Origin of the sequence: Carboxydocella sp. ULO1, assembly GCF_002049255.1 — a bacterium.
Taxonomy (GTDB): domain Bacteria; phylum Bacillota.
In genome coordinates this window covers 1-85,564 of record NZ_BDLQ01000010.1, presented here as the reverse complement: position 1 = coordinate 85,564, position 85,564 = coordinate 1, and the positions used below count along the sequence as shown (strand labels likewise).

The 85,564-nt window shown below is 41.0% G+C and carries 82 protein-coding genes and 2 riboswitches; of the genes, 9 read left to right on the top strand and 73 right to left on the bottom strand.

Annotation, left to right across the window (positions count from 1 at the left end):
- Positions 1 to 123 precede the first annotated feature (123 nt).
- Positions 124 to 1,677, bottom strand: a complete 1,554-nt coding sequence (locus ULO1_RS02830; protein ID WP_159071876.1) for a polysaccharide biosynthesis protein — start codon at positions 1,675 to 1,677, stop codon at positions 124 to 126.
- A gap of 127 nt (positions 1,678 to 1,804) precedes the next feature.
- Here ULO1_RS02830 and ULO1_RS02825 point away from each other — a divergent pair, with 127 nt between their 5' ends.
- The 5 genes from ULO1_RS02825 (at position 1,805) to ULO1_RS02805 (ending at position 6,434) form a co-directional block, all read left to right on the top strand.
- Positions 1,805 to 2,767: a D-alanine--D-alanine ligase gene (locus ULO1_RS02825; RefSeq protein ID WP_079907760.1), complete on the top strand. Its 963-nt coding sequence runs from the start codon at positions 1,805 to 1,807 to the stop codon at positions 2,765 to 2,767.
- Between the two features lie 59 nt (positions 2,768 to 2,826).
- Positions 2,827 to 3,573 carry an AAA family ATPase gene (locus ULO1_RS02820; RefSeq protein WP_107753442.1) on the top strand — a complete coding sequence of 249 codons (747 nt, stop codon included), beginning with the start codon at positions 2,827 to 2,829 and terminating at the stop codon, positions 3,571 to 3,573.
- Positions 3,574 to 3,644: 71 nt separating this feature from the next.
- Positions 3,645 to 4,616 (top strand): TrkA family potassium uptake protein, encoded by a 972-nt coding sequence (locus tag ULO1_RS02815; protein ID WP_079932943.1) that lies wholly within the window; start codon positions 3,645 to 3,647, stop codon positions 4,614 to 4,616.
- Positions 4,613 to 5,413 carry a helix-turn-helix domain-containing protein gene (locus ULO1_RS02810; protein ID WP_078664498.1) on the top strand — a complete coding sequence of 267 codons (801 nt, stop codon included), beginning with the start codon at positions 4,613 to 4,615 and terminating at the stop codon, positions 5,411 to 5,413. Before ULO1_RS02815 ends, ULO1_RS02810 begins: the two co-directional genes overlap by 4 nt.
- Before the next feature lie 70 nt (positions 5,414 to 5,483).
- Positions 5,484 to 6,434 (top strand): tyrosine-type recombinase/integrase, encoded by a 951-nt coding sequence (locus ULO1_RS02805; protein ID WP_159446818.1) that lies wholly within the window; start codon positions 5,484 to 5,486, stop codon positions 6,432 to 6,434.
- Here the strand turns inward: ULO1_RS02805 and ULO1_RS02800 are convergent.
- Together ULO1_RS02800 and ULO1_RS02795 are read right to left on the bottom strand one after the other, a co-directional pair.
- Entirely contained in the window at positions 6,418 to 6,870 is a 453-nt protein-coding gene (locus ULO1_RS02800) for a hypothetical protein (protein ID WP_078664496.1), read from the bottom strand. The two genes, ULO1_RS02805 and ULO1_RS02800, sit on opposite strands and share 17 nt — an antisense overlap.
- The gene (locus ULO1_RS02795) at positions 6,870 to 8,084 is read right to left on the bottom strand and encodes a HEPN domain-containing protein (RefSeq protein ID WP_079907765.1); all 1,215 of its coding nucleotides are present in this window, start codon (positions 8,082 to 8,084) and stop codon (positions 6,870 to 6,872) included. The genes ULO1_RS02800 and ULO1_RS02795 overlap by 1 nt, the downstream gene beginning before the upstream one ends.
- Before the next feature lie 28 nt (positions 8,085 to 8,112).
- On the opposite strand from ULO1_RS02795, the gene ULO1_RS02790 reads away from it, so the two are divergent.
- Positions 8,113 to 8,922 carry a LysM peptidoglycan-binding domain-containing protein gene (locus tag ULO1_RS02790; protein WP_079932941.1) on the top strand — a complete coding sequence of 270 codons (810 nt, stop codon included), beginning with the start codon at positions 8,113 to 8,115 and terminating at the stop codon, positions 8,920 to 8,922.
- Positions 8,923 to 8,948: 26 nt separating this feature from the next.
- On the opposite strand, the gene ULO1_RS02785 is transcribed toward ULO1_RS02790, so the two are convergent.
- The 4 genes from ULO1_RS02785 to ULO1_RS02770 form a co-directional block, all read right to left on the bottom strand.
- On the bottom strand, positions 8,949 to 10,190 hold the full coding sequence (locus ULO1_RS02785; RefSeq protein ID WP_079932940.1) for an NADP-dependent malic enzyme: 1,242 nt from the start codon (positions 10,188 to 10,190) through the stop codon (positions 8,949 to 8,951).
- A 14-nt stretch (positions 10,191 to 10,204) separates the two neighbouring features.
- Positions 10,205 to 10,759, bottom strand: coding sequence for a Fe-S-containing hydro-lyase (locus ULO1_RS02780; protein WP_079907767.1), 555 nt, complete (start codon positions 10,757 to 10,759; stop codon positions 10,205 to 10,207).
- A gap of 11 nt (positions 10,760 to 10,770) precedes the next feature.
- Positions 10,771 to 11,619: a fumarate hydratase gene (locus ULO1_RS02775; RefSeq protein WP_078664491.1), complete on the bottom strand. Its 849-nt coding sequence runs from the start codon at positions 11,617 to 11,619 to the stop codon at positions 10,771 to 10,773.
- Between the two features lie 165 nt (positions 11,620 to 11,784).
- On the bottom strand, positions 11,785 to 13,503 hold the full coding sequence (locus tag ULO1_RS02770; protein WP_078664490.1) for a sigma 54-interacting transcriptional regulator: 1,719 nt from the start codon (positions 13,501 to 13,503) through the stop codon (positions 11,785 to 11,787).
- A gap of 143 nt (positions 13,504 to 13,646) precedes the next feature.
- On the opposite strand from ULO1_RS02770, the gene lexA reads away from it, so the two are divergent.
- Complete coding sequence (gene lexA / locus ULO1_RS02765) at positions 13,647 to 14,264, top strand: transcriptional repressor LexA (protein ID WP_079932939.1); 618 nt, start codon at positions 13,647 to 13,649, stop codon at positions 14,262 to 14,264.
- Positions 14,265 to 14,295: 31 nt separating this feature from the next.
- Here the strand turns inward: lexA and ULO1_RS02760 are convergent, their stop codons facing one another.
- From ULO1_RS02760 to ULO1_RS02545, 44 genes are all read right to left on the bottom strand, one after another.
- Positions 14,296 to 14,766 (bottom strand): DUF456 domain-containing protein, encoded by a 471-nt coding sequence (locus ULO1_RS02760; protein WP_078664488.1) that lies wholly within the window; start codon positions 14,764 to 14,766, stop codon positions 14,296 to 14,298.
- Between the two features lie 12 nt (positions 14,767 to 14,778).
- Entirely contained in the window at positions 14,779 to 15,732 is a 954-nt protein-coding gene (locus tag ULO1_RS02755) for a response regulator (protein WP_242946671.1), read from the bottom strand.
- 68 nt (positions 15,733 to 15,800) lie between these two features.
- Positions 15,801 to 17,039 (bottom strand): methionine gamma-lyase family protein, encoded by a 1,239-nt coding sequence (locus ULO1_RS02750; protein ID WP_079932938.1) that lies wholly within the window; start codon positions 17,037 to 17,039, stop codon positions 15,801 to 15,803.
- Positions 17,040 to 17,060: 21 nt separating this feature from the next.
- On the bottom strand, positions 17,061 to 18,767 hold the full coding sequence (gene hflX, locus ULO1_RS02745; RefSeq protein WP_079932937.1) for a GTPase HflX: 1,707 nt from the start codon (positions 18,765 to 18,767) through the stop codon (positions 17,061 to 17,063).
- 61 nt (positions 18,768 to 18,828) lie between these two features.
- Positions 18,829 to 19,752: an AAA family ATPase gene (locus tag ULO1_RS02740; RefSeq protein WP_079932936.1), complete on the bottom strand. Its 924-nt coding sequence runs from the start codon at positions 19,750 to 19,752 to the stop codon at positions 18,829 to 18,831.
- A gap of 103 nt (positions 19,753 to 19,855) precedes the next feature.
- Positions 19,856 to 20,116: an RNA chaperone Hfq gene (gene hfq, locus ULO1_RS02735; RefSeq protein WP_078664484.1), complete on the bottom strand. Its 261-nt coding sequence runs from the start codon at positions 20,114 to 20,116 to the stop codon at positions 19,856 to 19,858.
- Positions 20,117 to 20,176: 60 nt separating this feature from the next.
- Positions 20,177 to 21,118 carry a tRNA (adenosine(37)-N6)-dimethylallyltransferase MiaA gene (gene miaA, locus ULO1_RS02730; RefSeq protein ID WP_079906917.1) on the bottom strand — a complete coding sequence of 314 codons (942 nt, stop codon included), beginning with the start codon at positions 21,116 to 21,118 and terminating at the stop codon, positions 20,177 to 20,179.
- 2 nt (positions 21,119 to 21,120) lie between these two features.
- Positions 21,121 to 21,888, bottom strand: coding sequence for a class I SAM-dependent methyltransferase (locus ULO1_RS02725; RefSeq protein WP_079906915.1), 768 nt, complete (start codon positions 21,886 to 21,888; stop codon positions 21,121 to 21,123).
- 10 nt (positions 21,889 to 21,898) lie between these two features.
- Complete coding sequence (gene mutL / locus ULO1_RS02720) at positions 21,899 to 23,638, bottom strand: DNA mismatch repair endonuclease MutL (RefSeq protein WP_079906913.1); 1,740 nt, start codon at positions 23,636 to 23,638, stop codon at positions 21,899 to 21,901.
- A 13-nt stretch (positions 23,639 to 23,651) separates the two neighbouring features.
- Positions 23,652 to 26,258 (bottom strand): DNA mismatch repair protein MutS, encoded by a 2,607-nt coding sequence (gene mutS / locus ULO1_RS02715; RefSeq protein ID WP_079932935.1) that lies wholly within the window; start codon positions 26,256 to 26,258, stop codon positions 23,652 to 23,654.
- Between the two features lie 64 nt (positions 26,259 to 26,322).
- Entirely contained in the window at positions 26,323 to 26,661 is a 339-nt protein-coding gene (locus ULO1_RS02710) for a hypothetical protein (protein WP_079906910.1), read from the bottom strand.
- A 155-nt stretch (positions 26,662 to 26,816) separates the two neighbouring features.
- Positions 26,817 to 27,197: a YlbF family regulator gene (locus ULO1_RS02705; RefSeq protein WP_078664478.1), complete on the bottom strand. Its 381-nt coding sequence runs from the start codon at positions 27,195 to 27,197 to the stop codon at positions 26,817 to 26,819.
- A gap of 26 nt (positions 27,198 to 27,223) precedes the next feature.
- Complete coding sequence (gene miaB / locus ULO1_RS02700) at positions 27,224 to 28,555, bottom strand: tRNA (N6-isopentenyl adenosine(37)-C2)-methylthiotransferase MiaB (protein ID WP_079932934.1); 1,332 nt, start codon at positions 28,553 to 28,555, stop codon at positions 27,224 to 27,226.
- A gap of 63 nt (positions 28,556 to 28,618) precedes the next feature.
- Positions 28,619 to 30,346, bottom strand: a complete 1,728-nt coding sequence (gene ptsP, locus ULO1_RS02695) for a phosphoenolpyruvate--protein phosphotransferase (RefSeq protein ID WP_078664476.1) — start codon at positions 30,344 to 30,346, stop codon at positions 28,619 to 28,621.
- 91 nt (positions 30,347 to 30,437) lie between these two features.
- Positions 30,438 to 32,012 (bottom strand): cation acetate symporter, encoded by a 1,575-nt coding sequence (locus ULO1_RS02690; protein ID WP_079906906.1) that lies wholly within the window; start codon positions 32,010 to 32,012, stop codon positions 30,438 to 30,440.
- Positions 32,012 to 32,332: a hypothetical protein gene (locus tag ULO1_RS02685; protein WP_079906905.1), complete on the bottom strand. Its 321-nt coding sequence runs from the start codon at positions 32,330 to 32,332 to the stop codon at positions 32,012 to 32,014. Before ULO1_RS02685 ends, ULO1_RS02690 begins: the two co-directional genes overlap by 1 nt.
- Positions 32,333 to 32,581: 249 nt before the next feature.
- A complete protein-coding gene (locus ULO1_RS02680) occupies positions 32,582 to 34,108 on the bottom strand; it encodes an acyl-CoA carboxylase subunit beta (protein ID WP_078664473.1) in 1,527 nt (508 codons plus the stop codon).
- A 12-nt stretch (positions 34,109 to 34,120) separates the two neighbouring features.
- Positions 34,121 to 34,900 carry an enoyl-CoA hydratase-related protein gene (locus ULO1_RS02675; protein WP_078664472.1) on the bottom strand — a complete coding sequence of 260 codons (780 nt, stop codon included), beginning with the start codon at positions 34,898 to 34,900 and terminating at the stop codon, positions 34,121 to 34,123.
- A 1-nt stretch (position 34,901) separates the two neighbouring features.
- Positions 34,902 to 35,816 (bottom strand): hydroxymethylglutaryl-CoA lyase, encoded by a 915-nt coding sequence (locus tag ULO1_RS02670; RefSeq protein WP_200805651.1) that lies wholly within the window; start codon positions 35,814 to 35,816, stop codon positions 34,902 to 34,904.
- Positions 35,817 to 35,847: 31 nt separating this feature from the next.
- Positions 35,848 to 36,060 carry a biotin/lipoyl-containing protein gene (locus ULO1_RS02665; RefSeq protein ID WP_079932933.1) on the bottom strand — a complete coding sequence of 71 codons (213 nt, stop codon included), beginning with the start codon at positions 36,058 to 36,060 and terminating at the stop codon, positions 35,848 to 35,850.
- 15 nt (positions 36,061 to 36,075) lie between these two features.
- Positions 36,076 to 37,410: an acetyl/propionyl/methylcrotonyl-CoA carboxylase subunit alpha gene (locus ULO1_RS02660; protein ID WP_079932932.1), complete on the bottom strand. Its 1,335-nt coding sequence runs from the start codon at positions 37,408 to 37,410 to the stop codon at positions 36,076 to 36,078.
- Positions 37,411 to 37,429: 19 nt separating this feature from the next.
- Positions 37,430 to 39,388, bottom strand: coding sequence for an acetoacetate--CoA ligase (locus ULO1_RS02655; RefSeq protein WP_079906900.1), 1,959 nt, complete (start codon positions 39,386 to 39,388; stop codon positions 37,430 to 37,432).
- 48 nt (positions 39,389 to 39,436) lie between these two features.
- A complete protein-coding gene (locus ULO1_RS02650; RefSeq protein WP_079906898.1) occupies positions 39,437 to 41,101 on the bottom strand; it encodes an AMP-binding protein in 1,665 nt (554 codons plus the stop codon).
- Between the two features lie 21 nt (positions 41,102 to 41,122).
- Positions 41,123 to 42,262, bottom strand: a complete 1,140-nt coding sequence (locus ULO1_RS02645) for an acyl-CoA dehydrogenase (RefSeq protein ID WP_078664466.1) — start codon at positions 42,260 to 42,262, stop codon at positions 41,123 to 41,125.
- Between the two features lie 204 nt (positions 42,263 to 42,466).
- Complete coding sequence (locus ULO1_RS02640; RefSeq protein WP_078664465.1) at positions 42,467 to 43,483, bottom strand: sigma-54-dependent Fis family transcriptional regulator; 1,017 nt, start codon at positions 43,481 to 43,483, stop codon at positions 42,467 to 42,469.
- A gap of 117 nt (positions 43,484 to 43,600) precedes the next feature.
- Positions 43,601 to 44,161, bottom strand: a complete 561-nt coding sequence (locus ULO1_RS02635; protein ID WP_078664464.1) for a DUF1405 domain-containing protein — start codon at positions 44,159 to 44,161, stop codon at positions 43,601 to 43,603.
- Positions 44,162 to 44,178: 17 nt separating this feature from the next.
- Positions 44,179 to 45,327: a Xaa-Pro peptidase family protein gene (locus ULO1_RS02630; protein WP_200806922.1), complete on the bottom strand. Its 1,149-nt coding sequence runs from the start codon at positions 45,325 to 45,327 to the stop codon at positions 44,179 to 44,181.
- Positions 45,317 to 45,856: a nitroreductase family protein gene (locus ULO1_RS02625; protein ID WP_078664462.1), complete on the bottom strand. Its 540-nt coding sequence runs from the start codon at positions 45,854 to 45,856 to the stop codon at positions 45,317 to 45,319. The genes ULO1_RS02630 and ULO1_RS02625 overlap by 11 nt, the downstream gene beginning before the upstream one ends.
- Before the next feature lie 32 nt (positions 45,857 to 45,888).
- Entirely contained in the window at positions 45,889 to 47,181 is a 1,293-nt protein-coding gene (locus ULO1_RS02620; RefSeq protein ID WP_078664461.1) for an acetyl-CoA hydrolase/transferase family protein, read from the bottom strand.
- A gap of 39 nt (positions 47,182 to 47,220) precedes the next feature.
- Entirely contained in the window at positions 47,221 to 47,625 is a 405-nt protein-coding gene (locus tag ULO1_RS02615; protein ID WP_078664460.1) for a cobalamin B12-binding domain-containing protein, read from the bottom strand.
- Positions 47,626 to 47,644: 19 nt separating this feature from the next.
- On the bottom strand, positions 47,645 to 49,288 hold the full coding sequence (locus ULO1_RS02610) for a methylmalonyl-CoA mutase (RefSeq protein ID WP_078664459.1): 1,644 nt from the start codon (positions 49,286 to 49,288) through the stop codon (positions 47,645 to 47,647).
- Between the two features lie 24 nt (positions 49,289 to 49,312).
- Positions 49,313 to 50,260 carry a methylmalonyl Co-A mutase-associated GTPase MeaB gene (meaB, locus tag ULO1_RS02605; protein ID WP_078664458.1) on the bottom strand — a complete coding sequence of 316 codons (948 nt, stop codon included), beginning with the start codon at positions 50,258 to 50,260 and terminating at the stop codon, positions 49,313 to 49,315.
- Positions 50,261 to 50,280: 20 nt separating this feature from the next.
- Positions 50,281 to 50,811 carry a cob(I)yrinic acid a,c-diamide adenosyltransferase gene (locus ULO1_RS02600; RefSeq protein ID WP_159446582.1) on the bottom strand — a complete coding sequence of 177 codons (531 nt, stop codon included), beginning with the start codon at positions 50,809 to 50,811 and terminating at the stop codon, positions 50,281 to 50,283.
- A 53-nt stretch (positions 50,812 to 50,864) separates the two neighbouring features.
- Positions 50,865 to 52,013: an acyl-CoA dehydrogenase gene (locus tag ULO1_RS02595; protein WP_078664456.1), complete on the bottom strand. Its 1,149-nt coding sequence runs from the start codon at positions 52,011 to 52,013 to the stop codon at positions 50,865 to 50,867.
- 17 nt (positions 52,014 to 52,030) lie between these two features.
- Positions 52,031 to 53,170: an acyl-CoA dehydrogenase gene (locus tag ULO1_RS02590; protein WP_079906892.1), complete on the bottom strand. Its 1,140-nt coding sequence runs from the start codon at positions 53,168 to 53,170 to the stop codon at positions 52,031 to 52,033.
- A gap of 25 nt (positions 53,171 to 53,195) precedes the next feature.
- Positions 53,196 to 53,978, bottom strand: coding sequence for a short-chain-enoyl-CoA hydratase (locus ULO1_RS02585; protein ID WP_079932930.1), 783 nt, complete (start codon positions 53,976 to 53,978; stop codon positions 53,196 to 53,198).
- Between the two features lie 20 nt (positions 53,979 to 53,998).
- Complete coding sequence (locus ULO1_RS02580) at positions 53,999 to 54,853, bottom strand: 3-hydroxybutyryl-CoA dehydrogenase (protein ID WP_078664453.1); 855 nt, start codon at positions 54,851 to 54,853, stop codon at positions 53,999 to 54,001.
- Between the two features lie 24 nt (positions 54,854 to 54,877).
- On the bottom strand, positions 54,878 to 56,059 hold the full coding sequence (locus ULO1_RS02575) for an acetyl-CoA C-acetyltransferase (protein ID WP_079906889.1): 1,182 nt from the start codon (positions 56,057 to 56,059) through the stop codon (positions 54,878 to 54,880).
- A gap of 12 nt (positions 56,060 to 56,071) precedes the next feature.
- Positions 56,072 to 56,377, bottom strand: a complete 306-nt coding sequence (locus ULO1_RS02570; protein WP_078664451.1) for a DUF742 domain-containing protein — start codon at positions 56,375 to 56,377, stop codon at positions 56,072 to 56,074.
- Between the two features lie 19 nt (positions 56,378 to 56,396).
- Entirely contained in the window at positions 56,397 to 57,578 is a 1,182-nt protein-coding gene (locus ULO1_RS02565; protein ID WP_079932929.1) for an acetyl-CoA C-acetyltransferase, read from the bottom strand.
- A 20-nt stretch (positions 57,579 to 57,598) separates the two neighbouring features.
- Positions 57,599 to 59,563, bottom strand: coding sequence for a heterodisulfide reductase-related iron-sulfur binding cluster (locus tag ULO1_RS02560; protein ID WP_079932928.1), 1,965 nt, complete (start codon positions 59,561 to 59,563; stop codon positions 57,599 to 57,601).
- An 87-nt stretch (positions 59,564 to 59,650) separates the two neighbouring features.
- On the bottom strand, positions 59,651 to 60,634 hold the full coding sequence (locus tag ULO1_RS02555) for an electron transfer flavoprotein subunit alpha/FixB family protein (RefSeq protein WP_078664448.1): 984 nt from the start codon (positions 60,632 to 60,634) through the stop codon (positions 59,651 to 59,653).
- A 16-nt stretch (positions 60,635 to 60,650) separates the two neighbouring features.
- Positions 60,651 to 61,436 carry an electron transfer flavoprotein subunit beta/FixA family protein gene (locus ULO1_RS02550; protein ID WP_078664447.1) on the bottom strand — a complete coding sequence of 262 codons (786 nt, stop codon included), beginning with the start codon at positions 61,434 to 61,436 and terminating at the stop codon, positions 60,651 to 60,653.
- Between the two features lie 265 nt (positions 61,437 to 61,701).
- Positions 61,702 to 62,661, bottom strand: coding sequence for a sigma-54-dependent Fis family transcriptional regulator (locus tag ULO1_RS02545; protein ID WP_078664446.1), 960 nt, complete (start codon positions 62,659 to 62,661; stop codon positions 61,702 to 61,704).
- Positions 62,662 to 62,764: 103 nt separating this feature from the next.
- On the opposite strand from ULO1_RS02545, the gene minC reads away from it, so the two are divergent.
- Positions 62,765 to 63,433 carry a septum site-determining protein MinC gene (gene minC / locus ULO1_RS02540; protein ID WP_078664445.1) on the top strand — a complete coding sequence of 223 codons (669 nt, stop codon included), beginning with the start codon at positions 62,765 to 62,767 and terminating at the stop codon, positions 63,431 to 63,433.
- Positions 63,434 to 63,651: 218 nt separating this feature from the next.
- Here minC and ULO1_RS02535 read toward each other — a convergent pair whose 3' ends face one another.
- From ULO1_RS02535 to ULO1_RS02525, 3 genes are all read right to left on the bottom strand, one after another.
- Positions 63,652 to 65,148 carry an aminotransferase class I/II-fold pyridoxal phosphate-dependent enzyme gene (locus ULO1_RS02535; protein WP_078664444.1) on the bottom strand — a complete coding sequence of 499 codons (1,497 nt, stop codon included), beginning with the start codon at positions 65,146 to 65,148 and terminating at the stop codon, positions 63,652 to 63,654.
- An 88-nt stretch (positions 65,149 to 65,236) separates the two neighbouring features.
- The gene (locus tag ULO1_RS02530) at positions 65,237 to 65,800 is read right to left on the bottom strand and encodes a hypothetical protein (protein ID WP_079932927.1); all 564 of its coding nucleotides are present in this window, start codon (positions 65,798 to 65,800) and stop codon (positions 65,237 to 65,239) included.
- The gene (locus ULO1_RS02525) at positions 65,797 to 66,903 is read right to left on the bottom strand and encodes a homoserine O-acetyltransferase (RefSeq protein ID WP_079932926.1); all 1,107 of its coding nucleotides are present in this window, start codon (positions 66,901 to 66,903) and stop codon (positions 65,797 to 65,799) included. The genes ULO1_RS02530 and ULO1_RS02525 overlap by 4 nt, the downstream gene beginning before the upstream one ends.
- A gap of 77 nt (positions 66,904 to 66,980) precedes the next feature.
- On the opposite strand from ULO1_RS02525, the gene ULO1_RS02520 reads away from it, so the two are divergent.
- Complete coding sequence (locus ULO1_RS02520; RefSeq protein WP_200803451.1) at positions 66,981 to 67,469, top strand: MgtC/SapB family protein; 489 nt, start codon at positions 66,981 to 66,983, stop codon at positions 67,467 to 67,469.
- Here ULO1_RS02520 and ULO1_RS02515 read toward each other — a convergent pair.
- The 19 genes from ULO1_RS02515 to cobT form a co-directional block, all read right to left on the bottom strand.
- Entirely contained in the window at positions 67,466 to 68,017 is a 552-nt protein-coding gene (locus tag ULO1_RS02515; protein ID WP_078664441.1) for a DUF3786 domain-containing protein, read from the bottom strand. The two genes, ULO1_RS02520 and ULO1_RS02515, sit on opposite strands and share 4 nt — an antisense overlap.
- Before the next feature lie 12 nt (positions 68,018 to 68,029).
- Positions 68,030 to 68,470, bottom strand: coding sequence for a universal stress protein (locus ULO1_RS02510; protein WP_078664440.1), 441 nt, complete (start codon positions 68,468 to 68,470; stop codon positions 68,030 to 68,032).
- Positions 68,445 to 71,096 carry a 1,4-alpha-glucan branching protein domain-containing protein gene (locus ULO1_RS02505; RefSeq protein WP_078664439.1) on the bottom strand — a complete coding sequence of 884 codons (2,652 nt, stop codon included), beginning with the start codon at positions 71,094 to 71,096 and terminating at the stop codon, positions 68,445 to 68,447. The genes ULO1_RS02510 and ULO1_RS02505 overlap by 26 nt, the downstream gene beginning before the upstream one ends.
- Entirely contained in the window at positions 71,093 to 71,446 is a 354-nt protein-coding gene (locus ULO1_RS02500) for a hypothetical protein (RefSeq protein ID WP_079932925.1), read from the bottom strand. The genes ULO1_RS02505 and ULO1_RS02500 overlap by 4 nt, the downstream gene beginning before the upstream one ends.
- Before the next feature lie 15 nt (positions 71,447 to 71,461).
- Complete coding sequence (locus ULO1_RS02495; protein WP_159071873.1) at positions 71,462 to 72,028, bottom strand: cob(I)yrinic acid a,c-diamide adenosyltransferase; 567 nt, start codon at positions 72,026 to 72,028, stop codon at positions 71,462 to 71,464.
- Complete coding sequence (locus tag ULO1_RS02490) at positions 72,025 to 73,371, bottom strand: cobyrinate a,c-diamide synthase (RefSeq protein WP_079906880.1); 1,347 nt, start codon at positions 73,369 to 73,371, stop codon at positions 72,025 to 72,027. Before ULO1_RS02490 ends, ULO1_RS02495 begins: the two co-directional genes overlap by 4 nt.
- A gap of 14 nt (positions 73,372 to 73,385) precedes the next feature.
- Positions 73,386 to 74,012 carry a precorrin-8X methylmutase gene (locus ULO1_RS02485; RefSeq protein WP_078664435.1) on the bottom strand — a complete coding sequence of 209 codons (627 nt, stop codon included), beginning with the start codon at positions 74,010 to 74,012 and terminating at the stop codon, positions 73,386 to 73,388.
- On the bottom strand, positions 74,009 to 74,383 hold the full coding sequence (locus ULO1_RS02480) for a sirohydrochlorin chelatase (RefSeq protein WP_079906879.1): 375 nt from the start codon (positions 74,381 to 74,383) through the stop codon (positions 74,009 to 74,011). Before ULO1_RS02480 ends, ULO1_RS02485 begins: the two co-directional genes overlap by 4 nt.
- Complete coding sequence (cobK, locus tag ULO1_RS02475) at positions 74,371 to 75,150, bottom strand: precorrin-6A reductase (protein ID WP_079906877.1); 780 nt, start codon at positions 75,148 to 75,150, stop codon at positions 74,371 to 74,373. Before cobK ends, ULO1_RS02480 begins: the two co-directional genes overlap by 13 nt.
- Positions 75,147 to 75,833, bottom strand: a complete 687-nt coding sequence (gene cobJ, locus ULO1_RS02470) for a precorrin-3B C(17)-methyltransferase (protein WP_242946623.1) — start codon at positions 75,831 to 75,833, stop codon at positions 75,147 to 75,149. The genes cobK and cobJ overlap by 4 nt, the downstream gene beginning before the upstream one ends.
- Positions 75,830 to 76,891 (bottom strand): cobalt-precorrin 5A hydrolase, encoded by a 1,062-nt coding sequence (locus ULO1_RS02465; RefSeq protein WP_079906874.1) that lies wholly within the window; start codon positions 76,889 to 76,891, stop codon positions 75,830 to 75,832. Before ULO1_RS02465 ends, cobJ begins: the two co-directional genes overlap by 4 nt.
- 2 nt (positions 76,892 to 76,893) lie before the next feature.
- Positions 76,894 to 77,649 (bottom strand): precorrin-4 C(11)-methyltransferase, encoded by a 756-nt coding sequence (cobM, locus tag ULO1_RS02460; protein ID WP_079932924.1) that lies wholly within the window; start codon positions 77,647 to 77,649, stop codon positions 76,894 to 76,896.
- A gap of 4 nt (positions 77,650 to 77,653) precedes the next feature.
- Positions 77,654 to 78,352, bottom strand: coding sequence for a precorrin-2 C(20)-methyltransferase (gene cobI, locus ULO1_RS02455; RefSeq protein ID WP_159446581.1), 699 nt, complete (start codon positions 78,350 to 78,352; stop codon positions 77,654 to 77,656).
- A gap of 1 nt (position 78,353) precedes the next feature.
- Positions 78,354 to 79,607, bottom strand: coding sequence for a precorrin-6y C5,15-methyltransferase (decarboxylating) subunit CbiE (cbiE, locus tag ULO1_RS02450; protein ID WP_079906869.1), 1,254 nt, complete (start codon positions 79,605 to 79,607; stop codon positions 78,354 to 78,356).
- Entirely contained in the window at positions 79,604 to 80,716 is a 1,113-nt protein-coding gene (gene cbiD, locus ULO1_RS02445) for a cobalt-precorrin-5B (C(1))-methyltransferase CbiD (RefSeq protein ID WP_078664427.1), read from the bottom strand. Before cbiD ends, cbiE begins: the two co-directional genes overlap by 4 nt.
- 5 nt (positions 80,717 to 80,721) lie before the next feature.
- The gene (locus ULO1_RS02440) at positions 80,722 to 81,474 is read right to left on the bottom strand and encodes a precorrin-6A/cobalt-precorrin-6A reductase (RefSeq protein ID WP_078664426.1); all 753 of its coding nucleotides are present in this window, start codon (positions 81,472 to 81,474) and stop codon (positions 80,722 to 80,724) included.
- A gap of 101 nt (positions 81,475 to 81,575) precedes the next feature.
- Positions 81,576 to 81,737: riboswitch (cobalamin riboswitch) on the bottom strand.
- Positions 81,738 to 81,798: 61 nt separating this feature from the next.
- Complete coding sequence (bzaB, locus tag ULO1_RS02435; RefSeq protein ID WP_079932923.1) at positions 81,799 to 83,103, bottom strand: B12 lower ligand biosynthesis ThiC-like protein BzaB; 1,305 nt, start codon at positions 83,101 to 83,103, stop codon at positions 81,799 to 81,801.
- On the bottom strand, positions 83,100 to 84,218 hold the full coding sequence (gene thiC, locus ULO1_RS02430) for a phosphomethylpyrimidine synthase ThiC (protein ID WP_079906867.1): 1,119 nt from the start codon (positions 84,216 to 84,218) through the stop codon (positions 83,100 to 83,102). The genes bzaB and thiC overlap by 4 nt, the downstream gene beginning before the upstream one ends.
- A complete protein-coding gene (gene cobT, locus ULO1_RS02425) occupies positions 84,215 to 85,267 on the bottom strand; it encodes a nicotinate-nucleotide--dimethylbenzimidazole phosphoribosyltransferase (protein WP_078664423.1) in 1,053 nt (350 codons plus the stop codon). Before cobT ends, thiC begins: the two co-directional genes overlap by 4 nt.
- A gap of 84 nt (positions 85,268 to 85,351) precedes the next feature.
- Positions 85,352 to 85,537: riboswitch (cobalamin riboswitch) on the bottom strand.
- Positions 85,538 to 85,564: the final 27 nt, after the last annotated feature.

Genomic DNA, 85,564 nt, shown 5'->3' with positions numbered 1-85,564 from the left:
ATTAAAAAGAAGAAATATTTTGTTACCTTTGATATTGGCCTTGTTGGTTACATTCATTGATCAGATGCGATTTCTTATTTTAAATAAAATAATTCTCTTGATAATTTCGATTGTTTTATTATTTTATTTTTTAAGGAAAAAGAAATAATTATTAAGTCGATTTAACCATTCATAGGGTAAAATCTTAAAAATAATTAATAAAGTAGCATATGTAATTATTGCTGAGCCTACTGAAGTTATTAAACTTAAAGTAGGTGAATTTATTATTACAAAAATCAGCAGATAAATTTTCATGGCAACAAATCCCATAAATAAAATTACCGGAATCAAATAGATAGTCTTGGTTTCTATAACACTCCAGAAACCTAAATCTTTTGTAATAAATACTATATTAAGGATTGCAGTTATAAAAAAACTAACATTAATAGCCCAACAAGCCGTTTTAAAAGGATCAACAGCAATAGGCACCAGGGTTATTAATAATATTATTTCAACTAAGCTGCCCCAAAGCATATTTTCTAATGGTCGTTTAGTTTGTCCTAACCCTTGTAAAATACCTGTTGTAGTTTGTTGTAGGTAATAAAAAATTCCTCCAAACGCAAGAATGCGTAGCGCCTCACCGGCATTTATTTGTTTAAACAGTAAATAACAAATCTGGGCAGAAAACAAGTAAAAAATTACTACAGCAGGTAGTCCGAATAAGAGTGTAAAAAATAACGAGGTTTTTATCCTGTCTCTTAGTAAGGGTATATTTCCGGCTGAATTTGCTTCAGATATTGCCGGGACTAATGTTGTTGCTAAGGCGGATGTTAAAACACTGGGAATTACCAGAATTGGAATTGCCATACCGCTTAATTGACCGAAAAGTGAAGTTGCTTCATTTAAATTAATGCCGGCTTTAACCAGCTGGCGCGGAATTAAAGTAGCCTCAAAGGACAATAGTACAGTAGCAACAATTTTACTTAAAGCTACTGGCCAGGAAAAAAGAATAAGTTCTTTTGTAGTCACGGTGTTTTTCCTTAATGATAAAGCTAAACGTTTGTTTTTCTTCCACCATTTTAAGAAAAAGTAAAGTAGAACAAGAAAACCGATGGTTTCTCCGGCAATAACTCCAATGGAGGAACCGATAGCTCCCCAAACTATGCTTTTGGAGACCAAAATATATGCAAAAACAAGACCGCAAGTAACTCTAACTACTTGCTCCACAAACTGGCTAATCGCTGGTGCATTCATCATGAGAAGACCTTGAAAAAAACCTCTAAAACCAGAACACACACTAATTACTGGGACAGATAATAAAAGGCTTTTTAAAATTGGTAAAGCGTTTTGGTTGGTTAAGAAAAGCGGTGCAATTCTATCAAGAGATAAATACAAAGCACCGGTGATTATGGTTGAAAAAATAAGCAGAATCAATATTGATTTTCTTAATATATAAACTGAATAAGCGGGATCTTTTTGATTATTTTCGGCCACAAATTTTGCTATCGCCAGTGGCAATCCAAAACTAGAAATAACCAGAACAAGTATATATATTGGGTAAACCATATTAAACAACCCAATACCCTGTGAGCCAATTAAACTTACAATCATTATCTGGTAGATAAACCCCAGGATTCGATTAACAAGATTTGAAGAAAATAAGACTAGTGTCCCTCCAAGTAAACTCTGTTTGCGCAAGATACCCCTCCTTATAGGGTAATTTTTTCTAAGTAATTTTATTTTTTTGTCCTGCTGAATATGATGTTGTGACCGACTATACAGAAAAATATAATGTATGTAGAACTTGAAAAGGGAGGCAGAGTCTATGACCATTCGTATTGCTTTATTAATGGGTGGGTTGTCGTCTGAAAGGGAAATATCATTGAAAAGCGGGGAAGCAGTTTATAAGGCATTGCTAGAAGCCGGTTATGAAGTTGATAAGATAGACGTTGACAAGCAAGTTGCCAAAAAACTTCTTGAAAAAAGGTATGACCTAGCTTTTATTATGTTACATGGCGCTTATGGGGAAGATGGAACAATCCAGGGGCTGCTGGAAATACTGGGCATACCCTATACCGGATCAGGAGTTCTGGCTAGCGCTATTGCTATGGATAAAATAATGAGTAAAAAGGTATTAATGCAGGCCGGGTTACCTACAGCTCCTTTTGTTTCAGTGTCCCGTTACCATTGGGGAAAAAATAGACAGGAAGTTTTAGGGAAAATAAAAAATGAAATTAGTTTACCGCTTGTAGTTAAGGCTCCTAACCAAGGCTCCACCATTGGCATATATTTCGTCTGGCAGGAAGATGAGCTTGAAAATGCGTTAGAGGAAGCTTTTAAGTTCCCTGAAAGGGAGATATTAATTGAAAAATTTATTAAGGGTAAGGAAGTAACAGCGCCTGTGCTGGGTAATAATGAGGTGACTTCTTTGCCATTGATCCAAATTATTTCTAAAACCGGGGTTGTTTATGATTACCAGGCCAAATATACTGCCGGGCTTAGTGAACATGTCATTCCGCCAGAATTACCTAAATCAGTGATTGAAAAAGTGCAGGACTTAGCCTGTCAGGCTCATTTAGCTATTGGTTGTAGCGGACTTTCTCGGGTTGATTTCATTATAGATGATAATTTTCAGCCCTATATTCTGGAAGTGAACACAATTCCGGGTATGACTGAAACTAGTCTATTTCCAGATTCCGCTCGAGCAATAGGGTGGTCTTATAAGGATTTATGCTGTAAAATTATTGAATATGCAGGTGAAAGATTTAATAAAAAATTTACTCTTTGACTTGTATCCCAACTATAAGATAAAATAGAGATATATAAACAAAGGGAGTGGGAGAAATTATGAAAATTGCTGTAGCAGGAAAAGGCGGAGTCGGGAAAACTACTTTTACAGCCCTACTCATTAAACAACTGGTAGAAGCAAATAAAGGTGCAATCCTGGCTGTTGATGCCGACCCTAATTCCAATTTAAATGAAGCACTCGGTATTGAAGTGCATGCATCAATCGCAGATATTCTGGATGAAGTAAAAGGTGGTAAAGCTATTCCCGAGGGAATGCCGAAAGATGTCTATGTAGAGTATCGCCTTAGCCAGGTATTGAATGAAACCGATTATGTGGATTTGGTGGTTATGGGGGTACCTCAGGGGAGTGGGTGCTACTGTTATCCCAATGACTTAATGCGTAAATATCTTGAAAACCTGAGACAGAATTATGACTATGTGGTAATTGATAATGAAGCAGGTATGGAACATTTAGCCAGAAGAGTGGTTACAGATATTGATTATCTTTTTGTTGTCAGTGATGCATCAGCTAGGGGCATCCGTTCAGCGGGCCGTGTATTTGATATTGTTAAAACAGTAGGTATTAATGTAAAAAATATCTATCTGGTTATTACAAAAGTTTTACCAACTGGAATCGAGGAATTAAAGCCGGAAATTGAGGCTACCGGACTAGAGGTTGTAGGAACCATTCCTTATGATGAAGTAGTGGCCCGTTATGATCTGGCAGGTAAGCCACTGGTTGAATTGCCAGCAGATTCTCCTTCAGTATTGGCAGTAAAGAATATCTTCAGTAAACTGGCCCTTTAAGGGCCAGTTTTACTAGCGAGGTAAGGTGTTATCCTGTGGAAGCGGGAAGAAGGCTTAAACAAGCAATAATAATGATATTTGTCAGTATTTTTTTAGGAACCATCGGATATATGTTAATTGAGGATTATTCCCTGCGAGATGCCCTTTGGATGACTACAATTACATTAACTACAGTGGGATATGGTTTGGTTAAACCATTATCAGTGCCGGGTACATACTTTACCATTTTTCTTTCATATGCTGGGCTGGCACTAATCCTTTATGCCCTGGGGCTTATCGGGGCGCTTATTGTTGAAGGGGATTTATTTGATTTATTGGGGAGAAGAAAAATGAAACAAGAAATAGCCAAATTACGTGACCATATCATCGTATGCGGTGCAGGTAGAGTAGGGAAACAAGTAATCGAAAGGCTCAAAAAAGAAAGGACACCTTTTGTCGTTATTGAACAGAAAGAACATCTGTTCAATAGTTTGCTGGAGGAAGGGGTTCTGGCGATTCTTGGGGATGCCAGTATGGAAGAGGTTTTGCGAAAAGCAGGGATTGAGCGGGCCAAAGGACTAGTTAGTGCCATACCCGGGGACGCAAACAATGTTTTTGTTACTCTCACTGCAAAAGAAATCAATCCTGGCATTACGATTGTTGCCAGAGCAGAGAGAAAGGAGTCGGAAGCAAAATTATATAGAGCAGGTGCAGATAAGGTAGTTTCACCGGCGATAATTGGCGGACAACGGATGGCCATTTCCATTATAAAACCGGCTTCTGTGGATTTCGTAGATACTCTGGTCTGTGTAGAAGATGTTGAATTGGAAATAGAGGAGTTATTAATTGCAGATGGCTCAGTTCTGGTGAATAAGGATTTAAAAAATAGTGGAATCAGAGAAAAAACGGGGACCATGGTTGTTGCAATCCAGCGGGAAGGCAAACTAAAACCGAACCCTGGCCCTGAAGAATTACTGCAATCAGGAGATATTTTGATTGCCATTGGAACCAGACAACAGTTACAAAAGCTTGAGGAACTGGCTTGTGGTAGGTGTAAAATATGAAACCTTTGACTGCTAAACAAATAATGGCAATGATAAGTGCCGGTGAAAATAATCACGTGGATTTTAAGCGGGGGTTATTTTTGCCAGAGGCAGACAAGCCCAGAATTACCCAGCATTTTGAGCTGGCGAAAGACCTGGCAGCCTTTGCCAATTCAGATGGAGGTTACTTACTGGTTGGAGTCGATGATGATGGACAGGTAGTAGGTTTTAAGAGCAATGATCTATTGGAGCAAAGAATTATTAATTTGTGCAGGGATATTATTTCACCTCCATTAAAGCCTGATATCTATAAAGCAAAGGTAAAAGATAAAGAGGTTCTAGTAATAAGAGTCGAACGGGGTCAAGGTTACTTGCATTTAGTCAGGGATAAGGTCTACATCAGAGTTCACAATGAAGTACGGGTTGCATCCAGTGAAGAAATTACCGAAATTGTACTGGAAAGAAACCACCAGAAGTTGCGTTCCTTGTTACAGGAAAAAGAAAATCTATCTTTATTAATTATCAAAGTTAGCAAATTGAGTAGCGAATTATTTCGAGCCAAAACATTAATCACTGAGATTGAGGCTAATGATTTTTGTCAGGCACAAATTGACCTTTCTGATTATAATGATGGCATTAATGTCTATAAGTTAATAAAACAGGCAGAAAATCATTTGACAAACCTGGATATGGTTGAGCTGGGGAACTTATTGGAGTTTTTACTTCGGCTAGATCAAGCTATACAGCAATTAGAACAAATTAACCAGGAGCTTGAAACATTGCTGGATACATATTATTGTCAAATCGAGGGGAAATAAAAAACAGATAGATACACCTATACATAATGTGTCTTATGTATAGGTGTATAAAGAAAATGGAGGGTTTACTTTGTTAACGGCTACAATATCCGATCTAGATAATTTGCTGGAATCTTTTTCTGTTCATTTACGTTTAGGTCAAACCGGTGTTAGCCGCAAAAAATCGCCAGCAACAGTAAATGCTTATATGAGTGATATTCAAATGTTCTTTCGCTGGGTTTTTGAAACCAAGCAAATCTCTAAAATTGAGGAAATCAATTCTGAACTTATTCTAGAATATATCCTCTACTTAACTGATAATCTTTGCGTTAAGGAAAGTACCTTGGCTCGTAAGATCGCTTCCCTCAAAGCATTTTTTAGATACCTAGAATTTAAAAGGTTTATTCCCCTGGATCCTACCTTGCGTATCAAGGGCTACACGGAACGCAGACGCCGGGAATTGCCTAAGTTTTTATCCACAGTCAAAAGCCAGAAAATACTGGCCAGTGCTGAAGAAACTAAATACATAAAAAGAAATAAAGCTATCTTATATGTATTTCTCACGTGTGGATTGCGAATTTCGGAATTAATTAACCTAAAGCTGGAAAATGTCAACCTTGAAGCCGGAGAAATAACGGTTTATGGTAAGGGCGGGAAATATCGGATTGTACCATTAATAGGGCCAGCATTGCAGTTAGTGCAGGAGTATATTAGCGAAAGAGGTCCCCAGAGCACCAATTACCTCTTTTTAACGAAATACAACAAACCTTTTACACGTATAGGAATGTATAATTTAATTAAAACTCTGGCACGAAAAGCAGGACTTGGTTCTGAAGTGACTCCTCATACCTTGCGCCACACCTGTGCAACGTTACTCCATTCCATGGGGGTACCCTTACGGGATATTCAAGAGCTTCTTGGTCATGCTGATCTATCTACAACACAAATTTATACCCATGTTGTTAAAGAAAAACTAAAACAATCAGCTGCTTTAAACCCATTATTAACAAACCCGGAAAGTGAATTTAGCGAAAAACAATAATCTCTTCGTTTAATACTGTTGCCGTTTGAAAGGCCTGGGCAAGGGCATGCCATTCTAACGGCAATAAATTTTTTTCCTTGGCTAGCTGCCAGAAATCAGCCAAAACTGATAAAACATTATCACTGGTTGTATAGGGTAAAACTATATCCCAAAAAAGTTCTGGATTAATCTCTTGTTCGTAAAAGTTAAAAATCTCCCATAGCAGCTGAGGTTTACGCATATCCGTAACTAGTTTTATTAATCTTCGGCAATCGATACTATTTTTAATCCATCCACAGCATCCAGCAGTACAATAGGAAAAATTAGCTCCGCATTCTTGACAATAACTTTCCCATTCATCTATAAATTCAGGTTTAGTTCGGGCGACTTCGAAAAAATGATCCCCTAAAACAAGCTTCAACTCACAGGGTCTATTAATGAGAAAATATAATAACATTAATTAATACCTCCGATTTTTGCAATAGCATTTAGGCAATCTTTATAAAACTTGCTGGCTTTTTTATACATATTAAAAGCCTGGGTACTTTTCACTTCTTCTTCAGCATAATCAGCTAGCATACGCCAAAAAAGAACTTTTTTAAAATCCTGTAAGCTGCTTTCAGGAAGTAAATTTCTTTCTTTAATTAATTTAAGCTCGATCATTTCAATTATTTCTTCATGGGACTCCATGGAACGCAGGCTTTTCCCTTTCCAGGGCTTGACGTGACCTATAGTTGATAATAAAGCTCTAGCGCAGCGCAACATAGCGTAATAACACCTGTTCACAGTTGAATTATAATATCCATGTTCATAGCAGAGCAAGGCTGTTTGCAAAAATTCTTTACTTTTCTGCAAGCTAACAACTTTTATAATTAATGGTTGAAGGTTTAGAGGCTCTTGCTTTTCAATCGCCATTTTGGCTTGCTGTATTAGGGCTTCTTCGATGATCTTATTTAATTGGCTCGAAGTTGATTCATTAATGAAGATATTAGAAATAACATTAGATATAAATTGTTCTTGTTCTAATGAGAAATGCCTGAAATCATCTTCAAAAATCGGTATATATTCGATACTTTCTCCATGTTTAAGCCAAATTTGGTTGATAAAAACCAGCCTTTTTTCCATCTCAGGTAAGAAATAGTTAAGGAATCCCCCTATTCTGTCTGGTTTAGATTCATAATAGTTGATATAATTGTAAAGAGAGAACATGAAAGCGATCTTTATCTGTAATAATAGTTTTCGCTCTTCGCCTTCTGGTAATGGGTATAGCTCCCAGTTAAAGTTTAGCTGGGGAAAATATTTATTTATCAAGGGACAGGTATGTTCATCCAGTATTTTTCCCAGACAGTATCTGATAAAGAGTTTTTCAATTTCGTATTTTTTTTCCTCAATTATCATCCAACCATTAGCCCAATAAACGCCACATAGGTTCTCTATACTGTTAGCAGACAATGTATTTTTTCTGGGCTTGAAACTAAAGAGTTTTTTTATTAACTGATAATAGTCTTTTTCTGTTAGATCCTTGCCTTTAATCCATTTATCGATAATCCCTACTATGTATTTGGGGGCAGCCTTAAAGTAATAGGCTTGAAACACATCAACGGGATAATTTAACTGTTTATCTTCCACTGATATTATACAATTACTGATTGGCCAGAATTGCCGAGTCATCAAAACCCCTTCCTTTGGAGGTATTTTTATGGCTTCAATTGAATGGACTATTGATATTGATTTAAAAAATTTATACCGGGAAAATAAAGGTATTGCGATTCTTTTTGGTGATTTACATGCTAAACGTGTTACTAATTATTTGTGGGCAGAGCTAAAGTCGACAATTCATGGACAAGCCATGATTCCGGCTGAAGAATGGAAAAAAATTTTAGCCTTCAGTCATGAAAATAAGGTGGAAGTCTTGGGCTGGGTAAAATTATCTGGCTCAGAACATGAGGCTGTTGATATTACTAAATACATAAATGTTCCAACTGTGATTGTACTTTCTTTAAAAGAAGATGGAAATTATACCCTAACACAACAAATCAATCAAGTTAACAGTAAACCGCACAGGCAAGGCCCTGTTCCATTGAGCCATTCACCTGAAGATAGTAATTTTGCCTTTTATTACAAGTATTTATTAATGGTTGCTCTTTTCTTTACTATAATTTTTGCCTTTTTATACCCAGTTATGCGAAAAATAGAACAACCGGTCACAGAAAGGCCTGTTTCATTGCCAGGAGAAGAAATTAATAAAGAAGAAATTGGGGATCCTTTTCCTATAGAAAAAAAGGCTAACAGTTCAGAAATAAAACAGGAACAGGAATCTAAAACTATTCAATCTAAAATTCAACCAGAATATTTTTTATACACAGTAAAAAGTGGTGATTCCTTATGGGAAATTAGCAAGAAGTTTTATGGCTCTGGATTTGAATTTGTTCAGATAATGCAGGACAATCAAATCATAAATCCTGCTAAAGTTAGTATTGGTACTCAACTTAAAATCAGGAAAAAATAAGAACAGGGGTATTTCCCCTGTTTTACTTATTTTCGATTCTTAATTTTTTCAACTAGCATTTTGCAGTTTTCTGCTACTTGTTGAGGATCTACAGTTATTCTTGCAACACCTGACTGCATAGCGGCTTGGGCAACAGCAGCAGCTACTGCAGGTGCAACTCTGGGATCAAAAGGTTTAGGTATAATATATTCAGGTGAAAGCTCAGCTTCAGCAATCAGATTAGCTATAGCATAAGCAGCAGCTAGCTTCATTTCTTCATTAATATCTGTTGCCCGCACATCTAATGCTCCGCGGAAGATGCCAGGAAATGCCAGAACATTGTTCACCTGGTTAGGATAGTCAGAACGGCCAGTTCCTATCACTGCTGCTCCTGCGGCTTTGGCCAGTTCCGGCATGATTTCAGGCTCGGGGTTAGCCATTGCCAGGATAATCGGATTGGGGGCCATGGATTTTACCATCTCTACATCAACCTGTTTTGCTTTGGAAAGGCCCATAAAGACATCTGCGCCTTTTAAAGCATCACGGAGGGACGTTGTCACCATTTCCTGATTGGTCTTTTCAGCTATGGCCTCTTTATAGGGATTCATCCCCTCTTTTCTACCTTTGTAAATGGGACCTTTACTGTCGCACATAATAATATTCTTCACACCTAAACTCATTAACAGTTTAGTACAAGCGATGGCAGAGGCACCGGCACCATTGACTACTAGTTTTATTTCTTCAATCTTTTTATTTACAACTTTTAATGCATTGATAATCGCGGCAGCTGCTACAATGGCTGTACCATGCTGGTCATCGTGGAAAATAGGAATGTTTGTTTCCTTTTTTAGCCGTTCTTCTATGATAAAGCAATTTGGAGCTGCGATATCCTCCAGATTTACTCCACCGAAAGTAGGTTCCAGTAATTTTACTGTTTCCACGATTTTATCAGGGGCCTTGGTATTTAAACAAATTGGGAAAGCATCTACGCCGGCAAATTCTTTAAACAATACAGCTTTTCCTTCCATTACAGGCATTGCTCCAAGAGGCCCAATATCTCCCAAACCTAACACTGCGGTCCCGTCGGAAACTACTGCAACTAGATTGCCTTTAGCAGTATATTCATAGATCTTCTCCGGTTCTTTACTGATTTCGCGACATGGTTCTGCTACACCGGGTGAATAAGCCAGGCTTAGCTCTTCAGCATTATTGACTGGCACTTTAGAAATAACTTCAATCTTTCCTATGTGTTTACGGTGCAACTCTAATGCTTTTTCATAGATGTTCATGAATTATGCCTCCTTTAGCTTGTTGCATATTTTTCTTTTCCTAATTCATAAAGGTCACTACCATAGCAGTCATTAACGACGATTACAGGAAAGTTTTCTACATAAAGAGAATAAATTGCCTCAGCCCCCAGTTCAGGATAAGCTATTACTTCCGCTTTTTTAATGCATTTTGCCAGCAAGGCTCCTGCGCCCCCAATGGCAGCAAAATATACCGCTTTATTTTTGATAATTGACTCTTTCACGGCAGAGGACCTGAGTCCTTTGCCGATCATGCCTTTCAGACCCTTTTCAAGGAGTTTTGGTGTATAAGCGTCCATTCTTCCACTGGTAGTAGGCCCAGCAGATCCGATTACCTGTCCGGGTTTTGCAGGTGTAGGACCGACATAATAAATAATCTGACCTTCCAGCTCGATGGGCAGGGGTTCGTTTTTATCGATTAATTCAACCAACTTTTTGTGAGCTGCGTCCCGCGCGGTATAGATATAACCTGTAATTAATACTTGTTGACCTGCTTTCAGGCTTTCAACCATTTCGTCGGTAAGTGGTGGTGTAATTATAATCTCAGCCATAATTTACCTCCTCATAGAACAATTTCTTTATGGCGGGCAGCATGACAGTTAATATTAACTGCTACCGGTAAACTAGCAATATGGGCAGCATATAGTTCGATATGAACTGCTAGAGCAGTAATTTTGCCCCCCAGTCCCTGTGGACCAATGCCACTTGAGTTAATTTCCTGTAATAATTGTTCTTCTAATTCTGCGGCAATTTTATCGGGGTTTTTGCTACCAACAGGTCTCAATAAAGCTTTTTTGGCCAATAAGGCGCATTTTTCAAAGGTGCCACCAATTCCAACTCCGACAATAATCGGAGGGCAAGGATTTGGACCTGCATTTTTTACAGTTTCCAGGACAAATTTCTTTACTCCAGTTATACCATCTGCTGGTTTTAACATCTTTAAGGCACTCATGTTTTCACTACCGCCACCCTTAGGAGCGACCACTATTTTAAGCTGGCTTCCTGGTACAATCTCAAGATGGATGACTGCCGGAGTGTTATCTTTAGTATTAACCCGTTCAAGAGGATGACCGACTATAGATTTCCGTAGATAACCTTCAACATATCCCGATCTTACTCCTTCATTGATGGCAGTAATCAGGTCACCACCTGTGATATGAACATCCTGACCTAACTCTACAAAGATAACAGCAAATCCGGTATCCTGACAGATAGGCATTTGTTCTTCTCGTGCAATCTGTGCATTTTGTAATAATAAATTCAAGATTTCTTTTCCGTTTGGAGATTGTTCTGTTTCTGTAGCTTTTTTTATGGCATTCTCTACATCCTCAGGCAAAAAATAATTTGCTTCTTTTACCAGGTTTGCTACTGCAAGCCTAATTTCATCCACATGGATTTCTCTGATTGTCATTTAGGATTTTACCTCCTTTTGTTTTCTTTTTGTTTATTGCAAAAATGATGCCAATTGCAAAATAAATTTGTTGACGTATACAACACACATTTTGTTCTAAAATAAAGAAAATTACGGGTTTGATCTTTTTTAAATTTTAAAAAGAAGAAAACCCGCATATACGGGTTATAACTGGTATTTTTTCAATTTGTTATATAAGGTAGCTAAAGAAATATTTAAGGCTTTTGCCGCCATTTTTTTGCCCTCAACTGAATTACCAAATCGCTCTAAGGCTTTCTTTAACAGTATTTTCTCCATTTCATCAAAAGGTATAAGATCTTCAACAATTGGCAGAGTTGCAGTGGTAGAAACAGGTTCTAAGTACTGGACGAGATGTTTGGGAGTAATTAAATCTTCATCAGCTATTACCATGGCCCGTTCAATCACGTTTTCAAGTTCCCGTACATTTCCAGGCCAATCATAGGATTCCAGGATTATCTCTGCCTGTTTAGAAAGGCCTTTTATTTTTTTGCCCAGCTTACGGTTAAACTTGACTATTAATGAATTTGCAATCAGGATGATATCATCTTTTCTTTGGCGTAATGGCGGAATAGTTATTTCCACTACATTCAGGCGATAATAAAGATCTTCCCGAAAGGTACCTTTGCGAACCAGTTCCTTTAAATCTCGATTGGTTGCTGCAATTATTCTAACATCAACCTGGATAGTTTGAGTGCCACCAACTCTTTCGAATTCCATTTCCTGTATAACTCTTAAGAGTTTCGCTTGCAAATATAAATTCATATCACCAATTTCATCTAGAAAAATTGTTCCTCCATTAGCCAGTTCAAATTTACCCAGTTTTGTCTTAACTGCACCGGTAAAAGCTCCTTTTTCGTGGCCAAAAAACTCACTTTCCAGCAAGCTATCTGGTATAGCAGCACAGTTGACTTTAATAAAGGGTTTGTCTCTCCGAAGACTATATTGATGGATAGCGTGAGCGAATAACTCTTTACCAGTTCCGCTTTCTCCTAACAATAAAATTGTAGAATTACTCAGGGCAGCTTTTTTTGCTATATTTATTACTTTTCTCAATTCCTCATTATTGCCTATAATTGTATCAAAAGTATATTTAGAGCCTGTAATTTGACCTAAGCGATCATACAGGTTTTCAATTATTGATGTGCTTCTTTTTAATTCTTCCATCACTTTCATGAAGTCTGTTAAGTGGTTAAATACCACAACTGCACCAACCATTTGTCCATCTATTATAATGGGCGAAGCATTGGATACAACCTCGACATTGGTACCTCCTACTTTGGTACGCCAGCCATAAATATTTTTCCTGGTTCGCAAACATTCAGCCAGGGCACCATCGGGTGAGGCGGAAAAAATGTTCTGGCCGATTCTTTCTTCTGCGGTAATACCTGTGATTTTAGTAAAAGCAGGGTTGACATATTTGATATATCCATTGATATCTGCTACCTCAATAGCTTCCTGAACACTGGCCAGAATAGCATCCATTTCCCCTTTAATTCTTTTTATTTCCAGCAATTGTTTCTTTTCTTCCAGCAGTTTTTGTTTTGCTTTAACAACAAGCATCATTAGATCAGCTGCTTGAGCATCCATAACCGCCATACTAGGTGGTTTAAGTTTACGAATGGTTTCCTGGACCAATGGTTTGCCAGTAGCTTCGATTAAAACATCAATATTAATGGTATCCAAAAAATCATAGAAATTGTTGGTAATAGGAACCCCATCTGCTCGAGCCAATTTCAGACCCGGAGCATCTTCATTTATGTCACAGACACCTACAATGACACAATCTTCAATGGTTTTTAACACTTGATAAATAGCGCTTCCACCCTGCCCCATTCCTACTATTGCCACTCTTACTCCTGACATACTCCTCACCCCACCTTTTTAATTCTACAATAGTTGCCATAATCCTTTCTAAGATTTAAAAAAGTTTTTCTTTTTTGCGAACTATTGTTTGCAATCTATTCAAATTGCTGTATAATAGTTTAAAAGAGAGATGGAGGTGCATTATGGATAATAAGCTTAATGCTAAACAGCAAGCTGTCCTGGATTTTATTAAACAGGAGATAAAAAGAAAAGGTTATCCGCCATCTGTTCGGGAAATTGGTAAAGCAGTTGGGTTCAGTTCCAGCTCCACGGTTCATAATTATTTGAATCAACTGGAAAAACTGGGTTATATTCGCCGCGATCCAGCCTTGCCTAGAGCGATTGTTGTTAACGAACCGGATAACGATTATTATTTTGAGAAGGATATGGTTGAGGTTCCTTTGCTAGGTAAGGTTACTGCTGGTTTGCCGATTCTGGCTGTAGAGAACATTGAAGAGAGGTTTCGTTTTCCCCGGGGATTATTGCCGGTAGGCGGAAATATATTTATGTTGCGGGTAATTGGTGATTCCATGATCAATGCAGGTATTTATCCTAACGATTATGTCTTTGTAAAGCAACAGCCTTTTGCACACAACGGGGAAATCGTAGTGGCATTAATCGATGAAGAAGCGACTATAAAAAGCTTCTTTATTGAAGGAGAAAAAATTGTTTTAAGACCTGAGAATGAAAAGTATAAGCCTATTATTTTGGATGAAGTCTCTATCCTGGGTAAAGTCATTGGTTTATATAGAAAAATGTGAGTCTCAACTATCCAGTTGAGACTCACATTTTTTATGTTAGCCAGAGGAACGTTCCAATCATGCTTAAGGCAATTATCAGTTTTAGCAGAAATCCAATAATAAAACCCCGGGCGGCTCCTTTTAGAGTAATGAGAATTTGTTTAAGTTCTTTTCCACTTAGTATCTCACCTATTAGTAACCCCAGAACAGGCCCTATTAAAAAACCAACTGGAGCCCAGAAAAAACCCAGGATTCCTCCTATGAGCAATCCCCACATACCATAGCGGGAAACGCCGGCCTGTTTCGAGCCAATTATGCCGGCAAAATATTCGATTAGCCAGCTAAGGACAGTTAAAGCTGCAAACAATAAGAGCCAGGCAATATTAATGACAGTAAAATTAGTATTCCAGGCATAAATGAAAATAGCAATGAAGATCAATGGTATGCCCGGAATAACTGGTAAAAATGTTCCTAGTAAACCAAGTATCATAACCAAAACATAGGCCCAGTAATAATCAACCATAAGTTGCCTCCTCTATCTGGTACGGCGATCTTTTACATAGACAGAGCCTTCTTGTGACTTAGCGTATTTTTTGAGCTCAGAAGCAATTTCGGAGACCTGCCAGTGGTTTTCAATATTGCGATGTTCATTGCTTACTACGGCAATAGAAACGGAAACCAGACTAAACTTGCACTCTTTACCCTGTCTATCTTTTGTAACAATGTAACCTCTTTTTCGGTCATCGGCATTGTATAATAAAGGCACGGTAGCATCAAAACGGGTGATAATTTGCTGACATATTTCATCTACCTTGTCAGGGGTTGTGATGGCGATAAAATCATCGCCCCCGATGTGACCGATAAAATCATCGACATTACCCAGGTTTCTTACACACTGGGTTAAGATATGAGCTAGAAGTTTGATTACTTCATCACCTTTAAGGAAACCATAGACATCATTATAAGCTTTGAAGTTATCCAGATCTAAATACATTACCGCGAATTTCCGGCTCTTGTCATTTATTCGCCGTTTAATTTCTTCTTCTATCATAATATTTCCGGGCAGGCCTGTTAGGGGATTAAAAGATTTTTCCTGCTTGGCCCGGCGCAAATGGGTTTTTATTCTGGCTACGAGTTCATCCAGATCGAAGGGTTTGGTTACATAATCATCAGCACCAGCTTCCAACCCAGCTACCACGTCCTGTGTTTGCTTGCGGGAAGTCATCATAATGATAGGAACGTGGCTTGTCCGCGTATCATTTCTGAGGATACGGCACATTTCCACACCTGTTTTACCGCCTGGAAGAATTACATCTAACAAAATCAGATCCGGTGCTTCTTGATATACCGCTGCCAGACCAGAAACACTATCCATTGCAGCAGTCACCTGAAAGCCTTCTTTTGTTAGGCGATCCTGCACCATGGCTACTATTAATTTATCATCATCAATTATTAATATTTTACTCTTAGAGGTTACATACTTATCCACTAATTTAGACCCCCTATATTATACAAAGGTCAATAAATATTTTAGCATAGTTCAATATATGAATACAATCAATTCCTGGCAATAATTTCGGCAAGAGCATTTTGAACAGCCAGGAAAATATGATGGCGATTTAAACCACCCTGGAAATATATTATGTAAGGGGGAACTAAGGGGCCATCGGTGCTGAGTTCAGCAGTTGAACCGGCTATAAAGGTCCCGCCCGCCATTATGACTGGGACATCATAGCCAGGCATTACCCATGGTTCAGGGGTCAGGTGACTATCAATGGGGGAAAAACGTTGTATACCACGGCAAAATGCTTTCATATTCTCGGCGGAGTTAAGTTTTATTGCCTGAATAATGTCACTGCGAGGCTCTTCTATTGTAGGAGATACTTCAAACCCGGCCAGGGAGAATAAAGCAGCGGCATAGATTGCACCAATCAGGGCCTCAGCAACCATCCTGGGGGCAAGGTACAGACCATGAAAGGTGGAACGCAAAAAATCACCCGTGGCACCCAGTTCGCCTTCGGTACCGGGAACTGTTAAACGTTCGGCTGCCAGATTTACTAAATCCTTGTTTCCTACGATATAACCACCGGTGGGGGCTAAACCTCCACCTAGATTTTTAATTAAAGAACCAGCTACCAGGTCAGCGCCGTACTGGGTTGGTTCAAATCCTTCTACCAGTTCCCCGTAACAATTATCTACAAATATAATCACATCAGGTCTAATTTTTTTTGTCAGAGCAAAGGCTTCAGTTAAATCTGGTTGAAGTAAGGATTTGCGCCAGGCATACCCCCTGGATCGCTGAAAAGCTACAACTCTTATGGACTTATCTTCCTCTAAAAGTTTTTGTAAGGTAAATATGTCAATTTTATCATCAGAGGTAAGGTCGATTTGGCGGTAGTTAATACCCCAGTCCCTAAGGCTTCCGGGCTCGTTTTTAAAACCTATTACTTTTTCCAGGGTATCGTAGGGTTTTCCTGTAGCAAATAGGATGGTATCCCCCGGTCTTAAAATGGCAAATAATGCAGTAGCGATAGCGTGGGTACCGGAAACAAATTGTGGTCGTACTAAAGCTGCTTCTGCCCCAAAGAGGGTTGCAAAAACGTGTTCCAGGGCTTCTCTTCCGATGTCCCCATATCCATACCCATTAGTACCGTTTAAGTGATGCTGGCAAACCTGAGCGTGTCGAAAAGCTTCCAAAACCTTTGCCGTTTGGTAAAAAGTTTTGTTTTCTATTTCAGCCACTATTGGTTTGATCATTTCCAGTGCTTGAGTGTGTAAACGGTTGATGTCCTTCATGGTTAATTCCTCATTCCCTTTCTATTTCTCATAAATTTCCAGTTGGGCACTATATCTATTTTCCACTCTGCCCTTAATTAATATACCTGAATCTGTGTATTTCTCCTCAACGATATGACCATGCTTTCTAATTAAACTAATAAGGGAGGCCTGGTCATAAGGGAAAAACCAAAGGGTGTCTTTGTAAACATTTTCTGTGTTTAAAATTGAATCAATTTTGGTTAATAACTCATCAATACCGGTTTTTTTCAAGGCTGAAATGCAAACATAATCTGACGGAAGATCGTGAAGTAATATGTTTAATCTATCCAGGTCGTTAAGTAAGTCTACTTTATTAAAAACTATTAATTGTTTAATTGTTTCTAAATTTAAATCTTTAATAATAGCTTCAACGACCTTGATATGTTGTCTGGCAAATGGATTACTGGCATCTACTACATGTAAAATCAAATCGGAACGCAAATGCTCTTCCAATGTAGCACGAAAAGCTGCAATCAGGCCTGGAGGTAAATTGCGAATAAAACCTACTGTGTCGGTTAGTACAGCCCATCTACCCGAAGGGAGTTGGAGACGGCGCGTCGTTGTATCAAGGGTGGCAAACAATTTGTCCTCAGCCAGGACATTGGCATTGGCTAGCAGATTAAGTAAAGTCGATTTTCCGGCATTGGTATAACCGGTTAAGCATATGTGCGGAATATTATTTGTTGCCCTCTGTTTGTGTTGATTTTGACGGTGTTTTTGTATTTCGGCCAGCTCCTGTGTTAATAATACTATTTTCTTTTTAATTTTTCGCCTATCTTGTTCCAGTTTAGTTTCACCAGGGCCCCGGGTACCTACGCCTCCGCCTAAGCGGGAAAGGTTATTACCCTGACCGGTTAGACGAGGTAACAGATGTTTAAGTTGTGCCAGTTCAACCTGAAGTTTGCCCTCTCGTGACTGGGCCCTTTGTGCAAAAATGTCAAGAATCAAAGTAGTACGGTCTACTACTTTCTGCCCGGTAATTTCCTCGATATTTCGTAATTGAACTGGTGAGAGCTCGTGATCAAAGACCAGAAGATTTGCTTGTAATACCTGGGACTTATTCTTTATTTCAACGATTTTACCTTTGCCAACAAAGAGCCCGGTATGAATCTTTCTTAGCTTTATAATTTCACAATCCAGAACCTGAATACCGGCTGTTTTGCATAATTCCTCCAGTTCAAGGGCACCCTCTTCATCAAAAGCTATCAATAATGCTTTTTCTGTTAAGTCAATATCCTCTATTTTGTTTTTCCTTGAACCTTCTACCCCGATGATATCCAGGCTCTTCTGGGCTAAGTCCTGCAAAGTATATTTTTCAACAGTAAGCCCATGGCTGTCATCGATTTTTGCGATTTGAATTGTATCTGAAAAAGACCCAATAGCCATGATTGCCTGGGTTTGACCTGAATGGATTAAAGAAAGATCCAGCTCACTTAATTCACTGGTTGCTTGTGGATGGGTATGGATGATTAAATAAGAGTTTCGAGGTACTGGTACTTGCTGGCTATTACCTATACTGATAAACTCCACTTTGCCTTTTTTATTAATACCTATAGCAATTTCCCTGTTTAGCTGTTCAGATATTGATAATAGTTGCTGATACATTTCATATGGTAATAGTTTATCAAATTGATATCCTCTTATCTGAGAGAGTTTGTCTAAAAGATGTTTGCGAATACCATCTGTATTACCATAAATAAATTTCATGCAATAATCACCTTATTCTAAATGAAATTCTCATTGTCAGTATAAAGGCAAAAAAAAATATTTACAAGTAGTTGCCGGTGGCGGAATAAATGTCATCTTCAGTGATCAGGATCAAATCGTCCCGGGTAACAATTTCTTTCTTCACCAGGCGAACTGCCTGACAGCGAATCAATTTCTCGATGTAGTTTCTTACTAACCGGGCATTACCGTTAACAATGGTTGTAGGGGGGAGGTTTTTTAATTGCTCCTTGAAACGCTCTTTTGCCTGAGGAGTAAAATCATACTGGCGCTGTTTTAACATTTGTTCTGCGATTAACATTAATTCATCTATACTGTAATCCGGAAAAGATATATGTATGGGAAACCGACTTCTCAAACCAGGATTGGTGCGCAGAAACCACTCCATCTCACTTGGATAGCCAGCAAGAATTATAACCAGATTATCTTTATGATCTTCCATGGCTTTTACCATAGTGTCAATGGCTTCTTTACCAAAATCCTTTTCTCCTCCCCGGGCCAAACTATATGCTTCATCGATAAACAGTATACCTCCGAGAGCGCGCTTGATTTGCTCTCTGGTCTTTATAGCCGTATGACCGATATACTCGCCGACCAGGTCAGCCCTTTCAATTTCAATCAAATGGCCTTTTTGTAAAAGGCCAAGCTCGCGAAAAAGTTTACCTGCAATGCGAGCCACCGTTGTTTTTCCAGTGCCTGGGTTACCTTTAAATACCATATGTAAAACCATTGGTTCATTATATAGCTTTTCTTCTTGGCGTTTTTTTTGAATCCTGGCAAAAGCATAGATTTCATGGAAGATATATTTAACTTTTTCTAATCCGATCAATTCATTAAGTTCTTTTAATATTTCTTCAACGAAGCTACTATTAGTTTGTTCAGTGATGTTATTAATTGATTGAGGTTTATGAGGAGTAAGATTCAGAGGCTCTAAACGGTTTTGTTGACGTTTAAATTGAATTAACATTGATTACTCCCCCAATCTCAATCATCTACTGTTTATTAATTATGCCCGATTGTCCAGTCTTATGAAAAAAGAGGCTTGGCCTTCAGGCCAGCCCCTTGCTAACTTACTGGTTTTGGTTAACATTGCGGTTATCAGAAAAAGAAAAATGAACAGGCTTAATGGGAGCTACTGTTGAAATTGCGTGTTTATAAACCATTTGTTGTTTACCTTCTTGTTCTAAGATAACAGTAAAATTATCAAAGCCTCTTACCAGTCCCTTAAGTTGAAAACCATTAACAAGATAAACAGTTACCGGGATATTTTCCTTCCGGACCTGATTTAAAAAAGCATCCTGTAAATTAATAGTGGATTTAGTTGTTGTCATCTCTCTATACCTCCATCTAAATTTATAAATAAGGGCAAACGCTTTGCTGGAAAGATATTTCTACATTTTTGCCCATAGTCCTGCTGCCTCTTGAGCAATTTTTTTACTGATATCATGGATTGATTGATCAGTTACATCCAGCCAGTTGATATTTTCTTCCTGGCGTAACCAGGTTAATTGCCTTTTGGCATAACGGCGGGTAGCTGTCTTGATATCCTCCACCATTTGCAGATAAGTAATTTCTCCGCGTAAATATGAGAAAATCTGTTTGTAGCCTATTGCCTGGCTGGCTGTATTGCTTAAATTGTATTTGTCCAGTAAATGTTGGGCTTCTTCAATCCAGCCACTTGCCAGCATTTGTTCCACTCTTAAATTTATCCGCTCATATAATTTTTCCCTGCTGGCAGTTAATGCATACATCAAATACTTTCTTTTTAAGCCCTTTTGCCGGGATTTTTCCTGATAGTAACTGATAGGCTTTCCTGTAAAATGATATACCTCTAAAGCTCTGATTATTCTTTTGAGATCATTGGGATGTAATTTGTTAGCTGTTACTGGGTCGATAGCCGCCAGTTCCTGCCAAAGTGCTTCGGTCCCTCGCAGGGTAGCTTCTTTTTCTTTGCTCTTGCGCCACTGCCAGTCCACAGCGAAAGGTGTAAAATCATAGGTATGAGTTAAAGCTTTTATGTATAAACCTGTACCGCCAACAATGATAGGTTTTTTATTTCTGGCATAGATATCTTTAATCTTTGCTTCTGCCAGGGTTTCAAACAAGGCTACACTAAATTCCTCTTCCGGACTGATAATATCCAGAAGATGATGGGGAATTCCCTGGCGCTGTTCAACAGGTACTTTAGCTGTTCCTATATCCATGTCTTTATACACTTGCATAGAATCTCCGGATATTATTTCCCCGTCAATGAGTTTGGCTAATTCAATGCCTACTGCTGATTTACCTACGGCGGTGGGTCCTACAATAATTAAAACTGGTTGATAATCCATCACTATCCCTCTTGCTTACTAGAATAATAGATACCGAAGCCAAGATTAGAACTGGTTTTAATTAATTGGTCTGGCCTGAAGTTCTTAAAGAAGTCACTATTCAGGTTCTCTTTAACTACAACCTGCCGACGGCACTTGCTTAACGCTAACTGGACATCGGCGGCCATAAGGGGAGTCGGGTTACCAATTAATCGTAGTATATTAATACCCGTTGACTTGCTTTTGGTTATTTGAAACATGGGATCAAAATAAATGACATCAAAAGATTGTCCGGGAGTTCTATTTAAAAAATGGTGAAAGGAACTGTTGATAATCTCAATTCGCTGTGTTAATGGTTTTAAAATAGTGTCATTCAATTTCGCAAAACCATTTTCGGCCAAAACAGCAACAAGCTTTTCCGATTCCAGGGCAGTGATTTTTCCTGTTGGTCCTACACTATAGGCCAGAACCAAACTATCTGCTCCCAGGCCCATGGTACAATCCAGGATGTGATCCCCTGGTTGAGGGTCTACTGCCGTGATCAGGGGGTCCTGACCGTTTCTCATCAAATTTAATATTCTCAGTTTTGCCATATTGGGATGCCAGGATAAATTTTTGTTCTGATACCTAATGAAGATATCTTCCAAACTAACAATAATTAATACTTGCTCCGGATTATTCCTTACTTTAGAACGATGAACAAAGGGTAACTGTAAGCGCTGTGCCAAGGATATGGCTTTTTTTATACTCTCTTCCGAGGCTTTATTTGAAGTGGTAACAACAAACTGCAATTTATTCACCTCATGTGCGTTTAAAAAGCTGTTCTAGCTCCTTTAATTGCCATTCAATTTTTGTTGGTCGCCCGTGGGGGCAGGTTACTGGTAAAGTGCATTGATGTAATTGTTCTATTAGAGCTTCCATTTCTGGTAGAGATAGTTTCTGGTTTGCTTTGATTGCTGTTTTGCAGGCCCTTAAGATTAACCATTTTTCCTGTAAACGCTGAATGTTTTCATACTGTTTGTCAACCATCAGTTCAAGTAAATCATGGAATAGTTCAGTAGCAGTAGCATTATCCAATCCCAGGGGAACTGCTCTCAATAATATAGTATTTTGCCCAAAATGTTCAACTAAATAACCAAAGTCCTGAAAGAGAAAGATTTTATCGATTAGGGTTTGAAAAAGCAATGGGTTCAAAGTAATGGTTTCAGGATATAACAGGGGTTGCACTGCTGTGCGGAAATCCTTTTCATTAAGCAATTTTTCATAGAGTATTCGCTCATGGGCAGCATGCTGATCAACCAGGGAGAAACACTGATTATCCTCCAACAGAATAAAGGAGTCAAAAATCTGCCCGATTACCCGCCAGCCTGGGAGCGAAAGCGGATAATCAGGAGCGGATTCTTTTATTTCCTGAATTTGTGGTGTAATATCTGGTTTGGCAGGTTGACTAAATAGCTCTACAAACAAGGGACGTGCTTGTGGAAGCTCCTTGCTGATTTTCTTATCTGCCAAAGTCATACTATTTATGATAGTTTTGGCTGATTGCTGTGGGAAAAACTGCTCTTTGACAGCACTTTCGATTACTTTAGTTATTAGATCTTCTTCACTAAAACGGATTTCCATTTTAGTTGGATGAACATTTACATCAATTATTTCAGGCTTAATTTCAATGAACAGGCAAAATATTGGATAGCGGTTTATGGCTAACAGGGTATTTAAAGTTTTTTCCACAATACTGGAAATTAAGCGAGAGCGAACCAGGCGGCGATTTACAAAAATAATTTGTTGCAGCCGGGTTGTCCGGCTAAAAGCTGGCGGAGCCAGAAAACCATGGATTTTTATACTGGCATCAGCACTTTCGCCTTTGACTTCAAGCATTTTGCTGGCGATTTCCTCACCAAAATTCAAAACCAGGGGATAAAAATAATCTCCCTTTCCATCGGTTTGCCACTGACGGCTACTGGCAGCAGTAAATTTAAAAGCGATTTCCGGATAGGCCAGGGCGAATCTTAAGAGAATATCTTTAATATGACCCAGTTCGGTTGACTCTGATTTGACATGTTTTTTGCGTGCGGGGGTGTTAAAAAACAGGTTGCGTACAATGATATCAGTGCCAACAGGCATGCCTACCGCCTCTTCAGATACTAGATGGCCCCCGGAAAATCTGAATTTCCAGCCATTGATGGAATCAGCAGTCCGGCTGGAGATTTCCAGTTCTGATACGGAAGCAATACTGGGCAAGGCTTCACCCCGAAAACCCAGGGTTAAAAGCTGAGTTAGATCATTGATGGACGTTATTTTACTTGTAGCATGTCTTTGAAAAGCCAGAGGAAGGTCTTCTTTGCTAATCCCCATTCCATTATCAAAGACACGAAGATAGGATAATACCGATTCGCCTACTTCAATTTCTATTTTGCTGGCCCTGGCATCAATGGAGTTCTCTACCAGTTCTTTGATTACTGAGGCAGGTCTTTCTACCACCTCTCCGGCGGCGATTTGGTTGGCGGTTATCGGGTCTAAGATTTTTATCCTGTTAGACAATCAGACCTCCTCCTCATCGTTTGAGATATTCCTGGGCCTTTTTCTGCAAGTTAAACAGGATATTCAATGCATCCAGGGGGGTTGTAGTAATAAGATTTAAATTTAACAATTCATCCAGAATAGGATTGGAATCATTAAATAAGGTCAGCTGCTGTACGGGGGTTGAATAGGGTATTTCCTGCCTGATGCTAATATCTTTCCGCTCATTTTCCAGCTGCTCCAGAATCTCTTTGGCACGCAGGATTGTTTCGGCCGGTAGACCAGCCAGTTTGGCTACATGAATACCATAACTGCGGTCACTGCTGCCTGGGACAATCTGGCGCAAAAATACTATGTCTTCCCCCTCTTCCTTAACGGCAACACAATAATTCTTTATTTCCGGATGCCTTTCAGCCAGTTTGGTCAGCTCATGATAGTGGGTTGCAAAAAGGGTTTTGGCGCCAATTTTTTGAGGATCATTCAAGTACTCGGCAACAGCCCAGGCAATGGACAAACCATCAAAAGTGCTGGTGCCCCGACCAATTTCGTCCATGATAATAAGGCTTTTTGCAGTGGCATTATGCAGGATATTAGCCACTTCTTGCATTTCTACCATAAATGTAGACTGACCCCGGGCCAAATCGTCAGATGCCCCTACTCTGGTAAAAATCCGATCTACCAGTCCGATTTCAGCCTGTTCTGCCGGGACAAAGGAGCCTATCTGGGCCATGAGTACAATCAGTGCTACCTGGCGCATATAGGTGGATTTGCCGCCCATATTGGGCCCGGTAATGATTAACAAGCGATTTTGCTGATTGTCTAAATAAGTATCATTAGGGATAAACCATTGGCCGTTGAGACTTTTTTCTACTACAGGATGTCGGCCTTTCTTGATGTCGATTATATTACTTAAATTGAGTACTGGCTTCACATAATTATTTTGTACTGCTGCTACTGCCAAACTGAGTAGAGCATCCAGTTCCCCCAGGAGCTTTGCTGTTTTTTGCAGCTGGGGGATTTCCTGAGCAATGGTCTCGCGGATTTGGCAGAAGATCTGGTATTCCAGTTCAATCCCCTTCTCTTCCGCTCCCAGTATAATTTCCTCTAACTCTTTCAATCTTTCTGTAACATATCTTTCTCCTGTTGAAAGAGTTTGTTTGCGAATGAAATGGGATGGGACCAGATGCAAGTTGGCTTTGGTAACTTCAAGATAATAACCGAAAACCTTGTTATAACCAATCTTTAAACTCTTTATTCCTGTTTTTTCTTTTTCCTCCGCTTCCAAACGAGCCAGCCAGGTCTTGCCTTCAGTAGCTGCAGTCCGTAACTTGTCCAGTTCCGCATTAAAGCCAGGTTTAATTATATTGCCATCCTTACTGGAAATGGGTGGCTCAGGCATGATAGCTGCCTCGATTAAAGCGGCAATGCTTTCATGCAAGCACAAATTATCAAAAATGTACCGAAGCTGACCAGCTTTTTTCTCCTCCAGAAGTTTCTTTATTTCTGGCAGCACTTTTAAGGTTGAACCTAAGGCTACCAGGTCTCTGGGGTTTACAGTTTTATATACTATCTTTCCCGCCAATCTTTCCAGATCATAGACATTCGCTAAAAGCTGTTTAATTTTAAGTCTCCAGCGACTATCAAATACCATTTGTTCAATGGCAGCAAGTCGATTATTTATTTCCTGCAAATTAAGAAGTGGGTTTTCAATCCACTGCTTTAAGGTTCTGCCGCCAAGGGCTGTAACGGTATTATCCAGAACTGAAAGCAAGGTATGTTCCCTGCTACCATCCCTTAAATTTTGTGTTAGTTCTAGATGCCTCCGGGTTATTGCATCTAAATACATTATTTTGTCAATATTATATAATTCAAGTTTGTTAATATGGGACAAGCAATTTTTTTGCGTTGCCAGAAGATAATCCAGCAATGCAGCAGCAGCTTTGGCGGCTGAATTCCAGTGGTCAAGTCCCAAACTTTTCAAATCATTGACATGAAAGTGCTTGGTTAAAGTCCTATTGGTAAAGTCCCAGGCAAAAGCCCAGGAGTGATATTCGGTCACAATCCTCTTACCCTGATTATCGAACCAGTTTGGGCGGGGGTTACCGATAAAATTAGCCAGAGACTCTGAGATTAAAATTTCGGCTGGATTCAATCTGGCTAGTTCATCTATCAATTTTTGTTTGTGAGGATCACACTTAAACTGGGTTACCTGGAAGAGGCCGGTGGAGACATCACTGGCAGCCAGGCCGATTAAATTATCTTCGTAATGTAAAGCCATGATAAAGTTATTGCTTTTCTCATCTAATACAGTTGTATCAATAATTGTCCCCGGAGTGATTATTCTAATTACTTCTCTTCTTACTATCCCCTTGGCCTGTTTAGGATCTTCTACTTGCTCACAGATGGCAACTTTGTAACCTTTGTTAATCAGCCGGGCTATATAGGAATCAGCGGAATGATAGGGCACACCGCACATTGGCACCCGCTCTTCCAATCCGCCATCCCGACCGGTTAAGGTAATTTCTAATTCCCTGGCAGCAATTTCAGCATCTTCAAAAAAGAGTTCGTAAAAATCTCCTAATCTAAAAAACAACAAACAGTCTTTGTGTTTATCTTTCATCTCCAGGTATTGTTTCATCATCGGGGTTAAGTTGTTATTCAAGCCATTACACGCTCCCTGGTTTAATCTCGGTATACTAAATAAATTATAACATGATTATTTTTGTAGTACAGACTATAACGGCTTTAATCAATAAAAATGTGTAGAAATAGAGGCTGGAAAAATATAAGGCATTTTTCCAGTTAAAAACTTTACGGTTTAGTTTAATACCCTCTAAGTGTAAGATAGATAAAGTGAAAACAAATATTAAATACGAGATTAAAAAAATAGTTTCAGTTGAAATATTAGTAATGGTAATGGCTTGAAATTTGTTCACCACAAAATAGAACAAAAGAATAGGAAAAAAAGCTGAAAAAGCAATCAAGATAAAAGTAAAACAAAAAGTCAAATCATTTAAATCATTAGAGTGGTTGTTTTGTTGCATAAAATTTCCCCCCAATCAGGCTAACCCCGAAAAACGCCTGACAGGCCGGATGTCTCCATTAAAAATATATTTCACAAACAATGGCAATGAAAGTCATTAAGCTCCAAAAGCAGAATAATCCCCTTCAAGTGTTGAACTTGAAGGGGATTTGGTTATTAACCACAGGTGCTGCCACAGGAGGCACAGCCACCGCTGCCGCAAGCGCTGTCACCACTGAGGGCCTGACCTATGACTGTATTAACGGTTTGCAGGAGTTTTTCCAGCTGGTGCTGGGCTTCTAAATACCTGCGAATGGAAGGATTGTTTTCCATTTTGCTTTCGATGGCTGCTCTGACCAGTTCTTGTTCAGGTGTGAGCTCTCTGCCGGCAAAAAAGGCTTCCTGAAATTCCTGTTGTTTTTCCTGGAATTCGGCGATTATTTCCAGAGCCTCAGGGTCTTTATTCATGGCGATTTCGGCTTCTCTTACTTCTTTTAACTCTGGACATTCACTGAGAGCAAAAGCCAGCTCTCTTGCCTTTTCAATTACTTTGGACATTAGTGTCCACCTCCAAATACTTTATTTTAGATGATTTCCCCTTCAAGATGCCAGGTTTTAGCATTGGCAATGCGAACGGGAATCAATCTGCCAATGAGATCACTATTTCCGCGAAATACCACGATTTTATTGGTTCTGGTTCTACCTGAGAAGAATTCTGGATTGGTTTTACTGGGGCCTTCTACCAGAACTTCTAAGGTTTTGCCGATATCCTTAAGATTTTCTTCCAGAGTAATCTGGTTCTGACGGTCAATTAAGTGCTGGATACGCTGACTTTTTACATCTTCAGGTACCTGATCATTATATTCTGCTGCCGGAGTTCCAGAGCGCTTGTTGTAGATAAAAGTATAGGCTGCACTGAATCTCACCTTTTCCACTAAATCCATGGTTTCAGCGAAATCGGCTTCTGTTTCACCGGGAAAGCCAACTATGATATCGGTAGTAATTGCTATATCAGGTACAGCATTTTTCAGTTTTTCGACTAAATGCAAATAGTCTTCCTTGCTATAACGGCGGTTCATTTTCTTCAATATGGCAGTTGAACCGGATTGGACGGGTAAATGGATATGTTCACATACTTTTTCCAGAGATGCAATGGCTTCAATTAGTCGATCGCTTAAATCTTTGGGATGAGAGGTGGTGAAACGAATGCGCTCAATCCCATTTACTCTGTTTAATTGCTGAAGCAAACCGGCAAAATCAATTTCAACCTCCAGGTCTTTACCATAGCTATTGACGTTCTGACCCAGTAAGGTGATTTCCTTATAGCCTTTGGCAGCCAGATCTTCCACTTCGCGTATAATATCTTCGGGCATACGGCTTCTTTCCCGACCCCTGGTGTATGGTACGATGCAGTAAGTGCAAAAATTATTACAACCATACATGATAGTAACAAAAGCTTTAAGATTGTCAGCACGTCTGGATGGCAGGTTTTCGATGATTACGCCAGGGTTATTATGCAATACTTCCACCACCATTTTCCGGGCTGCTTGCGCTTTGGCCAGCAATTCCGGTAATTGATGGAGATTGTGGGTGCCGAAGACCAGGTCCATGTGGGGATAACTTTGTTTAATTTTCTGGATAGTAACTTCCTGTTGTGGCATGCAGCCGCAAATTCCCAGGATTACATCGGGATTTTTCTGTTTAATTTTTTTTAGCTCCCCCATTTTGGCCCAGATCTTGTTTTCCGCTGATTCGCGTACTGAACAAGTATTGAGTAAAATAATGCTTGCGTCTTCTTCTTTTTCAACCGGCACATATCCAAGGCTTTCCAAAATGCCAGCCATGGTTTCGGTGTCGCGTTCATTCATTTGACAGCCATAGGTTTCTATAAGATATGTGCGCAGGGGCAAATCCATTACTGTCACTCCTCCACTAATACTATCTAAATCATTATAGACTATTATGGTGTAGATTACAAATTAACGAAACATGGTTTTGATGGCACGCAGTTCTTTTTTGGCCAGATTGGTAATTTCATCAGCAGTAGAACAGGCTAATGCCTTGTTGGCCAGGCGCTGGCAATGAGTAAAGGTTAGCTGTCTTAATAGGCCTTTTATTTTCAATAGACTAGCCGGGTTCATGGAGAGTTCATCCACACCAAGCCCAAGCAATATCGGGGCAGCTAACAGATCACCACCTAATTCGCCGCAAACTGCTACCCATTTGTGGTGATGGTGAGCCAAGTCTACGACAGTTTTAATCAAGCGCAGCACTGCTGGGTTTAAGCTTTCATACAAATGGGATACCTGGGCATTGGTGCGGTCAACGGCAATAGTGTACTGGGTTAAGTCATTGGTACCTATACTGAAAAAATCCACTTCCGGGGCCAGGATATCCGTAAGGATAGCGGCAGCAGGAGTCTCTACCATGATTCCTACTTCAATCTCACCAATAGGGTGGCCGGCGGCAATGGTTTGTTCGCGGGCCTGGACTAAAAACTGCTTGGCAGCTCTAAGCTCATCAATACTGCTCACCATCGGGAACATCACCCGGACTTTACCAAAAGCGCTGGCGCGCCATATGGCCCTGAGCTGGGGTAAAAACAGTTCCGGGGTATCCAGACACAAGCGAAGGGCCCGCCAGCCCAGAAATGGATTGGCTTCTGCCGGCAGTTTCAAGTAGGGCAAATACTTGTCCCCACCGATATCCAGGGTACGGATGGTGACCGGTTGATTATTAAAGGCTTTAACTACTTCCACATAGGCCCGAAATTGCTCTTCCTCTCCAGGCATATCATCCCTGTCCATATAAAGGAATTCAGTACGAAATAGACCAATACCACTGGCACCGTAACGTTTGGCACTTTCAGTATCTCTGGGTGTACCAATATTGGCGACTAAATGGATAGCATGTCCATCCAGAGTTTCTGCCGGTAAATCCCGTAATCTGTCCAGCTCCCTTAATTGCTGTTCATATAGTCGTTGCCGTTTTTTATAGTATTCCTGAATACGGGCTGAAGGGTTACAAATAATCAATCCTTTGAAACCATCCACGATTACAGTGGTGCCATTAGCTATTTTTCTAAGGTCGTTACCAACGCCGACGACAGCAGGTATCTCCAGGGCCCGGGCCATAATGGCGGAATGAGAAGTTTTACCCCCTACTTCAGTGACAAAAGCCAGTACATTTGCTTTGTTCAACTGGGCTGTATCAGAAGGGGTTAAATCATGGGCAAAAACGATTTTGGGTTCAACTAATTCCAGACGGGTTTCAGGCTGGCCGGTGACAATCCGGACTAACCTTTTACCCACATCACGAATATCCGAAGCCCGTTCCTGTAAGTAAGGATCGGGATTGGTAGCAAAAAAAGAGGCAAAAACTTCTACGGCATCGATGATAGCCGCAGAAACAGGCAATAGTTTAACGGTAATGTTTTCTTTTATGGCATCAATGAGGAGTGGATCCTTTAATAAAAACAAATGGGCATCAAATATTCTGGCCTCCTGGTACCCCAATTCCCGGGCTGTCTTTTCCCGCAACTGGTTGAGTTCCGATTCAGCCTGCAGCAGGGCGTGCTCAAAACGCTCTAAATGCTCATTTACTTGCTGGCTGCTGATTTTCTCTTTATTTACTCCTACTTCCCAGGCAATTAGCCACTGGACCTGACCTATAGCAATACCTGGTGAAGCGCCAATACCTTTCCACATAATGTCCATCCCCTTACCCACGTTTACTTCAATTATACTCTTCTCCCGGGGAAGAAAAAAGGGGGCTCTAAGCCCCACCGTGATTTTTCTTCTAATATACTTCTTTTGCGTGTACCTTTTTCATAAATTCGTTAACATCAGCCGGCACCTGACCATCCCAGAGGCTAACCAGCCAGACGGAGAGGAATCCCAGAGGAACAGTAACAAGACCAGGAATCTTGAACTGTAGCCAGGTCGGTAAGGTTTCGGGCAGGAAAATCATCCACAGGGAGGAGATTAAACCTACCAGCAGACCAGCAATGGCACCTTTTTCTGTCATTCCACGCCACCAGATACCAAGAACGAAAATAGGAGCAAAAGTACTGGCTGCCACATTAAAGGCCAATCCCACCAGATGACCGATAGAGGCTTTTTCCACCATTAACCCAAGGATGCCGTAGAAGATACCGCATATTACTGCTGCCCATTTTCCGGCTAGAACTTTCTGTCTCTCAGTAGCATTGGGGTTAATGAAATTGGTATAGAGATCATGGCCAAGGGCACCGGAACTGGCAATAAAGATACCGGAAAGGTTGGAGAAAATAGCAGCAAAGGCGCCGGCAATAACAAATCCTAATAGCCATTGACCGCCCAGGGATGCAGAAAGTGCAGGGATAATCATATTGTTTCCACCTTGAATCATGGCTTTCATGGTTTCTGGATTTAAGGTTCCTTTAGTTACACCATCGAGGAAAACATAGCGGCCAACGGTGCCGAGATATAAGGCAAGACCGAAGAAGGCAGAAGCGATTGCGATAGCGAAAAGTGCGGAATAGCGAGCATCTTTGGCAGAGGGATTGGTGTAGAAACGCAAAAGGATATGGGGTAATCCCATGGTTCCAAAAGCTAAACCGATTAGCATGGAGATAGTACCTGTTAAATCCTTGAACATGGTACCAGTATATTCCCACTTGGCTCCATTAAAGACCAGATCCTTACCATCGGGAGCATACTGACCAGTTCCCGGTAATGTTCCGTTGAATTGAGTGATAAAATCCAGGATTTTGCCGTAATTCATTCCCATGTAAATAGCCATAGCGAATAATACCAGGAAAGCACCGAAACGGATCCAGATTTCCAGGGCCTGGTTAATAGTAGTGCCTTTCATACCTCCGACCCCAACATAGAACACCATTACTGTTGTGGTAAAGACAATCCCGAAGGCATAACTGGTCCCGAAAAACAGTTTTAAAATCTGGGCAGCACCCAGTAGTTGTGGGGCAGCATAAAAACCGGAAATGGCTAACACTACTATAACTGCAACCAGACGGGCTGTTTTACTATGAAAACGCTGGCCAAGGAAATCGGGAACGGTAAAGGCGCCGAATCTACGCAAGGGGCCTGCGATAAACATAGCCAATAATGTTAAACCGATTGAGAAACAAAAAGTATAAAAAAGTCCGTCATAACCTAGTGAAAAAGTCAGACCTGCCAATCCTAAAAAAGTAGCAGCACTGAGATAATCCCCAGCAATAGCTGAACCATTAACCAGCCAGCCAAAACTCCGACCAGCGACCCAGTAGTCAACGGTGGTGGTAGCATATTTACGGGTTGCGTTAGTAATCCAGACAATGGTACCCAATAGAATAATTGTAAATAAATATTTGGGATCAGTTAACCAATTCATTAATGAAATACCTCCCTTCTTGTCCGGGTTTCCTCAATATCAGCACCGAACTTATTCTGGTAGAAATAAACATGAACTGCTGCGATCAGGAAAGCCAGAATCATAGCAAAAATTGATGTTAAAAACCAGGTTAATGACATGCCTCCCCAGATTCTGGTTTTCATTAGTGCCGGTGCGGTCCAGTTTAGTACAGGAACGGCGAAGAGAAAGATAAAATAAATTACTGATAGCCAAAAAGCCAAATTGAATTCTGATTTCATTACATTCTTAACTTCAACGTCTAAAGGAGGCAAGTTGTTTACATTTACTTTATTACTCACGTTTAACACCTCCATCTTTTGATCTTTAACGGGCTAAACAGCTACCCTCCTTTCCAGCCCATCGTTGTTTATTAAAATATTAGAAATTATCCTGGTTTTTCACAACAAAAAATCGTTAATTGTCATTTCTAAAGGTTAACCATAACTGGAATGGAAGAATTGAGAGGTGAAAATTCATTATAATAAACAAAAAAGAGCCAACGGCCAAAAACTCTCAAAAATTGACCGTTGGCTCAAATTTTCAGTTAATTAGACCGGTATAACACCATGACGGCGATCACTGAAATGCCTTTGTTTATTACGGGCAAAATCCAAGCGGTTAACAATTTCAGAACGTAAATTTTCGGGGGCAATAATACCGTCTACCACTAACTCAGATGCCAAACGATATATATCTATATCCTCTTGATATTCCTGGCGCTTGCTCTCGATAAATTTGCGCTTTTCTTCACCTTCTAGCTGGGCAATTTTATTGCCATATACTGCATTTACTGCTGCTTCCGGGCCCATGACTGCAATTTGAGCTGAGGGCAGTGCCAGACAGGCATCAGGTTCGAAAGCAGGTCCGCACATGGCATATAGCCCAGCGCCATAGGCTTTACGTACTACCACGGAAAATTTGGGCACAGTCGCTTCAGAAATAGCATAAATTAGTTTGGCTCCATGCCGAATTATTCCAGCTCTTTCCACTTTGGTACCGATCATAAAGCCTGGAACGTCCATTAAAAACAGTAGTGGTATGTTAAAGGCATCGCACAACCAAACAAATTTTGCTACTTTGTCAGCTGAATCAACGAAGAGAACACCACCTTTCACTTTAGGCTGGTTGGCGATAATGCCAAAGACATGGCCTTCAATGCGGGCAAGTCCAGTAATCACTTCCTGAGCAAAAAGGCTTTTAATCTCAAGAAAACTGTCTTCATCAACTATCCCCTTGATGAATTCGTACATATCAAAGGGTATATTCTGATGGGCCGGGATAATATTTGCCAGTGGCTTGCCAGCTGCAGGCTTTTTCCCTTCCAGGCTCGGAGGAGAGCATTGATTATTGGCTGGCATGTAAGACAAATAGCGTTTGGCCCAGGCAATGGCCTCTGCCTCGCTTTTTACCAGTACATCACCACAGCCACTGACACTGCAGTGCATCATGGCTCCTCCCATTTCTTCCAGGGTCACCTTTTCCCCGATAACCATTTCAGCCATCCTGGGGGAACCCAAATACATACTGGCATTACCCTCTACCATGATTACTACATCACAAAAGGCAGGTATATAAGCTCCTCCGGCAGCAGAAGGTCCGAAAAGCAAACAGATTTGTGGTATTACCCCGGACATTTTAACCTGGTTATAAAAGATTTTACCTGCACCGCGTCTGCCGGGGAACATTTCCACCTGGTCGGTGATTCTGGCTCCGGCTGAATCAACCAGGTAAATCATTGGCAAACGCAGTTTATAAGCCATTTCCTGAATGCGGATAATCTTTTCTACTGTGCGCCAGCCCCATGATCCAGCTTTTACGGTGGAGTCATTAGCCATAAAACATACCGGTTGCCCATTAATTTTTCCATATCCCGTCACTACCCCATCGGCAGGTAGGTCGGGCTGCTGGCAGTTAGCAAACAAGCCGTCTTCCTGCATGCTACCTGGATCTAAAAGCATTTCCAGACGATGGCGTACGAACATCTTTCCCTGGGCTTGTGCCTGCTGATGATATTTTTCGGCGCCGCCCTTTTTGATCTGGTTGGCTATCTCATGAAATTTATCCAATCCTAACATGCTCCCTACCCCCTATTTGCCTTGGAATTGTGGTAGCCTCTTTTCTTTAAAAGCAGTCAGCCCCTCGCGACGGTCAGCGGTATTGATAAGCTGGCGGTAACAGCTGGTTTCCCAGTATAGTGCATCATCCAAACTCATATTAAGACCTCGGTTTATTGCTGTTTTTGCCTGTCTAACAGCTAATGGTCCATGTTGGGCAATCCTTTCGGCTAGACCCAAGGCATTTGGTAACAAATCTTCAGGTTTATAAACATGATTGATTAAGCCAATCTTTTCCCCTTCCCTGGCTGTGAATCTGGCAGCGGTAAAAATTAATTCTTTGGCCCTGGCGGGACCGATAATACGCGCCAGCCTTTGCGTACCTCCTGCTCCTGGTATGATGCCAAGAGCAACTTCAGTTAATCCCAGCATGGCCTGTTCTGAAGCCAAGCGCAGGTCACAGGCAAGGGCCAGTTCAAGACCACCTCCAAAAGCCACTCCATTTATTGCTGCAATTACAGGAAAGGGCAAATTGGCAATCAACTGAAAAGTGTCTCGGATAGTATCAATGAATTGCAAGACCTGATCATCATTCATTGAATCTCTTTCCTTCAGGTCTGCACCGGAACAGAAGGCTTTTGTACCAGCTCCGGTGATAATCATTATCCGCAAATTTGAATGGTATAATTGGAAAACCAGTTCTTTTAATTCAGTTAAAAGGGGATAACAGAGGGCATTATATACTTCGGGGCGATTTATAGTGAGGAGAAGACCATTGCCCTCTATAATCTCCTGTTGAATTAAAAAGCTCATTCTATTCCCCCCTGGTACGGCGATAGATTTGCAGAATTTTACTGGGTAGCCGCTTACCCAGAATAGCCTGGGCCCGGGTTGATACTAACACCAGACGGTCCAAATCTATCCCGGTTTGACAGCCCATAGCATGCAGCATATTAACCAGATCTTCAGTTGCTACATTACCACTGGCTCCAGGAGCATAAGGACAGCCACCGAGACCACCAAAAGAAGAATCAAATGTGGTAATTCCGTATTCCAGACCAATGATGGTATTGGCCAGGGCCATGCCCCGGGTATCATGTAAATGTAAGGCCAATTTACCGGGAGGAATTCGTCGAGTAATCAGGCTAAGACTTTCCTGTAACTGTTTGGGATGGGCTATCCCGATAGTATCGCCAAGGGAGACCTGGTAAGCTCCTGCCCCTAGTAATTTTTCACTGATCTCCATTACTCTTTCTATTTTTACTGGACCATCATAAGGGCAACCAAAGGCGGTGGAAAGGTAGGCCCTCACTCTGAGCCCCGCCACATTGGCTTTGTAGATTAGATGCAATGCCTCCCGAATGGCTTCATCTGCTGTTTTATTTAAATTTTTTAGGTTATGGCCTTCACTGGCGGATACAACTACGGCGATTTCATTTAATCTAGCTGCCAGGGCTTTTTCCAGGCCTTTTTCATTGGGAACAAGGGCACTAATGTTACATTCTGAGGGTCTCTCCATTTTTGCCAGTAATTCACTGGCATCTTTCATTTGCGGAACCCACTTTGGGCTTACAAAAGCTGTTACCTCCAGGTTTTTAACCCCACTTTGAATTAAACCATTTATCAATTCCAGTTTTTCCTCAACAGAAATATACCTTGTTTCATTTTGCAGGCCATCTCTGAGGCCCACCTCCCAAATTGTAACCTGTTTTGGCAAATTGGCTAACATGGGCCCCATCCCCTTTCATTGTAAAATCTGTTTATTCCAGTTTTAAAATACAATCTCCTTCGTTAATAAAATCGCCAATCTGAGCGGAGATTTCTACCACAGTGCCGCCATATTCGCTGGTCAATGGGATTTCCATTTTCATGGATTCAAGCACTGCGATCTCCTGGCCTGGTGCAACCACATCTCCCACATTCACCCTGAGTGCCAGTATAATTCCAGCCATTTGAGCTGTAATTTCTTTCATGTTTATCCTCTCCTTCTAGTATGATTTAAGAAATTCTGTTAAAAATTGCGTATTATATTTACCTGATTGAAAAGACTGACTTGTTAGAATAGCAACCAGTAAATTGCGATTGGTTTTTATACCTGTAATTTCTAGATTGGTTAAAGTTTGTATTAACTTTAAACGTGCTTCCTCTCTGCTTTCCCCATGAGCAATAATTTTGGCTAACAAGGGGTCATAATATGGGGTTACTTTGAGACCGGATTCTATCCAGGTCTCAATTCTTATACCAGGTATTTCAGGCCAGATGACAGTTTCTATTTTTCCTGGGGCAGGCAAACAGGTTTTATCATCTTCAGCATAAAGTCGTGCTTCTATAGCCCATCCCTTACTAATGGGACGTGTTGCAGGCAAAGCTGCACCTGCTGCCAGTTGAAATTGCCAGGCCACCAGATTCCAGCCGGTTACTTCTTCCGTGACAGGATGTTCTACCTGTATTCTTGTATTCATTTCAAGAAAGTACAGGTTATAATTTTCATCTACAAGAAATTCAAATGTTCCTGCCCCTACATAGCCCAGACTGGTACCTGCTCTTTCTGCAAGGTCGAAAAGTTGCTCACGCACTTCTTGCGGCAAGTTGGGAGCCGGTGCTTCTTCAATCACTTTTTGATGTCTCCTCTGAATGGAACAATCTCTTTCCCCGATAGCCAGGCAATGCCCATGTTCATCCCCTAATATCTGTACTTCAATATGCCGGGGATTAGGCAGATATTTCTCTATATAGATAACGGGATTGCCGAAATAAGCCTGGGCCCGTTGGCGCACCGATGACCACATTTGCTCTAACTCAGCCTGGGAATTAATAATGGCCATACCAATTCCGCCACCGCCACTGGCTGCTTTTAGTATTACCGGGAAACCGATGTTCTCGGCCATTTTTTTGGCTTCTTCAAGATGTTCAATCTCATCACTGCCCGGGAGTAAAGGAATCCCAATCTCAGCCATCGTTTTACGCGCAGCTACCTTATCTCCCATGGCAGCTATGATCTCAGGACTGGGGCCAATAAAAACCAGGTTATTTTCCCTCACCTTTTCAGCGAATTTGGCATTTTCCGATAATAAGCCATAGCCAGGATGAATACAATCACAACCAGTTTGCAGAGCGACTTCGAGGATTTTATCCATTTGCAGGTAACTCTGGGCCACGGGTGGTGGGCCAATACAAATGGCTTCATCGGCCAGCCGGGTGGGTAAAGTGTTTTCATCAGCAGTTGAATAAACAACTACTGTTTTTATGTCTAATGTTTTGGCGGCTTTAATGATACGGCAGGCGATTTCCCCTCGATTGGCGATCAAAACTTTTTTAAACATCTTCTCTCCCTCCCCTCCTTTACTCCTGTTGTAATTCAGGTATATCTTTGAAATAATTCAGGGCTTCCGGGTTAGCCAGTGCTTCTCTATTGGTAACTGGTTCATTATGAATGACATTGCGCACAGCCAGCTCAACTTTTTTGCCATTGATGGTATATGGAATATCAGGTACAGCAATGATCTTAGCTGGCACATGGCGGGGAGTAGCGTTTTTTCTTATAACTGTTTTGATCTGGTTTACCAGCTGTTCATTTAAAGTAAAACCAGGTTTTAATTTAACAAATAGTATTACTCTCACATCGTCGTGCCAGTTCTGTCCAACTACCAGGCTATCCAGGATTTCAGGGATAGTTTCCACCTGCCTGTAGATCTCGGCTGTACCTATCCTTACCCCACCGGGATTGAGGGTAGCATCAGAACGACCGTAGATGATCACTCCGCCCCGGTCAGTTATTTCGATAAAATCACCATGGCACCAGACATTGGAATAAACATTGAAATAAGCCTGATAATATTTCTGGCGTTCGGGATCATTCCAGAATCCCAGCGGCATTGACGGAAAAGGAGCGGTACAGACCAATTCTCCTTTCTGGTTAATCAGGGGCTTACCTTCAGGATCATAACTTTCTACTTTCATTCCCAGACCGCGGCATTGTAATTCACCGGCATAAACAGGACCCAGGGGATTGCCTAGAGCAAAGCAGGATATAATATCTGTTCCACCGGAAATAGAGCTGAGCTGAACGTCGGATTTAATCTTTTGGTATACATAATAAAAATTTTCTTTAGTTAATGGGGAGCCTGTGGATAAAATCGTTTTGATTCTGGATAAATCATATTCTTTACCAGGTTCTATTCCGGTTTTCTCTAATGAAGAGATATATTTTGCGCTGGTACCAAAAATGGTAATACCAGTCTTTTCAGCCAGTTCCCATAAAATACCCGGATGAGGGTGAAAGGGAGAACCGTCAAATAAAACTATGGTTGCTCCCGTAGCCAGTGAGGAAACTAGCCAGTTCCACATCATCCAGCCACAGGTGGTATAGTAAAAAATAATGTCATCCTGTTTTAAATCCGTGTGCAAAATCAGTTCCTTCATGTGTTGTAACAGAGTTCCGCCGGCACCATGAACAATACATTTTGGTTTTCCTGTAGTTCCAGAAGAATATAGTATATAAACTGGATGGTCAAAAGGTAACTGGGTATAAATAATGGGCTGGGCAGAAAATTGTTTTTGAATATCCGAGAAAGCTATAGCTGACAAACTGAGCTGAGGTAACGGAATTTCCTGAACATATTGGACCAGTACAACTGATTCAATGCTGGTAATGGCGCCAGTAATTTGTATAATTTTTTCCGTACAATCAAAAAGTTTGCCATTATAGAAATAGCCATTGGTAGTGAAAAGAACTTTCGGCTCTATTTGCCCAAAGCGGTCTATTACCCCATTGACGCCGAAATCAGGTGAACAAGAAGACCAGATGGCACCAATGCTGGTAGCAGCTAGCATTGCGATAACCGTTTCCGGTATGTTGGCCATATATCCTGCTACCCTGTCCCCAGGTTTTACTCCGAGCTGTTGCAAATATGCAGCAGTACGGGCCACTGCTGCATATAACTCAGGATAAGATAGAGATTTAATCTCCGCTTGTTCATTTATACTGATAATTGCCGGTTTGTTCAGGTTATAATGTCGTAGCAGATTTTCGGCAAAATTTAAACTCGCTCCTTCGAACCACTTGCTGTTAAACATGTCCGAGCTGTTTTTCAGTACAGTATGATAGGGCTGGGAAAAGATTATTTTACTGAAATTCCAAACTGATACCCAGAACTGCTCTATATCGTTAATAGACCACTGATACAATCCGTCATAATCTTCAAGCTTTTGATTGTACCTTTCATTAACATAGTTAATGAAATTATACATGTTAGTTTTTTGTATTCTTTCCGGGCCAGGTTCCCACAGCTTTTCCGCCATACCTATCCCCCTCTCTTTTCAGGCAGGGCCAACCTGAGGGCCCTGCCTTTATGCCGTTTCTATATTAGCGGCTGCTTCAAGGCCATATTCCTTGATCGCCATTTCCCTTAACTTGAATTTTTGCACTTTTCCGGAGGCAGTGCAGGGATAAAGGTCAACAAACTTGATATAACGGGGTATCTTATGACGGGCGATTTTGCCAGTGCAGAATTCCCGTACCTCTTCCTCTGTTAATACTTCACCTTCTTTCAAGCGAATAAAAGCAGCTACTTCTTCACCATATTTTATGTCCGGGACACCGACCACCTGAACATCCAGGATTTTAGGATGGGTATAGAGGAATTCTTCAATTTCCCTGGGATAGATATTTTCACCACCGCGAATAATCATATCTTTGAGGCGGCCAGTGATTTTACAATATCCGTTTTCATCCATAGTTGCTAAATCCCCGGTATGTAGCCACCCTTCATTATCGATAGCAGCCTGGGTTGCTTCTGGCATTTTATAGTAACCTTTCATGATACCAAAGCCTCTGGCACACAATTCTCCTTGCTGGCCTGGGCCCAGGGTCTCACCAGTTTCGGGATTGACGATCTTGACTTCAACATGAGGAATAGCACGCCCCACAGTTGTGACCCGCAATTCAATGGGATCATCTGTCCTGGTTTGAGTGATCACGGGCGAGAACTCGGTTTGACCATAAGCGATGGTTACTTCCCGCATATTCATCTTTTCCACAACCTGTTTCATCACTTCAATAGGACAGGGCGCTCCGGCCATAATTCCTGTACGCAGGGAAGAGAGATCAAAGGAACGCTGATTCAGAACTTCCAGTTCAGCTATAAACATTGTTGGCACACCATAAAGGGCTGTGCATCTTTCCTTTTCTACAGCTTCCAGGACTTTAACAGGATCAAAATATTCAATGGGAACCATGGTAGCACCATAGACTATGCAGGTTAAGGTGCTCATCACACAGCCAAAACAATGGAAGAGCGGTACTGGGAAGCAGAGTTTATCTTCAGAAGAGAATTTTTGGCATTCACCTACAAACTTAGCATTATTTAAGATGCTATAATGGGTCAGCATTACACCTTTGGGGAAACCGGTTGTACCTGAGGTATACTGCATATTTATGACTTCATCGGGCTTAAGGGAAGCCTGGCGAGCAGCTAAGTCGGCATCACTAACCCGACTGGCGAACTGGAGAAATTCTGACCAGGAATAGGTTCCAGGGTATTTGCGGTCAGAGATTACAATAATGTTTTTTAATAAAGGCAAGTTGGATGAGTTGATTTGACCTGGTTGACTGTTTGCCAGTTCGGGAAGTACAGTGTTTATCATTTCAATGTAATTATTGTTCCGGTAATTTTCAATCATGATTAAAGTAGTAACATCAGATTGCTTGAGGAGATACTCCAATTCAAAAGCACGATAGTTGGTATTAACTGTTACCAGAACAGCTCCCATTTTGCCGGTAGCGAACTGAGTATAAATCCATTCCGGATAATTGGTGGCCCAGATGGCAATGTGTTCACCTTTCTGGATTCCAAGACCCATAAGGGCTTTTGCTACTTCGTTTACCTTTTCCTGTAATTGACGATAGCTTAAGCGCAAGTCACGGTCTACATATACGAGTGCATCTTTGTTCGGGAATTTTTCCACCGTCTGGTCAAACAAATCGCCAATGGTTACATTTAGCAGTTCGCTCATTCAATAAAACCCCCCTTGTTTTTAACAGCCCAGATGACGGGCTATTACTAACCTCTGGATTTCTGAAGTTCCCTCCCCGATTTCCAAAAGTTTTACATCTCGATAATATCTCTCAACCGGGTATTCTTTCATATAGCCATAACCACCATGAATCTGGATGGCTTGAGAGGCTGCCTGTGTAGCCATTTCAGAAGCAAAAAGTTTGGCGATAGCGGCTTCATAGGAAAAAGGTTTACCCTGGTCCTTAAGCCAGGCAGCTCGATAAACCATGGTACGTGCCAGTTCGATCTGGGCCGCCATATCAGCAAGCTTAAACTGAATTGCCTGGAATTTACTTATGGTTTGCCCGAATTGTTTTCGAGTTTTAGCATATTCCAGAGAGGCATCGAGACAGGCCTGGGCGATTCCAACAGCCATAGCAGCAATGCTGATCCGTCCCCCATCTAGTACTTGCAGAAACTGTTTAAAACCTTCGCCTTCTTTACCTAGCAGATAGTCTTCCGGAACCTCTACATTATCGAAATAAAGAGGGACAGTGTTGGACCCCCGTAACCCGAGTTTGTCAAATTCCTTCCCAATGGAAAAACCTTTTGTTCCTCTGGGGATGATAAAGGAAGAAATGCCTTTTTTACCTTTACTGCGATCGGTAACTGCAGTAATAACAACAGTCCCGGCATAACCAGCATTAGTGATAAAAATTTTACTGCCATTAATAACCCAGCGTCCATCTTTTTTCAAGGCATTGGTTTCTGTACCGCCAGCATCGGAACCAGCATTGGGCTCAGTTAATCCAAACGCTCCCAGATAGTGGCCCTGGGCCAGAGGAGTTAAAAACTTTACTTTTTGCTCTTCTGTACCAAAAAGATAAAAAGGGGCTGAACCCAGGGAAATATGAGCAGCATAAGTTATTCCAGTGCTGGCACAAGCGCGAGAGATCTCCTCGACTGCAATAGCATACATAATATAGTCTCCGCCAGCACCACCATATTTTTCAGGAAATGGCAAGCCCATTAGTTCCAGCTCAGCCAGTTGTTTTAAAATGGCTTCAGGAATTTTTCCATTTTCATCAATGTTCTTAGCTTGGGGTTTAATAACTTCCTGGGCAAATTCGCGGACAGTTTTTTGTAACAAGGCCTGTTCAGAAGACAAATCAAAATTCATCCCAATCCCTCCCGGCAGTTGTTCATTATATTCTGATGCAAATAACATACCGGAAACAGGGATTTGTAGCTAAAGGTTAGGTAAAGGTGGTTAATGGCATGATTTTCTCCTCGAATGGTAATCAGGCTTTGGACTTAATCTTCTCTACTGTTACTTTTCTTTACATCTGCTATTTAAAGAAATAACCCACTGTGTAAAAGCGGGTTACTTTTCCAAACCGTATTTAATCAGTTTTTTATAGAGACAGGGTCGGGAAATACCCAGTAGTTCCGCAGTTTTTACTTTATTTCCCTGACAAATCTGTAAAGCGTACACTATATAGTTTTTTTCAATATTATCCAGGATATCATTGAGTGATGCGGTACCGAACAGAGTACGAAGGCTGCCAGGATTTTGAGAGGAAGGCCACTGGAGGGACTGAGGTAGGTCATTTACAGTAATTAGCTCTCCATCGGCAAAATTAAAGGCTGTTTCAATTACGTTGGCTAGCTCTCTAATATTACCTGGCCAGGTATAATGCATAAAAATATCTAAGACTTCTTTGGTAATACCCTTTATTTGCATGCCATATTCTCGGTTAAATTTTTTAATAAAATAATTTATTAAGAGAGGTAAATCCTCTTTACGTTCTCGTAAAGCAGGAAGATGAATAGCAACAACATTTAAACGGTAATATAGATCAGCACGAAATTTGCCATATTTGACCAGATCGGAAAGGTTAGCATTAGTAGCAGCAATAATTCGGGTATCTATGGAGATTGATTTAGTACTTCCTAAAGGTTCAATGGTTTTTTCCTGCAATACTCGTAGTAATTTGGCCTGCAAGGGCAAAGGCAGCTCACCGATTTCGTCTAAAAAAAATGTTCCCTGATGGGATAATAGGAACTTGCCTGGATAGCCATTCTTTTTAGCACCAGTAAAGGCTCCTTCTTCATAGCCAAAAAGTTCTGCCTCAAAGAGGCTTTCTGGAATGGCAGCACAGTTTACTTTAATTAATGGCCCAAATCGCCGATTGCTTAGATAATGAATAGCCTGGGCTACCAGCTCTTTTCCTGTGCCGGATTCTCCAAGGATTAATACATTAGCTTTCCGTGGGGCAATTTTGATAATAGTTTCTTTTATATCGACCATTTGAGGACTGATGCCTACCAGGTCGGATAAAGAAAAATGCCCCAGGTTCTGGCTATGATTTTCCCGGGAGGGATCTAAAAAACAATACATTAACAGATCCCTGCCTTTCTGCCTACTATCCTAATATATATTGTAAACTTTTATCTTGCTAATAATCTATTTTTTTCAGCCAAGTAACAAAAAAAGCCGTCTTAGCGGCTAATAAAGCTACTGAACGGCTATCAAGCGTTTGGCGGCATATATTATCACTATACCTGTTAGTAAACTTGCGGTTGTCTGGGCAATTGTGATTTGCTCAGCATAAAACAAATAAGGATGGGTTTGCCAGAAATAATCGATAAAGTCGTTGAGAATTAGCCACCCGGACGCTATGAAGTAATCGCTGAATGCAAATCGAATTTTTCTTAGAAAAAGTATACCCTGAAGGGCCATGACAGCATGGGAAAGGGTTAAATGCAGATTTTCCCAGGCAAAGGAATGTCCGCTCCAGTAGACATCTAAATTAATTATCACAGCCCAGAGCCCATATTTTATCATCATTAAATTAGCTAGCAAAAATAACCAGGGCAGATTAATTTTCCAGATTAGAAAAATAAGAAATAAGGTAAACAAACTGGCTGACAAAGGGCTATCAGGTATAACTGGCCATAAGTACCAGGGAGAAACTGCCAGTTGATGATGATACCAGTAGTAACCATAAATTGACCCCAGGCCATTGGCAAGCGCCAGTATAAGTAGTACTTCCTTGCGCCATAAGAAACTGATCATTATTTTTGAGCCTCCGACTAGAGATAAAATATTACATCATCCAGTGCTGTCAGTTTTTCGCCACCCTGTTCTGTTACGAGATAAGTATTTTCAATACCTACTACTCCCAGTTCCGGGAAAATAAATTTGGGCTCTAAGGCGATGGTTTGATTTGCCAGCAAAGCGTTTTTGACTCCCAGGGCGATTACCGGCAGTTCATCTAATTCTAATCCTACCCCATGACCGACAAAACGGGCCTGTTCTTCTTTATAGCCCATGAAATTATCCTGCAGTCCGTATTTTTCAGCAATAGAGCAGGCCTGATCAAACAATTGACCGCTTACTGCCCCTGGTTTTAAATTTTGGACCAGAGTATTCTGGATTTCCAAAGCTGCATTGAAAGCTTGTTTTAACTTGTTATCAAGATCACCTAGACAAAAAATCCTGGTCATGTCTACCATATATCCTTCATAAACACAGACGAAATCAAAAACAATCGGCACATTTAGTTGAACGACATCACGGGAAGGGCCCTGGGGGTAGGGAGCGGAAAGGCCTTTTCCGCCTACTGGTCCATCAAAAAACGATGGGAAGGCTGCATTCTTCCCGGCAAGTACATGTCCGGAATGCAATTCCTGGTTAAATGCTCTTAGACGGATTAAACCCTCGTGTCCAGCTTTGCGGGCACGATATTCAAACTCTGCGGCGAGATCAATTTCCCTGACTCCCGGTCGCAGGAAATCAGGCACTTCTTTAAAAACCTGACAAAGAATGCTGGCGCTTTTTCGCATTATTTCCAATTCAGCGGATGACTTTATTGAACGCTGTTCCCGAACCAGGGTGGAGATATCTTGAAAAATACACTCAGGCAGAAGTTTTTGATAATAGAAGTAGGTTTGGGCTGGTAATACGTCCAGGGTTAAACCGATTTTTTTAGCCTGACCTATATACTTTTGTAGCTCTTTCAGAGATTTTAGAGGTTCGACATTATCTAAAAAGGACTCTTGAAAAGCACGACTAAAGCTTTTTTTAACCAAAAGATAAGGATCCCCGCTGGCAGGTACCCAGAGTAAAGCATTCTGACGGGTACCACTGTAATAATATACATCGATAGCAGAGACTATGAGGGCACCATCAATTTCATTAGACTGTAAATTTTGTTGTAGTATTTGGATTCTATCCATCATATCCAGAACCCCATTCATTATAATATGCGATTTCCTGCAGAGATTTGCGGGGACGGGGGTTAGGAGCTTGGGCGGGATAACCTAAAGGAGTAACCCCGACAATTTTATATTCATCTGGAATATTTAAAGATTGCTTTAAAGTTTTTTCATCAAACCAGCCCATCCAGCAAGTTCCCAGCCCCAGAGCTGTAGCGCTGAGGCAGATATGCTCAAAAGCAATGGCTGCATCGGCCAGGTAGTATTCCTTTCCCTCTTCAATACCAGATTCCCTGGGATTGGCACAGACAACAATCACTACAGGAGCTTGAGCTAAAGCCTTCTTACCTGGATTGTCATCAGGAAAAGCGGATAACATCAGTTGCTTATTTTCAGCTTTATCAATCACCAGGAAGCGCCAGCATTGCATATTTTTCCAGGAAGGTGCAAGGCGAGCCATCTCCAAAATCAGATCTATTTTTTCTTTTTCAACCGGACGTTCTTCATATTTTCTGATACTTCTCCTTTCTCTAATTGCCTGAAACAGATCCATTTTAATCCCTCCCATAACCTTGTCAATACTTTTTAAATCAGGTTATATTTCCGGGCAGCTTCTCTCAATTCAGCCCGAAAATCAGGATGAGCTATATTAATCAGCTCTAATGCTCTTTCCCGAGCTGTTTTGCCTCTTAATTTGGCAACGCCGTATTCGGTTACAACGTAATCCACATCATTTTTACTGGTGGTTACAACAGCTCCGGGTTTAAGCTCGGGGACGATTCGACTTACTGTACCATTTTTGGCAGTAGAAGCTAGAGTAACGAACCCCTTGCCACCAGGGGAAATGTTGGCACCTCTGAAGAAATCCGCCTGACCGCCTGTAGCACTCCATTGATAATGGCCCATGGATTCAGAGCAACATTGTCCCAAAAGGTCAACTTCAATCGAGGCATTGATTGCTACCAGTTGATTGTTTCGACCGATGATATATGGGTCATTGGTATAGTCCACTGGATGCATTTCGACCATCGGGTTATTATCCAGGAAGTCATAAAGCCGCTGAGTACCTATAGCAAAAGTGCCGATGACTTTGCCAGGATGTAATGTTTTACGGCTATTATCTACCACACCCCACTCAACAAGGTTGACCATACCATCGGTAATCATTTCAGTATGAATGCCTAAATTCTTTTTATTTTTTAAGGCGGCAGTAACTGCATTGGGGATACCACCAAAACCTATTTGTAGAGTGGAGCCATCTTCGATTAAATCTGCAATGTATTCTCCAATTTTCTGTTCAACCTCTGTTATTGGCGGGATATTCAGGATAGGTACTGGAGCATTGCTCTCAACAATATAGTCCACCTGAGATATGTGAACAAAACAATTACCAAGGGTACGAGGATAATTGGGGTTAACTTCCAGGATAATCATTTTGGCTTTTTTAATTGCTTCAAACGTGTAATCTACACTTAAGCTTAAACTGAAGTATCCATGTTTATCCATGGGAGATACGCTTGCCATCACTATATCTACTGGCCAGTAAAGGCGTAGTAGTTTAGGAACCTCGTGGAAATTGTTGGCGGTGAAATCGGCCCAGCCTTCATTGACGGCTGTACGATTAATGTCACTGGTAAACCATGAGTTATAGCGAATGTGAGGTGCCATTTCTTTTTTGGCAAAAAAGGGTTTTAAGGGCAGAATTTGATTGACTGTTACATTGAAAAGGGATTTATAATTACTGGCAATTGTTGCAAAAATAGTCTGGGGTTCGCCCGCGCCCACAGGGGCCCAGATTTGGTCGCCGTTTTTTACCAGAGAAACTACTTCCTCTGCGCTAATTAACTTTCTTCGATACTGTTCCTGATGCTGCGACATCTCTTACTCCCCCTACTGCCAAATATAAGGTTTGTAGTTTTAATTCCCGATACGATTGTTAATCCATGCAACTATGTCCTCAAGCGGGGTGCCGGGTGTAAAGATCTCTTCAGCTGCATTCATTTCTTTTAATTGTTGAACATCATCTTCAGGGATAGTTCCTCCACCTATTAAGACTATATCATCTGCTCCTTGTTCTTTCAACAATTCTTTGACCCGCGGGAAAAGGGTCATATGGGCACCGGATAGTATACTCAAGCCAATTACATCAACATCTTCCTGGATGGCCGCATGTACGATCTGTTCCGGAGTCTGATGTAGGCCAGTATAGATGACTTCCATACCGGCATCACGCAAGGCCCGGGCAATCACTTTTGCTCCCCGATCATGTCCATCCAGGCCAGGTTTGGCTACTAAAACTCTAATTTTTTTCTTCTGTTCCATGACTATCCTCCCCCAGTGATTAAAATAAAGGTTGTTCTTTGTATTCGCCAAATTCGTCGCGCATTACCTGGATAATTTCCCCTAAAGTACTATAGCATCTGACACAGTTGAGAATATATGGGATGAGGTTATCGGAAGTATTGGCCGCCTTTCTCAGCTCAGCCAAACACTCTTGAACCCGCAGATTATCCCGCTCTTCTCTTAGTTTTTGCAGGCGAGCAACTTGTTCCTGTTCGATTCGGGGGTCAATCTTGAGGATTTCAATATCCAGTTTTTCATTTTCATCGACATACTGATTGACTCCAACCACAATTCGCCGTTTGCTATCAATAGCTTTTTGATATTCATAAGCAGCATCAGCAATTTCCTTCTGGAAGAAACCTTTTTCAATGGCCTTTAACACCCCACCCAGTTCCTCAATCTTGGCAAAATATTTTTCAGCCTCTTCTTCCATTTTATTGGTTAAGGCTTCAACAAAGTATGAACCTGCCAGCGGGTCAATGGTGTTAGTTACCCCAATTTCATGGGCGATTATTTGCTGAGTGCGTAAGGCTATGGTTACAGCTTTTTCCGTAGGCAATGCCAGAACTTCATCCATAGAGTTAGTATGCAGGGATTGCGTTCCCCCCAGAACGGCGGCTAGTGCTTCATAAGCGGTACGAATAATGTTGTTCTCCGGTTGTTGGGCTGTCAGTGAGCAGCCTGCAGTTTGGGTATGGAAGCGAAGTAACCAGGAACGGGGATCTTTGGCTTTATATTTTTCTTTCATTCTCCGGGCCCAGATTCTACGGGCAGCACGATACTTGGCAATTTCTTCGAAAAAGTCGAGATGGGCATTGAAGAAGAAACTGAGACGAGGAGCAAAGTCATCAACATCTAAGCCAGCTGCGATGCCAGCTTCTACATAGGCAAAACCGTCAGCCAGGGTGAATGCTAATTCTTGAACGGCAGTAGAACCAGCTTCACGAATGTGGTAACCACTAATACTAATAGTATTCCATTTTGGCACATGATCTTTAGCAAACTTAAAGATATCGGTAATCAGGCGCATAGAAGGTTCCGGGGGGAAGATCCAGGATTTCTGAGCTATATATTCTTTTAAGATATCATTTTGGATGGTACCGGTTAGTTTATGGGATGGTACTCCCTGTTTCTCGGCAGTTGCTATATACATTGACCAGATTACAGAAGCTGGAGCATTAATAGTCATTGAAGTGCTTACTTTATCTAAAGGAATTCCATCAAATAAGATCTCCATATCCTGGAGAGAATCAATGGCTACCCCAACCCGGCCAACTTCTCCATAGGCTCTGGGATGGTCGGAATCATATCCCATTATGGTGGGCATGTCAAATGCCACACTTAAGCCAGTTTGGCCTTGAGAAAGAAGAAATTTATAGCGCTGATTGGATTCTTTTGCTGTCGCAAAACCGGCAAACTGGCGCATAGTCCATAATCTACCCAAATACATGGTGGTTTGTACACCACGAGTATAAGGAAATTCACCAGGGTAACCCAAATCTTTTTCATAATCAAAATTAGCTACATCGGCTGGGGTATAAAGAGGATTGATAGGCAGACCTGATACAGTAGTAAAAGAAGAATCTCGTTTTGCAGCGTTAGTAAATTTTTCTTGCCACTTATTAAAATTTTCTTTATTCATGCAACGCCAACTCCCTTCTAACCTTTATATTTTCAAATTTAACCCTTGACGAATAATACTGATCGCTGCATTGTAAGGAGCAAGTTTTCTTTCAAGTACTTGTTGTAAAATTTCATGCATTAATGGGGTATCTACCACTTTTTTGTGAATTGTTTTCCGCAGTTCCAGTTCCACAATCTCTAATACCTCTTGTTCAAACCTTTTTTTTCTGTTTTCTTCCCATAACCCATTAGCTATTAAGAATTGTTTATGTTTATTGATAGCTTCCCAAAGTTCGTTTATTCCTTGCTGTTTTAAGTTTGAAGTTTTGATGACTGGAGGGCGCCAGCTAGTATGACAGCCTAAATCCAGCATTGCTTCTACTTCAGTCACGACTTTATCTGCTCCGGGTAAGTCTCCCTTGTTAACGGCGAAAACATCGGCAATTTCCATGATTCCGGCTTTTATTGTCTGGATGTGATCCCCTGCTCCAGGGGTGAGGACTACGACGGTGGTGTCAGCCACGTTCATAATATCCAGTTCTGATTGGCCTACTCCCACAGTTTCTATTAAGATAACATCGATCCCCATAGCATCCAAAACTCGCAGAGCATCTCTGGTAGTATGGGCTAAACCTCCTAAACTGCCGCGGGTGCCCATGCTGCGGATAAAAACTCCTGGATCTAAAGCGTGCTCTTGCATGCGTATGCGGTCTCCTAACAGAGCTCCACCTGTAAAGGGACTGGATGGGTCCACAGCGATAATACCTACGGTTTTATTTTCGGAGCGGATAGTTCGAATCAAGGAGTCTACCAGAGAGCTTTTGCCTGCTCCAGGTGAGCCAGTAATGCCAATAATAAAAGCATTACCGGTATGAGGAAAGATTTGGGCTAACATTTCTTCTTTTTGCGGCTCTTGGTTTTCAATGATAGTGATCAATTTTGCCGCACTGCGTTTATTACCCTGCAACAACCCTTCAACTAACGAGTGCATTTTTTCACCGCCTAACTGGGCTAGAATTCAATTCCCGCCTGGGCCATAAGCCCCTGTTCATAGTGGTGTTTTCCATTGGTTATAATACTCACTGTATCACTAATTGCCAGAATTTCCTGGGGTGCATTTCTACCCGTAAGAATAATGCTAACGGTGGCAGGTCTAGTAGTTAAGGTTTTTATAACGTCTTCTATCGCTAAAAGACCATAATCAAGGGCGACATTAATCTCATCGAGAATGACCAGATTATAGGATGTTTCAATCAGAGACCGGGCCAGGAACCAACCCCGGAGTACCAAATCTTGATCGATCTGGTCAGCAATGTTTTTGCGCACAAAGGTCGGCAAACCAACCTGTTTTATCAGTAGCTGCTTATTTGCTAATTGCTGAAGAAACCTGTATTCACCATAGATATTACTACCCTTAAGAAATTGAATAATTGCAACCGCTTGGTTATGCCCTAGTGCTCTGAGAGCCTGACCTAAAGCAGCTGTAGTTTTGCCTTTGCCGTCTCCGGTAATGGTCCAGATTATTCCGCGCTGATTGCACACAAGGGTACAATCTCCTTTCAATGGGAAAAGGGGTTGAAGGCAAACCTCCAACCCTATTCCTTTAAAATATTAGCACTAATAACTACCCGTTGAATTTCATTTGTACCTTCATAGATCTGGGTTATTTTAGCATCCCGCATCATGCGTTCTACCGGGAATTCACGGGTATAGCCATAACCGCCAAAGATTTGTACAGCATTGGTTGTTACTTTCATTGCTACATCTGAGGCATACATTTTGGCCATGGCAGCCTCTTTGCTGATTCTTACCCCCTGACTGGCCAGATATGCAGCACGGTAAACTAATAATCTGGCAGCCTCAATTTCAGTAGCCATATCTGCTAACATAAATTGAATTGCCTGGAAATTGGCAATAGGCTGACCGAATTGTTTTCTTTCTTTAGCATAATTTAAGGCTGCTTCATATGCACCCTGGGCAATGCCTAAAGCCTGAGCAGCAATACCAATTCTTCCATAATCCAGGGTTACCATGGCTATTTTAAACCCTTCACCCAGTTGTCCCAGAAGATTTTCTTTTGGGATACGACAGTTGTCAAAAACCAGCTCCATGGTCGGTGATGAACGAATACCCAGTTTGTGTTCTTTTTTACCGAAAGTGAAACCAGGTGTGCCTTTTTCCACGATAAAAGCACTTATGCCTTTGTGTTTGGGTTTAGCTTCTTTATCGGTCATGGCAAAGACAACATATATTTCAGCTTCTCCGCCATTGGTAATAAAGATTTTCGTACCATTCAGAACCCATTCATCACCATCAAGTACGGCGGTAGTTCTGGTACCTCCAGCATCAGAACCAGCGAAGGGTTCAGTTAAACCAAAAGCGCCCATTTTCTTGCCCTCGGCTAAGGGTACCAGGTATTTTTGTTTCTGTTCTTCAGTCCCAAATTTGTAAATGGGGTTGGAGCCTAAGGAAGTATGGGCGGACAGAGTGACACCAACTGAAGCGTCTACCCGGGAAAGTTCCTCGACGGCGATAGCATAACTTATATAATCAGCACCAGCACCACCATATTCTTCGGGGAACACAATCCCGGTAAGTCCCAGTTCGGCCATTTTATCAAAAATAGACCGATCAAAAGTTTCTTTTTCATCCCTTTCGGCTGCAGTAGGTCCACATTCCTTTTCTGCAAAATCCCGGACCATATTGCGTAACATTTCCTGTTCTTCTGTGAGCTTGAAAATCAAAATCCTCTACCCCCTTGTTACTTTAATATATTTTTCGCAATTACCAGACGCTGGATCTGGTTTGTACCCTCATAGATTTGCGTAATTTTGGCATCACGGAAATACCGCTCTACCGGGTATTCCCTGATATACCCGTAGCCACCAAGAATTTGTACTGCTTCTGTTGCTACCCACATTGCAGTATCGGTTCCATACATTTTGGCCATACTGGCCTGTTTGCTATGAGGCAGTTTTTGATCCCGCAAATAGGCAGCCTGATAAACTAGAAGTCGGGCAGCATCAATTCTGGTTGCCATATCAGCCAGCTTAAATTGAATAGCTTGAAAATTACTGATGGGTTGGCCAAATTGTTTGCGTTCTTTTGTGTAAGCTAAAGCATAATCATATGCTCCCTGGGCAATCCCTATTCCCTGGGCTCCGATCCCAATTCTGCCACCATCTAAAAGAGACATGGCGATCTTGAACCCTTCACCTTCTTGGCCCAGTAAATTTTCTTTTGGAACTATAGCATTTTCAAATATCAACTCACCGGTTTTGGAACCATTAAGACCCATTTTCTTTTCGATCTTTCCTACTTTAAAACCAGGAGTATTTTTTTCTATAAGTAAACAACTAATACCATGATGGCCCTTGGTTTTGTCTGTAACAACAAAAGTGCAGTAAACATCGGCTTCACCGGCATTAGTAATGAAAATCTTGGTACCATTTACAATGTAGTGATCCCCTTTGTCTTCAGCAGAACATTTGATTTTGGTGGCATCAGAGCCGGCAGTTGGTTCGGTGAGGGCAAAAGCTCCCAGGTATTCGCCACGGCAAAGTTTTGTTAAATATTTTTCCTTCTGCTGTTGATTACCGAAAAGGTAAATCGGCATAGTCCCTACTGAAGTGTGAACGGCTAGTATTACTGCTGTTGTTGGGCAAACTCTAGCGATTTCTTCTAATACTAGGACATAATCCAGTACGGACATTCCCGCTCCGCCTACCGTTTCGGGAAAAGGCATGCCCATTAAATCAAGTTCAGCCATTTTTTTGAGATTTTCCCGGGGGAAGGTTCCGGTTTCATCCCAGTATGCGGCTTTGGGTGCGAGTTCGTTTTCAGCGAATTCTCTGACCATTCTTTTTAGCAATAGTTGTTCTTCCGTGAGATCAAAATTCATATGAATCCCCTACTCCCCACGTGATTTATTTGCCTTGAAACTGTGGTGGTCTTTTTGCCAAAAAGGCGGCCATCCCTTCTTTTTGATCATTTGTTGCAAAGCACAAGCCAAAGTAATTAGCTTCATGATAGTTTGCCTGTTCTAAAGGCATTTCCAAACCTTCATTGATAGCCCTTTTTGCCAGTTGAACCGCTACTAGAGCTTTGTTAGCAATTTTTAGTCCCATTTTTTTTGTTTGGTCCATTAGCTGATCATGAGGGACGATTTGATTAATTAAGCCAATCTGATAAGCCTCCTGGGCATCGATCATATCCCCTGTAAAGATCAGTTCTTTAGCTTTACCTTTACCAACCAACCGAGCCAAACGCTGGGTGCCAGCAAAACCAGGAATGACTCCCAGATTGACTTCCGGTTGGCCAAATTTGGCTTTTTCACTGGCTATTCTGATATCACAGGCCATTGCCAGCTCACAGCCGCCTCCTAAGGCGTAACCATTAATAGCAGCAATCACAGGTTTAGGACAGGATTCAATCTGATTAAATACCATTTGGCCGGTTAAGGCAAACTGCCTTGCCGCAATGGGGTCCAGTTGCTGCATAAAAGCAATATCAGCGCCTGCTACAAAAGCCTTCTCTCCTGCCCCGGTCAAGATAATGACTTTAACTTCCTCGTCTTCAGTTAACATTTGAATTGCTTGCCCCAGCTCATGGAGGGTGTCCGCATTAAGGGCATTTAAAGCAGCAGGGCGGTTAATGGTTAGAATAGCCAGATTATTTTCTTTTTGAACCAGTAAATTATTGAATTGCATCTTTTACCACCCCTACTACATTAGTTGGAATAATCATAGAAACCTTTGCCTGTTTTACGGCCCAGCCAACCGGCTTTAACCATTTTCCGCAGCAAGGGACAGGGGCGATATTTGGAATCTTTAAAGCCTTCATAAAGAACTTCCATAATGGATAAGCAGGTATCTAAACCGATTAAATCTGCCAGAGCCAGGGGTCCCATGGGATGATTCATACCAAGTTTCATCACCTGGTCGACAGCTTCCGGAGTAGCTACTCCTTCGTACACACAGTAAATTGCTTCATTGATCATTGGCAACAAGACCCGGTTAGAAACAAAACCCGGTGAATCATTAACTTCCACAGGAACTTTTCCCATTTTAATACTCATGTTTTCCACAATTTTATAGACTTCCTGGTCGGTCGCCAAACCTTTAATGATTTCCACCAGCTTCATTACAGGAACCGGATTCATAAAGTGCATGCCTATAACCTTCTCCGGTCGTCTTGTGCAGGCAGCGATTTCAGTAATTGGTAATGAAGAGGTGTTGGTTGCCAAAATAGCATGGGCTGGTGTAATTTCGTCCAGTTTACGGAAAATATCAGCTTTAATTTCCATTTTTTCTACTGCAGCTTCAATCACAATATCTACGTCATGAGCGTCTTCTAAGGAAATGGATCTGGTTAGTCTACCAAGGATTTCATTTTTCTCATCTTCAGTAATTTTACCTTTTTCCACATTTCTGGCTAAGTTTTTTGTAATTACAGAAAGGCCTCTTTCAACAAATTCCGGTTTAATATCATTCAAAATTACCTGGTAGCCTGCCTGAGCAGCTACCTGAGCTATTCCGCTGCCCATCTGTCCGGCTCCAACAACCATTACCTTTTTAATCTCCATGTCCCTCTACCCCCAATCAATTAATTAATCTACTTTTATTAAAACAGCATCACCTTGAGCAGCACCGGAACAGATAGCGGCAATACCGTAGCCGCCACCACGCCGTCTCAGTTCATAAATTAGAGTCATAATTATCCTTGCTCCGGAGGCGCCTATGGGATGACCTAAGGCTACTGCTCCTCCGTTTACATTAACTAATTCAGGATTCCAGTTTGCAATTTTCTGGCTAACCAAGGGAACTGCCGCAAATGCTTCATTGATTTCCAATAGGTTTATATCAGATATTTTAAGATTATTTTTTTGCAGTAATTTATTAACAGCGTGTCCCGGGGCAGTGGCAATGTACTGGGCTTCTAGAGCAACAAAAGCGTGCCCGATTATTTTAGCCAGAGGTTGAACACCCAGTTCTTTGGCTTTGTCGGAACTCATCAACACCATAGCTCCAGCACCATCATTAACACCTGGAGCATTGCCGGCTGTAACAGTACCGTTTTTGTCAAAAACGGGCGGTAATTTTGCCAGTTGTTCAAGAGAGGTATCTCGCCTTGGCCCTTCATCTGTAATTATTACTTTGGGATCACCTTTTTTTTGCGGAATAGTAACGGGAATAATCTCTTGTGCCATTATCCCGGAATCAATAGCTTTAATTGCCAGATTATGACTTCGAAGCGCCCATTCATCCTGTTCAGCCCGGCTGATACCATATTCTGCAGCTACAACACTTCCGTGTACTGCCATATGCCGGTTATGGAAAGCACACCATAAACCATCATGTACCATTAGATCTATTAATTCATCATGACCCATGCGATAACCCCAGCGGGCTTTTTTAAGGAAATAGGGGGCATTGGACATACTTTCCATGCCACCAGCAACGATAATGCTGGCGTCACCGCTGCGAATTTGTTGATCTGCCATAGTAACAGCCCTTAAACCACTGGCACAGACTTTATTGATAGTTTCTGATGGGGTTTCCCAGGGTAATCCAGCTTTGTTCGTTGCCTGTCTACTGGGGATTTGACCAGCTCCCCCCTGTAAAACCATGCCCATGATTACATTATCAATATGATCGGCTGGGATACCAGCCCGTTTTATTGCCTCAGCAATGGCAATTCCACCCAAGTCTGTAGCAGACAGGGGGGCAAGCCCGCCACCAAGCTTACCAAAAGGGGTTCGGGCTGCACTAACTATTACTGTTTCTGCCAATTCACTCACCTCCTAGTTGTTTTCATTAAGCTCCAACAATTCAGGATTAGCTGCTTGCACCCGGATTCTTCCAGCTTTTATCAGCTCACTAACAAGGACAGCAACTAAAACAGTCGACATTTCAAAATGTTCAGCTATTTCTGTAACTGTATGGGGGGCTTTCGAAATTAGCCACTCTATTGCTTTTTTGGCCGATTCTCTCTGACCGTCGGTTAGTTCCTCGATGTTTGTACTGGATGGTGGTATATAATTGGATTTGGTTTTGCGGGATGACAGAATGCTCCAGGTAAGCTGGGATAAGCTTTTATATGCTGCCATCTTACCGCCTCCTTACAGCTTAAACCTTCTCAATAATCATGGCAATACCTTGACCACCGCCAATACACAGTGTAGCTAAACCATATTTTGTATTGCGACGCAGTAATTCGTATACTAATGTAACCAGTATTCTAGCCCCCGACGCCCCTATAGGATGACCTAAAGCAATAGCTCCCCCGTTTACATTGGTAAGATTGGGATTCAATTCCAATTCCTTCATTACTGCTAAAGCCTGAGCGGCAAAAGCTTCATTGGCTTCAGCGAGCCCAATATCCTGAATGCTTAGACCTGCTTTCTTTAAGGCTTTAAGTGTGGCAGGAACCGGACCAATTCCCATAATAGCAGGATCTACACCAGCTGATGCATAGGAACGAATCATTGCTAGTGGTTTGAAACCTAATGCCTGCGCTTTTTCCGCTGACATTAAAACGAATGCTGCTGCTCCATCATTTATTCCAGAAGCATTACCAGCAGTCACAGTACCATCTTTCTTGAAAGCTGGTTTTAAGTTAGCCAGAGCTTCCGGAGTGGTATTGGGACGAGGGTGTTCATCTTGACTGAAAATAATCGGTTCGCCCTTTTTTTGTGGGATGTTAACGGGAACAATTTCAGCCTGGAATTTGCCGGCTTGAATGGCAGCAGCAGCTTTCTGCTGGCTTTGCAAAGCAAAGCTGTCCTGTTCTTCTCTGGTGATTCCATACTTTGCCGCAATATTTTCGGCTGTAATGCCCATATGGACATCGGTAAATGCACACCACAAGCCATCTTTGATCATGCTATCTACTACCTGGCTGTTCCCCATTCGCACACCATTTCTAATATTAGGCAAAAGATATGGAGCGCTGCTCATATTCTCCATGCCGCCAGCGATTACGATTTCGTTATCTCCTGTCATAATGCTTTGGGCAGCTAAGGCAACGGCTTTTAAACCTGAGCCACAGACCTTGTTGATGGTAATTGCCGGAGTTTCCAGCGGTAAGCCAGCCGAAATCGTTGCCTGGCGCGCAGGATTTTGACCCAGGCCAGCTTGCAGAACATTACCCATAATAACTTCATCTACTTGTGAAAACTCGAGATTAATTCTTCTAATGGCTTCAGCTATTACAGTTGCTCCTAGCTGTACGGCCGGAATTCCGGCTAAACTGCCTCCAAAAGTGCCAATCGGAGTACGTACAGCGCTTACAATGGCTACTTCTTTCATTTCCCTACCCCCCAATGTATTTAATTTAAACTTTCCCATAATAACTCAGCTAAATCTTTTGTCTTGATGGTTTCATTTACATTTTTCATTTTGGTACCATCTTCTAACATTGTTAAACAGAAGGGACAAGCGGTTACAATGGTATTGGCTCCAGTCGTTAAAGCCTGTTCTGTTCTTTCCAAGTTAATTCTTTTACCAATATGTTCTTCAAGCCACATCCTGCCGCCGCCGGCACCGCAACAAAAGCCCTTTTCCCTGTTACGTTCCATTTCCAATACGGCTAGACCGGTGATAGTATCAAGGATAGCTCTAGGCTCTGTATAGATATCGTTGTAACGCCCAAGATAGCAGGAGTCATGGTAGGTACATTGTAAATCCAATTTTTTCTGAGGTTTGAGTCTTCCTTCTTTGAGCAATTGAGCCAAAAATTCTGAATGGTGGTAAACTTGATAATTTCCGCCAAAATGGGGGTATTCATTTTTAATCGTGTTATAACAGTGGGGACAAGAAGTTATGATTTTCCTTACTCCATAACCATTCATAGTCTCAATATTTTCTTGAGCCAGGTTTTGAAAGAGATACTCATTGCCAAGACGTCGGGCTGAATCACCGCAACATTTTTCTTCGGTCCCTAAAATACCAAAAGATACGCCAGCCTTTTGCAATAATTTAACTACTGCTATGGCAACCTTTTTATTTCGGTTATCAAAAGCACCACTACAACCTGGCCAGTATAGATATTCCACCTCACTATCTTCAACCAGAAGAGGAACACTTAATTCCTGAGCCCAATCAGCCCGGGATTTCCAGCCGATGTTCCAGGGATTGCCATTATTTTCCATGCTCCTAAAGGCCAGCTGGGCTTCTGAAGGGAAATTGCTCTCCATCATTACCAAATTTCGGCGCAAGTCAACGATTTTGGGTACATGCTCAACAAAAACAGGACACTGTTCTTCACAGGAACGGCAAGTGGTGCAAGACCAAACTACATCTTCTTCGATAACCTCAGGGACCAGTGCCAGTCCACCAATCTCTTCATTAGTTTGTCTGAATTTTTCTACCCTCTCATAAAGGTGATTTTTTAGGTCCTGAGTGAATTTCTTCGGAGAAAGGGGTTTTTGGGTTAAATGGGCAGGACAGTTATCCTGACAGCGGCCACAGCGAATACAGGCATCTCCGTCCATTAACTGTTTCCAGGTAAATTGCTGGATTTCGGCAATGCCAAATTGTTCAATATTTTCATCTTCCAGGTTCAATGGTACAAGAGCCTGTGCTGCTTTATCTTTAGCCAGATACTGATTAAGTGAGCCAGTAATGATATGAAACAACTTGGAGTGCGGAATATAGGCGATAAAACCAAAGGTTAGTAACAAATGTATCCACCAGATTACTTGATGCAAATTTCTCTGGGCTGTTTCAGCCATTTGAGAAAAAGACTTTGCAAGCATGAATCCAACTGGCGTCCATCCAGCCCAAGGATCTTTAGTGAAACTGATACGAAGTCCTTCTAATATAAAACCGGTGACAATAATACCAAGTATTAACAGTAAGGTAACACCATCATCTGGGTTTGAGTCCAACCTTGGAGGTCTAATTACATACCTTCTCCATAAAGCCATGAGCAAGCCAACGATGGCACCGGCACCAAAGATATCCAGTAAGAAGGATAAGACAAGATAATATGAGCCACGATAAATCGGAATTTTAAAATCTTCTTCTAACATGACAGATAAGGTACCGATCGCAAAAACCACAAATCCCCAGAAAATCAGCCAGTGCATTATACCAGGATATTTATCCCTTAATAGGCGCAAGTGACCAAAACTATTGGATAAAAAACGTTTCCAGCTGGTATGCTCACTTTGCCATCTCTTTTCAGGCTGCCCAACCTGCCAAACTTTGTATCTTTCGTAAATTCCTTTAGCAAAGACAATTAATGTTAATACCAAGAGGGACCACATAACGATATATTGTTCATGATACATGCCAAGTTGTCTGCTTGGAACCACGTAGAACGCCCTCCTTTCCAGAAAATATACCCCCTATCTTTCGGCTGGCCTTCTTTCTCTTTTTTATTCTGCCAGAGCTTTTTTGAATTCTTCGGTTAATACTGGCACAACTTCGAAAAGATCGGCTACAATACCATAGTCGGCAACTTTAAAAATCTCTGCTTCAGGATCTTTATTAATGGCTACAATATATTTGGAACTGCTCATCCCGGCCAGATGCTGAATTGCACCGGAAATACCGCAGGCTATATAGAGGGTAGGTGATACTACCTTACCTGTTTGCCCTACCTGATACTGGGGCTCGCGCCAACCTTCATCAACTGCAGCGCGGGAAGCACCAACAGCAGCACCGAGCACATCAGCCAGTTCCTCCAGAATCTTGAAATTTTCTGCTGATTTCATACCACGTCCACCGGACACCACAATATCTGCTTCGGTGAGCTCGACGCGTCCTGATGCTTTTCTGACTACATCTTTAACTATTTGCCTTAAACTGCTGGCATCTAGCTCACTGGCATAACGCACAATTGCTGGCTGTTTGCCGGGCTGAGGTGTAGCAGCTTCAAAAGCTTTGGGCCGAATGGTAACAATCATGGTTCTATTAGATGTAAAACTAACATGGGCAAAAGCCTTGCCTGCATAAATAGGCCGCTTAAAGCGTAATCCATTATCATATTCGATAGCAATTACATCGGAAGCTTGACCGGCATTTAATTTTTGAGCCACCGCTGGAGCCAAATCCTTACCAACAGCATTATTAGGGAACAGAACTATAGATGGATTTTCTGTTGAAATCAGTTTAACCAGGGCGTTTGCAAATCCGTCGGTGGTATAGTTGGCTAAGAGAGGGTCATCAATCACAAAAACTTTATCTGCTCCTGCTTCCCCTAAAACGGTAGCGTATTCTTCAACGTTTTGCCCCATTAAAACAGCCTGTAATTCTTCACCTAGGTGGTCAGCCAGTTTACGGCCTTCACCCAGCATTTCAAAAATTACTTTTCTAAATTTACCTTCTTTTTGGTCGGCAAAAATCAGTACTCCTGCCATTACCTTACCCTCCCCGTTATATCACTTTTGCTTCAGTTCTTAATAATTTAACGAGTTCTACTGCAGCTTCCCTGGGATCGCCACCAATAATTTTTCCGGCTTGCCGTGGAGCTGGCAAAGAAAATTCTTCAACTTTTACTCTGGCGCCACTGGCGCCCACTTCGTCAGGGGATACGCCGATATCTTGCAAAGTCAATACCTGCAAAGGCTTTTTCTTGGCTTGCATAATTCCCTTCATGGAAGGATACCTTGGTTCAGCCAGGCCTTGTTGCGCGGTAAAGAGGGCTGGCAAAGGTACTTCGATGATTTCAACACCGTCATCGATTTCTCTGGTTACTACGGCTTTTTTATCTTCTATTTCTATCTTGGTAACAATAGTAACCTGCGGTATATCTAAAAGCTGTGCAACTCTTGGTCCAACTTGAGCGGAACCATCATCTACAGCCTGAAATCCGGCCAGTACTAGATCATACTCCATGGTTTGTAATGCCTTTGCTAAAGCAAGAGCGTAAGTATACTCATCTCCATTTTCCAGGGCGGGATCATTAATCAGCACACCCCGGTCAGCTCCCATTGCCAGGCATTGTCTGATTGCACTTTCGACTCGATCAGGACCAGCGGATAAGATAATTACCTCTCCTTCACCCAAACGCTCTTTAATTCTTAGTGCTTCCTCAACAGCAAACTCACAGTATGGGTTAACAACATAATTGACGCCAGTACTATCGATTTTACCATTTGCATCTAGAGAGATTCTTGTTTCTGTGTCAAAAGTCTGTTTCATCAATACAACGATTTTCAATGGTAATACCTCCCTCTTGGTTTATTACACCTGATTATTAAGCAAAAGACATGCCACAAAAGTCTAAAAAGAGTGAAATGTCAAAATTTTGTCCCGAAATGCATTATTTGAAGATGAATGGTAACAGTTTGAGTTTAAACTGGATTTTTATAATATGGCGAAGATGTAAACAATGGTGACATTAGCTGACAATATAAAAAGGCATATCCCTTATTAGAATTGGGATATGCCTTGCGTCAATAGTTCTATACAGTTGAATAACGCTTTAGATTAAGCCATGTTTTTGTAACTTTTTATAAAGACCAGGCCGGCTTAAACCTAGTAGTTCAGCGGCTTTAGCTTTGTTCCCTGTACATTTAATCAATGCTTGTTGGATTAATTCCTTTTCAAAATCATCCACGATTTCTGTCAACGATCGTTGACCAATTTGGCTGAAATAATTATTTGAGGTAATGGCAGTATTCGTGTTAGCTAAAATATACTTGGGCAAATGTTTAGTTTTTATAATATTACCATCTACTATATTATAAGCATATTCCAGTGTATTCTTTAGCTCCCTGATATTACCTGGCCAATCGTAGTTCAAAAAAATGTGTTTTACCTTGTTATCGATTCCATTTATGGATACGTTAAATTTTTCATTAAACTCAGTAATGAAACTAGTTGTAAGTGGTAGAATATCCTCTTTTCGCTCCCGTAATGGAGGAATATAAATACTTACGACATTCAGGCGATAAAAGAGATCATCACGAAATTTACCTTCCTTGACCATTATTTCTAAATTGGCGTTAGTTGCTGCTATTATTCTTACATCAAGCTTAATGCTGCTCTCGCTCCCGATGGGAATGATCTCTTTTTCCTGAATTACCCGCAATAATTTAGCCTGAGTCGAAAAACTCAAATCACCAATCTCATCTAGAAAGATTGTACCTTTATGGGCTTGGGCGAATTTGCCAACAGCTCCTCCTTTTTTGGCCCCGGTGAAAGCACCTTCACTATATCCAAATAACTCGGCTTCCAACAAATGTTCAGGTATAGCTGCACAGTTAATCTTAACTAAAGAATTAAAGCGACGGTAACTAAAATGATGGATCAAATTAGCTACCAGTTCCTTTCCTGTACCTGACTCTCCTCTGATTAAAACAGTGGAACCTTTTGTCGCAATCTGAGTAATTAGGTGATTTATTTCTTTAATCGCCGGACTGGTACCAATTAATTGCTTCATTTTAGGTGCCTCCTCTGCAATAACTTTATTTTTTCGACACTGAGCAGGAAAATGGCTATTTTGCTCGAATAGTCAATTGTTGTAGGAAGGAGGTTAAACCAAAATGTATGAAGGTGTCAGTATCAAGGGAACCAAAAATGGTCTTGTAATATTAATAGATGAAAACCTGGATAAAAAAATATTACTGAAAGATATCGAACGAAAAATGCAACAAGCTCGGGGATTTTTTAAAGGAGCTACTTTTGCTGTAGCGACTAGATCTGGTAGTGTGATTGATGATGGAATTAAAGAAGATATTGAAAAAATTTGTCTTAATCATGGCTTGATTCCGCAATCCGAATCGCAGGTTATCTGGCATAATTTCTCCCAAAGGACTTTAGCTGCACAAGCAACTGATATAAAGAATGAAACTGGTGTTGAATACATTAAAGGTACTTTGCGCTCTGGATGTCGTGTTGAAAGCAACGGAGACATCGTTTTGATCGGGGATGTAAATCCTAATGCTGAATTAGTTTCTGCCGGCAATATATGTGTTTTTGGTACAATCAAAGGAATTGTCCATGCTGGTGCAACCGGTAATGCCAATGCCACGATCATGGCCTATTCCTTTCGACCTCAGCAAATTAGAATCGGTTCAGTTTTCAGTCGCAACCCTGAACAGGATTTACCTGGCCAGACTGGTAATGAAACATTAATCCCTGAAATCGCATATATATACAATAATACCATTTTAATTGAAAAGTATAAAGACTACAGCGCCCGCAGAAAATAATGCTGAAAGGGGTGCTGTAGTATGCCGAATAAAAAAAATAAATTCAGAAACAAAATTGATTTTGGCAGGGAAGAATTTTCTACAGAGTTGTACAAGCGCACAGGGATTCCTCGGCCCAGGGAAGCCAGGTTTATTCCTGCTGGGGTTCGCAAAGATCTGAAAATAAAAATGCGGCATAAAATTAATTAGGCTGTCTCTTCTGAGACAGCCTTGAATTTTTAACCTGCTGAATTTGCGGTTTCCAGTTGCTCAAATTGTTCTCGATTAGCCAGTATCTTTATTTTATTGATATACTGGTCTTCTGTGCCTTGCAAACTACAATGTTCATTTTTAAGCAGCCGTACGTATTCAATTATTTCTCTAGTAATTCTCTCCCCCGGGCAAATAATGGGGATACCCGGCGGGTAAGCCATGATCATTTCGGCCGCTATCTCGCCTTCTGCCTCATCCAGCTCTACATGGTAAGTCGGGCTATGGAAAGCAGTCTGAGGGGAGACAACAAATTCTGGTGTTTTCGGCAAATTTAAACCAAACTTGGTTACTTTTTGAACTGGTCTACTCTTAACCAGATCTGTCATTGCTTCAATTAACATATTAATGGTTTCATCAGTATCGCCAACTGAGACCAAGAAGAGTACATTGTACAAATCGGCCAGTTCTACTTGAATCCGATATTTATGGCGCAAAATATGTTCTACTTCAAACCCTGAGAGTCCAAGGGCCCGGACATTGACAGCGACTTTAGTAGGGTCCCAGCCATAACAACCTGGATTGCCCAGCATTTCTTCCCCGATCAATGTTAGGCCAGGTAGTTTGGACAGCTCAGTTCGCAAGTGGTTTGCCAGCAAAAGGGTTTTGTCCAACAACTGTTTGCCATATAAAGCCATTTGTTTCCTGGCCACATCAATTGATGCCAGGAGAATATAGCTGGGGCTGGTCGTCTGAGTCAAGTTTAAAACTGCTTTAACGCGTTTATTGTCGATCAACCCTTCTCGTACTAGCAACAATGAGCTTTGGGTTAAGCTACCCGCCATTTTATGGGTTGAGGCTGCACTCATATCTGCTCCCAATGACATGGCAGAAGGAGGCAACTCGGGATGGAAAGGAAGATGAGCTCCATGAGCTTCATCTACTAGAACAGGAATATCATAACTATGAGCAATTTCTATAATTTCGGCCAGATTAGAGGTAAAACCATAGTAAGTGGGGTTTACCAGAAAAACAGCTTTTGCGTCGGGATGAAGGGCCAAAGCTTCACGGATTTTTTCCGGGGTCACACCCAGGGCAATCCCATGTTCCTTGCTGATTTCCGGTTGAACATAAATTGGTTGGGCCCCGGAAAGGATTAAACCTCCAATTGCTGATTTATGAGCATTTCTTGGTAAAATAATTTTATCTCCAGGCTGGCAGACGGTCATTATCATGGCTTGGATGCCAGAGGTAGTGCCATTTACAAGAAAGTGGGCATAATCAGCACCATAAGCTTCTGCCGCCAGGGTTTCAGCTTCTTTAATAGTATCAAGAGGATTGCATATATTATCAGTGCCTTCAAAGCACGTTAAATCAATTTTCATTACATTAGGACCAACATATTCGGTAAACTCTTTTAGACCTCTACCCTGTTTATGACCAGGTACATGAAATGGGATGGTGCCTTCGTTGACATATTGTTGAACTGCTGTAAAAATGGGTGTACGATGTTGAGTCAAAGCCATGTTGTTCACTCCCTTCTTTACAATGAATATATTACAACATATTGCGAGTAAAATTGCAACCCCTAAAATAAAAAAATGCGGTAAAAACTCACCGCATTTTTTTTACTTCGGTCAGAATCTCAGACCAGGAATTTTTCCTTAGAATTTGCAGGTTGTCCGGAAAATGGCCTTGATTATAAGGGGCATTATACAAAAAGACTTTAATACCTCTAGAGGCTATGGCCATGGCATTATCCAATGAGTCATCGATGAATACTTTTAATTGCAACTCCTGACAATAATCAGCCTTACACTGAAAATCTGTCATGATTAACTGATCGTATTCTACCTGGTGTTCTTTCAACCATTTTGTAGTTAAATGCTGGTATTGACTGGGACGGGCTGTAACTAAATAAATTTTGTGTCCCCAGATTTTGAGCTTTTTAACAGCTGACACAGAGTTGGGTATAGGAGACAGATTTGACAGAAGGATTTCCTGATTAGTGCGAAAAAAGCGATCCATTTCTTCCCAGGTTACATTATATACTTTTTCAAATCTGTATGTATATAGTTCTTCATACTTTTTGTTTTGGCCAAAATATTTGTTCATGACATTTAACCACTGGGTAACAGAATCTGCGAGGACACCATCAATATCAATGCCAATATTCATGGAGCCACCTCAGCAATAAATTCATTTATAATTTTCCCTAACTGCTTGTATTCAATTAAAAAAGCATCATGACCATGCGGACTGGTTATTTCGCGATAGTATGCCGGCCTGTAATATTTGACCATGTTTTTTACTATCTCTTGTTGTTGATAAGTGGGAAATAAAATGTCTGTATCGATTCCAATCACAAGAGTTTTAGCCTTAATGTCGGCAAATATTTCTTCATATTTGCCTCGGTTAAAGGAGATATCATGGTAATCCATTGCTTTGGTCAGATAAAGATAGGAATTAGCATCAAAACGCTGTACCAACGCCTGGCCGTGATAATGTAAATAGGTCTCCACTTCAAATTTCTGGTCAAAACTGTAATAGCCATTGGGTGGTAATGGAGCTGATTTGCGGCCAAAACGCAGATTCATAGATAAATCACTTCTATAAGTAATGGTTCCAAGCATCCTGGCAATCGCCAGACCATTAACAGGTCCTTTGCCGGGATAATAATTGCCCTGTCTCCACTCTGGATCTGACATTATTGCTTGTCTGCCTACCTCATTAAAAGCAATTGCCTGTGGATAAAGACGGGCAGGTGCTGCTATACAAATCAGGTTTTCTACCATATCCGGGTAGAGCAAGGCCCATTCTAAAGCTTGCATTCCGCCAAGAGAGCCGCCGATTACCAGTCTGATTTTCTCAATTCCCAGATGTTTAATAACTTGAAAATGGGCTCTGACCATATCTCGTATGGTAATTACGGGGAACCGCATTGCATAGGGTGTTCCATCATCAGGATGTGGTGATGCGGGCCCGGTACTACCATAACAGCTACCTAAGATATTCAAACAGATTATAAAAAAGCGATTCGTATCCAGTACTTTGCCAGGGCCAATTAGCGGATCCCACCAACCAGGCATTTTTTCCTGAGGAGAGTGATAACCGGCTGCATGGGCACTGCCGGTCAGGGCATGGCAAACAATGACAACATTATCCTTGTCCCTTGACAGTGTTCCATATGTTTCATATACTATATCAACTAACGGCAAATTTGCCCCTGATTCCAGTCGAAAATTGCTAAAACTATATTTTTGCGGTATCACCAGCACCATTTATCCCTCCCCTACCCAAATATATCAAAATAGTAGCATGTTAAAAAAGTAATGTCAACGAGAGAGGAGGTTATAGAGTGAGTTTAGGATATTTTGATATTACATTAAGAATGGTAGTAGCTTTGATTGCTGGAGCAATCCTTGGTTATGAACGAACCAAAGCCGGGAAGCCGGCTGGCATCAGGACTCATGCCCTGGTTTGTATTAGCTCAGCCATGTTGACTATTATTTCTGCATATGGATTGGCTGAAGAGTTTCAAGGTCGCAACACAGACCCACTGCGCTTAGCAGCACAAATTGTATCCGGTATTGGCTTTTTAGGTGCTGGGGTAATATGGAAACAGGGTTTTGGTGAAATCAGGGGATTAACTACAGCTACAAATATTTGGGCTGCAGCAGGTCTAGGAATAGCTGCTGGACTTGGACAATATTATTTAATTTTTATCACCATCGTCTTACTTAGGATTGCCTTAAAAATTGCCTATATCTTACAAAAGCTTGGGATTATTAAATATGAAGATAACAACAATAAGGAGCGTTCCCAGAAAGATGATTCCGGGGTTTAAATACTTTTAAGCTGCCAGATTGCTGAGCTAGCCAGAACGACACAATCTTCGGTGGGAAGATAGTACGGAAAATTGCTGGAAAAAAGGATATTGGCATTGGCAGGGAACTCTTCGTCTCCCTGCCAGTATATATATGCTAAATATAGCTCAGGGAAAGGGTTTAAAATAATTGATATATCCCCAAAGGTACCTTCTTCGCCGTTTAGCTTTTCTTTAAGTTTAATTAATTTGGATGGTTCATCATTTATTAGCTTCAGTAAAGGAAAGATAGTGCGTTTTTGAAAGGGTATATTATATATTTCACCATCAGGCAATTCCTTGAAACTTAACCATTGCCCATCCCAGGGCATGCTACTTTTACTGCCAAGATAATGGCAGACAAGGATTTTGCTTACAGTATCTATTTCAGGCTGAAAGTTTCCATTAGCAAGGTCAACTGTAATATTTTTGTCCCATAGTCTTGTCTCGAGTTTTTTTGCGTTATGAAATGCAGCTTTTAAATTTTCAAAAGCAAGAGTAAAAGTTTGGTCTATATTTGCATAGCTCATTTCAGGCTCCTCCTACTTAACGATTAGGACTGGACGTTTACAGATATGAGCTACGCGGTCTGAAACACTTCCCAGAAGTATTCCCTTTATTTCTCCCAAACCTCTGCTTCCAATTACAACCAGGTCAAAATTTTCTGTAGCTGCTACCTGGGCAATAACTTCAGCGGGATTGCCTACCTTGTTTACATATTCTGTCTTTATTTCTGTATCTTCAAAAACACCGGCAACACTCTTAAAAGCTTGCTCCTTTTTTTCATTGATAATCTCTTCAATTAAAGTGGGTTCTATAATTGATTCCATCATATAACTATGAGGCATTAATTCTTTGGGTAAATCTGAAACGTGTAAAAAAGTAACTGATACATTTTTGAAATCCTTAAAAAAATTCTTTACCCATAGTGCGGCTTTCTGAGCATGTTCTGAACCATCAATAGGGATTAGTATTTTTTTCATTAAAATTCTCCTCTCTCAAATGTTTTTTATAGATTTCATAGGTTTTCCAGGCAATATTTTTCCAGCTATAATTCTGAAGAACATTAGATTTGGCATTCTCCCCACATCGAGCGGCAAAGTCAGGGTTGTTTAAAAAAGTTCGTAGCTGGGCTATTAAATCTTCAACATTACCTGGAACAAACAATAAGCCATTAACTCCATGATCTATTATTTCGCTAAGACCTCCTGTTTTTCCTGCTATCACTGGCTTGCCGCTAGCCATGGCTTCTAAAGCCACTATTCCGAAAGGCTCATAGAGACTGGGGAAACAAACTATATCTGCTCTGTCTAATAGAAAGTCACGGGTCTGATTATCTAAAAACCCAAGGAAAATGATTTTTCCACTGGCCTTTGAATTGCCGGCTTTACTTTTTAGAGTTTCCTCATAATAGCCTTTACCTCCGATCAAAAGATAATAGTCAGGATATTCAGCTTGAATTTGTGCAAAAGCATCTATTAAGGTTTGAACTCCTTTTTCCGGGACCAAGCGACCGAAGAAAAGGATGAATTTTTTCGGCACTGACCTTTGCTCTCTATTCAAACCTACGGTCATAACTTCAATACCATTTGGAATGACATTAATTTTCGCCTCGTTTCCAAACAGGGTAGTAATTTCCTGTTTCATGTAATTACTGCAGGCAATAACCTCGGAAGCATTTTTTACCAGAGAGGCTTCCTGATGATGAATTAATGCCTGAACCTCATTATAAATACCTCCCTGCCTGCCATGTTCGGTAGCATGAATAGTAGCAATCAAACGACCTACTTGTCTTTCCTGGAGGGTAATTCCAGTTAAGCCTACAAGCCAGTCATGAGCGTGTATTATAACCTGGCTAGTATTGAATAAAAAATTGTTTATAATATATTTAGTGAATTCAAGGTTTAGCAATAAAATCCAGTTGATAAAATCCTGGCCCTCATATGAAGGTAAGGCAATACGATGAATGATGACATTGCCATTTTTTTCTATTGTATTTTTGCTTCCGCGAGTGATGACGTGCACATCCAAAAAATCCTGTAAATATTTTGATAAATAAAAGACATGAGTAGCAAGTCCGCCGACAGTCATAGGAGGAAACTCCCAGGCCAATAATAATACTGTGGGACGGGAAATTACAAATTTAGAACCTTGCCAAAGATTTATCAAGCTAATACCAGGCAAAAACGATAAGATTTCTTTTTGATCGGTAGTTAAAGATTTATTTTCAAGTAATGAATGAATGTCATTTTTGTAGGTATTGTAACGGTAATGGGCATAATCTTTGGCGGAATTATAGTAAACCATGAAAGGCCAATCACTTGCCTGTAATAACAATATAAGTCTAAGTAAAAGTTCTTTCTCATCTGAGGAAAGATAGTCTATTTGTCTTTCTACTATATGGCTGATACTAATCAAATCTTGATACATCCACTCATTTTTTTCATTTACCCAAACATCAAAATACCCTTTTTCACCCCAGGAACAGGAACAGACTTTATCTGTGACTTCAATTTTTTCAACAAAATTACTATGATATGCTTCCGGGGCTGTAAAATCGATAGATTCTGAAAGGGATAGAATCTTAGCTAACCATTCAGGGCCTTCAAACCACCAATGGCCAAAGAGTTCGGCGTCATAAACACAAACAATATTATCTTTGGGATATTGGTTTAGAAAGTTTATAAACTCTAAAGCTTGTTGATTTGTAATAGCCAAAGCTCTATCGTATTTATAAATCTCTTTCCTTGGGTTGTTTTTATCTGTGATACTAAAATACTTAAAACCAGTAAATCGGTGGAATTCCCATGGTCTTAGATATTCGCGAATTTGTTCTAATGGCATATCCCAGCCTATGTCCCGATAATACTCCCTATAAAAAGGGTGACCGGGGTATCCACATTCTCTGCTCCAAACCCGTTCTGCCGTAGCCATGTCTCGTAGAAAAATATTGACTTTACCTTTACGGAAAATTGAACTTGCAGGATTATTAGCAGCATGTTCAGAAATAAAAATGTTCTCAATCCCGTTATCTTCCAAAATTGGCAATAATTCTTCGCTTACTGCACATTCTGGTAACCAGAAGGACTTTGGGTCAAAACTAAACACCCGAGAAAATAATTCTTTTGCTGCTTTTATTTGAAGATTAATCCACTGGTTTGATGGTAGTAAAGGCAGGATGGGATGAGAGGCTGCAGAGGTTAGGAGTTCAATTCTACCATTGTGTTTCAGATACAGGAGAGCTTGAACAATATCCCTGTCAATTTTTTGCCAGAAATTATATCTGTTTTGCCAGAACTCCAGATAAAACGCACTAACATTATCATAATCAGTACCTTTATTTCTCTTGTATTCTTGTTCAGCTATGTAAATTTGCTTTAGTAAATAATCGTTAAATTCGTTTTTAAAATAATCACTTAGCCACATGGATAACAAAGGTGGACTTACGGAGTAGGAAACTTTTCCCCTATTTACCCATTGTAAAATTTCAATTAACCGCAAATGGCATTCCGCAGTAATTTCAAAAACCCAGGTTTTTTCATAATTTTTATTGTGAAAATGTAAAACCCAGGGTAAATGACCATGTAAAACAAAAAAAGCTTTCTTCAATTTCCATCACCTACCATTCTACTTATCCAGCCTCCACTCGAAAAATAAATTTTATCATCTGTTAATTTACTATCAATTTTTGAGCTTATCGATAACAGCCTTTTATTGTTATAATAATACTCAATCTTCAGTTCCTCGGAGTTTTTATAATTAAAAAAAAAGAGGCCGGTTGGATTATGTAAACTTTTTTCCAGGAGTAAGTTGTCTGTTGTAGTTGAAATTTTGAGCCTTATCTCCTGCAGGGTAAAATCAATATTGTAAAATAATTTCCACATTGAGAGAGTCCAATTAGGCAGGTAGTAATAGAAAAAGCCTTTCTCAGGATTAATTTTTCCTAAGCGAATTTGCATCAACACTCACCTCCACTAATACTCAATACCGCGACGGGAGGGTATCCCCTGTCGAAAAGGATGTTTTATTTCGATTAACTCGTATACCTCAACAGAAACATCCAGTATTTCTTGCGGGAATACCCGTCCAGTCAAAATAATAATTAAATGAGCTGGCCAAGTTGAAATCTCAGTTAAAAAACTGGTTGTATCTAAAAAATTATATTTCAATACATATGCAAATTCGTCTAGTATTAGAATATCCGTTTTGTTATCATTAGCTATTTTTTTTGTGAAACTCCAAGCCTTATAAACAAACCCAGGTTCTTGTCGATTAATTCTGAAACACTTTCCGCAGCTTTTACAGTGACCTTCTCCGCTACGTATTAAGTTGCTTTGTGAACAGCCATATCCAAAAGAATAAAAATACAAATTATCCAGTTTGCTTCCTAAATTTTGCTCAGCAGCATAATTGCTGCCTTTTAAAAATTGAACAATTTTTATTGTCTTTTGATTAACATATGGCAGGACATAGCCTAATGCACCAGTTGTTTTCCCTTTGCCTGTTCCAGTAAAAATAATTATTCTGGGTTTTGTTTTCACTTTACCCTTCTCCTCTGCCAATTTAAACAGCTGGATAAAAAGTTATAGGCAATATCAGGCTGGCCACCCCAGTGAATATGTAGATAAGAAGCAAAAATATTGTTTTGAGCATAGCCATCCAGGACTGCAGTGGAATGCCGATTGGGTTTATGGAGGGAGGCTGCCCAGGGATATTGTTTATCCAAGGGAATTAGTTCAGAATAATGGAATTGATGTCCCTTGACTAATGTATTAACTGGACCAATAATACTATCATTAAGGGTTATACCCTGATAATATCCCAAAGCTACTAGTCTCTCTTGCATTACAACACTAGCAGGAATAATATTCACCATGGCCAGGTACATATAACCGCCGCACTCAGCGTAAATAGGCATTCCAGCCTGATGATGAGCGATTAAAGATGCAATATAATTCCTATTTTCTTTTAATAATTCGATAAAGAGTTCTGGAAATCCTCCTCCGATAATTAAACCATCAATATTTTCTGGTAAATGTTCATCATGTAACGGGCTGGTTTTTACCAGCTTTACTCCCCATTTGGTCAACAAATCCAGGGCATCCTGATAATAAAAATTAAAAGCTTCATCGAAAGCATACGCAATGATTAAATCGGAAAAATCGATACCGGCCTCGGGAAATTTGAGCACTTCTTCATTACATTTCCCAAAAACACTAAAAAGAGTTTCCCAATCCAGATGTTTTCGCAAATATTCTCCTACCTTTGCGGTCCTTGCAAGATAATCCTGATTTTCTACAGCAGGAACCAAACCTAAATGGCGTTCATTTAGCTGGAATTCCCTTTTTTTCCCGATACTTCCGATAACTTTAATCCTGGTTTCAGCTTCAATTAACTCTTTCATTTGTTGAAAATGCTGTTCCGAATTTACCTGGTTTAATATTATTCCTGCAATATTTAATTCAGGATCGTAGCTGCTAAGACCTTTTAACAGTGGGATAATTGTATGGGCCAATCCTCGACATGGCCAAACGAGCAGGACCGGAATGGATAATATTCTGGCAATATGAGCTGTTGAACCAAAATCGCTGTAGCTCATGCCGTCAAAAAGCCCCATCACACCTTCAATTATACTAAAATCTGCACCACGGGAATTATGAAAAAAAGAAGCCTTAACCGCTTCTTCGTTCATTAAAAACAAATCAAGATTACGACAGGGTCGGCCAGTTATTAAAGAATGGTAACTGGGATCAATATAGTCTGGGCCAACTTTAAAAGATTGTACCTGATACCCCTGTTGTACAAGGGCATGAAGGAGACCGGCAACCAAAGTAGTTTTTCCACTTCCACTATATGGTGCTCCGATCATCAATGCCCTAACCATTATATCTACCACCTTTACAGGGTTAATAAAGCATTTATTGCTGCGGCAGCCATGGGACTGCCACCTTTAGTCCCTCGAACAGTTATAAAGGGAACTTGCCCCTGAGCAATCAATGCTTCTTTCGATTCAGCAGCACCGACAAAACCAACGGGAATTCCAATGATTAAGGCAGGGGCCGGAGCTCCTTTAGCTATTAAATCCAGCAAATGGAAAAGAGCAGTGGGCGCATTGCCAATAGCCACAATTTCTCCTGCCCACTCTGTTTTGGTAAGTTCAATTGCTGCCATGGCCCGAGTGATCCTTTTTTCTCTGGCCAACTGATGCACGTTGTTATCATGAATTAATGTTTTTACTTCAATATCATAGCGAGACAATTTTGCAGGGCTAATGCCTGATTTTACCATAGCTACATCAGTAATAATCCGTGTTTTTCTGGCAAAGCAAGCTTTTGCTGTAGTTATGGCTTGCGGATGGATAACAATTTCAGAGGCAATACCGAGGTCACCGGTTGCATGGATTAAGCGTCGGGCTATTACTTTTTCCTGCTCATTAAAATTGGATAAATCAACACTATTCTCAATGATTTCCATGCTTTTTTGCTCAATTAATTCCGGTTGTTGTAAAAAAAAGTTATTATTCATTCTGCTTCAGCAATCCTTTCTGCCAGTACTTCCACTAAACGCCGATCTAACCCTAATGGTTTAGCCAATTTTATGGTTAGAAAGGGATATCTGCTTTGAGCATGTTTAATTTCTTCGGGAATATCTTCTTTAATATGCAGACCGTTAGTTAAAAACCAGGGGGCAATGACGATAGAAGTTACACCTTTTTCTACCAGGTGGTCAATGGCCTGCTGCAGACCTGTTAAGCCAGATTCACGATTCATCCAGGCCGGGACTACCAATTCTTTACCGGAAATCTCCTTAAATAAATCAACTACGTCGTACAAAAGCATGTTGGCATCATTAGCCACTGCTCTACTGCCATGTCCTAAAACTATTACTCCTTGCATGGGTTAATATCTCCTTTCTCAATTACACTTTTTAGTTCATTTAAATCAGTTATTATAGTTAAATTAAGTTGTGGCTTTTTTATAAGGATAAGGTGAATGCCAGCTTCTGTCACAGCCTGAATTTTATTTTGCAAACCGCCATTATAACCACTTTCCTTAGTTACCATTACATCAATTTTATAGCTCCTGATTATACTCAAATCTATTGCTGCCGGGACAGGGCCATACATAGCGAAGAGATTTTGCGGAGAAAAACCTGCATCCAGAGCTGTACTTATCGATTCAGGTACAGGGAGTACCCTGGCGTAAAGTTTCTTCGTTTGTAATAAGGGATGATTGCCCCACTCATTCAGTCTCTTGACACCGATAGTCAGGAGAATGCAATTAAATTTACTGGCTTGTTTGATGGCTTCTTCCCAGTTATGGCAAACAATAATATATGGATTATTGTTGTTCAGCTCCACATCTTGGCGCTGGTAACGCAAGTAAGGAAGGTTCATTTTTCTTGCGATGTCTATTGCCAATTGATGGATTTGTTCTGCAAAGGGGTGGGTTGCATCCAGGATCATGTTGACTTTAAGTTTGTGAATTAGCTCCGTAAAGGTTATTTCATTTAATTTAGTTACGAGAATATTTTCAATACCTTCAGAAAGCAATTGTTTTCTTCCTAGCTCGGTAGTAGTAGTAACAACAAAAGGTACCGTATTTTTTTTCAGCCAAACGGCGGCTTCTTTAGCCTCAGTAGTTCCACCTAAAATTAAAATCACAGGTCATACCCCCGTGGGGTGATGATTTTGCCATCTTTTATAAAACTTTGGCTATTTCCCACTATTACAACGGACAACATATCAATTTCACAATTTGTAAATTCTTCTAAATTAGAAACAGTAATGTGTTGATCAGTACGGAAAGCATTTTTAACAATTCCTACGGGAGTGCTTGGGGGGCGGTATTTTAAAAGAATTTCTCTGGCTTTTTCAATGTGTTCTGTTCTCTCTCTACTCCTGGGGTTATAGAAGGCGATAACAAAATCAGCCTGAGCAGCAGCCTCAATTCGTTTAGTTATAACTTCCCAGGGTGTTAAAAGGTCACTTAAACTTATACTGCAGTGATCATGCATTAATGGAGCACCCAGAAGGGAAGCAGCAGCTATGGAAGCTGTAATACCTGGTATTACTGTAACTTGCAAAGATATATTGTCCTGAAATAAAAGCTGATAAATTAAACCTGCCATACCATAAACTCCGGCATCTCCACTGGAAATAACTGCCACTATTTCACCAGCCAGCGCCAGCCGAATCGCTGTCTGGCAGCGTTCTACTTCACCTCTCATACCGGTAGAAACCACTTTTTGCTGGTCTGTAAGCATATCTTTAATTAAATTAATATATGTTTTATATCCGACAATGTAGTTAGCCTTTTTTATCGCTTCCCAGGCAGAAAAGGTCATTTGTTCCTTATTACCTGGTCCAATTCCGATAATATAGATATGTCCGCTGCCAGAGCGAAGGTTGTTTGGGGATAACTGGTTTTGGGAATTATTAGTTTCGGCTTTTGACATGCCTTCATTGCTGCCGGTTCGCATATACAACCAACTCCTGTTGTTTTTTTGACAAAGGCAGAAAAATTTTGTTCTGACTCATAAGTTTTCAGTTCCTCAGCCTCAAAAAAATAAAGGGGTAAATTTAATTTTTGACTCAGTTCCCAAATAGCTGGTTCATTCTTTTTTAACGTAATTGAACAGAGAGCTTTAATTGCAGAAATGGCAATATTGCCGGAGGAAAGAAAACTTTGCAAATTGCGCCAGAGTTGATGAAAAGAAATATTTTTACGACAACCTATACCTAATGCAAAATAGGGTATACGCAATAACAATTGTTTGTCTGGATCAATTTCAGTTAGTTGGGAATTGGAAAAGATTAGATCTGCATTTATAAGATTGTCAGTATACTCATATCGTTCTGGAAGAGGTAGTGGTGTAGTTAGTAAACTTTTATTATCCCAGAAAACTTTTATAGTTCCAGAGTTGGCAAGCGTTGAATTTAATTTCTTAGCCGGTTTTAAACTTTCAGGGTTTGCTTTAAGGAGCTTGATTAAATCTTCAATTGATGTGATGCCTTGAACATCAGTTGAGGTAGTTATAACCGGTGTAGCATTACTTAAACGAGCCAATTCTTTGGTAAGCCAATTAGCATTACCCCAGTGGCCACTCAGTAAACTAACTAGATATTGTCCTTTTTCATCCCCAACAATAACTGCCGGGTCATGCAGTTTAGACTTTAAACAGGGTGCTATACAGCGTACGACAATACCAGATGCCATAATAAAAACATGGGCATCCCATCTATCAAATTCCAGTTTGATTTTTTCTTTTAATGATGGCTGCATTACTTCTGGAAAAAAAGTAGCAACCTCAGTCTGCGGATAAGCTTTTTGCCAAAGTTGGGCCAGTAAAGAAGCTGTCTCCTGTCCACCTTTAGTCAGAGCCCAAAAAGAAATTTTTTTCATTGTCAAGATCCCTCTCTGAATGCGTGGGAGAAATTGGGGTGATAAAGCAAAGAACGATCAAACTCAGCATTAAGGAATTTTCCTACAAGGACTAAAGCTGTTTTGGTGATTTTTGCTTCTTTTACTAAAGCTGCAATATTAGATAAATTGCCTTTGACAATTTTTTCATCGGGCCAGGTTACGCGTTGTACGACTGCAACCGGAGTATCAGGGGGTAGATTAGCCTCTAAAAGTTCTGTTACGATTTGGTCGATGAGATGAACACTTAAAAAGATAGCGAGACTGGCACCATGACTGGCAAGGTTTGCCAGGCGTTCCTTTTCCGGTACGGGTGTTTTACCCCCTACCCTGGTTAAAATCAAAGTTTGGGTAACACCGGGTTTAGTAAATTCCTCTTTTAAAGCAGCAGCGGCTGCAAATACAGAGCTAACTCCTGGTACGATTTCAACTTCTAAACCTTTTTCTTCCCAGGCTTTAATCTGTTCCTGAATAGCTCCATACATCGAGGGGTCTCCGGTATGCAAGCGGACTACCAGCTGATCTGCAGAAGCTGATTGGAACACAACTTTGTTAATTTCTTCTAATGTCATACCGGCACTATCGTAGATTTTTACATTTTCTTTGCAATAATTTAACAGTTCCGGGTTCACCAGAGAACCGGCGTAAATAACTACATCTGCCCTTTTCAATAATTCCAGTCCTCGGATTGTAATCAAATCAACCGCACCGGGTCCGGCTCCTACGATATATACTTTCATAAGATTACTCCTTTGCCAGTAATATAACAGTCATGTATGGTAATGCCGAAATTTCCTCCAGTTCCGAAAGGGGATGAATTTTTTCCTTTGCCTGTCCACAATAACTGATTATCCATCCCTGCCATGGCCCTGTTGCTTTTAATGCCTGTTTTATCCTGGGCAAATATTTTCCTACCTTCATTAATACAGCCCGGGTTTGATTCACCAGCATTTCTGTTAAGTCTATTTCTTTATTCATGGGTATGATTATAAGTGGATGGTTTTTATCCGCCAGGCACCACTGAGTGCGTGAGGCAGCAGCAGCAAAGGATGTTATCCCTGGTATTATCTCTACTTTTAAATGAGGAATTAAAGTTTTTAATTCATAGTATAAATAGTAAAACGTACTGTATAAATTAACGTCACCCAGGGTAATAAACGCTACGTCCTCTCCTTGTAGTAGATAGCTAGCTATCATCCGGGCATTTTCTTGCCAGGATTTAATTAAAACATCCTGTTGATTTAACATTGGCATAGTAAGTTCAATTACATTATGTTCTTTTGTCAGGTAAGGAGTAATTATTTCGCGGGCGACACTCTTATATTCCTCAGTAGCTTTGGGAGCAAAAATCACTTTGACTTTTTTAAGAGTATTCATTGCCTTAACGGTTATCAATTCCGGGTCACCAGGGCCAACACCTATTCCATATAAAACTGGAGTCATTTCAATCACTCTCCGATTTTTTTCTGCCTGATATGATAAAGCATGGATTTTGAACATCCCATAACTGGGAGCAGCCAGGTCCGGAACGCATTCTATTCACCTGTAGTTGAATCGCCTCAATTTCCTGATATTGATTACCATGGAAAAAATCCCAGGCCGTTGCTGCAGTTTTTAACTGAGTAGCGGAGATAACCAGCCTACCTGCAGGCAGTAGTCTCTCATGAACATACTCCAGGATTTTGTCCAGCTTGCCACCGTGTCCACCTATAATAACCCGATGAGGAGATGGCCAGGAATGGCATATCTCTGGCGCAAACCCTTGATAAAAATGAATATTATTACAATTAAAGCGCTGTTGATTGGCTTTTAGCAGCTGTTCACTCTCCGGGCGGGGATCTGCGGTATATACTTGACTACCTGGAGAGAATAGAGCTGCTTCGATGGTAATACTGCCTGTTCCTGTGCCAATTTCCCAAATTGTTAAACCGGGTTCCAGGTAGGACTTGGATATTATGAGCGCCCTGGTTTCGGCTTTGGTAATTGGTGGTTTACCAGTAATAAAAAGATGTTCAGGAATACCTGGAGACTGGTATGGCCAAAATTTTGAATTCTTTTGTGGAAGGTATGCTAACAAGATATCATTCTTAAAATCATCCAGATTAGCCAATTCTTCCAGATGAAAAATAACCAGCTCTTCATCTGGCAAAGTCAAGTTACGAGCCAGGATAAAATCAGCTTCTGACCAGCCGCGGAATTTAAGCTCGGTTGCCAGTTGCTGAGGTTTAATGCGTGGGTCTGTTAAAATCCCAATTTTACCTGATGAGGGTAAGGATTGCATAACAGTGTGCAATTCCCGTCCATGAATACTAAACCACTTTACTTCTTCCCAGCTCCAGCCTAATTTAGCCAGGGCCCATTGGGCACTACTGATATTGGGGTAAACTTCAAGCTCAAATTCTGAACAATACTTTTTAATCGTGTTCAGAATACCAAAAAAACCAGGGTCGCCGGAAGCAACAATAACGATGTTTTGGTGTTGCAGATTTTTTAATTTATTCAATACCTCTCTAAAATTCCTGTCAATTAACCATAAATCTGTTTTTTTCTCGAGGAAAGGCAATATCAAATCCAGCTGGCGCTTTCCTCCCAGAATGATGTCGGCAGTTTTAATTAAGTCTTTATATGCTGGGAAAATAAAAGCGGGATTACCAGGGCCCAAGCCCACTAACTTTATTGATGATTTTTGCTTTGTCATGTTGCTTCCCCCAATAGTAAACCGGCTTGTGAACTCCAGGCTACAGGTATGCCAGCCATATTTGTAATAATAACTTCTACCTGGGCCTCATTAAAAATATAATCTTCAGCTCTTTTTTTAGCTTCTGCTGCTATCTGCCATAAGACCTTTTCCCCGTTATGGGTTTTAAGCAGATCTATTATTTCTTCAGTGGTATTAGCAAGAAAGACTTTTCTAACTAATTCAGACGAAAACCCCAGAAGGGCAGTGTGACAGGCCAAAATCTCTTGTCTTGCATCAGCAATTTTTGAATGAGTGTAAAAAATTCCTCCTGCTAACTTAACCAATTTACCCAGGCTACCAAAAATAATAACTTTTTTAAAACCCATTCCAATGGCATGTTCCAGCATAAAACCAATAAAGTTACTGCTCAATATTATGGCATCCTCAGGAAAAGCTAAAAATTTCTCAGCGGCCTTTTGGCCTGCTCTGCCCGGCGTCAGGATTATTTCTTTGTACCCAGCTGCCCGGGCAATTTCCAGCTGAGGCAACAAGGATAGCTTAAATCGCTCTTCAGACATGGGCTCAACAATCCCGGTTGTTCCCAGTATGCTAATTCCACCAATAATCCCCAGTTTAGAATTCAATGTTTTCTCTGCCAGTTTTTCCCCTTCCGGTACATAAATAGTGATTTCTACCCCCTGCTTAATGCCAAGGGAGACCAGGGTCTTTTTAATATTATCCAGGATCATTTGTTTTGGTACAGGGTTTATGGCTGGCTCCCCTACGGCAACTTTCAATCCCGGTTTTGTTACGACGCCAACCCCTTTACCACCTTTGATAACAATATGACCCGACTCAATCAATCGTACACAAGCACCAATTATATGACCATGGGTAACATCAGGGTCATCACCTGCATCCTTAATTACTTCAGCCCAGCCAAAGTCAGTGCCAATACCACAACTGGCAACAGGAATGTCAATCGTCTTTTGGTCTGGTAGAATTATTTTTATTTGCTGGGGATGTTTACCCGCTAGTGCCAGCAAGGCAGATACTGCAGCTGCCGTTGCGCAACTACCGGTAGTATAGCCTTTTTTCCCCGAAAAAAAGGACATATTTTTCTTCATAGTCCCTAAATCCCCTTATTATTTAGATAAGCAATTACATCATCTATTTTATTAAAAGCGTTTTCCTCTTGCTTAGATAAAACTATTAATGGTAAGCCTAACTCAAAAGCAGCTTTGGCCTTATTCTTTATCTCAGCATTATTTTCCTTAGCGACAATTACATCGGCTTTATAGGCTTGAAATAAAGCCTTGTTAAGTTTGGCAGAAAAAGGTCCCATCATGGCGATCAGGTTTTTGGGACTAATACCGTTTTTGAGGCACTTGTCAACCACTTTACTGTCGGGGATTACGCGAACAATAAATTGTTTTTCTTTTAGCGATGGGTGCTTTAATAAAAATTCCAGGTTATTGCTACCGGTTGTCAAAAAGATGTTACGACCAAAATTATTCAAGCTTGCCGCCAGTTGTTCCCAGGAATTAACTCGATGAAGCAGTTTATTATCTGGCAACAATGGCAGAGCATCACGATATTTAATGATCTCATAACCATTTCGCTGAAACCATTCCAGCAGAAAAAAAGGTGATTGAGAGAGCATAGGTCCGGAGTGATCGATAACTAACTTAATTTGATAGTTTGTCTTTAACCAGGGTAAATGCTCAAACATTTCCATTGCAGTAAAAGCATAATCGCTTCCATTAGCTAATGCCTGTTTTACTCCCAGGTCAGTAGCCGTTATTGTACAAAGGCAGTAACCGTGTTCCTTAAGTGGACGAATAAGTTTTTCCCCTGCTTTGGGCCCGGCAAAGATTACGATCATATCTCTCACGGCTCCGTTTATGAAAGATAAAAACAAAAACCCTGCCCGCTATAGGCAGGGTTAGCCTTCTTACCAACAACCTGCCTTTCCCTATCCTCCGTAGGTGAAGGCAAGTAGCAAGCAGGTCTCCTGGCTCAAGATCATCATCTGGTACGCCTTCCCGGTAATTGCCAGTGGCTAATTTGTACCAGACTCCCTTTCACAGTGGCGGGACCGCGTCAGATTTTCACTGACTTCCCTAAACTTGCTACACTTTTTTGTTGGCTTTATTATAACATTAGTCCTTTTCAATTGTCTATAAGGCAACAATAATTTTCTGAAAAATTAACACTCTCCGGCCGGAACGCCAAGATATTGGCTTACCACTTTCATGGCACAATAATCTCCGCACATAGTACAAACATCATCGCTTGAATTTAAAGGTGCTCGTTCCGAACGTATTTTTTCCGCTCTCTCCCGGTCGATTGCTACAACCATCTGTTCTTCCCAGTTTAATGATTTACGAGCCCTGGCCATGGCTAAATCCCATTCAGCCGCCCCTTTGACGCCTTTAGCCAGATCCCCTGCATGGGCGGCAATTCTGGCAGCGATTACTCCTTCCCGGACATCAGCGGCAGTGGGCAAGCGCAAATGTTCAGCAGGTGTAACATAGCATATAAAGTCAGCTCCTGCCGCCGAAGCCAGTGCGCCTCCTATAGCTGAAGTAATATGATCATAACCAGGCGCAATATCTGTAACCAGGGTTCCCAGGACAAAGTATGGGGCCTGATTGCTCAATTCTTTCTGTAACTGAATCGTAGAGTGGATATGATGTACTGGCACATGCCCGGGTCCTTCAATCATAACTTGAACCCCATACTCCCGGGCCCGGTCAACCAGTTCTCCAGCAATGATTAGGCCCTGAACCTGGGCACGATCCAAAGAATCATCTATACATCCAGGCCTAATGGCGTCACCAATACTGAGGACAACATCGTATTTTTTAGCTATTTCTAAAAGCCGATCAAACTGGGTATAGAGAGGATTTTCCGCCTGGTTGTGCAGCATCCAACCAGTTAAAAAGGCACCACCGCGACTAACTATATCCATTGTCCTTCCCTGTTTTTTCAGCCGGTTGACCACATCAAAATTCAGGGCACAATGGATAGCCATAAAATCTATCCCATCAGCAGCATGAGCCTCAATAGTAGCAAAGATATCTTCAGCATTCATTTCGACAATACTACCGTATTTGGCGATTGCTTCTATTGCTGTTTGATAAATGGGCACAGAGCCAACAGGTAATTTGGTTTTAGCCAGGATTTCTTTCCGAATTCCATTGATATCCCCGCCAGTGCTCAAATCCATAATCGTGTCTGCACCGGCCTTTTCTGCAACCTGAAGTTTTTCCAGTTCCAGTTCCAGACTGGTGCTATCAGGGCTGGTTCCGACACTGGCATTCACCTTTGTTCTTAACCCTTTGCCGATGGCAACCGGATTACTATCTTTGCGGTTTTTGTTTTTCAATATAACAATCGTCCCTTCTGCTACGCCCTGGCGAATAAATTCAGGTGATACTTTTTCCTTAGCCGCAACATACTCCATTTCTTTGCTAATGATCCCCTGACGGGCCATTTCCAGTTGAGTCACTTCCCCTTCCTCCCTTTCTGAAGTCTATAATGATCGCCAAATCTAGCTGCTTTTTTTGCCGCTTCCACCCCTGCGTAAACGTGTTCTACAGTGGGAAAAGCAACATGTTCTGCTGGTGTAACATAACAGATAAAGTCGGCACCGGCAGCGACAGCCAATGCTCCCCCAATGGCACTGGTTAGATGATCATAACCAGGTGCAATATCAGTTACAATGGGGCCAAAGACGAAGTATGGACTATTGGAGGTCAATTTCTTCATTAAGTTAATTGTAGGATGGATATCCTGAATAGGAGTGTGACCAGGGCCTTTAACCTGGACTTGCACTCCAAAATCTCTTGCTCTTTTTACTAGATAACCTATTACAGCTAGTTCTGCTGTTTGAACTGTATCTAACGAATCATGGACACTGCCGGGACGAAAAGCATCAGCCAGGCTTAAAACTATGTCGTGTTTTTTCAGGATCTTCAATAGCTTATCATAGTGTTCGTATAATGGATTTTCCTTTTTATGCTCTAACATCCAGGCAGTTAGAAAAGTACCGCCATAACTTACAATCGGCTCTTGACGGTTTTGTTTCAAGTAAAGGTCCAGGGTGAATTGATTTAAAGAACAATGAAAACCCATGAAAGAGATACCGTCTTCAGCCTGCTTTTCTATAGTTTCAAATAACTGACTCGCCGACATTTTCAGACAGGATCCATATTTTTCTCTCGCTTCGATTAATGCCTGGTAAAGAGGGAGAGTTCCGACAGGTAAAGATGTTTCCCGGATTAGATTTCGGCGAAACTCATCGCTTTGCTGAGAGGTTCCTCCACTGGACAAATCCATAATGGTATCGGCACCAGCTGCTTCTGCGTTTTTAAGTTTCTCAATTTCTTCTGTATGATTGATAAAATGTTTTAAGGTGCCTATACTAGCGTTTACTTTGGCTGATAAAGGATAGCCTACACCAACTGGTTTGATATTTTTATGATTACGATTATTCAGGATAACAATTTCTCCCCGGGCTATTCCCCGGGCTAGTTCTTCTTTTGTAATGTTTTCTTGGCTGGCAACAAACTCCATGGTTGACGTGATTTGGCCCTGTGAAGCATTTTCCAGAACGGACGTCATGGGCCAGTCACTCCAGCATCTGCGAAGGTAGCCATTTCATTAATGATTTTACAAGCGCCTTCAACAATATGCATTGCTAAAGCAGCACCTGTACCTTCACCCAGGCGCATATTTAGCAAGAGCATAGGTTTCAATCCCAATAATTCAAGGATCATTTTATGACCAGGTTCCTCTGAGGCATGGGAAGGAATCATATATTCAACACTCAGCGGAGCAATCCGTTGTGCTATTAGTGCTGCTGCGGAGGAGATAAACCCATCTATAATAATGGGTGTTTTATTGGCAGCAGCACCCAGGATCAAACCGGCCAATCCAGCAATTTCGTAACCACCTACTTTAGCTAAAACATCAATAGGATCATTTACATTGGGCTGGTTTACTTCGATTGCTTTCCTTATAGCATTTTGTTTATTTTTTAGGCCGGCCTCATCGATTCCTGTACCACGGCCACAAACATCTTCAACCTTTAGACCCCCAAATACAGCTAACAGCGCTGAACTTGGAGTAGTATTAGCAATGCCCATTTCTCCAGTTGCCAGCAGAGTATAACCCTGATTTTTTATTAGATCTTTTGCTATTTCAACCCCGGCTTCTAACGCCTTTACTGCTTGTTCATAAGTCATCGCCGGTTCGATGACCATATTACGGGTACCGTAATCTATTTTTCTGTTTATTACACCTGGCAGGTCTATATCTACTGCCACTCCCATATCCACTACAAACACATCTGCATTAGAATGGCGCGCTAAAACATTGATTCCTGCTCCACCCCGGATAAAATTGGCTACCATCTGGTATGTAACTTCAGAAGGGAAAGCACTTACTCCCTCGCTAGCTACACCATGGTCACCCGCCATAACAACCACACATTTTTTAGATATTTGGGGACGCGGATTTCCTGTAATGCCAGCTAGCTGTTTAGCTATACTTTCTAATCTTCCTAAACTCCCCAGTGGCTTGGTCAGAATATCCAGTCTTACCTGGGCTTGCTGCATCGCTTCAGTATTAAGGGGGACTATTGAACTGATGGTGCGCTTTAACAAATCCATTTTAACTACCTCCCTCAAATTTTATAAGATAAAATTAAAAATCCGCAGCATGAAACATGCCGCGGACTTTACCATCATCCACAGTTATCTGCTATAACAACAGGCAGGTCTCCTGGCTCTCGGATCATAACAATGCTACCGCCTTCCCAGCAATAGTAGCCAGTGGCATATTGGTAGTTGCTCCCCGATTACAGTGGCGGGACCGCTCAGGATTTGCACCTGATTCCCTATTCTCCTCTCAAAAGAGGCACCTGTTGTCATAATATTCAGCTATATTAAATACATTTATTCTCCACC

Excerpts from the sequence above, each read along its gene's own strand:
- ptsP (WP_078664476.1), bottom strand. The coding sequence starts at position 30,346 with ATGTGGAAAGGTATTGGCGCTTCACCAGGTATTGCTATAGGTCAGGTC.
- hflX (WP_079932937.1), bottom strand. The coding sequence starts at position 18,767 with ATGAAATTTATTTATGGTAATACAGATGGTATTCGCAAACATCTTTTA.
- ULO1_RS02465 (WP_079906874.1), bottom strand. The coding sequence starts at position 76,891 with ATGAAAAAAATTTCTTTTTGGGCTCTGACTAAAGGTGGACAGGAGACA.
- ULO1_RS02615 (WP_078664460.1), bottom strand. The coding sequence starts at position 47,625 with ATGGAACAGAAGAAAAAAATTAGAGTTTTAGTAGCCAAACCTGGCCTG.
- ULO1_RS02795 (WP_079907765.1), bottom strand. The coding sequence starts at position 8,084 with ATGACTCGGCAATTCTGGCCAATCAGTAATTGTATAATATCAGTGGAA.
- ULO1_RS02570 (WP_078664451.1), bottom strand. The coding sequence starts at position 56,377 with ATGGCAGCATATAAAAGCTTATCCCAGCTTACCTGGAGCATTCTGTCA.
- ULO1_RS02510 (WP_078664440.1), bottom strand. The coding sequence starts at position 68,470 with ATGAAAAAAATACTAATCCCTATTGATGGTTCAGAACATGCTCAGAAA.
- ULO1_RS02665 (WP_079932933.1), bottom strand. The coding sequence starts at position 36,060 with ATGAAAGAAATTACAGCTCAAATGGCTGGAATTATACTGGCACTCAGG.
- ULO1_RS02545 (WP_078664446.1), bottom strand. The coding sequence starts at position 62,661 with ATGAAGCAATTAATTGGTACCAGTCCGGCGATTAAAGAAATAAATCAC.
- ULO1_RS02560 (WP_079932928.1), bottom strand. The coding sequence starts at position 59,563 with ATGTATCATGAACAATATATCGTTATGTGGTCCCTCTTGGTATTAACA.
- ULO1_RS02630 (WP_200806922.1), bottom strand. The coding sequence starts at position 45,327 with ATGATGGATAGAATCCAAATACTACAACAAAATTTACAGTCTAATGAA.
- ULO1_RS02675 (WP_078664472.1), bottom strand. The coding sequence starts at position 34,900 with ATGAGCTTTTTAATTCAACAGGAGATTATAGAGGGCAATGGTCTTCTC.
- ULO1_RS02750 (WP_079932938.1), bottom strand. The coding sequence starts at position 17,039 with ATGAAGGACATCAACCGTTTACACACTCAAGCACTGGAAATGATCAAA.
- ULO1_RS02710 (WP_079906910.1), bottom strand. The coding sequence starts at position 26,661 with ATGCAACAAAACAACCACTCTAATGATTTAAATGATTTGACTTTTTGT.
- minC (WP_078664445.1), top strand. The coding sequence starts at position 62,765 with ATGTATGAAGGTGTCAGTATCAAGGGAACCAAAAATGGTCTTGTAATA.
- ULO1_RS02580 (WP_078664453.1), bottom strand. The coding sequence starts at position 54,853 with ATGGAGATTAAAAAGGTAATGGTTGTTGGAGCCGGACAGATGGGCAGC.
- cobT (WP_078664423.1), bottom strand. The coding sequence starts at position 85,267 with ATGGATTTGTTAAAGCGCACCATCAGTTCAATAGTCCCCCTTAATACT.
- ULO1_RS02815 (WP_079932943.1), top strand. The coding sequence starts at position 3,645 with ATGATATTTGTCAGTATTTTTTTAGGAACCATCGGATATATGTTAATT.
- ULO1_RS02490 (WP_079906880.1), bottom strand. The coding sequence starts at position 73,371 with ATGGTTAGGGCATTGATGATCGGAGCACCATATAGTGGAAGTGGAAAA.
- ULO1_RS02660 (WP_079932932.1), bottom strand. The coding sequence starts at position 37,410 with ATGTTTAAAAAAGTTTTGATCGCCAATCGAGGGGAAATCGCCTGCCGT.
- meaB (WP_078664458.1), bottom strand. The coding sequence starts at position 50,260 with ATGCACTCGTTAGTTGAAGGGTTGTTGCAGGGTAATAAACGCAGTGCG.
- ULO1_RS02610 (WP_078664459.1), bottom strand. The coding sequence starts at position 49,288 with ATGAATAAAGAAAATTTTAATAAGTGGCAAGAAAAATTTACTAACGCT.
- cbiD (WP_078664427.1), bottom strand. The coding sequence starts at position 80,716 with ATGAAGAAAAATATGTCCTTTTTTTCGGGGAAAAAAGGCTATACTACC.
- ULO1_RS02820 (WP_107753442.1), top strand. The coding sequence starts at position 2,827 with ATGAAAATTGCTGTAGCAGGAAAAGGCGGAGTCGGGAAAACTACTTTT.
- ULO1_RS02480 (WP_079906879.1), bottom strand. The coding sequence starts at position 74,383 with ATGCAAGGAGTAATAGTTTTAGGACATGGCAGTAGAGCAGTGGCTAAT.
- thiC (WP_079906867.1), bottom strand. The coding sequence starts at position 84,218 with ATGACGTCCGTTCTGGAAAATGCTTCACAGGGCCAAATCACGTCAACC.
- ULO1_RS02775 (WP_078664491.1), bottom strand. The coding sequence starts at position 11,619 with ATGACAATCAGAGAAATCCATGTGGATGAAATTAGGCTTGCAGTAGCA.
- ULO1_RS02670 (WP_200805651.1), bottom strand. The coding sequence starts at position 35,816 with ATGTTAGCCAATTTGCCAAAACAGGTTACAATTTGGGAGGTGGGCCTC.
- ULO1_RS02800 (WP_078664496.1), bottom strand. The coding sequence starts at position 6,870 with ATGTTATTATATTTTCTCATTAATAGACCCTGTGAGTTGAAGCTTGTT.
- ULO1_RS02645 (WP_078664466.1), bottom strand. The coding sequence starts at position 42,262 with ATGAATTTTGATTTGTCTTCTGAACAGGCCTTGTTACAAAAAACTGTC.
- ULO1_RS02625 (WP_078664462.1), bottom strand. The coding sequence starts at position 45,856 with ATGGATCTGTTTCAGGCAATTAGAGAAAGGAGAAGTATCAGAAAATAT.
- ULO1_RS02585 (WP_079932930.1), bottom strand. The coding sequence starts at position 53,978 with ATGCAATTCAATAATTTACTGGTTCAAAAAGAAAATAATCTGGCTATT.
- lexA (WP_079932939.1), top strand. The coding sequence starts at position 13,647 with ATGGATAATAAGCTTAATGCTAAACAGCAAGCTGTCCTGGATTTTATT.
- ULO1_RS02440 (WP_078664426.1), bottom strand. The coding sequence starts at position 81,474 with ATGATCGTAATCTTTGCCGGGCCCAAAGCAGGGGAAAAACTTATTCGT.
- ULO1_RS02635 (WP_078664464.1), bottom strand. The coding sequence starts at position 44,161 with ATGATCAGTTTCTTATGGCGCAAGGAAGTACTACTTATACTGGCGCTT.
- ULO1_RS02810 (WP_078664498.1), top strand. The coding sequence starts at position 4,613 with ATGAAACCTTTGACTGCTAAACAAATAATGGCAATGATAAGTGCCGGT.
- ULO1_RS02825 (WP_079907760.1), top strand. The coding sequence starts at position 1,805 with ATGACCATTCGTATTGCTTTATTAATGGGTGGGTTGTCGTCTGAAAGG.
- ULO1_RS02485 (WP_078664435.1), bottom strand. The coding sequence starts at position 74,012 with ATGAATAATAACTTTTTTTTACAACAACCGGAATTAATTGAGCAAAAA.
- ULO1_RS02555 (WP_078664448.1), bottom strand. The coding sequence starts at position 60,634 with ATGGCAGGAGTACTGATTTTTGCCGACCAAAAAGAAGGTAAATTTAGA.
- ULO1_RS02590 (WP_079906892.1), bottom strand. The coding sequence starts at position 53,170 with ATGAATTTTGATCTCACGGAAGAACAACTATTGCTAAAAAGAATGGTC.
- ULO1_RS02500 (WP_079932925.1), bottom strand. The coding sequence starts at position 71,446 with ATGCAAATTCGCTTAGGAAAAATTAATCCTGAGAAAGGCTTTTTCTAT.
- ULO1_RS02515 (WP_078664441.1), bottom strand. The coding sequence starts at position 68,017 with ATGAGCTATGCAAATATAGACCAAACTTTTACTCTTGCTTTTGAAAAT.
- cobJ (WP_242946623.1), bottom strand. The coding sequence starts at position 75,833 with ATGACCTTTTCTGCCTGGGAAGCGATAAAAAAGGCTAACTACATTGTC.
- ULO1_RS02565 (WP_079932929.1), bottom strand. The coding sequence starts at position 57,578 with ATGAAAGAAGTAGCCATTGTAAGCGCTGTACGTACTCCGATTGGCACT.
- ULO1_RS02640 (WP_078664465.1), bottom strand. The coding sequence starts at position 43,483 with ATGTATTGTTTTTTAGATCCCTCCCGGGAAAATCATAGCCAGAACCTG.
- ULO1_RS02655 (WP_079906900.1), bottom strand. The coding sequence starts at position 39,388 with ATGGCGGAAAAGCTGTGGGAACCTGGCCCGGAAAGAATACAAAAAACT.
- hfq (WP_078664484.1), bottom strand. The coding sequence starts at position 20,116 with ATGACAACAACTAAATCCACTATTAATTTACAGGATGCTTTTTTAAAT.
- ULO1_RS02740 (WP_079932936.1), bottom strand. The coding sequence starts at position 19,752 with ATGTTAATTCAATTTAAACGTCAACAAAACCGTTTAGAGCCTCTGAAT.
- ULO1_RS02760 (WP_078664488.1), bottom strand. The coding sequence starts at position 14,766 with ATGGTTGATTATTACTGGGCCTATGTTTTGGTTATGATACTTGGTTTA.
- ULO1_RS02650 (WP_079906898.1), bottom strand. The coding sequence starts at position 41,101 with ATGAGCGAACTGCTAAATGTAACCATTGGCGATTTGTTTGACCAGACG.
- miaB (WP_079932934.1), bottom strand. The coding sequence starts at position 28,555 with ATGGATTTGCCCCTGCGCACATATCTTATAGAAACCTATGGCTGTCAA.
- cbiE (WP_079906869.1), bottom strand. The coding sequence starts at position 79,607 with ATGACAAAGCAAAAATCATCAATAAAGTTAGTGGGCTTGGGCCCTGGT.
- mutS (WP_079932935.1), bottom strand. The coding sequence starts at position 26,258 with ATGATGAAACAATACCTGGAGATGAAAGATAAACACAAAGACTGTTTG.
- cobI (WP_159446581.1), bottom strand. The coding sequence starts at position 78,352 with ATGACTCCAGTTTTATATGGAATAGGTGTTGGCCCTGGTGACCCGGAA.
- miaA (WP_079906917.1), bottom strand. The coding sequence starts at position 21,118 with ATGGATTATCAACCAGTTTTAATTATTGTAGGACCCACCGCCGTAGGT.
- ULO1_RS02525 (WP_079932926.1), bottom strand. The coding sequence starts at position 66,903 with ATGGTGCTGGTGATACCGCAAAAATATAGTTTTAGCAATTTTCGACTG.
- ULO1_RS02620 (WP_078664461.1), bottom strand. The coding sequence starts at position 47,181 with ATGTCGCAGCATCAGGAACAGTATCGAAGAAAGTTAATTAGCGCAGAG.
- ULO1_RS02785 (WP_079932940.1), bottom strand. The coding sequence starts at position 10,190 with ATGAACATCTATGAAAAAGCATTAGAGTTGCACCGTAAACACATAGGA.
- ULO1_RS02535 (WP_078664444.1), bottom strand. The coding sequence starts at position 65,148 with ATGGCTTTGACTCAACATCGTACACCCATTTTTACAGCAGTTCAACAA.
- ULO1_RS02780 (WP_079907767.1), bottom strand. The coding sequence starts at position 10,759 with ATGGCTGAGATTATAATTACACCACCACTTACCGACGAAATGGTTGAA.
- cobM (WP_079932924.1), bottom strand. The coding sequence starts at position 77,649 with ATGAAAGTATATATCGTAGGAGCCGGACCCGGTGCGGTTGATTTGATT.
- ULO1_RS02530 (WP_079932927.1), bottom strand. The coding sequence starts at position 65,800 with ATGAATATTGGCATTGATATTGATGGTGTCCTCGCAGATTCTGTTACC.
- ULO1_RS02790 (WP_079932941.1), top strand. The coding sequence starts at position 8,113 with ATGGCTTCAATTGAATGGACTATTGATATTGATTTAAAAAATTTATAC.
- ULO1_RS02690 (WP_079906906.1), bottom strand. The coding sequence starts at position 32,012 with ATGAATTGGTTAACTGATCCCAAATATTTATTTACAATTATTCTATTG.
- ULO1_RS02705 (WP_078664478.1), bottom strand. The coding sequence starts at position 27,197 with ATGTCCAAAGTAATTGAAAAGGCAAGAGAGCTGGCTTTTGCTCTCAGT.
- ULO1_RS02770 (WP_078664490.1), bottom strand. The coding sequence starts at position 13,503 with ATGTCAGGAGTAAGAGTGGCAATAGTAGGAATGGGGCAGGGTGGAAGC.
- ULO1_RS02680 (WP_078664473.1), bottom strand. The coding sequence starts at position 34,108 with ATGTTAGGATTGGATAAATTTCATGAGATAGCCAACCAGATCAAAAAG.